Source organism: Pseudomonas sp. BBP2017 (genome assembly GCF_003024385.1).
In the GTDB taxonomy this organism is placed as follows: Bacteria; Pseudomonadota; Gammaproteobacteria; order Pseudomonadales; family Pseudomonadaceae; genus Aquipseudomonas.
The window spans coordinates 223,999-338,165 of the sequence record NZ_PVZN01000003.1 but is presented as its reverse complement, the minus strand read 5'-3'; the positions used below and the strand labels follow the sequence as shown (position 1 = coordinate 338,165).

Genomic DNA, 114,167 nt, shown 5'->3' with positions numbered 1-114,167 from the left:
TTGTTAGGTGACTGCGTACCTTTTGTATAATGGGTCAGCGACTTATATTCAGTGGCGAGCTTAACCGAATAGGGGAGGCGTAGCGAAAGCGAGTGTTAATAGCGCGTTTAGTCGCTGGGTATAGACCCGAAACCGGGCGATCTATCCATGGGCAGGTTGAAGGTTAGGTAACACTGACTGGAGGACCGAACCGACTACCGTTGAAAAGTTAGCGGATGACCTGTGGATCGGAGTGAAAGGCTAATCAAGCTCGGAGATAGCTGGTTCTCCTCGAAAGCTATTTAGGTAGCGCCTCATGTATCACTGTAGGGGGTAGAGCACTGTTTCGGCTAGGGGGTCATCCCGACTTACCAAACCGATGCAAACTCCGAATACCTACAAGTGCCGAGCATGGGAGACACACGGCGGGTGCTAACGTCCGTCGTGAAAAGGGAAACAACCCAGACCGTCAGCTAAGGTCCCAAAGTCATGGTTAAGTGGGAAACGATGTGGGAAGGCTTAGACAGCTAGGAGGTTGGCTTAGAAGCAGCCACCCTTTAAAGAAAGCGTAATAGCTCACTAGTCGAGTCGGCCTGCGCGGAAGATGTAACGGGGCTCAAACCATGCACCGAAGCTACGGGTGTCACTTAGGTGACGCGGTAGAGGAGCGTTCTGTAAGCCTGTGAAGGTGAGTTGAGAAGCTTGCTGGAGGTATCAGAAGTGCGAATGCTGACATGAGTAACGACAATGGGAGTGAAAAACTCCCACGCCGAAAGACCAAGGTTTCCTGCGCAACGTTAATCGACGCAGGGTTAGTCGGTCCCTAAGGCGAGGCTGAAAAGCGTAGTCGATGGAAAACAGGTTAATATTCCTGTACTTCTGGTTATTGCGATGGAGGGACGGAGAAGGCTAGGCCAGCTTGGCGTTGGTTGTCCAAGTTTAAGGTGGTAGGCTGAGATCTTAGGTAAATCCGGGATCTTAAGGCCGAGAGCTGATGACGAGTTGCCTTTAGGCGACGAAGTGGTTGATGCCATGCTTCCAAGAAAAGCTTCTAAGCTTCAGATAACCAGGAACCGTACCCCAAACCGACACAGGTGGTTGGGTAGAGAATACCAAGGCGCTTGAGAGAACTCGGGTGAAGGAACTAGGCAAAATGGCACCGTAACTTCGGGAGAAGGTGCGCCGGTGAGGGTGAAGGACTTGCTCCGTAAGCTCATGCCGGTCGAAGATACCAGGCCGCTGCGACTGTTTATTAAAAACACAGCACTCTGCAAACACGAAAGTGGACGTATAGGGTGTGACGCCTGCCCGGTGCCGGAAGGTTAATTGATGGGGTTAGCTAACGCGAAGCTCTTGATCGAAGCCCCGGTAAACGGCGGCCGTAACTATAACGGTCCTAAGGTAGCGAAATTCCTTGTCGGGTAAGTTCCGACCTGCACGAATGGCGTAACGATGGCGGCGCTGTCTCCACCCGAGACTCAGTGAAATTGAAATCGCTGTGAAGATGCAGTGTATCCGCGGCTAGACGGAAAGACCCCGTGAACCTTTACTATAGCTTTGCACTGGACTTTGAATTTGCTTGTGTAGGATAGGTGGGAGGCTTTGAAGCGTGGACGCCAGTTCGCGTGGAGCCATCCTTGAAATACCACCCTGGCAACTTTGAGGTTCTAACTCAGGTCCGTTATCCGGATCGAGGACAGTGTATGGTGGGTAGTTTGACTGGGGCGGTCTCCTCCTAAAGAGTAACGGAGGAGTACGAAGGTGCGCTCAGACCGGTCGGAAATCGGTCGTAGAGTATAAAGGCAAAAGCGCGCTTGACTGCGAGACAGACACGTCGAGCAGGTACGAAAGTAGGTCTTAGTGATCCGGTGGTTCTGTATGGAAGGGCCATCGCTCAACGGATAAAAGGTACTCCGGGGATAACAGGCTGATACCGCCCAAGAGTTCATATCGACGGCGGTGTTTGGCACCTCGATGTCGGCTCATCACATCCTGGGGCTGAAGCCGGTCCCAAGGGTATGGCTGTTCGCCATTTAAAGTGGTACGCGAGCTGGGTTTAGAACGTCGTGAGACAGTTCGGTCCCTATCTGCCGTGGACGTTTGAGATTTGAGAGGGGCTGCTCCTAGTACGAGAGGACCGGAGTGGACGAACCTCTGGTGTTCCGGTTGTCACGCCAGTGGCATTGCCGGGTAGCTATGTTCGGGAGAGATAACCGCTGAAAGCATCTAAGCGGGAAACTTGCCTCAAGATGAGATCTCACTGGAGCCTTGAGCTCCCTGAAGGGCCGTCGAAGACTACGACGTTGATAGGTTGGGTGTGTAAGCGCTGTGAGGCGTTGAGCTAACCAATACTAATTGCCCGTGAGGCTTGACCATATAACACCCAAGCAATCTGCAGCGCAGATTGTGGTGGTGAAGACGAAATGAACCGAAAGTTCGTAAACCACAAATTGTCACATACCCGATTCGCTGGAGTGTCTAACAAGACGTTCTGGCAACAGAATTTCTTGACGACCATAGAGCATTGGAACCACCTGATCCCATCCCGAACTCAGCAGTGAAACGATGCATCGCCGATGGTAGTGTGGGGTTTCCCCATGTGAGAGTAGGTCATCGTCAAGATTAAATTCCGAAACCCCTATCTGCATATGCAGGTAGGGGTTTTGTCTTTTCCGGGCGGTAATTTTTGCTACCAGTTCTGCCCTCATCGAGGGCCAAGCCCATGATATGGTTTCCCCCTGCCCGCACAGCCTCAAGGATGTCCAATGCCGCACGCAAACCCACTCCTTCCGGGATTCATGGTGGTCCACGGCAATCGTCTGGATGAACTGCGCAGCCTGGTAGTGAGCTGGATGCGTCTACATCCCCTGGCACCCTTGGAAAATGAAATTGTCCTGGTGCAAAGCAACGGTATTGCCCAGTGGCTCAAACTGGCCCTGGCCGAAGACCCTGAAGACGATGACCAGGGCGGCTGTGGCATTGCTGCAGCGATCGAAGTGCAACTGCCTGGCAGCTTCATGTGGCAGCTGTACCGACGTGTGCTGGGCCGCGATGAGATCCCGGAAGTCTCCCTGCTCGACAAGGCCCCGCTGACCTGGCGCCTGATGCGTCTGCTCCCTGAAGTCATCGACAAGCCCCACTTCGAGCCCCTGCAGCGCTTTCTCACCGACGACAGCGACCTGCGCAAGCGCTACCAACTGGCCGAGCGTCTGGCCGACCTGTTTGACCAATACCAGGTCTATCGTGCCGACTGGCTCAAGGACTGGGCTGCCGGACGGCATGTGCTGAACACTGCCCGCGGCGACGCCAAGCCGTTGCCCCCCGCCAACTGCTGGCAAGCCGAATTGTGGCGCGCGCTGTTGCTGGATGTCGGCGAGGAAGGCATGGCCCAGAGTCGTGCCGGGGTGCACCAGCGTTTTATCGAGCGGATCAACAGCCTTGAGCAAGCACCCGCCGGGCTCCCTTCCCGGGTGATCGTCTTCGGTATTTCCTCGTTGCCTGCCCAGGCGCTTGAAGCCTTGGCCGGCCTGGCCCGTTTCAGCCAGGTACTGCTCTGTGTGCACAACCCCTGTCGGCACCACTGGGCGGATATCGTTGCCGACAAGGACCTGCTGCGCCACCAGTACAAGCGCCAGCAACGCAAGCAGGGCATGCCCAGCCTGATCGACGCACAATCCCTGCATCAGCACGCACACCCGCTGCTGGCTGCCTGGGGCAAGCAGGGCCGTGACTACATCAACCTGCTCGACAGTTACGATGATCCCGGCAGTTACCGTGCCGCATTCACTGACGGGCGCATCGACCTGTTCAGCGAAAGTCAGCCGCAAACCCTGCTCAATCAACTGCAGGACGACATTCTCGAACTGCGTCCGCTGGCTGAGACCCGCGAATTGTGGCCTGCAGTCGACCCAGCCAAGGATCGCTCGGTACGCTTCCATGTCGCCCACAGTCCGCAGCGCGAAGTGGAGATACTTCACGACCAGTTGCTCGCCCGTTTCAGTGCCGATCCGCACCTGCGTCCGCGTGATGTGATTGTCATGCTGCCGGATATCAACACCTACGCCCCGCATATACGTGCGGTGTTCGGTCAATTGGGCCGCGATGATCCACGCTTCATTCCCTTTACCCTGACCGACCAGGGCCAGCGTGGCCGTGATCCGCTACTGATTGCCCTGGAGCATCTGCTGAAATTGCCGGATAGCCGCTTTGCGGTCAGCGAGATTCTCGACCTGCTCGACGTGCCGGCTTTGCGTGCACGGTTTGCCATCAAAGAAAGCGACCTGCCGACCCTGCACCGCTGGATCGAGGGAGCCGGTATCCGCTGGGGCCTGAACGCTGAACAGCGAGCGAGCTTGGGCTTGCCGGCGGACCTGGAACAGAACAGCTGGCGATTCGGTCTGCGGCGCATGCTGCTTGGCTATGCCGTGGGTGTCGGCGAAAGTTGCGACGGGATCGAGCCGTTCGACGAAATCGGTGGTTTGGACGCCGCATTGATTGGTCCGCTGGTGGCCTTGCTCGACGCTCTGGAAATCGCCTATCAACAGTTGTCCAAAGCCGCGACTGCCGCGCAATGGGGCGAGCGCCTGCATGCGTTGCTGCAGGTGTTCTTCCTGGCCGAAACCGAGCACGACGACTACCTGCTGGTACAACTGCAGACCTTGCGTGAGACCTGGTTGCAAACCTGTGAGTCGGTCGCGCTCGAAGACCTGCTACCACTGACCGTGGTCCGCGAAGCCTGGCTGGCCGGACTCGACCAGGGGCGTCTGTCGCAACGGTTCCTCGCCGGTTCGGTGAATTTTTGCACCCTGATGCCCATGCGCGCGATCCCGTTCAAGGTGGTCTGCCTGCTGGGTATGAACGATGGCGATTATCCGCGCGCACAACCACCGCTGGACTTCGACTTGATGGGCAGTGACTATCGCCCGGGTGACCGCTCGCGCCGCGAGGATGACCGTTACCTGTTGCTTGAAGCATTGCTGTCGGCGCGCGACCAGTTGTATGTCAGTTGGGTCGGCCACAGCATTCGTGACAACAGCGAACGTCCGGCCTCGGTATTGATCGGGCAGTTACGCGATCATCTCGCCGGCGGTTGGAGGCTAGCTGCTGCCAAGGCGCACGATAAGCTTGATGGTGGCGAACAGTTGCTGCATGCCCTGACCGTGGAACACCCGCTGCAGCCCTTCAGTGCCCGCTACTTCCACAAGGGCAGTAGTCTGTTCAGTTATGCACGCGAGTGGCGAACGCTGCACCTACCGGCCGAGGAACAACCCAAGGCCGAGGGTGACCTGCCGCCTTACAGCAGCGATGAAGCCTTGAGCCTGACCTTGTTGCAGGATTTCCTCCGCCATCCGGTGCGGCACTTCTTCAGCCAGCGCCTGAAAGTGTTCTTCGAGGCGGTGCAAGCGCCGCTGGCCGATGAAGAACCCTTCGTACTTGACGCCTTGCAGCGCTACAGCCTTAGCGAAAGCCTATTGGCTGCGGCCTTGGCAAATCCGGATGGCGCCAACCAGGCGCTTGGCACTCAGGCGCGTCGCCTGCAGGGTAGCGGCATGCTGCCATTGGCGGGGTTCGGTCAATGCCTGCAGGCTGAGTTGATCGAACCGTTGCCGGATTTGTTGCAGCGCCATCAACAGTTGCTGCGCCAGTGGCCCAAGGCTCTGGACAGTGCGTTACCGATTCGCTTCGAGTACCGCCAGCTCAAACTTGAAGGCTGGCTTGGCCGGGTCTATCAGCGTGACGATCAGTCCCTGCTGAGCATTACCACCTTGCCCAATGGCATCAGCAGCGGCCGCTCGCTGAAGTGGCATCGGCTGATTTCGACCTGGGTCATGCATCTGGCCGCCTGTGCCGTCGGCCTGCCGTTGCACAGTGCTGTGGTGGCCACGGATATCACGCTGTTGCTGGCTCCGATCGAGCAAGCGCGTGCCGCCGACATGCTCGGTGACCTGCTCCTGGCCCGTCAGGCAGGCATGAGTGCACCACTGCCTGTAGCGACCAAGACTGCGTTCGCTTGGCTGGCCCAGAGCGACCCCGATAAAGCGTTGGCTGCTGCGGCCAAGTCCTATGAAGGTGATGGCCTGAACAGTTTTGGCGAACGTAGCGAAAGCACCGCGCTGGCACGACAGTTCAGCGATTTCGCGGCGTTGAAGGCCAGCGAAGAGTTCGAGGGCTGGTGTGAAGCCTTGTACCGCCCGATGTTCGATGCGCCCTGGCAGACCTTGGGCAATGAGGAGGACGCCCAATGAGTCGCAGCGCACCCCTGGCACTGAGCTTTCCGCTGCACGGCAGTCAGTTGATCGAAGCCAGTGCCGGCACCGGCAAGACTTTTACCATCTCCGCCCTGTACCTGCGCCTGGTGCTTGGTCATGGCGGCGAGCAGGGCTTCGGCCGCGAACTGCTGCCACCTCAGGTGTTGGTGGTGACCTTCACCGATGCCGCCACCAAGGAGTTGCGCGAGCGCATTCGTACTCGTCTGGCTGAAGCGGCACGCTTCTTCCGTGGCGAGATGGATGATGCTGATCCGTTACTGCAGCTGCTGCGCGACGACTATCAACAAGACCTGTGGCCAGCGTGCGCCAATCGTCTGGACGTGGCTGCGCAATGGATGGACGAGGCGGCAGTCTCGACTATTCACAGCTGGTGTCAGCGCATGTTGCGCGAGCACGCCTTCGACAGCGGCAGCCTGTTTACACAGACACTGGAAACCGATCACAGCGAGTTGCTCGGCCAGGTCATGCGCGATTACTGGCGGCGCTTTTGCTACAGCATGCAAGGCGATGCCCTGGCCTGGGTGCGTAGTCATTGGGTCAGTCCTGATGCGCTGCTGCCTCGGGTGCGCGCCCTGTTTGGGCGGCAGCGTATCGACAACAGCGCAGAAGAGCCGCAGGCGTTGATCGACGCAGTGTTGCAACAGCGCGCCGAGCAGTTGCGCGCGATCAAGGCGCCCTGGGCCCAGTGGTCGGGCGAACTGCTGCAAATCTGCCGTGACGGCCTGGCCGCCAAGCAAGTGGACGGTCGCAAGATGCAGGCCCGTTACTTCGAGCCCTGGTGCGAGAAACTGGCCACCTGGGCTACAGATGAGCTGGCGCTGGAGCTGGATCTGGGTACCGGTTTCACCCGCCTGACCCGTGCAGGCATGGCTGAAGCCTGGAAAGGCGAGCCGCCGAGCCACCCGGCACTGCAGGTGATGGAAGGTCTGCAGGATCAACTGAAAGCCTTGCCGACGCCCGATGCCCGGCTGTTGGAACACGCCGCCGCCTGGGTGGGCGCACGCTTTGAACAGGAAAAACGCCGTCGTGCGCAAATGGGCTTTGACGACATGCTCCTGCGCCTCGATCACGCCCTGCACGGCGATGCCGGCGAGCGTCTGGCAGGCCTGATCCGTGAGCAGTTCCCGGTCGCCTTGATCGATGAGTTCCAGGACACCGACCCGGTCCAGTACCGAATCTTTCAGCGCATCTACCGCATTGAAGAGAATGTTCAGGACACCGGCCTGTTCATGATCGGTGACCCCAAGCAGGCGATCTATGCGTTCCGCGGTGCCGATATCTTCACCTACCTGGGTGCCCGTCGCGCCACTGCCGGACGCCTGCACAGCCTGGACACCAACTACCGCTCCAGCCAAGCCATGGTCAGCGCGGTCAATCATGTGTTCATGCAGGCCGAACTGCGTGAGCAGGGACGTGGGGCCTTCCTGTTTCGCGAGGGTGATGACAACCCGGTGCCCTTTGTCGAGGTCAAGGCTAAAGGCCGTAGTGAGCAGTTTCAGGTCGACGGACAGGTGTTTGCCGCCCTGAATCTGTGGCAGTTGCACAGCGACGAACCGGTCTCTACGGCGGTCTACCGTCAGCAGCTGGCCACCAGTTGTGCCAGTCAGATTGTCGCGCTGCTCAATGGCGGGCAACAAGGCCGTAGCGGCTTTCTTCAGGCCGATCAGTCGCTGCGTGGCTGCCTGCCTTCGGACATCGCCATCCTGGTACGCGATGGCCGTGAAGCGCAGTTGATTCGCGCCGAACTGGCGGCCCGCGATGTCCGCAGTGTGTACCTCTCAGACAAGGACTCGGTGTTCGCCGCCCAGGAAGCCCAGGACCTGCTGGCCTGGCTCAAGGCCTGTGCCGAGCCGGACGCCGAGCGTCTGCTCAAGGCGGCACTGGCCAGCATCACCCTGAACCTGCCGCTGTCGGCGCTGGAGCAGTTGAACCAGAACGAGAGGGTGTGGGAACGCTGGGTCATGCAGTTCCGCCAGTACCGGCTGATCTGGCGCAGTCAGGGTGTATTACCGATGTTACGCCGCTTACTGCACGACTTTGACTTGCCTCAAGTGTTGATGGCTCGCAGCGACGGTGAGCGGGTGCTGACCAACCTGTTGCACCTTGCCGAGTTGCTGCAGCAGGCGGCCACCGAACTCGATGGCGAGCAGGCACTGATCCGCCACCTGGGCGAGCATCTGGCCAGCACTGGTCAGGCTGGCGAAGAGCAGATCCTGCGCCTGGAAAGTGATGAGCAACTGGTTAAGGTAGTGACCATCCACAAGTCCAAGGGCCTGGAATACCCGCTGGTGTTCCTGCCATTCATCTGCACCAGCAAACCGGTGGACGGTCAGCGCCTGCCCTTGGCCTGGCACGACAGCGATGGGCAGGCGCACCTGACCCTGACCCCGGATGCCGAGCAGATCGCCTTGGCCGACGATGAGCGTCTGGCTGAAGACCTGCGCCTGCTCTATGTCGCCCTGACCCGCGCCCAGCACGCTTGCTGGCTGGGGGTTGCCGACCTCAAGCGTGGCACCGGCAAGACCTCGTTGCTGCACCGTTCGGCGCTGGGCTACCTGCTCGGCGGTGGTGCCCCTTTGGCGGCCAGCAGCCAGTTGAGCGACTGGCTGCTGGCATTGCAGGCCGGTTGCCATGCCATTGCCAGCAACGCCATGCCTGAGGCTAACGAACAAGGCTATAGCGCCCCAGCGAACCAGGCCGAACTGTTGCCAGCGCGCCAGCCCAAGCGCCGTGCGGCCGAGAACTGGTGGATCGCCTCCTACAGTGCGCTGCGCATTGGCGAGGAGTCGCTGACCCTGGCGGCAGACAGTTCGCAAGCCCAGCAACTGCTCGATGACGAGCGTCCCGACCCGCAACAGTTGCGTGAAGTGATGCCCGACAGCGGCGATATCCATCGCTTCCCGCGTGGCCCGAACCCCGGGACTTTCCTCCATGGTCTGCTCGAATGGGCGGGGCTTGAAGGCTTTGCCCAAGTGACGGCGAACAACGAAGCGCTCAAGCGCACGGTTGGTCAGCGCTGCAACCGCCGTGACTGGACCGGCTGGATCAACACCCTTGGCCACTGGCTGCAACAATTACTGGTGCAACCCATGGCCCTGGCACCGGACAGTCCGCCCCTGGCCTTGAATCAGCTGAGTCAGTATCAGATCGAAATGGAATTCTGGTTTGCCAGCCACAAGGTCGATGTCGGCCAGCTTGACCGCCTGGTGTGTGAGCACACCCATCAAGGCGCTACGCGGATTGCCGCCCAGCCGGCTCAGCTCAACGGCATGTTCAAGGGCTTTATCGACCTTGCCTTTGAACATGATGGGCGCTACTACGTGGCCGACTACAAATCCAACTGGCTCGGACCTGATGATCTGGCCTACAGCGAACTGGCTATGGAATCGGCAATCCTCAGCCACCGCTATGATTTGCAATACGTGCTCTACCTGCTGGCCATGCATCGCCAGCTACGCGTGCGGCTGCCGGATTACGACTACGACCGGCATGTGGGCGGCGCCGTGTTCATCTTTCTGCGTGGTGTGTATTCGGCTTCTGGCGGGGTGTATTTCGTCAAGCCGCCACGGGAGCTGATCGAGCGCCTTGATGCGCTGTTTCGTGGCGTCAGTACGCCGCAGCAACATGACCTGTTCCTGGGAGATGCACCATGAGCCGTACCCTAGACGACCTGCTGCCGACGCCACTGGATGCCGAGCATCTGGCAGCACTTGAGCCATTGAGTGATAGTGCTGACCTGCTGGCGTTGCTCGATCGTTGGGTCGAACGTGGCTGGCTGCGCGCACTGGACCGGGCCTTTGTTGGATTTCTCGAAGAGCGTGATCCGGGAGGCGACCCGCTGGTGTTGCTGGCAGCGGCCCTGGCCAGCCACCAGCTGGGCCATGGGCATGTCTGTCTGGATCTGGGCGAGACCCTGGCTGAACCGGATTTTGCCCTGTCCCTGCCACCGGAGGGCGATGCCCTGGCAGGTCCCTTGCTGCTACCGTCGCAGCTACTTGAACAACTGACCCTGAGTACCTGGTTGCAGCGCCTGGCCAGCAGTCGCCTGGTCGCCAATGCTGCGTGCGTCGAAGAGGCTTCGCGGCCTTTGGTGCTCAGCGCTCAGCGTTTGTATTTGCGCCGCTACTGGGCCTATGAACGGCAGATCGACAGTGCCTTGCGTCAACGTCTGGAGCAAGTCGAACCGACCCCGGCCGACCTGGCGGCGCGCTTGGCGCAATTGTTCGACGGTGGCAGCCAGCCGGGACAGGTGGACTGGCAAAAGCTGGCCTGCGCCCTGGCCACCCGTGGCGCTTTCAGCATCATTACCGGCGGCCCAGGCACCGGTAAGACCACCACGGTGGTGCGCTTGCTGGCCTTGCTCCAGGCGCCTGCCGTAGAGGCAGGACGTCCCCTGCGCATTCGCCTGGCGGCGCCCACCGGCAAGGCGGCCGCGCGCCTGACCGAATCCATTGGTCAACAGGTTGAGCGCTTGGCAGTCGCAGCCCAGGTCCGGGAAAACATTCCAACTGATGTCTCGACGGTGCACCGTTTGCTCGGCAGCCGTCCGGGCTCGCGGCATTTTCGTCACCATGCGGGTAATCACTTGCCTCTGGATGTGCTGGTGGTCGATGAAGCCTCGATGATTGACCTGGAGATGATGGCCAATTTGCTGGCTGCGCTACCGCCTCATGCCCGTCTGGTGTTGCTGGGGGACAAGGACCAGCTAGCCTCGGTGGAAGCCGGCGCCGTGCTCGGTGACCTGTGCCGGGATGCCGAGGCTGGCCGCTACAGCGACCAGACCCAGGGCTGGCTGGAGCAGGTCAGCGGTGAGACGCTGGCTGGCAGTGAACTGCAAGCGGGCAGTGCCGAGCAGTATCCACTGGCCCAGCAAGTGGTGATGTTGCGCTTTTCCCGACGCTTCGGTGAAACCAGCGGAATCGGCCGGCTGGCGCGCCTGGTCAACCTGCAGGATGCCGAACAGGCACGGGCCTTATTGCAGCAGACGCAGGATGACGTGTTTGGCCTGACCCTGCGCGGTGAGCAGGATCGCGCCCTCGACCGTCTGCTGCTCGATGGCCTTGGTCGCGGCAACGACGGCCCCCAGGGCTATCGCAGCTATTTGCAGATTATTGGCCGGCAACGTCCATCACTGACCACAGCGGCTGATGACCCGCGCTGGGAAGCCTGGGCTATGGCCGTGTTGCACGGCTTTGAAACCTTCCAGCTACTCTGCGCCGTGCGCAAAGGCCCGTGGGGCGTCGAAGGGCTGAACCAACGGGTTGGCCGGGTGCTGGGTGCTGCCGGCCTGATCGATGTTGAGCAGCCCTGGTATGAGGGCCGACCGGTACTGATGACCCGCAACGACTACGGCTTGGGCCTGATGAACGGTGACATCGGCATTGCCTTGCGTCTGCCTGATGAGCAGCAACCCGGCCAGCAGGTGTTGCGGGTAGCCTTCGCCCGTAACGATGGCCGTGGCGGCGTGCGCTTTGTATTGCCCAGCCGCCTCAGCGAGGTGGAAACTGTGTATGCCATGACTGTGCACAAGTCCCAAGGCTCGGAGTTCACCCACACTGCCCTGGTGCTGCCGGATGCCCTGAACCCGGTGTTGACCAAGGAGTTGATCTACACCGGTATCACCCGGGCGAAAAGCTGTTTCACTTTGATCGAGCCGCGCCAGGGGGTGTTCGAAGATGCGGTGCGGCGCAAGGTCAAACGTATTTCCGGGTTGATGCTGGAGCAGGTATGAACACGGCGATTCGGCCTTTTACCGGATGGGCAGAGGCCTGCTCACTCGCTGGGAAATCGGCCGCTGTGCTATCGTTGCGGCATTATCCCGCTGGGTTGTAAGAGATTTCCTTGATGAAAGTGGCCGCCCCGACCCCGGGACGTGTGACCCGTCGGGGGCGCTCGCTGATGGCTGCGTTGCCGCTGTTGTTCGGCGCGCTGGCCTCTGCCGAGACCAAAACGACCTCGACCCTGGCCGAGCAACGCGCCACTGCCGTGACTCAGGTGGTCTTGGGCATTCTCAGCTACGCCCGCTGGCCGGTGGAGCCGGCACAGTTGCGTTTGTGTCTGCTCGGCCCCACCGAGTATGCCAGATGATCTGGTCAAGGGCACCACGCAAGCCACCGGCCGACCGCTACTGGTGCGGCGCTTGTTGGCCGGTGACCCACACATCGCCAATGAGTGCGATGCCCTCTATCTTGGCCAACTGAGCCCGGACAAACGCAGTCAATTGTTCAGCGCTATCAGTGGTCACCCGGTGTTGAGCATCAGCGAAGCCGACGACCCTTGCACGGTGGGGAGTGTTTTTTGCTTGCGGGTCAGCGACCGCCAGGTGGCGTTCGAGGTCAACCTTGATTCGGTAGCCCGTAGCGGCGTGCGCATCCACCCCTCGGTGCTGCAGTTGTCGCGGCGACGGGCGGCACAGCCATGATCGGCTTTGGCCGGGGGCGTCAGCGTCCGACCCTGCGCGCAGTGCTGGGGCGTGGCCATTTGAGTGTGGCCTTGCTGGCGGTGGGCTTGGCCGGTGTTGCCCTGACCGTGCTTGGTGTGTTGGCGCTGCGCGTGTATGCCAATCACAACCTGCACTTGATCGCCCGTTCGATCAACTACACCGTGGAAGCTGCCGTGGTCTTCAATGACAGCAGCGCGGCCAATGAGGCCTTGGCGCTGATCGCGTCTACCGAAGAGGTGGCCGATGCCAAGGTGTTCGACGATAACAACCAACTGCTCGCCCGTTGGCAACGCAGCGACGACAGCTTGCTCGCACAGATGGAACAGCAGGTGGCGCGCAGCCTGTTGGCAGAGCCGATCGTCATGCCGGTGCTGCATCAGGGGCAGCAGGTCGGTCATATCGAATTGGTGGGGCAGGGCGGTAGCCTGGTGCGCTTCCTGCTCAGTGGCCTGGCTGGTATCCTCCTCTGTACCGTACTCAGCGCCGTCGGCGCGTTGTACCTGTCACGGCGAATGTTCGGCGATATCGTCGGCCCGTTGCGCAGCCTGGCCACGGTGGCTCACGCCGCGCGCCGCGAGCGCAGCTTTGACCGCCGTGTGCCTGAGGCACAGATCGCCGAGCTCAACGAGCTGGGCAATGACTTTAATGCCCTGCTCGACGAACTGGAAAGCTGGCAGAGCCATCTGCAGAGCGAAAACGAAAGCCTCGCCCACCAGGCTAGTCATGACAGTTTGACCGGTCTGCCCAATCGGGCTTTTTTCGAAGGCCGACTCAGCCGTACGCTACGTAATGCCAGCAAATACCAGGAGCATATGGCGCTGCTGTTTCTCGACAGTGACAACTTCAAGGACATCAACGACAGCCATGGTCATTCGGCCGGCGATGATGTGCTGGTCAGTGTCGCCACCCGCGTGCGTGCGCAGCTACGCGAGAATGATCTGGTGGCTCGCCTGGGCGGTGATGAATTTGCCGTGCTGCTGGCGCCACTTCATAGCCGCGAAGATGCCCAACGCATTGCTGAAAAAATCATTGCCAGCATGCGTCTGCCTATTCGTCTGGCAGAAGGGAAGAGCGTCGTCACTTCCCTGAGTGTCGGCATCGCTTTCTTCCCGGATGACGGTCAGACGCCGTCCGACTTGTTGAATGCCGCCGACACGGCGATGTATCAGGCCAAGCGCAACACCCGTGGCCAGTGGCAAACGGCAGAGACGGAGCGCTCTGCCCATCAAGTAAAAAACAGGAGCTGAGCCGTGGCACACCTGAGTCGATACCTGCGCTTTCACTTTGCCTGGCTGGCGCTGATGCTGCTGGCCCTGAGCGGTTGCCAAAGTGTGCCGCCCAAAGGCCTGACGGCTGAACAGATTGCCCTGCTCCAGCAGCAAGGTTTCCGTTTGACCGACGAAGGCTGGGAGTTCGGCCTGTCGAGCAAGGTGTTGTTTGGCAGCGACCTGGACTCGCTCAACGCTGAGAGCCGGAGCATTGTCGAGCGTATCGGCAAGTCGCTGTTGTCGGTGGATATCCAGCGGGTGCGGGTGGATGGTCATACTGATGCCTCGGGTAAGGACGCCTATAACGAGCAGCTGTCGCTGCGTCGAGCCAAGAGCGTGGCCAACGTCCTGACCGCCGTTGGCATGCGCCCGGAAAACGTCGAAACCCGTGGGCTGGGCAGCCGCGAGCCGGTGGCCAGCAATGACACCCGCGCCGGGCGCATGGAAAACCGCCGGGTGGCTATCGTGGTCGCTTCCGACTGATCGGCGAAGCCCTTTGTGAATGGTCGATAGCATTATCGAGTTATGGCAAAATGCCATCAATGGCGACTCGGAGTCGTCCTCCATAACCCGATACCGATCTCGACAAAAGGACTACCCATGCGTACCTACTTGAAGCTGTTTGGTGCTGCCATTGGCTTCGCTATCCTCACCGGATGCGCCTCCGTACCGATGGACGCTCCAGAGGCAGACGTTGCGCTCAAGGCTTTCTCAGCACCTCCTGCGGACCAGGCCGGGCTCTATATTTACCGGGATAGCTTCGCCGGGCAGGGCTTGAAGAAGACAGTCACAGTAGATGGCAAGGTGATTGGTGAGACCGCGAATCGGGTCTACTTCCACCGACTCATCAGCCCCGGCAGCCATACGCTTGGCACAGAGTCCGAGTTCAGCGACAACGTGATCACCCTGGTAGCTGAAGCTGGCAAGAATTACTACGTACGTCAGTCGATCAAGATGGGGGTGTTCGTCGGTGGGGCCAGCCTTGAGGAAGTGCCTGAAGCGGTTGGTCAGGCGCATCTGCAAAAATGCGAGCTGGCTGCTTCTCGGTAAAATTCTGAATCGGTCCTGCGGACGTACTGGTTACGTCCGCAGGATGCGGGATTGTCAGTCCTGAGCAAATTCCATCGTGCGCGTCTCACCCAGCAACAACGGGCCATTCAGCTCCGTCACCTCGCGGATGTAATCCCACAACAGGGTAATCCGCTTCAACTTGCGCAAATCCTCGCGGCAGTACATCCAGAACTGCCGGGTAATCTCCACCTCTTCAGGCAGAATCGCCACCAGACGCGGATCCTGCGCGGCCAGAAAGCACGGCAGAATCGCCAACCCTCGACCCTGCTGAGCCGCGACGTACTGGGCAATCACGCTGGTGCTGCGCAGGTTGGCGCTGGCGGCCGGGATCAGATTGGCCAAGTACAGCAACTCTGAGCTGAAGGCCAGGTCGTCGACGTAACTGATGAATTGATGACGCGCCAGGTCGCTGCTGCGGGTGATCGGTTCGTGGCTGTCCAGGTAGCCTTGGGTGGCGTACAGGCGCAGGCGGTAGTCGCATAGCTTGCAGCACACATACGGCCCATGTTCCGGGCGCTCCAGGGCGATGACGATGTCTGCTTCGCGCTTTGACAGGCTGATGAAGTGTGGCAGCGGCAGGATGTCCACGGAAATGGCCGGATAGGCATCGACGAAGTGGCTCAGCTGCGGCGTGACGAAGAAGCTGCCAAAGCCCTCGGTACAGCCCATGCGCACATGCCCGGAAAGCGCCACGCCGGAGCCTGAAACCTGCTCGCAGGCCATGTGCAGGGTGCTTTCGATCGATTCGGCGTAACTGAGCAGGCGCTGGCCTTCGGCGGTCAGGATAAAACCGTTGGTCCGCGACTTTTCGAACAGCAAGGTACCCAGCGCCAGCTCCAGCGAGCTGATCCGCCGTGACACCGTGGTGTAGTCCACCCCCAGGCGTTTGGCTGCGCTGCTGGCCTTGCGGGTGCGGGCCACTTCGAGAAAGAACTTCAGGTCATCCCAGTTCAAGGCGCCCAGAGAGGTGATGTTTTTTTGCATGTTGGTCCGGCTTTTATGTGCGTTTTTATTGGATCTTTGCACATCTATACTCCAAAACAAGCCCTAGACCCAAGCGTCCGTCGAGGTTACCCCGGCGACGTCGATCTCTCCCTAACAACAATTTCAGGAGAACGCACATGAACGCATCCCTTACTCCCGGCCAGACCAAGGTCGAGCAGGTCAAGCTGCTGATCGACGGCCAGTGGGTCGAATCGAAAACCAGCGAATGGCGCGACGTGGTCAACCCGGCCACACAAGAAGTACTCGCCCGCGTGCCGTTCGCCACCGCCGAAGAAGTCGACGCTGCTATCGCCGCCGGCCAACGTGCCTTCCAAACCTGGCGCGACACCCCGATCGGCGCGCGCATGCGCATCATGCTCAAGCTGCAAGCCTTGATCCGTGAACACTCCAAACGCATCGCCGTGGTCCTCAGCGCCGAGCAGGGCAAGACCATTGCCGACGCCGAAGGCGATATCTTCCGCGGCCTGGAAGTAGTCGAGCACGCCTGCAGCATCGGTAGCCTGAAGATGGGCGAGTTCGCCGAGAACGTCGCCAGTGGTGTCGATACCTACACCCTGCGCCAACCTATCGGGGTCTGCGCCGGTATCACCCCGTTCAACTTCCCGGCGATGATCCCGCTGTGGATGTTCCCGATGGCTATCGTCTGCGGCAATACCTTCGTCCTCAAGCCGTCCGAACAGGATCCGCTGTCGACCATGATGCTGGTGGAGCTGGCGCTGGAAGCCGGTGTGCCGGCCGGCGTACTGAACGTGGTACACGGCGGCAAGCAGGTGGTCGATGCCTTGTGCACGCACCCGGACATCAAGGCAATTTCCTTTGTCGGTTCCACTGAAGTCGGTACCCATGTCTACAACCTCGCCGGCCAGCACGGCAAGCGTGTGCAGTCGATGATGGGCGCGAAGAACCACGCGGTGGTGCTGCCTGATGCCAACCGTACCCAGACCCTCAATGCCCTGGTCGGTGCCGGCTTCGGCGCGGCCGGTCAGCGTTGCATGGCCACCTCGGTGGCGGTACTGGTGGGCAAGGCCCGTGAGTGGTTGCCGGAGCTGAAAGAACTGGCGGCGAACCTCAAGGTCAATGCCGGTAATGAGCCAGGCACCGATGTCGGCCCGCTGATTTCCAAACGCGCCAAGGAACGTGTGCTGGGCCTGATCGAAAGCGGGATCAAGGAAGGCGCCAAGCTTGAACTCGATGGTCGTGATGTAAGCGTGCCAGGCTACGAGCAAGGCAACTTCGTCGGCCCGACCCTGTTCTCCGGGGTGACCACCGACATGCAGATCTACACCCAGGAAATCTTCGGCCCGGTGTTGGTGGTGCTGGAAGTCGACACGTTCGACGAGGCCATCGCCCTGGTCAACCGCAACCCCTTCGGTAACGGCACCGGCCTGTTTACCCAGAGTGGCGCCGCAGCGCGCAAGTTCCAGAACGAAATCGACGTCGGTCAGGTCGGTATCAACATTCCGATTCCGGTACCGGTTCCGTTCTTCAGCTTCACCGGTTCCCGCGGCTCCAAGCTCGGCGACCTGGGCCCGTACGGCAAGCAAGTGGTGCAGTTCTACACTCAGACCAAGACTGTCACCAGCCGCTGGTTTGATGATGACAGCGTCAACGACGGTGTGAACACCACCATCAGCCTGCGCTAAGGAGCTCATCATGCGTATTGCATTTATCGGTCTGGGCAACATGGGCGCGCCGATGGCGCGCAACCTGATCAAGGCCGGGCATCAACTGCAGCTGTTCGACCTGAACAAGACCGTACTGGCCGAGCTTGCCGAGCTCGGTGGGACGATCAGCAGTTCGCCGCGCGATGCCGCGCAGCACAGCGACATGGTCATCACTATGCTGCCAGCCGCCGCTCATGTGCGGGGTGTGTACCTGAACGAAGACGGTGTACTGGCCGGTGTTCGTGCCGGTACGCCAGTGGTCGACTGCAGCACGATTGATCCGCAGACCGCCCGTGATGTCTCGGCGGCCGCAGCGAAGCAGGGCGTGGACCTGGCCGATGCGCCGGTGTCCGGTGGCACCGGTGGTGCGGCGGCGGGCACCCTGACTTTCATGGTCGGCGCCAGCGATGAACTGTTCGCCACGCTGCAGCCAGTGCTGGCGCAGATGGGCCGCAACATTGTGCATTGCGGTGCGGTGGGCACCGGGCAGATCGCCAAGATCTGCAACAACCTGTTGCTGGGCATCTCGATGATTGGCGTGTCGGAAGCCATGGCCCTGGGCAATGCCCTGGGCATCGACACCAAAGTGCTGGCGGGCATCATCAACAGCTCCACCGGGCGTTGCTGGAGTTCGGACACCTACAACCCGTGGCCGGGCATCATCGAAACCGCTCCGGCCTCGCGAGGCTACACCGGCGGCTTTGGTGCCGAACTGATGCTCAAGGACCTGGGCCTGGCAACCGAGGCGGCGCGCCAGGCGCACCAGCCGGTAATCCTCGGTGCCGTGGCGCAACAGCTGTATCAGGCCATGAGCCTGCGCGGTGACGGCGGTAAAGATTTCTCGGCGATTGTCGAAGGCTATCGCAAGCCCGAGTAAAAGTGCATCGCCAGCAAGGCTGGCTCCTACAGGTACTGCGCACACTTGATTCTGTAGGAGCTGGCCTTGCCAGCGATGGGCTGCGCAGCAGCCCTGACGTCGTCAGGCAAAAACGAAGTATTTACGCACGGTCTCCACCACCTCCCAGGTGCCTTTCATCCCCGGTTCGATGACGAACACGTCACCCGCTTTCAGATGCACCGGCTGCTCACCTTCAGGGGTGATCACGCAGTAGCCGTCGAGGAAATGGCAGTACTCCCACTTCTCGTAATTCACTTCGAACTTGCCCGGGGTGCAGATCCAGGTGCCCATGATCTTGCTGCCATCCTCGGACAGGTAGGCATTGAGGTTCACCGTGTGCGGGTCGCCGCCAATGCGTTTCCACTTGGTCGCATTCAGCACGGGGGTAGGGCAGGTGTCGCGCAGAACGGTGATGAAGTCGGACATGTCAGCTCCAGATGATCTTATGAGAGGTCCGTCACCATAGGTCTGATCTAACCGGGGGAGTTGTCTGGGGTCGACGTCGAGCGCTCGATCTGCGCCTTACTCAGATATCGCGCCAATGGCTAGCCGAAGACGGGCTGAGCATTTCGATCAGTTGAATGTCGAAATCGCGCTCCAGGTAGTCCATGCGCTTTTCGAAGAACGCTTGCATGTGCGGCAGGGCCGAGTGCACGTTCAACGCGGCCTTGCTGGCCCAGATCTCGTAGAACACGAACAGGCTCGGATCTTCCTTGTCGCGCAGCATGTGGTACTCGATGCAGCCAGGTTCGGCGCGGCTTGGTTCGACATAGGCGCGGAACAGGGCTTCGAAGGCTTCGGCTTGTTCCGGGCGGGTTTTGGCTTTGAGAATGAAGCCGTAGGGTTCGCTCATGAGGTCGACCTCTGGTGGGGGAGGACCTGATTTTATTTCAATAATGTAGATGTGATTCGTGCTTTTCAGTCAAAAGTATTTTGTCTGGCCGACGGTTTTTCCAGCCTTGTGCATCCCCTAATCTGCCGCCATCCAAATTCAACCGATCCCAAGCCGCCACAGACAGCGCAGCGGATCGAACGACAGATGAGGCAAGTGATGAAAAAAGTCCTGTTGCTCAATGGCGGTAAAAAATTCGCCCACTCCGATGGCCGCCTGAACGAGACCCTGCACGAGGCCGCCCTGGCATTTCTCGACCGCGCCGGTTTCGACATCAAGACCACCTACATCGACGGCGGTTACGACAACGCTGAAGAAGTGCAGAAGTTCCTCTGGGCCGACGTGATCATCTATCAGATGCCAGGCTGGTGGATGGGCGCTCCGTGGACGGTCAAGCAGTACCTGGATGAAGTCTTCACCGCCGGTCACGGCAGCCTTTACGCCAATGACGGGCGCACACGTTCCGATGCTTCACAGAAGTACGGCAGCGGCGGTCTGATCCACGGCAAGCAATACATGCTGTCGCTGACCTGGAACGCGCCGCAGCAGGCGTTTGATGACCCGAGCGATTTCTTCGAAGGCAAAGGTGTGGATGCGGTGTACTTCCCGTTCCACAAGGCCAACCAGTTCCTCGGCATGAGCGGTTTGCCCACCTACCTGGCGGTGGATGTGATGAAGCGCCCGAACGTCGAAGCCGCAGTGGCTGCCTACGAGCAACACCTGGCCCGGGTTTTACAGACTCAGGCCTGATGAAACCTTGCGCTGGCCGCGCCAAGCGGCTATCTATCACGGCTGTTGCTCACCCCGGGGTACAGTCGTGAAAGCCAGGTCCGATGAATTGCAGGTGTTCGTCTCGGTGATCGAGTGCGGCTCGATTTCCGCAGCCGCCGAACAGGGCGGGCAGACGCCTTCGGCGATCAGCCGGACCTTGTCGCGTCTGGAGGCCAAGCTCGGTACGACGCTGATCAACCGTACGACCCGGCGCATGGACCTGACCGAAGAAGGACGATTCTTTTTCGAACGGGCCAAGTTGATCTTGCAGCAGATGGATGAGCTTGAAGAGCACCTGTCGGTACATCACCAGACGCCTTCCGGGCGCCTGCGCATCAACGCCGCCTTGCCGTTCATGCTGCATGCCATCGTGCCCTGGGTCGGCGAGTTTCGTGCGTTGTATCCGCAGATCCAGCTTGAGCTCAACACCAGTGACCTGATCATTGATCTGATCGAGCAGAGCACCGATGTCGCCATCCGCATCGGCGAGCTGGCTGACTCCAGTCTGCATGCCCGTTCCCTCGGCTGCAGTCCATTGAGTGTGCTGGCCAGTCCTGAGTACCTGGCGCGCCATGGCACACCGGAACGAGTTGAAGACTTGCAGGCGCATTCGCTGCTCGGTTTTACCCAGACCGAAACCCTCAACCATTGGCCGTTGCGTCATGTCGAGGGTGATCGCTTGCTGATCAGCCCGAGTCTGTCGGCTTCCAGCGGTGAAACCTTGCGCGAGCTGGCCCTGGCTGGTGAGGGCATCGCCTGCCTGTCGCACTTCATGACCCATGAAGATATACGCACCGGTCGTTTGCAGGTGGTTTTGCCAGAGCACAACAGTGGCTATCGCCAACCAATCAACGCGGTGTACTACCGCAACTCGCAGCTGGCCCTGCGCATTCAGTGCTTCCTCGATTTCATCCAGCACAAACTGGCGATCTACGCCTGCTGATCGCTCCCAGTACGACAAAACCTTCCTGGGAGCGGCGATTTTTCCTGTGGTGTTTGATTAGTTTTCTGACATCAGCCTTAATGGCTGTTCAACGAAAACAACACCAAGGAAGCTCTCATGCGCGTTGTGATGTTCCGAACCCTGGGCCTGAGTGCCGCGATACTCGCCAGTTCATCGGCTTACGCTGTGACGTTGGAAGGTGGCGCGGTGGCCGCACCCGATCAATATGGTGCACAGGTGGCCGCAGAAGTTCTCAAGAAAGGCGGTAACGCGGTAGACGCCGCTGTCGCCACCGCCTTCACCCTGGCTGTGACCTACCCCGAAGCTGGCAACATCGGCGGCGGCGGTTTCATGACCTTGTACATGGACGGCAAACCCTACTTCCTCGACTACCGCGAAGTGGCGCCCAAGGCTGCCAGCCGCAACATGTACCTGGATGAAAAGGGCGAGATCATCGAGAACCTGAGCCTGGTCGGTGCCCGCGCCGCGGGTGTGCCGGGTACGGTGATGGGCTTGTGGGAGGCGCATCAGAAGTTTGGCAAACTGCCTTGGGCTGAGTTGATCACCCCGGCAGTGGGCTATGCCAGGAACGGTTTCAAGATCGCAGCCAAGCAGTATCAGTACCGCGAAGATGCTCTGGGCCTGTTCAAGGACAGCACCAATTTCAACGACTACTTCGGTAGCATGAAAGTCGGCGAGACCTTCAAGCAGCCTGAGCTGGCGCAGACCCTGGAGCGCATTGCCGACAAAGGCGTCAGCGAGTTCTACCAGGGCAAGACCGCCGACCTGCTGGTCGCGCAGATGCAGGCTGACAAGGGCCTGATCAGCAAAGACGACCTCAAGGATTACAAAGCGCTATGGCGTGAGCCGATGGGTATCGAGTGGCGCGGCAATATGGTCTACACCGCGCCGCTGCCAAGCTCTGGCGGGGTCGCCCTGGCGCAACTGTTGGGCATCAAGGAAAACCGTGCGGCCGACTTCAAGGGGGTCGAGCTGAACTCGGCGCGCTATATTCACCTGCTGGCGGAAATCGAGAAGCGAGTGTTCGCTGACCGTGCTGACTACCTGGGCGACCCGAATTTTTCCAAGGTGCCGGTGGATAAGTTGATCGCCAAAGACTACATCGCCAAGCGTGCCCAAGAGGTCAATCCGAGCGCCATCTCAGAAACAGAGAAAGTCCGTCCGGGCCTGGAGCCACATCAGACCACGCACTTCTCCATCGTCGACAGACAGGGTAACGCGGTCAGCAATACCTATACCCTGAACTGGGATTACGGCAGTGGGGTAGTGGTTAAAGGCGCAGGCTTCCTGCTCAACGACGAGATGGACGACTTCAGCTCCAAGCCGGGTGTGGCCAATGCCTTCGGCGTAGTCGGCGGCGACGCCAACGCCATTGAGCCGGGCAAGCGCATGCTCTCGTCCATGGCGCCGACTTTGGTGACCCGTGATGGCCAGGTCACTCTGGTGCTGGGTACACCGGGTGGTTCGCGGATCTTCACTTCGATCTTCCAGGTGCTGAACAACCTGTATGACTACAACCTGCCGCTGGAGAAAGCCGTGGCGGCGCAGCGCGTGCATCACCAGTTGCTGCCTAAGGACACCATCTACTTTGACGCTTATGCACCATTGACCGGCAAGGTGGCGGAGGAGCTGAAGAAGATGGGTTACACCCTGGAAGATCAGGGTTGGGAGATGGGCGATATCCAGGCGATCCGGGTTAACGGTACGGCGCTGGAGACCGCTTCTGATCCGCGTGGGCGGGGTGTTGGGCACATCGTTAAGTAAGTGCTGAACTGATCGCGGGGCAAGCCCGCTCCCACAGTGGGAGCGGGCTTGCCCCGCGATGCTTTTAGACGCGGAAGTGGCTGACCATGGTCTGCAACTGATTACCCAAACGCGCCAGTTCAACACTGGACGCTGCGGTTTCATCACTGGCCGCCGCCGTCTGTTCCGACACATCGCGCACGTTGATGATGCTGCGGCTGATCTGCTCGGCCACCGCACTTTGCTGTTCGGCTGCCGCGGCGATCTGCTGGTTCATCGACTGAATGTTCGACACCGTGCGAGTGATGCTTTCCAGCGAGGCACCGGCCTTGCGGGTCAGTTCGACGCTGCTGTCGGTCAGGTTGCGGCTGCCGAGCATTACATTGGCCACTTGCTGAGTACCGCTCTGCAGGCCGGCGACCAGCTCTTCGATCTCTTCGGTGGACTTCTGCGTGCGCTGGGCCAGGCCGCGAACTTCGTCAGCAACCACGGCAAAACCACGTCCGGCTTCACCGGCACGAGCGGCTTCGATGGCGGCGTTGAGCGCTAGCAGGTTGGTCTGTTCGGCCACCGACTTGATCACGTCCATGACGCTACCGATCTTCTGGCTTTCCTGCTGCAGTAGGCCCATGGCTTCGGTGGAGCGGTGCACTTCTTCGGCCAGGCGTTCGATCTGGCTGATCGCCTCGGCAACTACCTGATCACCGGCACGCGCTTGCGCATCGGCGTCGGTGGCGGCAGACGAAGCATGTTCGGCGTTACGCGCAACTTCCTGCACGGTGGCGGCCATTTCGTGCATGGCGGTGGCGACCTGATCGGTCTCGACTTTCTGGCTGTTGACCCCGGCGCTGGTTTCCTCGGTCACGGCCGACAACTCTTCGGCAGCGCTGGCGATCTGGGTGACGCCATCGCGGATGCCGCTGATCAGGTCACGCAGGGTCGAGCCCATACGCTGAATGCCTTGTTGCAACACGCCCAGTTCGTCGCGACGGGTAACGCGCAGGTTGTGGGTGAGGTCGCCGGCGGCGATTTTTTCCACCACGGCCAGGGTTTCGCGCAGTGGCCGGGTGATCTGGCGGGTGATGATCACGGCGGCCAGCACGCCGACCAGCAAGGCCAGCAGGGTCGCGGTGAGCTGCAGGGTTCGGGCCTGGGCACTTTCGCTGTCACGGCGTTCGAGCTGGATCTTGTACAGCGCATCGCTGATTTTGACGATGGTGGCGCCTTGTACGGTCATTTCCTGGCGAGCGACGGCAACATCGGCGGTGGCATCGCGGAACAGACGCACGGCATCACGGTAGGCCAGCACTGCGCTTTCGAACTGCTGGATGCGTGCGGCTTCGTTCGGCATCTGGCGGTTCAGGCTGGTAATCTCGGCCAGGGCACTATCGAGCTGACGCAGTGCCAGCTGTTCGGTTTCGCTGCTGATGTCAGCAATGTAGCTGCGCACGGCCAGGCGTACCTGGAACAGCTGTTCCTTGGCCTGGGTGATGGTACGGAATTGCTCCAGGCGGCTGCTGTCACCTTCAGACAGGGCAAGAATATCGCGGTTGATCGCCTCGATCAGCTCGATGGCGCGCGAAGCGGCCAGGGTCATGGCATCCCGCGCGGCAAGACTGCTTTTGTAGCCGGCACGCATCTTGTTGATCGAGACCTGATACTCGCTGATGGTCTGGCCCAGTTCCTGAAGCAACTTGACGTTTTCCGGGCTCTTGAAGCTTTTCAGCAGTTTTTGCTGCTGTTCACTGAAGGCATTCAACTTGACCTGGACATTGCCCGCGGCGGCATCGTCGCCGTTGGTCAGCATGTACTGCAGGCGGGTGATGCGCAGGTTGGTCAGGTCACTGTTGAGCTGGGTGATGTCGCTCATCCAGTTGCTGCGGTCGATCAGCCCACCCATGCTGTTCCAGCCGGTCAGGGCCAGCAGGCTGGTGAGCAGCAGCACCAGGCCGAAGCCCAGGCCGAGTTTCAGGTTGACACTGATGTTGGCAAACCAGCTATTCATGCAATCCCTCCAGGAACGTTGTGCTTCTTGATCCATATCGCTGGAAGGTTGTTGTTGTTTTTGATGGCCAGCCGATCATCTGAGCAGGGTTTATCGGCGGCTTGCGCCGGAGCTGAAACGCTTTTTCAGCAAAAATGCTCAGTGGTCGTAACCGGATTTGTCCGCAGCAGTCGGCAAGGGCTGCTGCGGATCAGTGGTGAAGGGTTATAGCGAGCGGACGGTGAAGGTATCGCACTGATTGATGTCGCCCTTGGCAAAGCCGGTCTTGAACCAGCGCACACGCTGCTGCGAGGTGCCGTGGGTGAACGAGTCCGGTACCACTCGACCCTGGCCCTGCTGTTGCAGGCGGTCGTCGCCAATGGCATTGGCGGCGTTCAGGGCTTCTTCGATGTCGCCGGGTTCGAGCCAGTTCAGGCGCTGTTGAGCCTGGTACGCCCAGACGCCGGCCAGGCAATCGGCTTGCAGTTCCTGACGCACCAGCAGGCCATTATCGCCTTCCATCCGCTCACCCCGCTGACGCGCAGCCTGGACCTTGGCCGACACGCCCAGCAGGGTCTGCACATGGTGACCGACTTCGTGAGCGATGACGTAGGCTTGAGCGAAATCGCCGGCAGCCGCGAAGCGCTGCTCCATCTCGCGGAAGAAGCTCATGTCCAGGTAGACCTTCTGGTCAGCGGGGCAATAAAACGGCCCGACTGCCGAGGAGGCAAAGCCGCAGGCCGAGTTGATCTGGCCGCTGAACAGGGTCAGGGTCGGGTCTTTATACTGGCGCCCGGCCTGGGCGAAGATCGCCCGCCAGGTGTCTTCGGTGTCGCCGAGGATCGAGGCGACGAATTCGGCCTGCTCATCATTGGCGGGCGGGGCCTTGCCGGTACCGGTGCTGACCGGTGCACTCTGTTGGCCCATCTGCCCGGTTAATTGCCCAAGGATCTGCAAAGGGTCCTGGCCGGTCATCCAGCCGATGCCGACGATCAACAGAATCGCACCGATGCTCAGGCCCTTGCCACCGCCGAAGCGCATGCCGCCACCACCCTCGCCACGGGCATCGACCACATTGTCGCTACGCCTGCCTTTTCGCCATTGCATGAGTGCTCTCCGAGCTTGGAAACATGAGCTCAAAGATTAGTTCACTGAGCGTCGCAATGTCAGATCCCTGGTAGTTGCATAACCATTTGGTTATGTTTGCCTGGGTTATTTTCAATGTTCTCCAGAACGTACATGCCGGAAACTGCAAGCTCGCCTGCCACGTCCAGGCGCTCCAATAATTCCAAGACAGGAGAACGGCATGTCTGCGCAAGACAATAGTCGCTTCGCTATCCGTGATCGCAACTGGCACCCGAAGGCCCTTACTCCGGATTACAAAACCTCCATTGCCCGTTCGCCGCGTCAGGCGCTGGTGAGTATTCCGCAGTCGATCAGCGAAAGCACTGGACCGGACTTTTCTCACTTGAGGTTCGGCCAGCATGACCATGACCTGCTGCTCAACTTCAACAACGGCGGGCTGCCCATCGGCGAGCGGATCATTGTTGCTGGCCGCGTCTGCGACCAGTACGGCAAACCGATCCCGCATACCTTGGTTGAAATCTGGCAGGCCAACGCCGGTGGCCGTTATCGTCACAAGAACGACCGCTACCTGGCGCCGCTGGACCCCAACTTCGGAGGCGTCGGCCGCGCCTTGACCGACAGCGAGGGTTACTACAGCTTCCGTACCATCAAGCCGGGCCCATACCCTTGGCGCAATGGCCCCAACGACTGGCGCCCGGCGCATATCCATGTGTCGATCAGCGGTCCGTCGATTGCCACCCGCTTGATCACCCAGCTGTATTTCGAAGGTGATCCGTTGATCCCGATGTGCCCGATCGTCAAGTCGATTGCCAACCCTGAGGCAGTGCAGAGCCTGATCGCACGGCTGGACATGAGCAACGCCAACCCGATGGATTGTCTGGCCTACCGCTTCGACATCGTCCTGCGCGGCCAGCGCAAAACCCACTTCGAAAACTGCTGAGGAGGTGACCATGCCCATTCAATTGCTGCCGGAAACCCCTTCGCAGACTGCCGGACCGTATGTGCACATCGGCTTGGCCCTGGAGGCCGCCGGCAATCCGACCCGCGACCAGGAGATCTGGAACCACATGGCCCGGGCCGATGCGCCGGGTGAACATATCCTGGTGTTCGGCAACGTTTATGACGGTAACGGTCATCTGGTCAGGGATTCGTTCCTTGAGTTCTGGCAGGCCGACCACAACGGTCAGTACCAAGGCGATTTCAACCTGGAGCGACCGTTCAACAGCTTCGGTCGTACTGCCACCACGTTCGATGGGGGTGAGTGGACCCTGCACACCGTCAAGCCAGGTGTGGTGCGCAATGCTGCGGGTGTGCCGATGGCGCCGCACATCAACGTCAGCCTGTTTGCCCGGGGGATCAACATCCATCTGCAGACGCGTCTGTACTTCGATGATGAGGCCCAGGCCAACACCCAGTGTCCGGTGCTTAATTTGATTGAGCAGCCGCAGCGGCGCGAGACCCTGGTGGCGACCCGCTGTGAGGTGGATGGCAAGTTGGCGTATCGCTTTGACATCCGCATTCAGGGTGAGGGTGAGACGGTGTTCTTCGATTTCTGATTTTTGCTGGCGCTATCGCGGGGCAAGCTCGCTCCCACAGGGTATTGATGTGGGAGAGGGCTTGCCCCGCGATCATTCGTATTCAGTAACCCCGGCAATATGCCGCCCGGCGATGTAGCCAAACGTCGCCGCAGGCCCCAGATTGATTCCGCCCGCCGGGTAATGCCCGGCCATGATGCTGGCCATGTCGGTTCCCACTGCATACAACCCGGCGATGGGCTGGCGCTGGCTGTCCAGAACCTGGGCATGCTGGTTGGTCCGCAACCCTGCGAAGGTAGCAAAACACCCCGGCTCGACTTTCACCGCATAAAACGGCCCTTGCTCGATCGGTGCCACGCACGGGTTCGGTGTGTGCTGGGCGTCGCCCTGTTTGCGGTTGTACGGCGTCGAGCCGCGACCGAACGCCGGGTCTTCACCCAGGCGGGCATGGCGGTTGTACTCATTCACGGTATCGCGCAAACCTTGTGGGTCGATGCCACAGGCGCGCGCCAGGGCTTCGATGGTCCTGGCGCTTTTCAGGTAGCCCGAGGCGATAAATGGCTGTAGCGGCAGCGGAAAGGGGCGGGACATGCCGAGGCCATAGCGGCGCTGAAAGGCGTGGCTGCAAATCAGCCAGGATTCGACTTTGTCACCGGGCGCTTGGGCGACCATGGCGCTGACATAGTCGTAGTAGCCATCGGCTTCGTTGACAAAGCGTTTGCCGTTGGCCAGTACGCCGATGATGCCAGGCTTGCCGCGCTCGATGATATGCGGGAAATGGCCTACTGTGCCGTCCTTGTGTGGTACCCGTGAAACCGGCGCCCAGGCTACCGGGCTGTGCAGGTCGTCGGCGACCTGGCCGCCGACACTTTCACCCAGGCGCAGACCGTCACCGTTGGCACCCAGGGGCGGCAAGGCCAGATGTTCATGGCCGCTGGGCGTGCGTGGGAACAGGGCCTTGCGCCGTTCGATGTCATTGGCAAAACCGCCGGCGGCGAGGACTACGGCCTTGCGTGCATGAATGCTGACAGGGCCGCGTGCGGTGTCGATCACCGCACCGCAGACACGATCCTGCTGGTGAAGCAGTCGTTTTGCCGGCGCCGACTCCCAGAGCAACACCCCCAGATCTTCCGCCGATCTGGCCAACCGTGCGATGAGGGCGACGCCGTTGACCAGCTGCATGGCCCGGCCGTGCAGGGCGAGGTCGAGCAGATGGCGGCTGAAGCGCTTGCTGACGTGCAGCAGCGAGCGCCACGAGCGGGTCAGGGTCAGGAAGGCGCCCAGATCCTTGCCAGCCATGATCGGCATGCCCATGAAGGAAGTCTCGCGCATGGTTTTGCGCAGGCGCTTGAGCAGTTTGCCGACCTTGCGTCCGTCATAGGGCGCGGCGATCACCGAACGCCCACCTGTACCGGCGCCTGGCGAATTGCCGTGGATGTCGGCAATGCTGTTGCCGTCGGCGAATTGCAGCGCCGTATGCCGTTCGAAGAACGACACCATGTTCGGTGCCGCTTCAAGAAAAGCGTCGATCATCTGTGCATCGAATCGCTCGCCCAGTTCGTGTTCGAGGTAGGTGCGCGGCTGGGCACGCTTTTCGATGATGCCGGCGCGTTGTGCCAGCGGGTTGCATGGCACCCACATCCAGCCGCCGGACCAGGCCGTAGCGCCACCGAATACCGGATCCTTTTCGACCACAATGACTTTCTGACCATGCCAGGCGGCGGTTACCGCTGCAGATAAACCGGCAGCGCCGGAGCCGATGACCAGTACATCGCAATCCACGCAGGAAGGGGTGGGGGTATCGACAGCCATGGGCAGTGTCTCCTCGAACAGTGAATTTTGTTATATTCTGGAACAAGATTCCATATTCTATGGTTCGAGGCGCTGCCCGGCCAAGCAGCCAGGCAACAAAGTGGGCGAAGATCGGACAGTGTTTTGCGCTTTGCCTCGCGCTCTTTAGAATCGGCAAAATTTTCAGGGACCATGACCATGGCCGGCAGTCAGATCGAACGTGCGTTCAGCCTTCTCGAACGCCTCACCAGCGAACCCCGCGGCCTGCCTCTGCAGACCCTGGCCGAAGAGCTGGATATCCCCAAGAGCGCCACCCACCGCATGCTTGCTGAGCTGGTGCGCCTGGGTTATGTGCGGCAGAACCTGGAGAGCAGTCGCTATCACCTGAGTACTCGCCTGGTGGCCATGGGCTTTCGCTACCTGGCCAGCAGCGGCGCCGATATCGTTCAGCCGATTCTCGACCAACTGGCGCAACAGACTGGTGAGCTGGTGCGCCTGGGGGTGATCGACGGCGACCGCCAGACCTGGATTGCCAAAGCCCAGGGCGCCCGTTCGGGCTTGCGTTACGACCCGGATATGGGCCGCGATGCACCGCTGTTCTACACCGCTTCCGGGCATGCCTGGCTGTCCAGCCTGAGCGATGCCCAGGCCCTGGTGCTGGTGGAACGCCAGGGCATTGCCCGGCGTGAGGACTTCGGCCCTAATGCGCCGGCCTCTAACGCCGAACTGCTTGAACGCCTGCGCCTGGCGCGTGAGCACGGCTATGCCTGGGTGGTGGAAAGCTCGGCGGTGGGCACTTCGGCGCTGGCGGCGGTGGTGCGTCACCCGCTCGATGGCCATGCAGTGGGTGTGCTCAGCGTTGCCGGCCCCAGTGCACGGATGAGCGAGGCGCGCATGCACGAGCTGGCGCCGGTGTTGTTGGCGGCAGCGGCGGAGTTGTCGGCGGCGAGTCCGGCGTCTGAGTTGTTTGTTTAAAAAAGCATTGCGCTAAAAGTGGAACATGGTTCTAAATATTGTAATTCCACTTTCCGAGATCACAAACGATGACGCAACGCGTGATGTCCCTCGCCGCCCTGACGGTACTTGAGCTGTCGCCTGTGGAAATGGTCGAAGTCGCCGCCCGCGCCGGCTACAGCCATGTCGGCCTGCGTCTGGAACCGGCCACGCCCGAGGAGCATCACTTCCCGCTGGTAGCGGATGCCGGGCTACGCCGCCAGACTGCCGCACGCCTGCGCGACAACGGCATCAAGGTGCTGGACGTGGAGATCCTGCGGCTCAAACCCGAGACCCGTGTCGCCGATTTTGAGGCCTTGCTGGCCGTTGGCGCCGAGTTCGGTGCCAGTGAACTGCTGGTGGCCGGCAATGACCCCGATGAATCACGCCTGACGGCGCATTTTGCCGAGCTGTGCGATCTGGCTGGGCATTACGGCCTGCACCCGCACCTGGAGTTCATGCCCTGGACCGATGCCAAGAACCTCACCCAGGCGCTGCGCATTGTCGAGCACGCCGGACGTGACAACGGCTGCGTACTGATCGACGCTTTCCATTTCGACCGCTCGGCCTCGTCGCTGGATGAGCTGCGCCAGGTTGCATCTTCGCGTCTGCGTTATGCTCAGCTGTGCGATGTAGCGGGAGCGCGCCCAGACGACATGGCCGAGATCCTGCGTCAGGCGCGTAATGAGCGGCGCTTTCCCGGTGACGGTGATTGCGATCTGACCGGGCTGCTGGGCAGTCTGCCCGCGTCGATACCCTTGAGCCTGGAGATTCCCACTCGGCAGTTGTACGAACAGGGTGTTAGCGCCCTGCAACGGGCACAAATGGCCCTGGACAAGACCCGTCAGCTGCTCCTGCAGCGCTAACCTGCGAGCCGATCACATGCCGCGTGCTACCTCACTCAACGATACCAGCCAGCCCCTACGGGGCATTTTGCTGGTGGTGTTGGCGACCTTCCTGTTTGCCAGCCATGACGCCCTGTCCAAGTACCTGGCCGGTTTCTATCCGATCCTCTGGGTGGTCTGGGCCCGCTATCTGGTGCACACCTTGCTGATGATGGCGATCTTCCTGCCGCAGTCCGGGTTGCGTGTGCTACGCACGCGGCGACCGGGGCTGCAGGCTTTGCGCGCATTGTGTTTGCTTGGCACCAGTCTGCTGTTTACCACCGCTTTGCAGTACATCCCGCTTGCCGAAGCGACCGCGGTCAACTTCCTCGCGCCTTTGCTGGTGACGGCGTTGTCCTTGCCGTTGTTGGGCGAAAAGGTGACCCGTGGCCAGTGGGTGGCAGTGCTGGTGAGTTTCGTCGGGGTGACGGTGATCATCCACCCCGGTGGCGCACTGTTCACCCCGGCAGTACTGCTGCCTTTCGGTTCGGCACTGTGTTTCTGTTTCTACCAGTTGCTGACCCGCAAGCTCAGCGGAATCGACAGCCCGACCACCAGCAACTTCTTTACCGGGGTGCTCAATACGCTGGTGATGAGTGCCATCGTGCCGATGTTTTGGCAAACGCCGAGCCTGCTCCACGGATTGATGGCGGTGGCGCTCGGCACCTGCGGGATGACCGCGCACCTGTTTCTGACCCAGGCCTTTCGCCACGCGCCACCGGCCATGCTGGCGCCGTTCAGTTACTGTCAGATCGTGTTCGCCGGGATACTCGGCCTGGTGCTGTTCGGACACAGCCCGGACATGGCCGGGCTGGTCGGTATCGCGCTGATCTGCCTCAGCGGGCTGGGCGCTGCCTGGTTGCAGCGCAAACCCTAGGCTTCGACCTTAGGCACCTTGCGTGGGGCCATCAGGTACATCCAGATCAAGGCAATGAAGTACATGGCCGGGATCATGGTGAACAGCAAGGTGTAGTTGTTGTTGGTGGTGGTCAGGATGTAGCCCACCAACTGGGTCATGAACATCCCGCCGATGGCGGCGCACATGCCACCGAAGCCGAACACCGTACTCATCATGTGCTTGGGCGTGTAGTCCATCACCAGGCTCCAGATATTCGCGGTCCAGGCCTGGTGCGCGGCGATTGCCAGGGAAATGGCCAGTACCGCAACCCACAAGCTGCTGGCGCCTGCGGCGAAGATCACACCGATGATGGTGAGCGCAAACAGCAGCATCGACAGCAAGCGAGCCTTGACCGGCGCCATACCACGGCCAATCAGGTACGACGAGAGGATACCGCCGCCGACGCTGCCGAAATCGGCGCTGATGTAGATGACGATCAGCGGAATACCCATCTGCGTCACGCTGATGCCCAGGTTGTACTGCTGGTTGAGGAACGGCGGCAGCCAGTACAGGTAGAACCAGAACACCGGCGCGGTAATCGAGTAGGCCAGGGCGAAGGCCCAGGTGCCGCGCATGCGCAGGATGCGTGAAAAGGGCACGCGTGCTTGTTGCGGTTCGCTTTCGCTCTGCACGTAGGCCAGTTCTTCCTTGCTGACGCTTGGATGGTCTTCCGGGTTGAAGTACTTCAGGCCCCAGAACAGCACCCACACCAGGCCCAGTGCGGCCATGCCCATGAATGCGGCCTGCCAGCCCCAGACGGTGAGAATCAGCGGCAACAGCATCGGGGTGAACATCGCCCCGACGTTGGTCCCGGCATTGAAGATGCCGGTGGCTACCGCCCGTTCGCCAGCTGGGAACCACAGGCGGGTGGTCTTGACGCAGGCCGGGTAGTTGGCGGCTTCAGTCAGGCCGAGAATGAAGCGGCAGACCATGAAGCCCACCGCCGAGGTGGCCAGGCCGTGGGCACCGGTGGCCAGGCTCCAGAGCAGCACGGCGCAGAAGAACACGCGCTTGACGCCAATGCGGTCGATCAAACGGCCCTGGAGGACGAAGCCGATGGCGTAGCCAACCTGGAACCAGAAGTTGATGTTGGCGTAATCCATCGCCGTCCAGCTCATTTCCTTGGCCAGAATCGGCTGCATGACGCCCAGGGCGGCGCGGTCGATGTAGTTCAGGGTGGTGGCGAAGAACACTAGGGCAAGCATGACCCAACGGGTCTTGCCGACCGCCATGGCGCCACGGATCTTGTCGCCGATGCCGGCGTGCGGGGTGCTGGCCAGCGGCTGGGCCATGCGGGAGCTGTGCGAATGGATCATGGGAGGGTTACCCGTATTTTTATGTTTGTGGGTCAAGCCTTGGTCACGCAACGCTATGGACGCCGGGGTGCTCGGCTGTCGGTTGAAACGGCAGGGGTCGAGGCGCTTTTGGCTCGTCGAACATAACTGCCCGGTGTCGAAATGGTGCGCCTGTGGTCAAAAAAGGGTCAATTCGTTGAACGCTATTATGGGCGATAATCGAACACAAAACTAACCGGTTAGTACGTTTTTAATTGAGCGAAAAGTGTTCAGTGCCAATAATTGCAGCATCCGGGTTTTGCCTGCCCATCGGAGCCATAAAAAATGCAGCGTTCGATTGCCACCGTGTCCTTGAGCGGTACCTTGCCTGAAAAACTTGAAGCCATTGCCGCCGCAGGCTTTGACGGGGTTGAGATCTTCGAAAATGACTTGCTCTACTACGCCGGCAGCCCGCGGGAGATCCGCCAGCGCTGCGCCGACCTGGGCCTGGCAATCACCTTGTTTCAGCCGTTTCGTGACTTCGAAGGTTGCCGTCGTGAGCGTTTGGCGCGCAACCTGGACCGCGCCGAGCGCAAGTTCGACTTGATGCAGGAGCTGGGCACCGATCTGGTGCTGGTGTGCAGCAACGTCGCTGCCGATTCACTGGGCGAGCGCCAGGTGTTGGTCGACGACCTGCGTCTGCTGGCCGAACGTGCTGGAGCCCGCGATCTGCGCATCGGCTACGAGGCGCTGGCCTGGGGCCGACATGTGAACACCTGGCAGCAGGTCTGGGACATCGTCCAGACGGTAGACCACTCCAGTCTGGGGATGATTCTCGACAGTTTCCATACTTTGTCGCTCAAGGGCGACCCGAGTGCGATCGCCAAAGTCCCCGGCGACAAAATCTTCTTCGTGCAGATGGCCGATGCACCGCTGCTGGCGATGGATGTGCTGGAATGGAGCCGGCATTTTCGCTGCTTCCCGGGGCAGGGCGAGTTCGACCTGGCGGGCTTTCTGGCACCGATTCTGGCCAGCGGTTATCGCGGGCCGTTGTCGCTGGAAATCTTCAATGATGGTTTCCGCGCCGCGCCCCCGCGGGCCAATGCCGCCGACGGCCTGCGTTCGCTGCTATATCTGGAGGAGAAGACCCGTCAGCGCCTTGAACAGCAGGCCTGGCAAGCGCAGGACGACCTATTGTTCGCGCCACCGCCAGCCAGTGCCTACGACGGCATCGAGTTTCTTGAGTTTGCCGTTGACGACGCCCTTGGTGCCAAGCTGGGTACCTGGTTGGAGCGTCTGGGCTTCACCCGTGCCGGTACACACCGCTCGAAGAATGTCAGTTTGTTGCGCCAGGGGGATATCAACCTGATCCTCAACGCCGAGCCCTATTCGTTTGCCCACAACTTTTTCGAAAGCCACGGTCCGTCCTTGTGCGCCACGGCAATCCGGGTCAAGGACAGCGTTCAGGCCCTGGCCCGCGCCGTGGCCTTTCATGGCCAACCCTACCGCGGGCTGGTCGGGCCGAACGAGCGCGAACTGGCTGCGGTGCGTGCGCCAGATGGCAGTCTGATCTATCTGGTCGATCAGGACGCCGAAGGGCGGACCATCTACGATACCGATTTCAGCCTGGTGCAAAGCTCGGTTAACAGCCTGGGGCTCAAGCGCATTGATCACATGGCCCTGGCCTTGCCGGCCGATGGCCTGGACAGTTGGGCACTGTTCTACAAAAGCCTGCTGGATTTCACCGCCGATGACGAAGTGGTGTTGCCCGATCCCTATGGGCTGGTGAAGAGCCGGGCGCTGCGCAGCCGTTGCAGCTCGATTCGCCTGCCGTTGAATATCTCGGAAAACCGCAACACGGCCATTGCGCATGCCCTGTCGCATTATCGCGGCTCGGGTGTGCATCACATCGCCTTTGACTGCGACGACATCTTTGCCGCAGTCAAGCAAGCCAAGGAGGCTGGTGTGGCGTTGCTCGACATTCCGCTCAACTATTACGACGACCTGGCTGCGCGCTTCGATTTCGACGACGAGTTCCTCAGTGAACTGGCCTACTACAACGTGCTCTATGACCGCGACGCCCAAGGCGGCGAGCTGTTTCACGTGTACACCGAACCGTTCGAGGAGCGCTTTTTCTTCGAAGTCTTACAGCGGCGCAATGGCTACAGTGGCTACGGCGCAGCCAACGTCGCAGTGCGTCTGGCGGCCATGGCCAAGGCGCGCGCGGGTGCCCCGGCACAGGCCCGATTGTAGGGCAGGGGCCGGCAGGCTTTCTTCCTTACCCCCCGGAGCTCATAATCACCGGGTTAACCGTTGGCCACGAGTCCCGTATGACAACTACTCCAGCACTCTGCGCCGCCCCTGAATCAGTGGCGCGCAAGGGGCGCAAGAACAATCCGGAAAAGACCCGCGAGAACATTCTCCAGGCGGCAATCAGCGAGTTCGTTCAACAAGGGCTGGCCGGTGCCCGGGTAGATGCGATCGCCGAGCGCACGCACACCTCAAAGCGCATGATCTACTACTACTTCAACAGCAAGGAGCAGTTGTACGTCGAGGTGCTGGAGAAGCTCTACGGCGATATCCGCAACACCGAGAGCAGCCTGCACCTGGCTGAGCTGGAACCGCGTCAGGGCATTCGCCGGTTGGTGGAGTTCACCTTTGACCACCATGATCGCAACGTCGATTTCGTGCGTATCGTCTGCAACGAGAACATGCATCACGGCGAGTATGTGAAGCGCTCTGCGGTCATTCGTTCGATGAACAAGACCGTGCTCAATGCACTCGACGAGATCCTGCACCGTGGTGCTGCCGAGGGAGTGTTCCGCCAGGGCCTGGAGGCGCTGGACGTGCACCTTTTGATCAGTTCGTTCTGCTTTTATCGGGTGTCGAACCGCAACACCTTTGGCGAAATCTTCCAGGTTGATTTCGAGGATGCGGCGCTCAAGGCGCGTCATCGCGAGATGATTTGCGAGTCGGTATTGAGATTTTTGCAGGCTTGATCGATGGCTATCGCGGGCTTGCCCCGCGATGCTTTTTAGCTGCCCATGCTATTGAAGTGCTCGATCATCCGCGCCGCATCCGGCTGCAAGCCGCTGAACAACTCAAACGCCTTCACCGCCTGAAACACCGCCATGTTCGAGCCATCCAGGGTGCGACAGCCCAAGGCTCGGGCCTCGCGCAGCAGTTCGGTTTCCAGCGGGAAGTAGACGATCTCCGCCACCCACAGGTCAACCCTTAGCAGTGCCTTGGGCACCGGCATGCCCGGCAGTTTGGCCATGCCCATCGGCGTGGTGTTGACCAGGCCATCGGCTTCGCTCAGGGCGTTGGCCAGGTCATGCCCGACGCGGGCGCGGCTGTCGTCGAAATGCGCATTGAGGTTATCCACCAGCGCCTGAGCCCGAGCGACTTCGACATCGAATACCGTCAACTGCCCGACCCCTTCGGCCAGCAGCGCATGGGCCACCGCAGCCCCGGCGCCACCAGCGCCCATCTGTACCACCTGACGACGTGGCGCGTCGTTCAGGCCACGGCGAAAACCTTCGGCGAATCCCAGACAGTCGGTGTTGTGGCCGATACGCTTGCCGTCTTTGAGCACCACGGTATTGACGGCACCAATGCCTCGGGCCTCGGCGGAGAGTTCATCGAGCAACGGCAGGATTGCCTGTTTGCACGGGAAGGTGATGTTCAGGCCGGTGTAGCCCATGGCTTCGGCAGCGCTGAGCAGTTGCTCAAGGGCGCTGCTGTCGAGTTTCAACTGATCCAGATCGATCAACCGGTACAGGTAGTTAAGACCCTGGGCGTGGCCTTCGTGCTCATGCAGTGCCGGGGTGCGTGAGGCCTGGATACCTGCACCGATCAGGCCGGCTAGGATGCCAGGAGAGGGGGGCGGATTCATGGGAAAACTCCATTGTTGTTCTTGGGAAGAGGCTTTTGCTGAAAATGTACCGTTTGGTTAATTTGGTCAATCGATGAACGCGGTCGAGGGCGTTTTTCTGTGCGCTGATCGCACAGCCTGTGCTAAACCTGTTGATTGGCACCTGACCACGGAGGGAGACATGGCAACGCCGTTCAACGACTTGCAGTCACTGGGTGAAACCTGGCCGGGGCTGGCCAACCTGACCCAGTCGATCTTCGCTGCCCTCGGTGGTCAGGGCTTTCGCAACAGCTTCCGGCTGAATCGCTCGCAGGCGACCTGCCTGCTATTGATCGACGGCCTGGGCTGGAACCTGCTACAGGCACATGCCCGGCACGCGCCGTTCCTGGCTTCTTTGATGCAGGCGGATTCGCACTTTCGCGTGGGTTTTCCGGCGACCACCGCCACGAGCCTGGCCTCGGTGACCTCGGGGCTTGGTTGCGGCGCCCATGGCATTGTCGGCTGCAGCTTTGCCCTGGATCAGCAGACCGAGTTGTCGCCGTTGTCGTGGACCACTGCTGCGCTGCAAGCCCGAGCACAGCCAGGTGTGGCACCAGCGCCGGAATCGTTCATCGTGCCGCCCGATGCCTGGAGCCTAGCCAGCACGCAGGGCATTGCCATCAGCACGGTCATGCTCGGCCGCTATGCCAACTCGGCGTTCAGCCAGGCGATCTACAAGGCTGCACGGATACTCCCGGCCCCGGCCTATGACGCCTATCCGGAACTGATCAATACAGCGCTGGCGACTGACGAACCCGCTTTCTGTTTTGCCTATTTCGGCGATCTGGATTTTGCCGGGCACTTGTTCGGTCCGGGCTCTGAGGCCTGGATCAAGCAACTGGAAATTGCTGACCGGCTGGCTCAGGCCATCGCCCGCAAGTTACCGGAGCGGGTGCAAATGGTGATCATCGCCGACCACGGCATGCTGGCGCTGGACAACGAACAGGTGCGTGACTTCGACCTCGATCCGGTGTTGCAGGAGGGCGTGCACGCTATCGCAGGTGACATCCGTGCGCGCTATCTGTATGTCCCGACCCATCAGGACCGTGTGCACCAGCGTTGGCAGAATCATCTGGGCGAGCAGTACCGGGTGTTGTCCAAGGCCCAGGCCATTGCCGCAGGCTTGTTCGGCGATGTGTTGCTCAGCCAGGCCGAGGCGCGGATTGGCGACCTGATCGTGGTGCCGACTGGCGCGGGCGGGATCATTCGCAGTGAGGTGGAGACGCACGCCAGCCAGTGGCGCGGGCACCATGGGGCGTTGACGGATGAGGATCAGCGGGTGCCGTTGTTGATGTGTACGGGATCGCAGGGCTAGCCCTGCGATCCCGTACACCAACGACTCAACGGCGAACCAGCAACACCCCACTCTCCATATGATGGGTATACGGAAACTGGTCAAACAACGCACAGCGCTCGATGCGGTGTGTGTCGTGCAACTGAGCGATGTTCGCCGCCAGGGTTTCCGGGTTGCAGGAGATGTACAGGATGTTATCGAAGCGCCGGGTCAGCTCGCAGGTGTCCGGGTCCATGCCGGCACGCGGCGGGTCGACGAACACGCTGGCGAACTGGTAGCTCTTCAGGTCGATGCCTTCCAGACGGCGGAACGGGCGAACTTCATTAAGCGCCTCGGTCAGCTCTTCGGCGGACAACCGCACCAGGCGCACGTTATCCAGCGCATTGTCGTCGAGGTTGTGCAGAGCGGCGTTGACCGAGGTCTTGCTGATCTCGGTGGCCAGCACCTTGCGCACCCGGGTCGCCAGCGGCAGGGTGAAGTTGCCGTTGCCGCAGTACAGCTCGAGCAGGTCGTCCTGGCGCTCGCCGAGGGCCTCGTAGGCCCAGTTGAGCATCTTCTGGTTCACCGCGCCGTTTGGCTGGGTGAAGGCGCCTTCCGGTTGGCGATAGCGGAAGTTGCGTCCGGCGATCTGCAGTTCTTCAACCGCATAATCGCGACCGATCACCACACGTTTGCCCTTGGAACGGCCGATGATGCTGACATTCAGGTCTTTGGCCAGCTGCTGTGCGGCGGCCTCCCAGTGCTCGTCCAGGGGACGGTGGTAGCACAGGGTGATCATCGCGTCGCCGGCCAGGGTGGTGAGGAACTCGACCTGGAACAGCTTGACGCTCAGCGCCGAACTGGCCTGCCAGGCGGCCTTGAGCTGCGGCATCAGTTCATTGATGCGCAGGCTGGCGATCGGGAAGTCTTCGATCAGGATCGGCGTGTGCTTCTCGCCCGGAGCGAACATCGCATAGAAGCGTTGTTCGTTCTCGCGCCACAGGCGGAACTCGGCGCGCAGGCGATAGTGCTCGCGTGGTGAGTCGAATACCGCAGGTTCCGGGGCATCGAAAGGCGCCAGCAGCTCGCGCAGGCGCGCGGCCTTGGCGTCGAGCTGCCGGGTGTAGGTCGAAGGGTCGAAGACAGCACTCATGCGTTGAACCAGCCCAGTTTGATGACGAACAGGATCGAGAGGATCACCAGCGCCGAGTTCAGATCACGGCCACGGCCGGAGAGCAGCTTGATCGCGGTCCAGGTAATGAAACCGAAGGCGATACCGTTGGCGATCGAGTAGGTCAGCGGCATGGCCAGGGCGGTGACCACCACAGGCGCAGCTTCGGTAATGTCGTCCCAGTTTATTTCAGCCAGGCCCGAAGCCATCAAAACGGCGACGAACAACAGCGCAGGTGCAGTGGCGAAGGCCGGGACGCTACCGGCCAGCGGTGCGAAGAACAGTGCCAGCAGGAACAGGATGGCGACGACGATGGCAGTCAGGCCGGTGCGTCCGCCAGCACTCACGCCAGCAGCCGATTCGATGTAGCTGGTGGTGGTCGAGGTGCCCAGCAGCGAACCGGCCATGGCCGCAGTACTGTCAGCGATCAGGGCGCGGCCCATCTTCGGCATGTGACCGTCCTTGCGCATCAGGCCGGCACGTTTGGCGACGCCGATCAGGGTGCCGGAGTTGTCGAACAGGTCAACGAACAGGAAGGCAAAGATCACACTGATCAGACCGATATCCAGGGCACCCTTGATGTCCAGTTGCAGGAAGGTCGGGGCCAGCGAAGGCGGCATCGAAACCACGCCGTCGAATGGGGTGACGCCCAGGGCGATCGAGGCCACGGTCACCGCCAGGATGCCGATCAGTACCGCACCACGAACCTTCAGCGCTTCCAGGGCGACAATCAGCAAGAAACCCAGGGTGGCGAGGATCGGCGCCGGTTGCTTGAGGTCACCCAGGCCCACCAGGGTCGCCTGATTGTCGACGACGATACCGGCGTTGTGCAGGGCGATCAGCGCCAGGAACAGGCCGATACCGGCAGCAATGGCCGAACGCAGTGGCAGCGGAATGCTGTTGACGATCCACTCACGGATACGAAAGATCGACAGCAGGAAGAAACACACCGCCGAGATGAACACCGCACCCAGCGCTACCTGCCAGGTGTGGCCCATGTGTAGGACCACGGTGTAGGTGAAGAAGGCGTTCAGGCCCATACCCGGCGCCAGGGCGATCGGGTAGTTGGCGATCAGGCCCATGGTGGTCGAGCCGATGGCAGCGGCCAGACAGGTGGCAACGAACAGCGCGCCCTTGTCCATACCAGTTTCGCCGAGAATGCTCGGGTTGACGAACAGGATATAGGCCATGGCCAGGAAGGTGGTCACGCCCGCGAGAATTTCGGTGCGGACATTGGTGTCGTGTGCTTTTAGTTGAAACAGCCTTTCCAGCATGCCTGCTCCCCGTGGCGCACCCCGGCGCCGTGAATGTATCGACCCCATCAGCAAAGCACAGACCGTACCGGACGGCGTGTGGAACTTGATTGGGTCGGAAAAAAGCCGCGCATCATACCAGCATGCTTGGCTGGCAGTAATTAATGTCGCGATACACTGCAGATATCTGCAGTTTCTGCGCCGATTCCCCCACATCACCTTCATGCGAGCCAGCTGTGCAACTGATTGATTACCGCGCCCTGAGCCAAGTCCAGCGCGACCAACTCGTCGATATCCAGGTGCACCCCGAGCAACAGCGCTATTGCGGCGATATGGCCAGTGCGCTGTACATCCTGCTGAGTACTGAAAGCGATGACATGCGCGGCGTGGTGCTATTGCTCGATGCCAAGCCAAGGGCCTTTCTGTTGCTCCAGCGCGGGGCGTTCCTACCATCCTGGGCCGCGACCGATGCGGCCACGATCAATGCCTTGCAGGTGGATCGATGCCTACAGGGGCACGGGTTGGGACGATTTTGTATGCAGGCATTACCCGATCTGGTTCGCGCCTGCTGGCCGGATGTTCGTCGCCTGCAATTGTCGGTGGAACCGGACAATCACGCCGCTCTGGCGTTGTACCGAGGTACTGGCTGGATTGACAGCGGTGATGGCTACCGCGCCCGCAAGGGTTACGAGTGCCAACTGACCCTCATGCTGTAAGCGACTACGCTTTATCCATACCTTTGACGGAGTGCAGTGATGACCCACAGAGCCCTGATCGTAGTTGCTGAAGGCGTGGATGACCTGCAGAGCGTGACCCTGATCGACGTGTTGCGCCGCGCCGAAGTGGAAGTGGTAGTGGCCAGCATCGAAGGTCGACGCATGCTTACCTGTGCCCGTGGCACTCGCTTGACCGCCGACGGCATGTTGGTGGATCTGCTCGCCCAGCCATTCGACCTGATCGTGTTGCCGGGGGGCGAGAAAGGGGTGCAGCACATGGCGGTGCACCAACCGCTGACACAGCGGGTAAAGGATCAAGCCAAAGCCGGGAAGTTTTTTGCTGCGATTGCCGACGGGCCCTTGGCATTGCAGGCTTTCGGAGTGTTGCGTCAGCGGCGCATGACCTGTCACCCGGATGTCAGTCCGCGGCTATCCGGGTGCAGTTTCGTTGACCAGCCGGTGGTGGTGGATGGCAACTGCGTTACCGCCCAGAGTTCTGGCGCGGCGCTGGCGTTTGCATTGACGTTGGTGGAGCAGGTGGCGGGCAAGGCGGTTCGTAATCGGGTGGCAGGGCCGTTGCGGGTGTGACAATAAAGCGAGGGAGGGGGGGCGCAAAAAAGCGGTGGATGGGCTGACATCGTCGAAACAGAGCATCGGCGAGGTAAACAGCGGTGCAGATTGTCATGAGTTTGTAACGGCGAGCTACAGGGAGGCCGAGCATTACGCTGTTTTGTGCACTTTTTTGGGGCGCGCCAAACAGTGCACATCTGATCTGCGGCAATGAACCACACAACTGCGCGGGCCTTTCAGGGCTATCCTTTCACGCAGCCGTTGATCTGGATCAATAGTTTCATTTGCAACGGTGGGCCAGACGGCCGAACTCCCTGCGTTGTGAAGTTTCCAGAACAATTCCAACGAGCCACACCCGACTACCGTGGGGGCAGTTGGCGCCAAGGCCTATCGCCTGACGCCGGATTACCTGACAGAGGAAGCACTATGTTCGGATTAGAGGCCCTTGATCTCGCCCGAATTCAGTTCGCGTTTACCGTGTCTTTTCACATCCTGTTTCCGGCCATCACCATTGGTCTGGCGAGTTACCTGGCGGTGCTCGAAGGCTTGTGGCTCAAAACCAACAACAGTGTGTACCGTGACCTTTACCACTTCTGGTCGAAAATCTTCGCCGTCAACTTCGGCATGGGTGTGGTCTCCGGTCTGGTCATGGCGTATCAATTCGGCACCAACTGGAGCAAGTTCTCAGACTTTGCCGGCTCGATCACCGGCCCGCTTCTGACTTATGAAGTGCTTACCGCCTTCTTCCTTGAGGCCGGTTTCCTCGGCGTCATGCTGTTTGGCTGGAACCGTGTCGGTCGTGGCCTGCACTTCTTTGCCACCGTCATGGTGGCCATCGGTACGATCATTTCCACGTTCTGGATTCTTGCCTCCAACAGCTGGATGCAGACCCCGCAGGGTTACGAAATCGTCAATGGTGTAGTGGTCCCGGTGGACTGGTTCGCGGTGATCTTCAACCCGTCGTTCCCTTATCGCCTGCTGCACATGGCCACCGCGGCGTTCGTTGCCACGGCGTTCTTCGTGGGCGCTTCGGCGGCCTGGCACCTACTGCGTGGGCGTGACAATCCGGCCATCCGCAAAATGCTGTCGATGGCGATGTGGATGGCCCTGATCGTGGCGCCGATTCAGGCGATGATCGGTGACTTCCATGGTCTGAATACCCTCAAGCACCAGCCGGTGAAGATCGCGGCAATCGAGGGGCACTGGGAGAATGTCGGTGACGAGCCGACCCCGCTGATTCTCTTCGGCATCCCCGACATGGACGCCGAGACCACCCGCTTCAAACTGGAAATCCCGGCCCTGGGCAGCCTGATCCTGACCCACAGCCTGGACAAGCAAGTACCGGCGATGAAGGAGTTTCCGAAGGAAGATCGGCCTAACTCCACCGTGGTGTTCTGGTCGTTCCGCATCATGGTGGGTCTGGGCATGCTGATGATCTTCGTCGGCCTATGGAGCCTGTGGCTGCGCAAGCGCGACAAAATCTACAGTTCGCGACCGTTCCTCTACCTGACCTTGTGGATGGGCCCGTCCGGCCTGATCGCGATCCTCGCCGGCTGGTTCACTACCGAGGTCGGTCGTCAGCCCTGGGTGGTCTATGGCGTGATGCGTACTGCCGACGGTGTCTCGAACCACAGCTACACCCAGCTGGGCGTGACGCTGGTGATGTTCGTGGTGGTCTATTTCGCCCTGTTCGGTGCGGGGCTTGGCTACATGATGCGTCTGGTGCGCAAGGGGCCGAAAGCCGGCGAAGGTGAGGAGCCTATCACTGGCGGGCCTGGCCAGAAGCGTACGCCAGCACGACCGTTGTCGGCTGCCGATGACGATCACGATGATCGCGAGCACACCAGCCTGAACAAGGGGAACTGAGTCATGGGTATTGATCTTCCACTGATCTGGGCCGTGATCATTATCTTCGGCATCATGATGTACGTGGTCATGGATGGTTTCGACCTGGGGATTGGCATTCTCTTCCCCTTCGTCAAAGGCGAGCAGGACCGTGACGTGATGATGAACACCGTCGCGCCGGTCTGGGACGGTAACGAAACCTGGTTGGTACTCGGCGGTGCGGCGCTGTTCGGCGCCTTTCCGCTGGCCTACGCCGTGGTGCTGTCGGCACTTTACCTGCCATTGATGCTGATGCTGGTCGGCTTGATCTTCCGCGGTGTGGCGTTCGAGTTCCGCTTCAAGGCAACCGCCGAAAAGCGTCACCTCTGGGACAAGGCGTTTATCGGCGGTTCGCTGGCCGCGACCTTCTTCCAGGGCGTGGCCCTGGGCGCCTTCATCGAAGGCTTCAAGGTGGTCGACCGTAGCTATGCCGGCGGCGCCTTTGACTGGCTGAACCCGTTCAGTCTGTTCTGTGGGCTGGGGTTGATCGTTGCCTACGCCTTGCTCGGCTGCACCTGGCTGATCATGAAAACCGAAGGCAAGCTGCAGCTGCAGATGCATGACCTGGCGCGTCCTTTGGCCCTGGTACTGCTGGCTGTGACCGGTATCGTCAGTATCTGGACACCGCTGGCGCACCCGGAGATCGCTTCGCGCTGGTTCACCCTGCCTAACCTGTTCTGGTTCCTGCCGGTGCCGATCCTGGTGCTGGTGACCCTGTACGGTTTGCTTAAGGCAGTGGCACGCAATGCTCACTACACCCCGTTCCTGCTGACCCTGGCGTTGATCTTTCTTGGCTACAGTGGCCTTGGCATCAGCTTGTGGCCGAACATCATTCCACCGTCGGTTTCGATCTGGGCCGCTGCCGCACCACCGCAGAGTCAGGGCTTCATGCTGGTGGGGGCGCTGTTCATCATTCCGTTCATCCTCGGCTACACCTTCTGGAGCTACTACGTGTTCCGCGGCAAGGTGACCCACGAGGATGGCTACCACTAGGAGGGCCTGGCGATGACTGGCAAACACACCTTCGATGAAGAGAAAAAGCCGCTCTGGCAACGGCTGGGCTGGCTGGTGGTGATCTGGGCCGGCAGCGTGGTGGCCCTGGGGATCGTTGCCTGGTTGATGCGCATGTTTATGGCAGCAGCCGGTTTAAGCACCCACTAAAGCGCATTTCCCATCCCGCCTTGCGGCGGATTTACCACCCTTCGCAGTGTGAGCTGCGGAGGGTTTTTTTTGACTACTGCATCATTTACGCGCTTTGAGCACCACGAACTTAGGCGTCGCCGCCACCTGCTCAACGCCACGGAACAAGCGCGCCAGCTTGCTGTGGTAGCCCAGGTGCCGGTTGCCGACGATATACAGCGCGCCACCGACCACCAGCGCTTCGCGGGCCTGCTGGAACATGCGCCAGGCGAGGAAGTCGCCGACCACTTGCTGTTGGTGGAAGGGCGGGTTGCACAGCACGACGTCCAGAGACTGGGCCGGCTGGCCAGCCAGGCCATCGTCGGCGCGTACGCTGACTTCACGCTCCCCCAACGCCGCCTGCCAGTTTTCCAGCGCCGACTGGGTGGCCATGTAGGACTCGTCGACCAGGGTGTAGTGGGCTTGCGGGTTGCTCAAAGCGCTGACGATCGCCAACACGCCATTGCCACAACCCAGATCGGCGACCCGGGCTGACCCGAGGTCGTCAGGCAAGTGCGGCAGGAACGCGCGGGTGCCGATGTCCAGGCCTTCGCGGCAGAACACGTTGGCATGGTTGAGCAGTTCCAGGCGTGGCGCATCCAGTTGGTAGCGCGTTGGGTAGGGGGAGGTGAATGCGCCTTTGTCCTGCACCGTGGCAATCAGCAGGCGGGCTTTTTTCTGCGCCAGCGATGCCTGTACCGGGCCGATGTATTTTTCCAGCAGATCACCGGCAGCGCGTGGCAGGTGTTTGATCATCGCTCCGGCAATTACCTGGGCACCGGGTGCCAGATGAGCCTGCAAGCGGATCAGTTGCTCTTCGAGCAGGGCCAGGGTTTTCGGCACGCGCACCAGCACCCGGTCGAACGGGCCTTGCCAGTTGGCGCTGGCCGCAATGAACGGCAGTGCGTCGAAAGCCTGGCCATTGCGCACCAGGTTTTTCTCCAGCGCCAGGCGGGCCAGGTGCGAGTCGCCACTGCTGGTGACCGGCAGGTGGCGGCTCAGGCTGATGGCCAAGGCCCCGAAGCTGTCATTGAGAACCAGCACGCGGGTGGCGGGATCTGGCGTCTGTTCGGCCAAGTGTGTCAGCAGGTACTCGTCGGCAGCGTCGAAGGCTTGCAAGGGATCATTGGCTTGCTCGGGTTGGCGAAGCAGATCGAGTTTGGCGAAGGGGCTGGTCAACAAGGGCATGGCTTAAGGCTCTGAGGCAAGGTCACGCGGCGCAGTTGGCTGCGTTTTACAGGGGTATGATTCTACAGGGCTTTGACTGGCAAGGGTTCACCTCAACAGACCGTTCACGGCAGCAATCGCAATGGCGCCGGCTTTGTTGCTGGTGTTCAGCTTGGTGATGATACTGCGGATATGGAAGTTTATCGTGCTTTGCGACAGGGTGAGGATGCGGGCGCATTCGGCGGCGGTTTTGCCGGCTGCAGACCACTTCAGTACTTCGGTTTCACGGGCGCTAAGATGGAAGGAAGGAGTGGGTCGGGTTGATTGTCGATTCAGCACCAGCGTGTGCATCAGGTTGCATAGCCAGATAGTTTGCCCGGCCGTATTGTAGAACTCATTGGTATCGACCGGTGTACTGCTGCGGACCACGCTCAAGATGCTCTCGTTTTGATGCGGGTCGTGTGCTGATTGACTCCAGCCGTACCGTAGCCCGTGCAATCGGGCCTGCTCCCAGTATTCGGGAGTTTGTCGAAAGGCGTCATCGTCCCAGAGAATGGGCAGCAACGAAGTATGGCAATGGGCAACGATCGGGTCGATGTCTACATAGTTGCAGCGTTGATAGTGCTCGTTCCAGGCTGCGGGAAAGTTGTTGTAGGTTCTGGGTTGCGAGTCCAGGGCGGTGTGGGCGGTGAATGAAAAATATTCCATACCCAGTTGCTGTGCCAAGGACGCTGCCACGTCAGACATCTGCTGTTCATTTGTTGCACTTAGCAGTTGTTGCAACTGCTTTTCCTTCCAATGGTGCATGGCAACAGCCTCCTGCTGAATGGATCCAAATTTTGGCGTTTTGAAAAATCAGTGTAGGAAATACCCGACTCTGCTGCTGAGTTTTTTTCGCTACAAGCGCAAGCGCTTTTTCGCCAGGTTGGATCTTTGACAGACATGAAAATCCGGGCATGGAGCGGGGTCGTAACGATGCCACTACAATCCAGCGGTGTTTATCCTGGCGCGATTGCGCGACACTGGGCGCATCTGTTTTTTGGAGTAAGTCATGACTGCCAGTGCTGAGAAGTTCACCCGCCAGACGTTGCTCGACGTCCAGCCGCTGACCCCAAGCCTGTTCAGCCTGCGCACAACGCGTGATCAGGGGTTCCGCTTCCGCTCCGGTCAATTCGCCCGCCTCGGCGTGACCAAGGCTGATGGCAGTGTGGTCTGGCGCGCTTACTCAATGGTTTCGTCACCGTTTGACGAACACCTCGATTTCTTTTCCATTGTCGTGCCGGGAGGGGAGTTCACCAGCGAGCTGAGTCGTCTGAAGGAAGGCGACAGCTTGTTGATTGATCGTCAGGCCTTCGGCTTTCTGACCCTGGAGCGTTTTGTCGACGGCCGCGATCTGTGGTTGCTGGCCACAGGGACCGGCATCGCACCGTTCGTCTCGATCCTGCAGGATTTTGAAGTCTGGGAGCGTTTCGAGTCGATCAAACTGGTGTATTCGGTGCGAGAAGCCAAGGAACTGGCGTATCTGGATCTGATCGCCGGTCTGGAGCAGCGTGACTATTTGGCCGAGTTTGCCGGCAAGCTACAGTTCATCCCGGTGGTCACTCGCGAACAGCATCCCGGTGCCCTCAGTGAGCGCATCACCACCCTGATCGAGAACGCAGAGCTTGAGCGCGCCGCAGGTCTGGCACTGACGCCGGAGCATTCGCGGGTAATGCTTTGCGGCAATCCGCAGATGATCGATGACACTCGGCAAGTGCTCAAACAGCGTGGCCTGCACCTGAGCCTGAGCCGGCGCCCCGGGCAAGTGGCCGTAGAGAACTACTGGTAAAGAAGGACGACCATCAAAAACGGCGCCTTGGGCGCCGTTTTTGTTGTGGATTCAGGGCTGCCGATTCTGCGTCCTGAGCAGGTCGCGGATCTCGGTAAGTAGCTCTTCTTCCTTGGTCGGTACTGGCGGCAGGGTTGGCGCTTCGGCTTCTTCGCGCTTCAGACGGTTGATCGCCTTGACGCCCATGAAGATCGCGAAGGCAACAATGATGAAGTCGAGAATGGTCTGGATGAATTTGCCATAGGCCAGCACCACTGCCGGGAGATCGCCTTCAGCAGCTTTGAGGGTGACGGCAAGATCACTGAAGTCGACACCGCCGATCAGCAAGCCGATTGGTGGCATGATCACATCACCCACAAAGGATGAAACGATTTTGCCAAAGGCGGCGCCGATGATGATACCGACGGCCATGTCGACCACATTCCCTTTGACCGCGAAGGCCTTGAATTCACTGAGCACGCCCATGGTTTATTCCTTGTAACAGATGAGGTTGGTAAGCGCAGTGTAATTCAGCTACATGCTTCATGCTCCGCGCTGCCACTACAGACTGCGGTTATATCGAATAGTTTTGTCGTTTTCTATGGCGGCCCTGGTCATCGAGGTCGGCTATCATGGTCCCTTTTTCCGAGGACCGTCCCCCATGGCCAAGGCCAAGCGCATGTACGGCTGCACTGAGTGCGGCGCGACCTTTCCGAAATGGGCCGGACAGTGCGGTGAGTGCGGGGCCTGGAACACCCTGGTCGAGACCGTGCTGGAAAGCGGCGCTGCCGCGGCGCCCAGTGGCCGCACCGGCTGGGCCGGGCAGCAGGCGCAAATCAAGACCCTGGCCGAGGTCAGCGTCGAAGAGATCCCTCGTTTCAGCACCGCCAGCGCCGAGCTGGACCGGGTATTGGGTGGTGGTCTGGTCGACGGCTCGGTGGTGCTGATCGGCGGCGACCCGGGCATCGGCAAGTCGACCATTCTCCTTCAGACGCTGTGCGCCATCGCTACGCGCATGCCCGCGTTGTATGTCACCGGCGAAGAATCCCAGCAGCAGGTGGCGATGCGTGCACGACGCCTGGGGCTGCCCCAGGATCAGCTGCGGGTAATGACTGAAACCTGCATCGAGGCGATCATCGCCACTGCCCGGGTTGAAAAACCCAAGGTCATGGTGATCGATTCGATCCAGACCATTTTCACCGAGCAGTTGCAGTCGGCGCCTGGCGGTGTCTCCCAGGTGCGTGAGAGCGCCGCGTTGCTGGTACGTTACGCCAAGCAGAGCGGCACGGCGATCTTCCTCGTCGGTCATGTCACCAAAGAGGGTGCCTTGGCAGGGCCTCGGGTGCTGGAGCACATGGTCGATACCGTGCTGTATTTCGAGGGCGAGTCCGACGGCCGCCTGCGTTTGCTGCGCGCGGTGAAGAACCGCTTTGGTGCGGTCAATGAGCTGGGTGTGTTCGGAATGACCGATCGCGGTCTGAAAGAGGTCTCCAACCCGTCGGCGATCTTCCTCACCCGTGCTCAGGAAGAAGTCCCCGGCAGTGTGGTCATGGCTACCTGGGAAGGTACGCGGCCGATGCTGGTGGAAGTCCAGGCGCTGGTCGATGACAGCCACCTGTCCAATCCGCGCCGGGTCACCCTGGGCCTGGACCAGAACCGCCTGGCCATGCTTCTGGCGGTGCTGCATCGTCATGGCGGCATTCCGACCCATGACCAGGACGTATTCCTCAACGTGGTTGGTGGGGTCAAGGTGCTGGAGACGGCGTCCGACCTGGCGTTGATGGCGGCGATCATGTCCAGCTTGCGCAACCGTCCGCTGGATAACAGCTTGCTGGTGTTCGGTGAGGTTGGCCTGTCGGGTGAGGTCCGTCCGGTGCCCAGTGGCCAGGAACGCTTGAAAGAAGCGGCCAAGCATGGTTTCAAACGCGCCATCGTGCCCAAAGGCAATGCGCCCAAAGAGGCGCCGGCGGGGCTCCAGGTCATTGCCGTGACGCGCTTGGAACAAGCCCTGGATGCGCTGTTCGAGTAGTCCGGTTATGCGCTGAATCAAAAAAGGGCCGGTGCATAAGCACCGGCCCTTTTGTTTTGCCGTAGCGTTGATCAATGTTCCGATACAGCCTCTCGTCGCGCGGGTGGTTCGCCGTGCTCACCTTCGCCCATCACCGGCACCTCCTTGCCTTCGGCGTTGAACAGCTTGCCGTCTTCGAAGTAGTCGCCGTCACGCAGGGCGGAGATATCCGAATAGTTGATGGTGCGTTCGTAGGCTGCGGCGAATACCGATTGCTGGTCGGAGTTGCCCGCAGTGAAGTGGTTGAACACCAGGTTCAGGACAATGGCCATGATCGCCGCCGAGCTGATGCCGGAATGGAAGATGGTCTCGAACCAGTCGGGGAATTGCGCGTAGAAGTTCGGCGCCGCAATCGGGATCATGCCGAAGCCCAGCGAGGCGGCGACGATGATCAGGTTGACGTTGTTCTTGTAGCTGACCTTGGACAGGGTGCGGATACCGCTGGCGGCCACGGTGCCGAACAGCACGATACCGGCACCACCCAGTACCGAGGTCGGTACCGCGGCAATCACCCGGCCCATGATCGGCAGCAGGCCGAGTACCACCAGGATCACCCCGCCGGTAGCCACCACGTAGCGGCTTTTCACTCCGGTCACGGCGACCAGGCCGACGTTCTGGGCGAAGGCGCTCTGGGTGAAGGAGCCGAAGATCGGCGCCAGGATGCTCGACGCCATGTCGGCGCGCAGGCCATTGCCCAGGCGTTTGGAGTCAACCTTGGTGTCGATGATTTCACCGACGGCGAGGATGTCCGCCGAGGTTTCCACCAGCGTCACCATGATCACGATGCACATCGACAGGATCGCAGCGATGTGGAAGGTCGGCATACCGAAGTGGAACGGGCTTGGCATTGCCACCAGCGGGCCTTCAAGGACCTTGCTGAAGTCGGCCATGCCCAGCGACCAGGCAATCAGGGTACCGATAACCATGGCCAGCAGGATCGACAGGCGCGAGATGGCCGCGCTGCCCAGTTTGCTCAGGATCAGGACGATGGCAAAGGTCAGCGCTGCCAGGCCGATGTTGGCCATGCTGCCGAAGTCTGGGGCCTTGCTGTTGCCGCCCATGACCCAGCGCGCAGCAACCGGCATCAAGGTCAGACCGATGGTGGTGATAACGATTCCGGTGACCAGCGGTGGGAAGAACTTGGTAATGCGCGAAAACACCGGGGTGATCAACAGACCGATCAGCGAAGCTGCCATGACTGCACCCAATACACCGGGCAAACCGCCACCGCTCTCGTTACTGAGGATCGCGCCCATGGTCGCGACACCGGCAAACGATACCCCTTGTACCAGCGGCAGTTGGCAGCCGAACCACGGTAGCCCGAGGGTTTGCAGCAGGGTTGCCAGGCCGCCGGCAAACAGCGATGCAGCAATCAGCAGGCCAATGTCCGCCGATGTCAGACCGGCTGCCTGACCGAGAATCAGCGGCACGGCGACAATACCGCCATACATGGTCAATACGTGTTGCAGGCCGTACGCCAGGTTGGCACCTAGGCCCAGGTTCTCGTCTTCGGGACGTGCAGCTGAAGACGTGCTAGGGGAGGACGTATTCATGGGGCAGGGTCTCTGTTTTATTGTTGTGGCGCTACTGTAGACAAGTCCTACCTACCAATGCCAGAACAATTGTATACAATTTTTAGATTGGCGTAAGAACAGTCTGCCAGTCAGTTTGGCTTGATTACCGTATGCAGTTATCGTTCCAACGTCCGCGCGCAGGCCTCGCAAGGCTGCGTGAGGACTGGCGGGAAGGGTGAGAAAGCTGTCCAAATGGACAGAAACGCAGTGAGCGAGAAAGTAGATAGCAGGCTAAAAGATTTTAAACTTCGATCAATTCTCGCAGCTCGCGCATCATTTCGGGGTTGTCGGCCAGGTTGAGTTCCACCAAACGGCGCAAATGGCACGATGAGTCGATATCAGTGCGCAGGCAAACAAAACCCAGCCGATTGCCTTCTTCATGGCGCAGCTCCACCTGCATCCATAGCGTTACCTGCTCCCCCAGGTGGACAAGGGCCTCGAAATCCTGTGTCAGGTCGGGGTCCCAGGGTTCCGGGCACTTGATCAGCAAGCCCTTGAGGGACAGGTCAATCAGCTCGACCGGCCAGCGCCGATCGCCCTGGCGCAATTCGGTGGGGCCATCAAAGGCCACACGCTGGAAACGTCGACGTTCTTGGTGGTCGCTCATGTTCAGGCACTCCGGGGTTCTTCCTGACTATAGCTCAGCACTTGCCAAGGTCCGCGCAAGGGCGCATAACGAATTTTGCTCAACCTGCGTTGAAGGCTCTAGACCAACGTGGGGGGTGGCCTTTCCTGTCAGGATCGCTAGACTCGAAAGGCTGTCTTTTATCCACTAGCTGGAAGCAAACCATGAACAACAATAATAGCCTGCTACGCCACATTCCGTGGCTGGCCCTGGCAGTCATAGGAGCCTGTGCGCTGGGTGTGGTCGCCCTGCGTCGTGGCGAGGCCATCAACGCCTTGTGGATCGTCGTCGCTTCGGTGGCCATCTACCTGGTCGCCTACCGCTATTACAGCCTGTTCATCGCCACCAAGGTGATGCAGCTGGACCCGCGTCGGGCTACCCCTGCGGTGCTCAACAATGATGGTCTGGACTATGTGCCGACCAACAAACACATCCTTTTTGGTCATCACTTTGCCGCTATTGCCGGCGCCGGCCCGCTGGTTGGTCCGGTCCTGGCCGCGCAAATGGGCTACCTGCCCGGCACGCTCTGGCTGATTGCCGGCGTGGTGCTGGCCGGTGCGGTGCAGGACTTCATGGTCCTGTTCCTGTCCACCCGTCGCAACGGTCGCTCCCTGGGTGACATGGTCCGCGAAGAAATGGGCCGGATTCCGGGCACCATTGCCCTGTTCGGCTGCTTCCTGATCATGATCATCATCCTCGCGGTGCTGGCGCTGATCGTGGTCAAGGCCCTGGCCGAGAGCCCATGGGGCATGTTCACGGTCATGGCGACCATCCCGATCGCGATGTTCATGGGCATCTATATGCGCTACATCCGCCCGGGCCGCATCGGCGAGATCTCGCTGATCGGCGTGGTGCTGCTGTTGCTGTCGATCTGGCTGGGGGGCCAGGTTGCCGCTGATCCGGTCTGGGGCCCGGCATTCACCTTCACCGGTGTGCAGATCACCTGGATGCTGGTGGGTTACGGTTTTGTCGCCGCAGTACTGCCGGTGTGGCTGGTGCTGGCACCACGTGACTACCTGTCGACCTTCCTCAAGATCGGCACCATCGTTGGCCTGGCCATCGGTATCCTGATCATCGCCCCTGAGCTGAAAATGCCAGCGCTGACCCAGTTCACCGACGGCACTGGCCCGGTGTGGAAGGGCACCCTGTTCCCGTTCCTGTTCATCACCATCGCCTGTGGCGCGGTGTCGGGCTTCCACGCGCTGATATCTTCGGGCACCACGCCCAAGCTGCTGGATAACGAAACCAACGCCCGTTACATCGGTTACGGCGGCATGCTGATGGAGTCGTTCGTGGCGATCATGGCCATGGTTGCCGCCTCGGTGATCGAGCCAGGCGTGTACTTCGCCATGAACAGCCCGGCCGCGGTGGTCGGTGCCGACGTGGTGTCGGTGGCGCAGACGGTCAGCAGCTGGGGCTTTGCGATCACCCCTGACGCGCTGGAAGCGGTGGCCAAGGACATTGGCGAACACACCATCCTGGCCCGTGCCGGTGGTGCGCCGACCCTGGCGGTGGGTATCGCGCAGATCCTGCACCAGGTGCTGCCGGGTGAAAACACCATGGCCTTCTGGTACCACTTCGCGATCCTGTTCGAGGCGCTGTTCATCCTCACCGCAGTGGACGCCGGTACCCGTGCCGGACGGTTCATGCTGCAGGACCTGCTCGGCAGCTTCGTCCCGGCGCTCAAACGTACCGAATCGTGGGGTGCCAACCTGCTCGCTACTGGCGGTTGCGTGGCGCTCTGGGGCTACCTGTTGTACCAGGGTGTGATCGATCCGTTGGGCGGTATCAACACCTTGTGGCCGCTGTTCGGCATCTCCAACCAGATGCTCGCCGGTATCGCGCTGATGCTCGGCACCGTGGTCCTGATCAAGATGAAGCGCCAGCGCTACATGTGGGTCACCCTGCTGCCAGCCGTCTGGCTGCTGATCTGCACCACCACGGCCGGTTTCATCAAACTGTTCGATCCGAACCCGGCGGTCGGCTTCCTGGCCCTGGCCAACAAGTACAGCGTGGCGCTCGACGCCGGGCAAGTACTGGCGCCAGCCAAGGACATCGGCCAGATGCAGCACGTGATCTTCAACGCCTATACCAACGCCGGCTTGACGATCCTGTTCCTGTTCGTGGTCTTCAGCATTCTGTTCTTCGCCCTCAAGGTCGGTATTGCCGCCCTGGGCAAAAAAGAGCGGACTGACAAAGAGTCCCCGTTCCAGGCACTGCCGGATGCGTAACCAGAGAGGAATGCAGTGATGTTCAACGATCTCGGTCGACTGGGTAAGTACCTGGGGCAGGCAGCCCGCCTGATGGTCGGCATGCCCGACTACGACAACTACGTCGAGCACATGCAGACCAAGCACCCGGACAAACCGGTGATGAGCTACGAGGCGTTCTTTCGCGAACGCCAAGAGGCGCGTTACGGTGGCAAGTCCGGGCCCAAGTGCTGTTGAACGACAGCTACTGACGGCAGTTGAACCTGTGGGAGCCCGGCTTGCCGTGCTCCCACAGGCATTTTCAGTTCAGGAGATTTTCCGTTTGCACGCGCCCATTCCGGTAACAGTACTCAGCGGTTTTCTGGGGGCCGGCAAGACCACCTTGCTGCGCCATCTGCTCAAGGCCGAACATGGCTTGAAGATCGCTGTGATCGAAAACGAATTCAGTGACGCGGGCATCGATACCCAGTTGCTTGGCGAAGAACCGGTGCAGGTCATGACCCTGGCCAACGGTTGCGTCTGTTGTAGCATCCACACCGACCTGACCAAAGCCTTGTTCCTGCTGCTGGAGCGCCTGGACGCTGGCGAGATCGCCTTCGACCGTCTGGTGATCGAGTGCACCGGCCTGGCTGATCCGGCGCCGGTGGCACAAACCTTCTTCATCGACGAAGAACTGCGCGAGCGCTACATCCTCGACGGCATCATCACCCTGGTCGATGCCGCCCACGCCGAGCAGCACCTGACCCAGGCGATCGCCCAGGCCCAGGTGGGCTTTGCCGACCGCTTGCTGGTGAGCAAGACCGACCTGGTCGATGTTGACAGTTTCAAGGCGTTAAGCGATCGGCTGGGGCGCATCAACCGCCGCGCACCGATCCGGGTGGTCGAGCACGGCCGTATCGATCTGGCTGAACTGCTTGATGTGCGTGGTTTCAACCTCAATGCTGACCTTGGCGGCGGCTTGAGCCTGCGTCCGGTCAGCCAGACACTCACTCCGGATCGCATCTCCAGCCTGGTGCTGCGCACTGATACTCCGCTGGATATCGACCGGCTCAGCGACTTCATGAACCAGTTGCTGGAAGACCATGGCAAGCAGTTGTTGCGCTACAAAGGTGTGCTCAATATCGCCGGGGAAGATCGACGTTTGGTGTTCCAGGGCGTACTGAAACTCTATGGCTTTGACTGGGATACCGAGTGGGCTGAAGGTGAGGCACGCGAAAGTGTGATGGTGTTTATTGCTGATGACTTGCCGGAGGCGAAAATTCGCGAAGGGTTTGAGGCCTTGTCGTCGGTGGGAGCGGGCTTGCCCCGCGATGCTATGTGACTGACAAACTGCAATCGCGGGGCAAGCCCGCTGCTCCCGAGGGCCCCAAAAAAAACCCGGCTCAAGAGCCGGGCTTTTTCACATCAAGCGACTGCGATTAGTTGCCGTATACCGGCAGTTTGGCGCAGATGGCCTTGACCTTCTCACGAACGGCATCGATCACCGCTTCGTTGTTCAGGTCAGCCAGGATGTCGCAGATCCAGCCAGCCAGCTCTTTACACTCAGCCTCTTTGAAGCCACGAGTGGTCACAGCCGGAGTACCGAAGCGCAGGCCGGAGGTGACGAACGGGGAGCGTGGGTCGTTCGGTACCGAGTTCTTGTTCACGGTGATGAAAGCCTTGCCCAGGGCAGCGTCAGCATCTTTACCGGAGATCTCTTGCTTGATCAGCGACAGCAGGAACAGGTGGTTCTGAGTACCACCGGAAACCACGTCGAAGCCGCGCTCGATGAACACGCCGGCCATGGCCTGGGCGTTCTTCACGACCTGCTGCTGGTAGGCTTTGAACTCAGGCTGCAGTGCTTCCTTGAAGCAGATCGCCTTGGCCGCGATAACGTGCTCCAGCGGGCCACCTTGGGCGCCCGGGAAGACTGCGGAGTTCAGCTTTTTCTCGATGTCGGCGTTGGCACGGGCCAGGATCAGGCCGCCACGTGGACCGCGCAGGGTCTTGTGGGTAGTGGTGGTGACCACGTCGGCAAATGGCACCGGGTTCGGGTACACGCCTGCAGCGACCAGGCCGGCAACGTGGGCCATGTCGACGAACAGGTAGGCACCGACCTTGTCGGCGATTTCACGGAAGCGTGGGAAGTCCAGAATCTGCGAGTAAGCAGAGAAACCGGCAACGATCATCTTCGGCTTGTGCTCGACGGCCAGGCGCTCGACTTCGTCGTAGTCGATCAGGCCATTGGCGTCGATGCCGTACTGCACAGCGTTGTACAGCTTGCCCGAGGAGCTGACGCTGGCGCCGTGGGTCAGGTGACCACCGTGGGCCAGGCTCATGCCCAGGATGGTGTCACCGGCCGACAGCAGGGCCAGGTAAACGGCGCTGTTGGCTTGCGAGCCGGCGTGCGGCTGGACGTTGGCGTAATCGGCGCCGAACAGTTCCTTGGCACGGTCGATGGCCAATTGCTCGACCACGTCGACGTATTCGCAACCGCCGTAGTAGCGCTTGCCTGGGTAGCCTTCGGCGTATTTGTTGGTCAGAACCGAACCCTGGGCTTCCATGACTGCCGGGCTGGTGTAGTTTTCCGAAGCAATCAGCTCGATGTGCTCTTCCTGGCGCTGAGCTTCTTGCTCCATGGCGGCAAAGAGATCGGCGTCGTACTTGGCAATGGTCAAATCACGGCTGAACATGGCGGTCCTCAAGGATCGTGCTGAAATAGGCGGGCATTCTACATCATCAGCTTTTGTCTGGCATATGAAAGGGCATCATGTCGCAGACAAATGGGGCTCATGAGCGACAAGCTGCAAGCTGCAAGCTGCAAGCTTCAAGCGGCAAGCTAAAGGCCGATCACCCGCCGCTTCTCTCATGCCGCTTGCAGCTTCCAGCCTACTCAAGCATGAACAAGGTTTCGTTGCTGAACTGCGCCTCGAACTGGTTGGCCGGCATCGGCCGCCCGAACAGGTAACCCTGCACCTCGTCGCAACCGTGCTCGCGCAGAAACTCCAGCTGCTCGTGGGTTTCCACGCCTTCGGCAATCACTGCCAGGTTCAGGCTATGGGCCATGGCGATGATTGCCCGGGCGATTTGCGCGTCCTGCTCACCTTCGGGCAAGCCGTCGACGAAGGTGCGGTCGATCTTCAGCACATCGATAGGGAATTGCTTAAGGTAGTTGAGTGACGAGTAGCCGGTACCGAAGTCGTCGACTGCAATGCTCAGTCCGAGCTGCTTCAGGCTGTCGAGGATCACCATCGCCTCGTTGACCTCACGCATCAGAATACTTTCGGTCAGTTCCAGTTCCAGGCATGCCGGTGGCAAGCCTGTGTCCTTGAGGATAGTGGCGATACGCGTGCCGAGCTGGCCGTCGGAGAACTGCCGCGCCGAGATGTTCACCGAGACCTTGGGCACCCGTACCTTGGCTTGATGCCAGCGCTTGAGCTGGCGGCAGGCTTCCTTGAGCACCCAGTCGCCGACATCCACGACCAGGCCCAGCTCTTCGATCACCGGAATGAAGTCGCCCGGCGGCACCAGCCCGCGGCGCGGATGACGCCAGCGCAGCAGGGCCTCGGCACCGGTCAGACGCTTGCCGTCACCGCTGAACTGCGGTTGGTAATAAAGAATGAATTCGTTCTGCTCCAGGGCATGGCGCAGGTCGCTTTCCAGTTCCAGGCGCTCGAGGGCACTGGCGTTCATGTCGGCCTGGTAGAACTGGAAGTTGTTCTTGCCACGCTCCTTGGCGTGGTACATGGCGGTGTCGGCGTTCTTCATCAGCTGGCTGAGTTCGCTGCCGTCCTGCGGGCTCAGGGCAATGCCGATACTGGCGGTGACGAAGAATTCGCGGTTTTCCAGGACGAACGGTCGCACCAGGCTGCCGAGAATCTGCTCGGCGACGTGGATGGCGCGGTTCAGGGCCATTTCCCGAGTCGCCCGCGGTTGCAGTAACAGGGTGAACTCGTCACCGCCCATGCGCGCCACGGTGTCATCATCATCGACACAGTCGAGCAGGCGCTCGGCCATGTCCTTGAGCATGCGGTCGCCGGCGGCATGGCCGAGGGAATCGTTGATCGGCTTGAAGCGGTCCAGGTCGAGGAACATCAACACCACCCAGGCTTTTTGCCGATCAGCCTGCTGCAGGGCCGTATGCAGGCGATCCTGGAACAGGGTGCGGTTGGGCAGGTGGGTCAGGGCGTCGTAATAAGCCAGACGGTGAATGCGCTGTTCACTGGCTTTGCGCTCGCTGATATCGGTGAAGAAGCACACGTAGCTGGCCAGATCGCCTTCGTCGTCGAGGACTGCGGTGATGCCGACCCAGGCCGGGTAATGCTCGCCATTGCGACGCTTGAGCCACACTTCACCTTCCCAGGTGCCGCGCTGGTTGAGCTGCTTGAGCACATAGCGCAAGTGCGCTTCCTGGTGTTCGTCCACCGTCAGCATGTTCGGCAATTGATCGAGCACATCGGCCACGGCATGGCCGCTGACCCGGCTGAACGCTTCGTTGGCCTGGACGATATAGCCGGCCGGGTCGGTGATCAGGATCGCCGATGTCGAGTGTTCGAACACCGTGGCGGCCATGCGCAGGTCTTTCTCGGCGCGGCGCTGCTGGCTGATGTCGCGGCCGACCCCGAGGATCCCTTCGAAACGCTCCTGATCGTCCCACACCAGCACCAGGCGCAATTCGATCGGTATCTTGCGGCCATCGGCGCGCAGGCAATCGAACAGGAACAGCTGGTTGGGCAGTTGAGTGCGCAGTTGCTCCAGTTGCTCTGGATTATTCAAGGCCCGATTGACCCGTTCGACCAGCGTGTAGATGCCGGTCAGCTGTGCCGGGTTGGCGATGGTCGAATGCCAGCCGTTGTCGAAGATCCAGTCAACCTCATAACCCAGCACAGCCTGTACCGATGGGCTGACGTAGTTGAGCTGCAACTGGTTGTCGGTGGAGAAGATCACATCGCTGATGCTTTCGGCGAGCATACGATAACGTTGTTCACTGTCGCGCAGTGACTCGCTGGCTTCGATCTGATCGGTCACGTCCTTGCCAACGCCGATGATGCGGGTGACAACGCCGCTGCCATCACGGGTCAGGGCTTGCTCACGAATGTCGAAGCGCCGCCAGCGTTGATCGCAATGACGGAAACGCAGTTGGCAATGCAATTGCTCGACACCACCTGTATCGAGCAATTGCTGGCGAATCCGCCAATACAGCTGGGCATCGTCCGGGTGCAGGAGAATCTCCCAGAAGCGTTCGCCCATCTGTGCCAGTTGGTCACGGTCGTAACCCAGGGTCTGGCCCAGGTTGCGGTTGCTGAAGATCATTTGCTGGCTTTGCACATCTTGCACGTACAACTGGTCAGGCACCGTACGCACGACGTCCGACCAGAAGCTTTCGCGCTCTAGCAATGAAAGCTCGACCTGCTTGCGGCTGGTGATGTCGCTGATGCTGAGGATCACCGCTTCGTAGTCGCGGCGCTGCTCGGGGAATTTCACCATTAGCCAGAGGTGCAGGTCCTGACCGTTGGCGATTGGCAGGCGGACTTCCAACTCCAGCTGCTGCTGGTTGTCCAGCACCGCCTCGAGCAACTGCACACCAATGCCTTCGATACCGGCTTGCGTACCCTCGACCAGGCATCTCCAGGCTGCATCGCAGCAGTTGACCCCCAGCAGTTGCAGGGCCACCTGGTTGACCTCGGTGACTTTGAGCTCCTGAAGCAACACTCGCCGCAGCGCCCGATCGAAGGCCAGGCGTTGCTGCAAAGCCTGGCGGCTTCGCAGGCGATAACGCTCCAGCTGTGCAGGCAAGCCGGAGAGGTCGAGTACGCACAGGGCAACGCCAGTGCCTTCGAAAATATCGTGATAGCGCCGACGACTTTCCTTCAGCCAGCGGTGCCGGCGACGTATGTTGAGCAAGGCGAGCAACGGTAGCAGGGCGCAGAACAGGCCGAGCACACACTTGCCGATCAGCGCCGGCCGCAATTGATCGCGGGCCAATCCGGCATCGAGCAGGCCGCGTAGTTGCCAGGTACTGTTGTCGAGGAACGCGAGCATTACGCTTTGCAACGGTTCGTCACTGCCCGGCGCGGGTTGATGGCGATTGATGATCTCACCGGTGCGGCTGTTTTCCAGGAGCCACAATGGATGGTTGGGGCGATCCAGGTGCGAGGTCAGTTCGCTGTAGTAGGCCGAACCCAGGCGCAGCAGCCAGTAACCCGGGGTATCGTCCGGCTGGCGCAGTAACAGGTAAATTTGACGATTGTCCGCGCTGTTACTGTAGTAATGGTCGTGGCCCTGGTTGAGCTGCAGCAGTTCACCCACAACATTACGGTCAGGGGTCGGGCCGAGGCTGTCGCTGAGCACATGGCCACGGGCATCGATCCACGCCAGGCTCTGCAAGGCCGGCAGTTGGGCCTGCAATTTCGCGAGTATGTCTGGCAGTTGCGCAGGACTTGGCGACGAACGGTAAGGCTGGACGATGTTGTGGGCCACCTGCGCCTTGAGCGACATGTTCAGGGCCATGTGGTCGGCCAGTTCGGCGCTGGCATTGAGGCTGTGCTGGTACTGGTCGGCCTGGGTATGGCGGTACTGGTCGACCAGTTGCCAGAGCAGCAAGCTGAGCAACAGCAGTACCAGCAGGGCCAGTGCGCTTTTCAGGGAGCCACGTAATGCAGAGCCGGGTGCGCTGGACGGCTTGCGCAGGGATGTCGGCTGGGTGAGATTGGTCAAGCGATGATCCTGCGGTATGGCTGGATGGCAGGTTGAGAGCTGCTGGCTTGCAAGCGCCACGGTCCCTGGTGGCTACTCTGGTCACGCACTATAAGCCTGACGCCCGAAGGGCGGCTAGCATGCCCGTAAACGTGGCAAAGTGCCAGACCTGTTCGTCGGTGGTTTGCCCAACAAGGCGCATTGCGGTAGCTTTGGCCCTTTCCTGGGGGCTGCAGCTCCCTCCATCTGTTTCGCGCTCATTTTTTCGTCTCTGACGCTAGGTTTTTCCATGGCTCAATACGTCTACACCATGCATCGGCTGGGCAAAGTTGTCCCGCCGAAGCGGGAAATCTTGAAGAACATCTCCCTGTCGTTTTTCCCCGGCGCCAAAATCGGCGTGCTCGGCCTGAACGGCTCGGGTAAATCCACCCTGCTCAAGATCATGGCTGGCGTCGACAAAGAGTTCGACGGCGAAGCCCGTCCGATGCCGGAGCTGAACATCGGTTACCTGCCACAGGAACCGCAGCTGGACCCGACCAAGACCGTACGTGAAGTGGTCGAGGAAGCGGTCAGCGTGATCAAGGATGCCCAGTCCCGCCTGGACGAGGTCTACGCCGCTTACGCCGAGCCGGATGCCGACTTCGACAAACTGGCCGCCGAACAGGCCAAGCTAGAAGCCATCCTGCAGGCCAGCGACGGTCACAACCTGGAGCGCCAGCTGGAAGTCGCGGCCGATGCCCTGCGCCTGCCAGCCTGGGAGGCCAAGGTCGAACACCTGTCAGGCGGTGAAAAGCGCCGTGTGGCGCTGTGCCGTCTGCTGCTGTCGGCTCCCGACATGCTGCTGCTCGACGAACCGACCAACCACCTGGATGCCGATTCCGTCGCCTGGCTGGAACATTTCCTCCACGACTTCCCGGGCACTGTGGTCGCGATTACCCACGACCGTTACTTCCTCGACAACGTCGCTGGCTGGATCCTCGAACTCGACCGCGGCGCCGGTATTCCGTACGAAGGCAACTATTCGGGCTGGCTGGAAGCCAAGTCCGATCGTCTGGCCCAGGAATCCAAACAGCAGTCGGCCCACGAAAAGGCCATGAAGGAAGAACTGGAGTGGGTGCGCAAAGGCGCCAAGGCCCGTCAGTCCAAATCCAAGGCCCGTCTGCAACGCTTCGAAGAAATGCAGTCGCAGGAATTCCAGAAGCGCAGCGAGACCAACGAGATCTACATCCCGGCCGGCCCGCGCCTGGGTGACAAGGTCATCGAATTCAAGAACGTCACTAAAGGCTATGGCGATCGCGTGCTGATCGACAACCTGTCGTTCAGCATGCCCAAAGGCGCCATCGTCGGTGTGATCGGCGGTAACGGTGCCGGTAAATCGACCCTGTTCCGCATGCTGATGGGCAAGGAACAACCGGACTCGGGCAGCATCGAGATCGGTGAAACCGTGCAACTGGCTTGCGTTGACCAGAGCCGCGAAGACCTCGACGGCAACAAGACCGTGTTCCAGCAGATCTCCGACGGCTCCGACCAGCTGCGCATCGGCACCTACGAGATTCCGTCGCGCACCTATGTCGGTCGCTTTAACTTCAAGGGCGGCGACCAGCAGAAGTTCGTCAAGGATCTCTCCGGTGGTGAGCGCGGCCGTCTGCACCTGGCCCTGACCCTGAAAGAGGGCGCCAACGTCCTGCTGCTCGACGAACCGTCCAACGACCTCGACGTCGAAACCCTGCGTTCGCTGGAGGAAGCCCTGCTGGACTTCCCGGGCGCCGCCATTGTGATCTCTCACGATCGCTGGTTCCTGGACCGTGTGGCCACCCACATCCTGGCTTACGAAGATGATTCGCAAGCGGTGTTCTTCGAAGGCAACTACACCGAGTACGAAGCTGATCGCAAGAAGCGTCTCGGCGAAGCTGCTGCCCAGCCGCACCGGGTACGGCACAAAAAACTGGCATGACCTTTCCGGTTTCGCACTGAAACGGGGCCTTCGGGTCCCGTTTTTTTATCGCGGGGCAAGCCCGCTCCTACAGCGCCCTGTTGGAGCTGGCTTGCCTCGCAAACATGTATACACTTATACAAATGCACCATTTATTTTCATAAAAACGACATCTCGCTCTGTTCCGGTGCGACTGGTTCTTGGTAGAGTCTGGAAAAAAACCAATAAGTCCAAATCTCTATCTGGTGAAGTGTCTATGATCGAATCTGTCGAAGATTTCCTTGCGCGCCTGAAACAACGCGACCCTGCCCAGCCTGAGTTCCACCAGGCAGTCGAAGAAGTGCTGCGTAGCCTCTGGCCTTTCCTTGAGGCCAATCCGCATTACCTTCAGGCCGGCATTCTTGAGCGTATGGTCGAACCTGAGCGGGCGATCCTGTTCCGCGTGTCGTGGGTTGATGACGCAGGCAAGGTTCAGGTCAACCGCGGTTACCGCATTCAGATGAGCAGCGCCATCGGTCCATACAAGGGCGGCCTGCGTTTCCACCCCTCGGTGAACCTCGGCGTGCTGAAGTTCCTGGCCTTTGAGCAAGTATTCAAGAACTCCCTGACCTCACTGCCCATGGGCGGCGGCAAAGGCGGTTCGGACTTCGATCCGAAGGGCAAGAGCGATGCCGAAGTCATGCGCTTCTGCCAAGCCTTCATGAGCGAGCTGTACCGCCACATCGGCGCGGATCTGGATGTGCCAGCCGGTGATATCGGTGTCGGTGCCCGCGAGATCGGCTTCATGTTCGGCCAGTACAAGCGCCTGGCCAACCAGTTCACCTCGGTGCTGACCGGCAAGGGCATGACCTACGGCGGCAGCCTGATCCGTCCGGAGGCGACCGGCTACGGTTGCGTGTACTTCGCCGAAGAGATGCTCAAGCGCCAGGACCTGCGCATTGACGGTCGCCGGGTGGCGATCTCAGGTTCCGGCAACGTCGCCCAGTATGCCGCACGCAAGGTCATGGACCTGGGCGGCAAGGTCATCTCGCTGTCCGACTCCGAAGGCACCCTGTTCTGCGAAGCGGGCATGACCGACGAGCAGTGGGATGCGCTGATGGAGCTGAAAAATGTCAAGCGCGGTCGCATCAGCGAGCTGGCCGAGCGTTTCGGCCTGGAGTTCCGCAAGGGCCAGACGCCATGGAGCCTGGCCTGCGATATCGCCCTGCCGTGCGCAACCCAGAACGAACTCAATGGCGAAGACGCCCGCACCTTGCTGCGCAACGGCTGCATCTGCGTAGCTGAAGGCGCGAACATGCCGACCACCCTCGACGCTGTGGATATCTTTATCGAGGCGGGCATCCTGTTCGCTCCGGGCAAGGCTTCCAACGCTGGCGGTGTTGCGGTGAGCGGTCTGGAAATGTCGCAAAACGCCATGCGCCTATTGTGGACCGCAGGTGAAGTGGACAGCAAGCTGCACAACATCATGCAGTCGATCCACCACGCCTGTGTGCACTACGGTGAGGAAAACGGCCGCATTAACTACGTCAAGGGCGCCAACATCGCCGGCTTCGTCAAGGTTGCCGACGCCATGCTGGCCCAGGGCGTGGTCTAAACCTCAGGCTCGATGGCGACGATCTCGATCGACAGATCCCCGGCCGGACGTCGCCACAACACCTCGTCACCGGGCGCCGCACCCAGCAGCGCCCGACCCAGTGGCGAGCCCCAGTTGATCAGGCCCTTGGCCGCTTCGGCCTGATCTTCACCGACCAACTGCACCTGATGCTGCTGGTTGTGTTCATCGATAAAAATCACCCGACTGCCAATCTGCACCTTGTCTGATGCACTCGCCTTGGCAACGACCTGGGCGCTCTGTACGCGGGCAGTGAAGTAGCGCAGGTCGCGCTCAGTGTCGGCCAGGCGTTGCTTGTCGGCGCGCTCGCCCTGGGCCTGCAATTCGCTGTGCAGGGCGTTCAGTTCGCCTACCCGCTGTTGCAACTGGGCCAGGCCCTGGGCTGTGACATAGTTAGGCTGTTCGCTGATCTTGCGCTCCACCGGCTGGTCGGCCTGGTCGGCGGCCTGGTCTTCGTTGACGAATGCTCGGCTCATGTCTCAAGCTCCAGGTTTCAAGCGGCAAGCAACAAGCTGTTGGATGGGCGACTGAAAACGCAGTCAGACAGCACGCTGCGCATTGCTTTTTCTTGGCGCTTAACGCTTGCGTTTTGCGGCTTGCTAATAGTGATACCACTTCAATTCCAGCATTACCTCATTCTGAGCTGTCGCCAGCTGACTGAACTCGCGCTTGGCACTCAGCCTCAATCCAAGGTCACGGGACAACTCCCACTGCTGATTCAAGCTCAGGCTACGACGAACTTCACCATTGGTGAAGTAATCAGCCTTCGCCTCGACACTCAGGTTGCCCAACGGATTGCGCCACAGCAAACCGGTGTTGAAGCCGGCAGCCGGAGAAATGAATTCGGCGAAGTCGTTGTTGTGTTCAACCCTCACAGTGCCCAACGCAAAGCCAAGCATTTCATCGGCCAGTTGCCAGGTGCCGCCCGCACCGCCATTGACGTGGCTGACCAGCACTTCGTCGTCGTGCTTGCCCAGTACTCGCTCAAGGCCACCGGTCACCTGCCACGACCAGGGTTGCAGCAGGTCGTTACGCGGCGTCAACGAGCGGATGGTAGCCAGGTCCATACGCTGTACCTGCCAGTCGTTGTTCTCGTACTGGCGCACCTTGAGCTGGAGGATCTCGATCTGGGCGCCAAGGGGGAAGCCATAGGCGTTGTCGTTGAGATCGTGGTAGGCCATGCGCAGGCCGTATTCGGCAAAGGCGCGGTCTTCGCGGGTACCCGCGCCAAGCTGCCAGGTGCGCGATTGATGGCCAGCTTCTGGCAGGCCCGGGCGTTCGATATCCAGCTCCGGCGCCGGGTTGCGGTTGATCGCCCGCAACAGCTCGAAACTGCGTTGGGTCCGCGCCGGATCACGCTCCTGGCCGTTGGCTCGATAGCGTTCGAGGCGGTAGGCAGCATCCTGGACCAGTGCCTGGCGTTCGCGGGGCAGTGCCGTGAACTCGGGACTCTGCAGGTGAGCGGTGTCAGCGCTGACCACCAATACTTGTTGTTGCTCATCACTTTCAAGCGGCTTGGCGCGCTCCAGCAGTTCGCGTTCGCGCGACGGGCGATAGTCGATGCGTTCCACCAGACCCGACTGCTTGACCGCCTTGACCGTGTCGGTGGGAATCGCGGTCAGGGGAAACTGTGAGGTCAGGTCCAGGCTCGGGCGGGCGACCTGGAGCAATTCGAGTAGACGATAGGAGCAGTTTTCGTCGAAGAAGAAGTAGTCGAACTGGATCTGTTTGAGTTCCCAGACATGTTCGACCATGCGCCCGGTTTCTTCCGGCGTCAGGTTAAGCCGGTATTCCCACAGGTCGCGGTTTTCAAGGCTGCGGTATTCGGAGAGTTTTTCCTGATAAGGCACCAGGGCGAACAGTCCCGGATAGCCGCCCATCAGGCCTTTCCAGGCGTAGAGGATGCTGTTGTCGTTGCCTTCGATGTAGGCACCGAAGTTGATCGCGTAGCTGAGCAGGGCGGTCTGGTTGCTCTGCACGTCGGCCTGGTCGATGCGCAGCAGTGTGTGGCCGAACATCGAAGACGGGCTGTTGAGGTAGGCGGCAGGGAAGATCATCACCGTGCTGTGCGGTGAGACGTCCTTGTACCACTGAGTGTATTCGTTGCAAGCCGGTGCTGGCAGATCATCGAGCTGCAGTTGTTCGCGCAGCCAGCGGGTGCGTGCCGGGAACACGCATTGCGCATGCTTGTCGCCCAGACTGGCCGGGGCATAGAGGGCCCGTAGGGTGGCGCGCAGCTCTTGGCCGGGACGGTGGGCGCCGTCGTCGGCGAGGAAAAAACGCCGGTCATCGACATAGCTGCGCCAGCCGCCAAGCTTGGCGGTTTCATAGTGGCCCAGGGATATCCAGTAACGGTCGGCGGCCAATTGCGCAAGGCGCGTGTCATCGAACGAGGGAGCAGCTTGCAGCGGGGCGCAGGCACAGAGCGCCAGGTAGGCAAGGCGTTTGAGCATGTCGGGCAACTACGTCTGAATGATGCCGATAGAGGCAGGAAACAACCCGCCCCGGCCTGGGGCGGGTGGGCCGAGCTTAAGCCTGGGGCGCGTATCTGGCCAGGCGTGGATCGTTTTTGAGTACCGCCAGGGTGTTGCTGTGAACGTCTTCGGCGGTCACATCTGCAGTCTTGAAGATTTCCTGGAAGTGCTGGTGGGTGACGGCGGCGAAGTGCGCACGGTCTTCCGGGGCGACGCCCAGCACCACGGCGTAGGTGGTCAGCGCTTCGCCCTGACCTTTTGCCATGTCTTCGGAGAGTTCGTTCATCATGCCGTTCATGGCGAACCAGGATTTACCGCCGTAGGTCAGTGCTGCGTTGGTCGAGCAGCCGTTGGTGCCCGAGGTCATGCCGAACGTAGCGTTGCCGGATGTACCGTTGGTGGTGGAGGCGAGGAAGTGGGCCGGTGTGCCGCGTTGGCCCTCGAACAGCATGTTGCCCCAGCCGCAGTCCGGTCCACCAGGGGCCTGGGCCATGGCGTTGAGGGAAACCGCGGTGAACAGAGTACCCAGAAGAATCCGTTTCATAGCTTTGTTCTCTTTCTAGTCGTCGATACCAAAGGTCAGGGTTATCTGGCACGTCTGTCAGCAGAGTTGCCAGAGGCGGGTCGGTTGTTTACCCAGCCGCGCAGTAATGGAGTTTAGGCACGATCTAAGGGGTCCGTGATTTATTGCGAAAAATTGCTGAGGAATGTTGACCAGGCGCAGGTTTTCGGCCCTGCGACATATTCTGCCGATGAGCCTTGCAAGGCGCGGGCAGGCGGCGCCAGAATGCCGTCATCTGCCCCGCCGAAGTAAGGAAGCCCGATGCCCGATCCTGTCGCTGCGAGCCTGCGTCTTGCGCCAGAAGCCTTGACCCGGCCGTTTTCCGCCGAACAGTTCGCCTTTTCCACCACCAATGATCTGGAGCCTTTTCGCGGTGTGCTTGGCCAGGAACGTGCTGTCGAAGCCTTGCAGTTCGGCGTCGCCATGCCCCGTCCCGGTTACAACGTGTTTGTCATGGGGGAGCCCGGCACCGGGCGTTTTTCGTTTGTAAAACGTTACCTCAAGGCCGAAGGCAAGCGCCTGCAAACGCCGTCGGACTGGGTCTATGTCAATAATTTCGACGAGCCGCGTGAGCCGCGGGCCCTGGAGCTGCCGCCGGGCAGCGCGGGAGCCTTTATCAGTGATATTGGCGGCCTGATCGACAACCTGCTGGCAACCTTCCCGGCAGTGTTCGAGCATCCGTCGTACCAGCAGAAAAAGAGCGCTATCGACCGCGCCTTCAATCAACGGTACGACCGTGCTCTGGATGTCATCGAGCGCGCCTCGCTGGAAAAGGACGTGGCCCTGTACCGCGACAGCAGCAACGTTGCCTTCACGCCGATGGCCGATGGCAAGGCGCTCGACGAGGCGGAGTTTGCCCAGTTGCCGGAGGCCGAGCGCGAGCGTTTCCATGAAGATATCGCCGCCCTTGAAGAACGCCTCAATGAAGAGCTGGCAAGCCTGCCGCAGTGGAAGCGTGAATCGAACAATCAGCTGCGCCAGTTGAACGAAGAAACCATCACTCTGGCGCTCCAGCCATTGCTCGCGCCGCTGTCTGAAAAGTACGCGGAGAATGCTGCGGTGTGCGCTTACCTGCAGGCCATGCAGGTTTATCTGTTGCGTACCGTGGTCGAGCAACTGGTCGATGACAGCAAGACTGACGCCCAGGCGCGCAAGCTGCTGGAAGAGCAATACGCACCGAGCCTGGTGGTTGGCCATCACGTCAGCGGTGGCGCACCGGTGGTGTTCGAGCCGCACCCGACTTACGACAACCTGTTTGGCCGGATCGAGTACAGCACCGACCAGGGCGCGCTCTACACCACCTACCGCCAGCTGCGTCCCGGCGCTCTGCACCGGGCCAATGGTGGCTTCCTGATCCTGGAAGCGGAGAAGATGCTCGGTGAGCCTTTTGTCTGGGACGCCCTCAAGCGCGCCCTGCAATCGCGCAAGCTGAAGATGGAGTCGCCGCTCGGTGAGTACGGTCGCCTGGCTACCGTCACCCTCAATCCGCAGATGCTGCCGCTGAACATCAAGGTGGTGATCATCGGCTCGCGCCAGCTGTACTACGCCTTGCAGGATCATGATCCGGACTTCCAGGAAATGTTCCGGGTGTTGGTAGACTTCGACGAAGACATCCCCATGGTCGACGAAAGCCTGGAACAGTTCGCCCAGTTGCTCAAGACCCGCACCAGCGAGGAGGGCATGGCACCGCTGAGTGCCGATGCGGTGGCGCGTCTGGCGACTTACAGTGCGCGCCTGGCCGAACATCAGGGGCGTTTGTCGGCGCGCATTGGCGACTTGTTCCAGCTGGTCAGCGAGGCGGATTTCATCCGTCACCTGGCCAACGACGAGATGACCGATGCCGGTCATATCGAACGGGCACTCAAGGCCAAGGCGACCCGTACTGGCCGGGTCTCGGCGCGGATCCTCGACGACATGCTGGCCGGGATTATCCTCATCGATACCGCAGGCGCTGCGGTTGGCAAGTGCAACGGCCTGACCGTGCTGGAAGTCGGTGACTCGGCTTTCGGTATCCCTGCGCGGATTTCCGCCACGGTTTATCCTGGCGGCAGCGGCATTGTCGATATCGAGCGTGAGGTCAACCTCGGCCAGCCGATTCACTCCAAGGGCGTGATGATCCTCACCGGTTACCTGGGCAGCCGTTATGCCCAGGAATTCCCGCTGGCGATTTCGGCGAGTATTGCCCTGGAGCAGTCCTACGGTTACGTGGACGGTGACAGTGCATCGCTCGGCGAGGCTTGCACGCTGATCTCGGCGTTGTCGAAAACCCCGCTCAAGCAGTGCTTTGCCATCACCGGCTCGATCAACCAGTTCGGTGAGGTGCAGGCGGTCGGTGGGGTCAACGAGAAAATCGAAGGCTTCTTCCGCCTGTGCGAGGCGCGCGGACTGACGGGCGAGCAGGGCGCGATCATTCCGCGCGCCAACGTCACCACCCTGATGCTCGATGAGCGAGTGGTGCAGGCGGTGCGCGCAGGGATGTTCCATGTCTATGCGGTCAGCCAGGCCGACGAAGCGTTGAGCCTGTTGGTCGGCGAACCGGCCGGTGAACCGGATGCCGAAGGCGAATTCCCCGAGGGCAGTGTCAACGCCCGCGTGGTAGAGCGCCTGCGGGTAATTGCCGAGATGATCAGTGAAGAAGATCTCAAGGAGGCCGAGAAGGAGCAGGCCGAGCAAGCCCTGGCTCAGGTGAAATCCTCCTGAGTCAAATTATCGGCGCCGCAGCGGTCATGACCGCTGGGCGCCGGTTTTTCCACGCGGCAGCGGATTTCTTCTATTCTTCAATTCAGGGATCGTAGTCATTACAGGATCGAAACAGCCTTGTCCGCAGGGCTGAACCTGGGTTTACCGAGGGTCGTCGCCATGCCGCGCAGCCTCAGCCTCACCCGCCAATGCCTGGGCCTGGTGACCCGCATTGAATGCAGCATTCGCCCACTGGCCGGTGACAACGGCATGTGGACCCTTTTGTTTGCCGCCGGCATGGCTGGTGAGCAACCTTCCGCGATCAAGGCTCAGGGGCCTTTTCACGGGCCTTATGTGGCCGAGTCGGTGCTCGACGCGATTGTCGACAGCCTGACCCTGCATGGCTATCAGGTGGCCGACGACCCGCAGATCTGGTGCGTGCATCTGCAGGCCCAGCTACGCCGGATCAATGGTGAGCGTGTCCATCACGTCGGTGACTTCCAGTTCCACCCGGAAACCTGAAGCGTCGATCCGCAGGCACCGCAACATCGCCCGACGCTGCCCCTGTGGCAGCGTGCCACGGGCTTTTTCTGTCATGGCTGGCTGTTATACTCGCGCTCGCTTTTTTGCCACCTGACGAGTTTTCAATGGAACGTATTATCGAAAATGCGATGTATGCCTCGCGCTGGCTGCTCGCCCCGATCTATTTTGGTCTGTCGTTGGGCCTGCTGGCGCTGGCACTGAAGTTCTTCCAGGAGATCTTCCATGTGCTGCCCAACATCTTCTCGCTGGCCGAGGCTGACCTGATCCTGGTGATCCTTTCGCTGATCGACATGGCCCTGGTCGGTGGCCTGCTGGTGATGGTGATGATTTCCGGTTACGAGAACTTCGTTTCGCAGCTGGACATCGACGAGGACAAGGAAAAGCTCAACTGGCTGGGCAAGATGGATTCGTCTTCGTTGAAGATGAAAGTGGCGGCGTCGATCGTGGCGATCTCCTCGATCCATCTGCTGCGGGTGTTCATGGATGCACGCAACATCGAGACCGAGTACCTGATGTGGTACGTGATCATCCACATGACCTTCGTGGTATCGGCCTTCGCCATGGGTTACCTGGATAAGCTGACCAAACACTGATCGGCCCGTGCAATCCGCTGGATGACCGCCCGTGCGTTGCAAAACGGACGGGCGGTTGCGTTTTTGCCTTGTGCTTTGGCGCCCGCTGTACAAAAAATGAACCGTCACTCGAAGTGCCTGCTCAACGTTCCAGTAGCGAGGTATCACCATGAACCTTCAACAACTGAACACAGAGGCCAAGGCCGGTCATGTCGAAGAACTCAACCTGATTGCCCTCGAAGGCGGTGATTTCATTATCGAAGCACGGGTGAAAGGCCATGCCTATCCACTGGATGACAAACATGGACAGCGCGTGAAAGTGCATTCGGTGGTCGATGCACAGCGTCTGCTCAACGGTTTGCCTGCCGTGCCGGTGCACATGGTGCACTGGTCGATGGATGACGAGATGTGCGGCGCCGGCAGCGCTGGTGACGGTGACCTGAAAATCCCGATGCCACGCCGTTCTGCCTGGTAGCTGAACTGCTTTGCCGCAGTGTGCTAGGCTGCTCGCCCTTTTCATAAAGGGCGCGGTTGTCGTGCGCCCTGCAGCGGAGCAAGCAAATGTCCGAAATCAACCTGTCTACCGATGAAACTCGCGTTAGCTACGGCATTGGCCGTCAGCTGGGTGGCCAACTGCGTGACAACCCGCCACCGGGTGTGAGCCTGGACGCCATCCTGGCCGGCTTGACTGACGCTTTCAACGGCAAAGACAGCCGCGTCAGCGAAGAAGACCTGTCGGCCAGCTTCAAGGTCATCCGTGAAATCATGCAGGCTGAAGCTGCGGCCAAGGCCGAAGCTGCTGCTGGCGAAGGCAAGGCCTTCCTGGTTGAAAACGCCAAGCGTGACGGCATCACCACCCTGGCCTCGGGCCTGCAATTCGAAGTACTGACTGCTGGTGAAGGCGCCAAGCCAAGCCGTGACGACAGCGTGCGCACTCACTATCACGGCACCCTGATCGACGGCACTGTGTTCGACAGCTCCTACGAGCGTGGCCAGCCAGCAGAGTTCCCGGTCAGCGGCGTAATCGCTGGCTGGACCGAAGCCCTGCAACTGATGAACGCTGGCAGCAAATGGCGCCTGTACGTTCCGAGCGAGCTGGCTTACGGCGCTCAGGGCGTTGGCAGCATCCCGCCGCACAGCGTACTGGTGTTCGACGTCGAGCTGCTCGACGTACTGTAAGGCCTATCACGGGGCAAGCCCGCTCCCACAGAGATTGCACATCCTGCAGGAGCGGGCTTGCCCCGCGATGCCGTTCAGTTCCACTCGGCTCCACCACCAGGGCGCAACGCCCGCGCATAGCAGAACAGGAATAGGTTCCTCACCAGTTCCTTGAGCACAATCGGCTCACTTGAATTCAAACCGTTAAGGTCCAGATCACCCTGATCGCGCAGTTCGTCCAGTGCTTCTTGCTCAAGCACGGCACAGACTTCGCCGGTTTCCCGATGCAGAATGCGCAGGTAAGGATGGGGGCGGTCAAGCCAGGCGTCTATCAGATAAGTCATGGCTATTCTCCTTGGAAGCGTCCAATGAGAATAATTCTTATTATCAAAATAGCAAGAGGCTATTGGTAATAAATCGCCCAACGGTAGCTGGCGAGATGTTTCGAGGCTGACATGCAGCCCCGAAACCACCGGGACTCAGACCTTGCGGACGAATTCCGATTTCAGCTTCATCGGGCCAATGCCGTCGATCTTGCAGTCAATGTCGTGGTCGCCATCGCACAGACGGATGTTCTTGACCTTGGTACCGACCTTGACCACCAGCGAGGTGCCTTTGACTTTCAGGTCCTTGATCACCGTGATGGTGTCGCCGTCCTGCAGGACGTTGCCCACCGAATCCTTCTTGACCGCTTCATCGCTCACTGCCTCGGCTTCACCGGCAGCGGACCACTCGTGCGCGCACTCGGGGCAGATCAGCTGGGCGCCGTCTTCGTAGGTGTATTCGGAGTTGCATTTAGGGCAGGGTGGCAAAGTGCTCACTAGGGTTCCTCAAGACGTACAGGTACAAAGCCTACATTGTATAGGGTTTTGTCCGTCAGAGGGTAATCGGGCCCATCGAGCGATGGGCCACAGGGCGGATCAGTGCGTGCGGGCGACGGCGAATTCGCTCAGTTCGACCAGGGCATCGCGGTATTGGCTGGCTGGCAGCACGTCCAGGCAGGCGATGGCGCGGGCCACGTAGTCGCGGGCCAGTTGCGCGGTGTAGTCCAGGGAGCCGGAAGCTTCGACCGCAGCACGGATGCTTTCGAGGTCTTCGATGCCGCCTTTCTGGATCGCCTGACGCACCAGTGCTGCCTGTTCGGCTGTACCTTCACGCATGGTGTAGATCAGCGGCAGGGTTGGCTTGCCTTCGGCCAGATCGTCGCCGACGTTCTTACCCAGGGTTTGCGCATCGCCTTTGTAATCGAGCAGGTCGTCGACCAACTGGAAGGCTACGCCCAAGTGATCACCGAAGGTGCGCAGTGCTTCGCTTTGCTCCGGGGTGGCCTGGGCCAGGGCGGCGGCGCTGTGGGTCGAAGCCTCGAACAGCATTGCGGTCTTGCCGCGGATGACGTCCATGTAGACTTCTTCGGTGGTGCTCGCGTCGCGGACCTTGGACAGCTGCAGGACTTCGCCCTCGGCGATCACCCGGGTGGCCTTGGAGAGGATCTGCATGACTGGCATCGAGCCCAGTTCAACCATCATCTCGAACGAGCGCGAGTAGAGGAAGTCACCGACCAGCACGCTTGGCGCGTTGCCCCACAGGGCATTGGCAGTGGAACGACCGCGACGCATGCCGGACATGTCGACCACGTCGTCGTGCAGCAGGGTGGCGGTGTGCAGGAATTCGATAGTGGCGGCCAGCAGGCGCACGTCGTCGCCTTCGCGCCCCAGGGCTTTGCCACACAGCAGCACCAGCAGCGGGCGCAAGCGCTTGCCACCGGCTGAAGTGATGTAGTCGCCGATTTTCGATACCAGCGGTACACGCGAAGTCAGCTGTTTCTTGATAATCTCGTCAACGGCGCTGAAGTCGTCCGCTACCGCTCGGTAGAAAGCTTGGGGTTGCATCGGCCACAGGTGCTCCATAAAGGTTGCGCGGCATGCTAGGTCGCGGGTCCCGGCGTGTCAAGGCGCGGTCCCCGCAGGCCGGGGGCGGGACTTGCAAGGGGCGAGCGGCTTGCGTACAATCGCGCACCCTGAACTTCCTGGGCAGCACCTGCCTTACGCAATTGCACTGGGCCGTTCCAGCCCTATGCAGCCATGCCAGCCAATACTCTTCCTATAAAGAGCTGGGTGAGCAGGATTATCGGAGAAATACCCATGTACGCAGTAATTGTTACCGGTGGCAAGCAGTACAAAGTCGCCGAAGGTGAATACCTGAAAATCGAAAAACTGGAAGTCGCCACTGGCGAATCCGTGACTTTCGACCGCGTTCTGTTGGTTGCCAATGGCGACGACGTGAACATCGGCGCTCCAGTCGTTGCTGGTGCCAAAGTTGTTGCTGAAGTGATCTCCCAAGGTCGTCACGACAAAGTTCGCATCATCAAGTTCCGCCGCCGTAAGCACCACATGAAGCGTATGGGCCACCGCCAGTGGTTCACCGAAATCAAGATCACCGGTATTTCGGCTTAATCGCCTGAATCCATTTCTGGAGAATTGAACCATGGCACACAAAAAAGCTGGTGGTAGTACCCGTAACGGTCGCGACTCAGAAGCCAAACGCCTTGGCGTGAAGATGTATGGCGGCCAGGCTATCATTCCTGGCAACATCATCGTGCGTCAGCGCGGCACCCAATTCCACGCTGGCTACGGCGTTGGCATGGGCAAGGATCACACCCTGTTCGCCAAGATCGCGGGTAAGATCAAGTTTGAAGTAAAAGGCGCCTTCGGTCGTCGTTACGTGAGCGTTGTCGCCGAGTAATCGCGCGAACGCTGGAAAAGCCCTGTCTCGCGACGGGGCTTTTTCGTTTGTGGGGTGAGTCTCTTGCAAAGCTGTTTGTATGGGCTGCCGGCGTGGGTTGTTACTGTCGTGACGGGGCCGCCGCGCTCACTTTTGCAAGAGCCTTATGTCTTTGTGTCACTCAGCTCGTCCAGCTGACGAGAGGCGGTTTTTATGAAGTTTGTTGACGAAGTATCGATCCGGGTCAAAGCCGGTGATGGCGGTAACGGTTGCATGAGCTTCCGCCGCGAAAAATTCATCGAGAACGGCGGTCCCAACGGCGGTGACGGTGGCGACGGCGGCTCGGTGTTCATGGTGGCCGACGAGAACCTCAATACCCTGGTCGACTACCGTTACACCCGTCATTTCGAAGCCCAGCGCGGCTCCAACGGTGGCAGCACCGACTGCACCGGCAAGAAAGGCGACGACCTGATCCTGCGCGTGCCGGTCGGTACGACCGTGATTGACTCCGCCACCCAGGAGGTCATCGGTGACCTGGTCAAGCCTGGCCAGAAGCTGATGGTGGTTCAGGGCGGCTGGCACGGCCTGGGCAACACCCGTTTCAAATCCAGTACCAACCGTGCGCCACGCCAGACCACCCCAGGCAAGCCGGGCGAGCAGCGTGACCTGAAGCTGGAAATGAAAGTACTGGCTGACGTCGGTCTGCTGGGTCTGCCGAACGCCGGCAAAAGTACCTTCATCCGTTCGGTGTCGGCCGCCAAGCCGAAAGTCGCCGACTACCCGTTCACCACTCTGGTGCCAAATCTGGGCGTGGTCAGTGTCGACCGCTGGAAGAGCTTCGTCATCGCCGACATTCCCGGCCTGATTGAAGGCGCCTCCGATGGTGCCGGCCTGGGTATCCGCTTCCTCAAGCACCTGGCGCGTACCCGCCTGCTGCTGCACCTCGTCGACCTCGCGCCGCTGGATGAAAGCAACAGCGCCGATGCCGCCGAAGTGATCGTCAACGAGCTGACCCGCTTCAGCCCGTCGCTGGCTGAGCGTGACCGCTGGCTGGTGCTGAACAAGACCGACATGCTGATGGACGATGAGCGTGACGAGCGCGTCAAGGAAGTGGTCGAGCGCTTGCAGTGGGAAGGTCCGGTCTACGTGATCTCGGCGATCTCCAAGCAGGGCACCGAGCAGCTTAGCCGCGACATCATGCGCTACCTCGAAGACCGCGCCGACCGACTGGCCAACGACCCGGCCTACGCCGAAGAGCTGGCAGACCTCGATCAGCGTATCGAAGACGAAGCCCGTGCCCAGCTGCAGGCGCTGGACGACGCGCGTGCCTTGCGCCGCAGCGGCGTCAAGAGCGTGCACGACATCGGCGACGACGATGACGATGATTGGGATGATGACGACGAAGACGGTCCGGAAATCATTTACGTGCGCGACTGATTCGTTGCAGTACACTAAACGCCGCTCTCTGGAGCGGCGTTTTAGTATCTAAAGATCTATATAGGTTGGAAGAAGATGCGGAGCAAGGTGACGGGTGCGCAGCGCTGGGTGGTGAAAATCGGCAGTGCCCTGCTGACAGCAGATGGCAAGGGCCTGGATCGCGCGGCCATGGGTGTCTGGGTCGAGCAGATGGTGGCGTTGCATGAGGCGGGTGTTGAATTGGTACTGGTGTCGTCCGGGGCGGTTGCCGCCGGGATGAGCCGCCTGGGCTGGAGCAAGCGACCGAGTGCGATGAACGAGCTGCAGGCTGCGGCTTCGATCGGCCAGATGGGGCTGGTGCAGGCCTGGGAATCGAGCTTTGCCGAGCATGGTCGGCATACCGCGCAGATCCTGCTGACCCACGACGACCTCTCCGACCGCAAGCGCTACCTCAACGCTCGCAGTACCTTGCGCACCTTGGTGGAACTGGGCGTGGTGCCTGTGATCAACGAGAACGACACGGTGGTCACTGACGAAATCCGTTTCGGTGACAACGACACCCTGGCGGCGCTGGTAGCCAACCTGGTCGAAGCTGACCTGTTGGTGATCCTCACCGACCGCGACGGCATGTTCGACGCCGATCCGCGCAACAACCCCGATGCAAAGCTGATCTACGAAGCTCGTGCCGACGATCCGAGCCTGGATGCTGTGGCCGGGGGGACCGGTGGCGCACTCGGCCGTGGTGGCATGCAGACCAAGCTGCGCGCCGCGCGTTTGGCGGCACGTTCCGGTGCCCATACCATCATCGTCGGTGGTCGACTGGAGCGCGTGCTCGACCGCCTCAAGGCAGGCGAGCGCCTGGGTACCTTGTTGTCGCCTGAGCGCGGCATGCTGGCCGCACGCAAGCAGTGGCTGGCCGGGCATTTGCAGACCCGTGGCACCCTGGTGCTCGACGAGGGTGCGGTAAAGGCCTTGCGCAAAGACAACAAGAGCTTGCTGCCGGTCGGGGTGAAGACCGTACAGGGAAGCTTCCGTCGTGGCGAGATGGTGGTCTGTGTAGGGCCTGATGGGCTGGAAGTCGCCCGCGGCCTGGCCAACTACAGCGCCCTGGAGGCGCAAAAAATCATCGGTCAGTCGTCGGAAGCCATCGAAAGCTTGCTGGGCTATAGCGCTGAGCCGGAGCTTGTGCATCGCGACAACCTGATTCTGGTCTGAGGAAACAACTGTGCTCAAAGGGATAGTGACAGCCGCGCTGCTGGCGTTGCCGGTACTGGCATCGGCCGAAGAGATTGGCCAGGTGTCGACCGTGTTCAAGTTTGTCGGGCCGAACGACCGTATCGTCGTCGAAGCCTTCGACGACCCGAAGGTGGAAGGGGTGACCTGCTACCTGTCGCGGGCCAAGACCGGTGGCGTCAAGGGTGGTCTGGGGCTGGCCGAGGACCGTGCCGAAGCCTCGATCGCTTGCCGTCAGGTAGGGCCGATTCGCTTCAAAGAGCAGCTCAAGGACGGTGACGAGGTGTTCAAGGAGCGCACCTCGCTGGTGTTCAAGACCATGCAGGTGGTGCGCTTTCTCGACAAGAAGCGCAATACCCTGGTCTATCTGGTGTACTCGGATCGCCTGATTGAAGGCAGCCCGCAGAATGCGGTGACGGCGATTCCGATTTTGCCTTGGGCCCAGTAAGGCTTCGCGGGGCAAGCCCGCTCCCACCGGAATCATCTTCCTGTGGGAGCAGGCTTGCCCCGCGATTAGCTTCAGACTGAAGCTTCTTCCTCTTCTTCTTTGCGCACCACCGCCTTCTCCACATCCCGGCGACTGATGTACTTCCAGTCCGCCTCGTCGATGTAGATGCCGTTCGGCCCGCTGCCGCCTTCCAGGTCGATGGCGACATGCGCCGAGACCTGCGGCTTCACGCTCGCCAAAATCGGTACGAAGCCGAGCTGCAAGCTGGTTTCCAGCAGTGCCGCCTGGTTGCGTTCGTCGATGTCGGCCGCTTCGTCGAGGTAGTACGGCAGGCGCACGCGACCGGCCAGGTCGCGGTCCATCAGGTGCAGCAACAAGTACATGTTGGTCAGCGCCTTGATGGTCATGGTGGTGCCGTTGGACGCCGCGCCGTCGATGTCGGTGTGGATCACCGGCTGGCCACCAACCTTGGTGATCTCGAAGGCCAGTTCGAACAGGTCTTTGAGGCCCAGCTGGTTGTGGTTGGCCGCTACCAGGCGCGCCAGATACTCCTTGGCTTCTTCGTTCTTGTTGTCCTGCTCGGCGCTTGCGCTCAGGTCGAACACCGACAGGGTCTCGCCTTCTTCATACTGACCGGCGCTGTGGATGATCTGGTCGATGTGCTTGAGCGCTTCCTTGTTCGGTGCCAGGACAATGCGGAAGCTCTCCAGGTTGGAGACCTGGCGCTTGTTGATCTCGCGGTTGAACAGCGCCAGCTGGTGCTCGAGGCTGTCGTAGTCGCTGCGGATGTTGCGCAGGGTCCGGGCGATGTCGGTGACGGCCGCGCGGCGCGCCTTGCCCAGGGTCAGGGCTTCTTCGGTACGGTGCGAGTAGGCGTTGATCAATAGCTGCAGGCGGCGCTCCATGTCGTCTTCACTGTCGAACTTGGCCACGCCCTTGAGGCGCACCTGGGCGTACAGCGCTTCGATCTGGCCGTCGACCCGCAGCAGGCCCTGCCAGCTGTCCTGGTAGTCGTTGAGCAGGGGCAGCAGGTTGTCCATGGAGTCGTCGACCGGCTCCATGAACGGCGTGCCGAACGGCAGGTCGGCCGGCAGCAGCTGGCGACGGCGCAGGGCGTCGTCGAGGGTGCGTTGCTTGGCTTCCATGTCGGCGATCTGCCGGCCGACCAGTTGCAGCTTGGCCGACAGCTGTTGGACGCGCTCGGTGAAGGCGTCGCTGGAGCGCTTCAGTTCGTCCTGGGCGGCTTCCATCTGCGCCAGCTGTTCGAGCTTGTCGCCTTCTTCGGCGGCCAGGGTCTGGCTGCGGCGGAAGTCTTCCAGGGCCTTTTGCGCATCCAGTACCTGCTGGTACAAGGCTTCGGTCTGGGTCTTGCTCGCGGCGCGGTCGGCGGCCACGGCTTGCTGGGTCTTGAGCTGCTTGAGTTCTTTCTCCAGACGTTCTTTCTGGTCGCGCAGCGCGGCACGGTCGGCCAGGGCCTGCAGGGCAGGGGGCTCGATGTGCGACAGGTCGATCGACAGGCCCGGGGCTTCGAAGCGTTCGCCCTTGAAGCCGTCGAGCACCGCTTCCAGGGATTTGACCCAGACGTCGCTGTCATCCAGTTCGATACCGCGCTCGCCCAGTGGCAAGCTGAACAGCGCGCCATTGAACAGGCGCATCAGGCGTTCGACGTCCTGCTGCGAGAACTCTTCGCGCAGGCGTGCGTAGCTGTTGTTGTCGGCATGGTCGAGCTGCTGCTTGACCGACTTCAGGCGTTTTTCCAGGTCGCGCAGACGCTCTTCGAGGTCTTCGGCGCTGAATTGACGGGACTGGGCCAATGCACCGGCCAGTTCGTCGTGGGCATCCTTGGCGGCCAGCAGTTGCTGTTCCAGAACCTTGACGTCATCGACCAGGGCAAAGCGGTGCTTGAGCACCGACAGCTCGCCGAGCCAGCGCTGTACGCCGGTGATTTCGCGTTCCAGGCGCATCAGCTCCTGGGTGCCGCCGCGCTGGTCGTTCTGCAGGTGGTCCTGTTCGTTCTTGTAGTGCTCGGCCTGGATCACCAGTTCTTCCTTGCGGGCGCTGGCGTAGTCCTGCCAGGTGCCGAGCAGGGAGTCGAGCAGTGGCGACAGGCGATGCAGCTTGCCGCGCAGGATGTCGCGCTGGGCCACGCCGTTGGCCAGGGCCTCGACCAGCGGGCCGGCGGCGACCAGGGAGTTGTAGTCCTGCTCCATGCGGCGCACGTCGCGGAAGGCTTCTTCGCAAGCTGCGATGTAGTCGACGCTGCCCGAGCGCAGACTGTGCTCGAACGCATCGAGGAACAGCTGCTTGAGCTTGGCTGCGGTGATTTCGCGCATGTGCAGCAGGTTGATGAACAGCGCGCGGAAGGTTTTCAGGCTTTGCTCACTGGTGGAGCGCAGCGGGATCAGGGTGAGGTCGAGCGGGATCGAGGTGTGGCCACCGACCAGCAGGCGACGCAGCTCGTCAGGCTTGAGCTCGTAGGCTTTGAGGCCATTGCGCTCAAGGTTGCTGAACAGTTCCTTCTGGCGCAGGCAAGTGTCGTCCTTCTGGTAGTGCGCCAGGTCCAGTTCGCCGGCATAGGCGAAGAACTGGTGACCGAAACCGCCGCCCGGGCCACGACCGACCACACCGATCACATGTGGGCCGTGAGGCAGGTTGACCTCGCAGAGGATGTAGCTGGTGTCGCTGGCGAAGTAGAAGCGCCGCGACTGCTCCAGGCTGTACTTGCCGAAGCTCATATCGGACATGCGCGCCAGGATCGGGAACTGCAGGGCGTTGATCGAGGCACTCTTGCCCAGGTTGTTGGCGCCGTAGACCGACAGCGGGTGTTCCAGGGGGAACAGGCCGAGGCTGTAGCCGGCGGTGTTGAGCAGTGCGAAGCGGCGAATGCCGTAGCGTTCCTGGCTCATGCATCAATCTCCTGTTGCTCTTCGGCGATGGCTCGGGCCAAGGCGTCTTCTTCGCTTTCTTCGAACGGGCTGAGGTCGAGCGGGTCGTCGGTGCGGTTCAGCTCTTCGGGATTCTCTTCCTCGACCAATACCGGCGTTGGCAGCGGCAGGGCGCTGTGCAGGCTGGCGGCCAGGTCACGGTCCTGCTGGACCGACAGGCAGACGTCGAGGAAGCGGTGCATCGGCGGCAGGAAGCGGTAAATACCGTTTTCTTCGTGAGCAAAGCCGAGCTGAGTCATGCGGCGCATGATCTTCTCTTCCAGCTCGTCCGGGGTCTGCACTTCGGCCTGAATGAACAGGTCGCGGTATTTCTCCAGCATCGATGGCAGCTCATCGCGGCCGAGGCTGCCGCCATCGAGGACCGACATCGGGTCGCGGCCCTGGTCGGCCAGGTGTTCAACCAGGATGAAGGTGAACAACGACAGGCGCTGGGCGGTCTTGTTGACCTGCGCGGCGGCCAGCTCCGGGACGAAATAGTAGAAGCCACGGGTGTCGCACACCAGTTCAAAGCCCAGAGCCTTGAACAGGCCGCGGTACTGGTCCTGGAAATTTGACAGGTGGGCGTACAGCTCTGGGTCGCGGCGGCTGATATGAAAGCCCTTGAACAGCTCGCGGAAGATCGGCGCGAGCTGGGACAGTTCGGAAAGATCAAGATGCATGGGCAGGGCTCGCAGTAGGCTCAGGCGATGGTTCGCGGCTCGATGTCAGGGCGAAGGAGCGCAGGCTGACCAGGTGTTCGCGGGTGATGTATTCGCGGCGTTCGAGGCGCTCGCGGGTAAAGCGTTTTTCCCGCGACAGGCGCGAGAACCAGTACAGCAGTTCGTCGGTGGCGCCTTCGGGCTCCTGCTCCAGCAGCCAGACCATCAGGTCCGGCAGGGGCAGGGCGCCTTCGCAGCGCTCGAGCATTTCCTTGACCGTACGCGGTGCACGCGGGGCCTCGCCTTTGTGGCTCTTGTGCGCCTTGGGGAACTTGGCCGGTTTGGGTTCGAAGCGGGCCAGGGCATACACGTAGGCCTCAACCTGGCTGGCACTGCCGAGGAAGGTGCTCTGCGGCCGGGTGAACATCGGCATGGCGGCCTGGGGCACAGCATCCAGGCCCTTGCGGCGAATCACCGAGAGGGCCAGGGCGGCGCCACGGGTCACGGCGTTGTGGCGGCGGGCCTCTTCGCGCAGCGGCAGCAGCAGTTCACGGGCATGACGCAGGGTCAGCTGGGCGCTGGTCTGCATTTCGAGGATGCGCGCGTGGGTGCGCAGTAGCATGTCGTCATCGACCAGGTGGCCGAGCCGGGCCTGCTCGCCGAGCAGACGCAGCAGCACGGTCTCGACCTTGCGTACGCCCTGTTCGAAGGCGCCATCGGCGTTGACCAGCTGGATCATCGGCTCGACGTACTCATCCCAGGTCGCCAGGACCTCGGCATAACGCTGGCGCAGCGGAATCTGGCGGTCGCTGGTCTTGGCCCGTTCGGCCACAGCGACCAGGGCCTGCTCGTCGTTGTCGAGTTTTTTCAGGACATCGCGTACGCGCATGTCGAGCAGGCGCAGCTGGCGCGCTAGGTCATTGCCATCACGAATCTCGAAGGCGTCCTGGATATGCCCGGCCAGACGCTCGAGGTGGCGCAGGTAGGCCTCGATCTCCAGGCACAGGCCCAGGCGGTGTTCGCGGCGCAGGTAGGCGAGGAAGTCGTGGATCTGTGCGTTGAGCTCGAAACGGTTGGGGCTTTTCGCCACCGGCACGAGGATATCCAGGCGGATCCAGACATCGAGCAGGCTGGTGATGTCCTGGGGCGTGCTCTCCAACTGCTGGTTGGCCAATTGCTGGCGCAGCTCGCCGAGGCTCAGGGTGCCCCCGTCGAAGCGTTCGCACAACGGCTCAAGCAAGGCCCAGTGTTCGGCTAGGGCGCGCAGGACGCGCTTGGGTTCGATCATTGGCGGGTCGACTCGTTGCCAAATAAAAGCGCCGATTGTACTGCATCAGGCGCCTGTCGATTCACCCCTGATCGCTTGAAGCTGCTGTCGGGTGGTTTTCTGCCGATCAACAGCGGCGCCGAGCGGCGAACAACGCTAGAATATCGGCCCTGACTTATCCACAGATGGCCGATCCTTCTTGTTAATCGAGTCCCGCCGCCGCGCTTACCTCAACGCCATGCAAGTGGTGCACTGGCTGCCGCGTACCGAACTGCCGTTCGCCGCCCCGTCGCGCCCGGAGCTGTTGCTGCCGCTGGCGCCTGAAGTGCTGCCCGAGTTCGATGCGCCGCAGGTGGAGCCGGTGAGGGCCGCGGTCAATGCGCCGGTGGCGCGCAGTGGCGAGCGACCGAAGATCGAGATCCCGCGTCCTGGCAGTACGCCCAAGGCCGCCAGCAAGCCAATGGAAGAGGCTGAAGCGGCCCTGGTAGTGGCCAAGCCGCTACCGGTACCGCCGCCGCGCTTCGCGCTGCAACTGCTGCGTGCCGGCAGTTGCCTGCTGTTGGTGGAGTTGGCTACTGGCCAGCCGTTTCAGAGCCGCGACCCCTCTTACCTGTTGCTCAAGGACATGCTGCGCGCCGCCGGTCTGCCCGACAGCCCGCAGATCGTTGGCGAACCGGTGCGTTGGCCGTTGCTGGTGCGCGGCAACCTCGACCAGGGGCCGCAGGCGGCAACCGATTTTGTCCAGGGCTTCATTCAGGCGCGGCTTGAAGAAGCCCCCTGTGTCTGTTTATGGCTGATTGGCCTGCCCGCCGTGCGTTTTGCCGGTGAGGCGGATGCCGAGGCTTATTACCGCGAGTTGCCGGTCGAGGGGCTGGGCACTGCCTGGGCCTTGCCTGGCCTTGAACTGTTGATGGACGAGCCGCAGCGCAAAGCGGACGTCTGGCAAGCCATGCGCCGGCTGATGGCGCGCTGGAAACCAAGCAATGAGTGACACGATCAGTTTCCGCCGGATGACCGAGGCGGATCTGGAAGCCGTACTGAAGATCGAATACGCCGCCTTCAGCCACCCCTGGACCCGGGGGATTTTCCTCGACGGGCTAAAATCCTATGAAATCTGGCTGATGTTCGAAGGCGAGCAGCAGGTGGGCCACGGCGTGATCAACGTGATCATTGACGAAGCGCACTTGCTCAATATCACCGTCAAGCCGGAAAGCCAGGGCCGTGGCCTTGGCCTGCGACTGCTGGAAGAGCTGATGAAGCGCGCCTATGAGCTGAACGGCCGTGAGTGCTTCCTTGAAGTGCGCGCCAGCAATCAGTCGGCGTATCGTTTGTACGAGCGCTATGGCTTCAATGAAATCGGGCGGCGCCGCGACTACTACCCGGTTGCCGGCGGTCGCGAAGATGCTTTGGTCATGGCCTGTACCCTGATCGAATGATCGAGCGTCACTGTAGCCCGGCAACATCCAACAGATGAGAAGCGAACATGCACGATCTACAAGAACTGATTGATAACAACGCGCGCTGGGCCGATGCGATCAAACAGGAAGATCCGGATTTTTTCGCCAAGCTCGCCCGCCAGCAGACCCCTGAATTCCTCTGGATCGGTTGTTCCGACGCACGGGTGCCGGCCAACGAGATCGTCGGCATGCTGCCGGGCGATCTGTTCGTGCACCGTAATGTCGCTAACGTGGTGCTGCACACTGACTTGAACTGCCTGTCGGTGATTCAGTACGCAGTGGATGTGCTCAAGGTGAAGCACATTCTGGTGACCGGGCATTACGGTTGTGGTGGTGTCCGCGCTTCGATGCAGGACCGCCAGTTGGGCCTGATCGACGGCTGGCTGCGTTCGATCCGCGACCTGTACTACGAGAACCGGGTGGAGCTGGCGAAATTCGCGACCGAAGAAGAACGGGTTGACCGCCTGTGCGAGTTGAACGTGATCCAGCAGGTGGCCAACGTCGGTCATACCACCATTGTCCAGAATGCCTGGCACCGTGGCCAGAGCTTGTCGGTCCATGGTTGCATCTATGGCATCAAGGACGGTCGCTGGAAGAGCCTGAACGCGACCATCAGTGGCCTGGATCAATTACCGCCGCAGTACCGCTTGCGTCCGCAGGACTGATCAGCGCCGCGATAAACACTGGTGTTCATGCTTAACTCCTTTGATTCCCCGCGAAGGGAAGGAGAGGAGCTGATGACATCATGGAGCAGGGCTGTTATCCATGCAGGACTTGTACTGACGCTACTGTGCAGCGCTCATTCGCACGCCGATGAGCGCGACCTGTACATGTTTGCCCAATGGGCTGGCGACCATGAAACCCGGGCGTTTCGCCAGATGCTGGTGGATGCGCGGTTGTATGGCGTGGTGCCGATCTATCAACTGCTGCGTTCGGCCAGTGACTGGCGCCTGTGTTCTGCGCAGCCCTTTGCGGTGGCGCCAGCGGCGCAGTGGCCAGCGGTGCGCTCGACCCTGCAGCTGCTCAAGACTCTGAGTGATCAGGGTATATTGCAGCGCTATGAAGTGGTTTCGGCCTACCGCGATCCGCGCTTGAACCGCTGTGCTGGCGGCGCCGTAGACAGCGCGCATACCCGGGCGTTTGCGGTGGATGTGTTGTTGCCATCCTGGGCCGATCCCAATCCGTTATGCCAGTTCTGGCAGACTCAGGGCAAGGCCTGGAACATGGGGCTGGGCCGTTATCCGTCGGGGCGCATTCATATCGACACGGCGGGCTTTCGCACCTGGGGCGGGGACTTCAGCGCCAGCTCATCTTTCTGCGCCTTGCCTGCGGCCGATAAGTCTCAGAGCAAATGAGCGAGGCAGGCTTGCGCCTGCGCACTGACCCACTGGGCGAAGCGTCGGCATTTGTCGTCGTTGGCCATTGTTTGCTGGCAGAGCAAGTAGTACGCCGATTGATCCTGGACGAAGCTGCGCGGCGCGTGTAACTGACCGCTATCGATTTCGTCCTGAACCATCAGAAATGAAGCCATTGCCACGCCCAGGCCGGCTACTGCAGCCTGGATGCACAGGTAGAAATGCTCGTAGTCGGCGCGTTGGGCATCCCGGGCTGATTCGCCGGTCAGGCGCAGCCAGGTGGTCCAGGCGTTGGGCCGTGATGCGCTGTGCAGCAAGCGCTGGCCGTCCAGGCCCTGGCTCGCTGTAGCCAGGTGGGCGCTGCTCACTGGCCCCATCCATTCGTCACAGATCTTCAACGCATGCAGGCTGGCGTCCCAGCGAAAATCATCGCGGCGCAAGGCCAGGTCGACGCCGCTGCGGGAAAAGTCGATGGGGCCACCGGCAGCTACCAGGTGCAGGTGAATATCGGGATGGGCGGCATGAAAGGCCGGCAGCCTCGGGATCAACCATTTCATCGCGATGGTCGGCTCGCATGACAGCACCAGAACGTTTTCCCGCGCCTGTTGTTGCAGGCGATACACCGCGCCTTGCAATTGCTCGAACACCGACAAGGTAGTGCCGTGCAGGGCGCGGCCGGCGGGTGTAAGGAAGATCGCGCGATTACGCCGCTCGAATAATTCCACGCCCAGAGAGTCTTCCAGCAGGCGTACCTGGCGGCTCACGGCGCCATGGGTGACGTTGAGCAACTCAGCGGCGCGCACGAAGCTTTGGGTCTGGGCGGCTACGTCGAAATAGCGAAAGGCAGACAGTGCGGGAAGTTTCATATCTGTGAGAAAAACTAGCGGATTTGCCGCACTATAAATCGCTTTTTGTCGTGTATGAAGCTTTCGATAATGGCGTCGCACAGTCGTATCTGTGCAATTTCCTAGCAGATCGAGGAGCTTTTCGTGAATGAACTCATTGCCGTTGCCGTGTTTACCGTCCTGGCAGTGATCAGCCCGGGCGCGGACTTTGCCATGGTCACCCGCAGTAGTTATGCCTTTGGCCGTCGCGCCGGTTTGTCCGCTGCGCTGGGTATCGCCCTGGGCGTACAGGTGCATGTGCTGTACACGGTGCTTGGCATTGCCCTGATCATCAGCCAGACCCCGTCATTGTTTCTCACAATGAAAGTGCTGGGGGCGGGCTACCTGATCTACCTGGGGTGCAAGTCGTTGACCAACAGCACGCGGATTTCTCTCGAAGGCGGCGCTGCTTCCAGCCAGATTGGTGTGTTCGCAGCCTTTCGCTCGGGTTTTCTGACCAATGCCCTCAATCCCAAGACCATGCTGTTCGTGGTCAGTGCCTACACTCAGGTGGTGCAACCGGGCAGTTCGCTGGCGACCAGTCTTGGTTATGGTCTGTTCATGTCTGTGGCCCACTGGCTGTGGTTCAGCCTGGTCGCGCTGTTCTTCTCCTCGACATCCTTGCGTCGGGTCATGCTTGATCGGCAGTTGCTGGTTGATCGGGTGATCGGTGTGGCCCTGATCGGTTTGGGTCTGGCGGTGGTACTGGCTAACGTGCGTTGAGGGGCAAGATGGCGTGCCTATGAACAAATCATCGTCTGCGCAAGCGCTGCAAGAGGCAGCCGAATGGCTGGTGCGTCTGGAGGGCGACGTCGGTGCAGCTGAGCGCAATGCCTTTCGGGTCTGGCTTGCAGCTGATCCGGAACACATGAAGGCTATTGAGCGTTTGCAGTCCAGCCTGACCGCGCTGCGCGATGTACCCGATGAGCCTGCGCAGGCGGTCCTCGACCAGATGGCCCGGCGACGTGTGCGGCGTCAGCCAATCAAGGCGCTGGCGCTGGTAGCGTTGTTGCTGTTGCCGTTAGGGGTGGCGCTGCAGCAGTTTCCACCGTCCTACCTGTTGGCCGATATTCATACCAGCAGTGCTCAGCGCAGCACCCTGCCGCTGGATGATGGCAGCCGCATCAGTCTTGATGGCAGCTCGGCCGTGGATCTGCAGTTCGATGGACAGGGGCGTACGGTGCGCCTGGTGCAAGGGGAAATTCGCTTAGAGGTGGCTAAGGATGCGACACGGCCTTTTCGGGTCTTGACCGGGTACGGCAGTGTCCATGCGCACAGTGGCCGTTTTTTCGTAGAGCAGTTGCCCGATGCCAGCCATGTGGCGGTGATTGAATCAACTGCCGAAGTCGACAGTGCTGGCAAGCGCGTGATGGTTGAGGCCGGGCAGGCGCTACGCTTCGATGCGGCAGGGCCCGGTGTCGCACAGCGTATCGATGCGGCCGAGTTGGAACAGGCCTGGGAGCGGCATCAGTTGCTGGTGCGTGACCAATCCCTGGACCAGGTGCTTGAGCAACTGGCGCGCAATCATCATGGTTACTTGTTGTTTGACGCCAGGGCCTTGCAGCTACTGCGGGTCACCGGGGTGCTGCCCGCCGACGACAGTCAGCGGGCATTGCGCGTCCTGGCGCGCAGTTTGCCGATCAAGATCGAGCACTACTCGCCTTGGGTGACCCGGGTCTCGCTTGAGCAGCCTTGAACGTCAAGCATGTGAGAGATTTCAGGAGCCCGGAAGCATTTCAGGATGCGTCCTGCATCACACTAGCTCGCTGGATGACAACGTCTACAGTGGCTCATATGGGGGAGCTGCGCAGCTTCATGCTCAGTAGCAAGTGTTTGTTCTGATGACGGATGGGGACAGTGCTTGGTGGGGGGGCTTGCCCTCACTAGGGGAGTGCACAAGGTAAAAAAAAGGGCCTACCTTGCGGTAAGCCCTTTTTCGGTACTTGGTGGCTACACAGGGACTTGAACCCCGGACCCCAGCATTATGAATGCTATGCTCTAACCAACTGAGCTATGTAGCCAAGTGGCGCGCATTATTCGCTTTAAACGGATACCTGTCAACACTCTTTTTTAAAAAAATTCATCGTGCGATCAACTGCTTGGCGAGCGGGTAGCTTTGATGCGCTACCTGTAGGGTGCGGCAACGGTGCTAATCAGCGGACGATGATCACTTGCCCAGCAAGGTTGTGGGTGCGTAACTGCTGAGTAACGGCCAGGGTATCGAAGGCATCGGCGGCCTGATCGAGGTTGAAGTTATCACTGACCAGGGCTCGGCCGGCCTCGCGTCGTTGCGCTTTGTGTACCCGGTTGCCAGGCCCGGTCGGTAGTACTGAGGGGGGGGTGAGTTCATGGCAAGTGCGATGCCCTGAGCGGGAAGCAAGGGCTGGGAAACGCACAAGCTGCAATAGCTATTGAGAATCATTAGTAGAAATGTCGGAATCACGCTCGTCGAAAAGAATAGTGCGCTTGCTAACGAACTCTGGATAATTGGATCCCGATCACCGGATGGAAGACCTTGTCATGGCTGTAAGCAGTGCCTCGTCCATTTCGCCCGCTAGCGCCACGACTGCCCAGAGCAGCCCGCTGGTCATGCGGATCATCGCCGCTTGCGCCCTGGCGCACCTGATCAACGACCTGATCCAGGCGGTGCTGCCGTCGATCTATCCCATGCTCAAGGCCAACTATGGGTTGAGTTTTGCCCAGGTGGGGATGATTACCCTGACCTTCCAGATCACCGCTTCGCTGCTGCAGCCCTGGGTGGGTTTCTACACCGATCGCAAGCCGATGCCGAACCTGCTGCCGCTGGGCACGCTGTGCACCCTGGTGGGAATCGTCATGCTGGCGTACGTCGGCAGCTTCCCGATGATTTTACTGGCAGCGGCGTTGGTGGGCATCGGTTCCTCGACGTTCCACCCGGAAACCTCGCGCATTGCCCGGTTGGCTTCGGGTGGGCGCTTTGGCTTGGCGCAGTCGAGCTTTCAGGTCGGTGGCAATGCCGGTTCCGCCCTCGGCCCGTTGCTGGCGGCGGCGATCATCATCCCGTTCGGTCAGGGTAATGTCGCCTGGTTCGGTCTGTTCGCGGTGTTTGCCGTTCTGGTGACCTATGGCTTGAGCCGCTGGTACCGCGAGCACCTGAACCTGTTCAAGGCCAAAGCCGGTCAGGCGGCGACTCACGGCTTATCGCGCGGACGGGTGATCGGTGCGCTGGTGGTGCTGGGGCTGCTGGTGTTCTCCAAGTATTTTTACATGTCCAGCCTTACCAGTTACTTCACCTTCTACTTGATCGAGAAGTTCGATTTGTCGGTGGCCAGTTCGCAGTTGCACCTGTTCCTGTTCCTCGGCGCAGTGGCCGCCGGGACATTCTTCGGTGGGCCGATCGGTGATCGTATCGGGCGCAAGGCGGTGATCTGGTTCTCGATTCTCGGCGTGGCCCCGTTCACCTTGCTGCTGCCTTACGTGGACCTGTTCTGGACCAGTGTCCTGAGCGTGATCATCGGCTTTATCCTGGCGTCGGCGTTCTCGGCCATCGTGGTGTATGCCCAGGAGCTGGTTCCGGGTAATGTCGGCATGATCGCCGGGATTTTCTTCGGCCTGATGTTCGGTTTTGGCGGTATCGGCGCGGCGTTGCTCGGCTACCTGGCCGACCTCAAGGGCATCGAGTACGTCTACAGCCTGTGCTCGTACCTGCCGCTGTTCGGCCTGCTGGCGATCCTGCTGCCGTCCACCGGTAAACGCTGAGGGCTCAAGGACGGGCTATTGACGGGTGGCATGGCTTCTCCTAGAGTGCCGCCCATTGCCACCTGTGTAACTGACGTATGAGCCGCCTTCGCCTTACATTCGCTGCACTCCAGCCGGTCATCCTGACCCGTGGTTGCGACTGGCCGAGCGATACTGTCCTCAAGCGTCGGCGCAGTGTGCTGTTCGCCTTCACCTTCTCGCCTCACCTTCACACCTCCTGACCTGGCGGCAACGGGGCCGGCTTCCTGCCGTGGCCGAGCTCGCCTGCATCTGAATTGATTTGGTCTTGTATGCGCCTGCGCGGGTGCGATGTCGCACCTGCGCCGGTGAGTCTGGAGTTGTAATGAATACGCGTTTGTTGCTGGGTTTGTTGTTTGCTGTCTCGGTGGTCGGTTTCAGTCTCGGGGCGAGCCTGCCGTTGGTGTCACTGCGTCTGCTTGATGCTGGCGCCAGTACCATGCAGATCGGCATCCTCTCGGCCATTCCGGCGGCGGGCATGATGCTCTCGGCGTTCATGGTCGATGCCTGCTGTCGGTATCTGACTCGCCGGGCCATCTACCTGCTGTGTTTCGGCCTGTGTACGTTGAGTATCGGCCTGCTTGAGTGGGCCTTTTCCTCGATCTACCTGCTGGCGCTGTTGCGTTTGAGCCTGGGCATCGGCATGGGCATCGCGATCATTCTCGGCGAGTCCTGGGTCAATGAGCTGAGCGAAGAGCACAACCGCGGCAAGGTTATGGCGCTGTACGCCACCGCGTTCACCGGCTTTCAGATGCTCGGCCCGGCCATGCTGGCGCTGCTCGGTGCGCAGAGCGCATGGGTGATTGCCGTGGTCACTGCCTGCTATGGCCTGGCGCTGCTGTGTATTGTGCTGACAGTGCCCAACGATCACGTCGAGCATGGCGAGGAGGGCGGCAAGAGCTTCTCCCTGGCGGGCTTCTTCCGTGTCGCTCCGGCGTTGTGCATGGGTGTGCTGTTCTTCTCGTTCTTCGATGCGGTAATTCTCTCGCTGATGCCAGTGTATGCCTCAAGTCACGGATTTGCCGTGGGGGTGGCAGCCTTGATGGTGACGGTGATCCTCACTGGCGACATGCTGTTCCAGCTGCCCCTGGGCTGGCTGGCTGACCGCAGCGAACGGACCTTGGTGCATCTGGTGTGCGGTGTGCTGGCGATGCTGATCGGCCTGGCCTTGCCCTGGCTGCTGCAGGTGCAGTGGCTGCTGTGGCCGGCGCTGGTGTTGCTAGGGGCGGTTGCCGGTGGGGTCTATACCCTGGCGCTGGTGTTGATCGGCCAGCAGTTCAAGGGCCAGGATCTGGTCACCGCCAATGCCAGTGTCGGGCTGTTGTGGGGCGTAGGCAGCCTGATCGGGCCTTTACTCAGCGGTGCGGCCATGGATGTCGCCCCTCATGGCCTGCCCATGGCGCTGACGATCATGGCTGCGCTGTTCGTGTGCTTTGCCCGCAGCGCCAACCGCAAGGCCAGGCGCCTTGCAGTGGCGGGTTAAGCTCAGAAACGTTCAGGAACCATCCGGGACGGATAGTGGCTGCTCTTGTACTGTCCGATCTTGCCGCGTTTGGGCAGCTTGATCTTCTGTTCCTGGGTGATGTCCTCGTAGGGGATCTGCCCAAGCAAGTGGCTGATGATGTTCAGCCGTGCCCGTCGCTTGTCTTCGGAGTGGGCCATGTACCAGGGCGCCCAGGAGGAATCTGAGGCGGCAAACATCTCATCGCGTGCGCGCGTGTAGTCGTCCCAGCGGCTGAACGACTTCAGATCCATAGGAGATAGCTTCCAGATCTTGCGGCCATCGGTGATGCGTTCTTCCAGGCGCCGCTGCTGTTCTTCGGCGCTGACTTCCAGCCAATACTTGATGACGATGATGCCGGATTCGACCAGCAGCTTCTCGAAGTGCGGGACCACACTGAGAAACTTTTCCGCTTGCTCGTCGGAGCAGAAGCCCATTACCCGTTCGACGCCTGCGCGGTTGTACCAGCTGCGGTCGAAGATCACTACTTCGCCTGCCGACGGCATGTGCTGAATGTAGCGCTGGGCATACATCTGGCTCTTTTCCCGCTCGGTTGGCGCCGGCAGGGCGACAACCCGGAACACCCGCGGGCTGACCCGCTCGGTGATTGCCTTGATGGTGCCACCTTTGCCGGCGCCATCGCGGCCCTCGAAGACGACGCAGACCTTCAAGCCCTTGGCCACCACCCACTGCTGCAGCTTGACCATTTCGATGTGCAGGGCTTTGAGTTCCTGTTCGTATTCCTTGCGGGGCAGACGCTCTGCGCTACGCTGCTTTTCTTTCTTTTTTGCCATGCGCCGATACCTCGTCAGTGAAAGTGGACCTGAGTATAGACAGGGCGGTCTCAGGGGGGGGCTGACGCGGCTCAATGGAAAAGAAAAACCCCTTGAGGTGGATAGCCTCAAGGGGTTTTGTGTTCATCGGGGCCCATCAGGACCCGCAGGCGACTAGACGTTAAAGCGGAAGTGCATCACGTCACCGTCCTTGACGATGTAGTCCTTGCCTTCCAGGCGCCATTTACCGGCTTCTTTCGCGCCGCCTTCACCCTTGTACTGGATGAAGTCGTCATAGGCGACCACTTCGGCGCGGATGAAGCCTTTTTCGAAGTCGGTGTGGATCACGCCTGCCGCCTGAGGGGCGGTGGCGCCGACACGGACGGTCCAGGCGCGGACTTCCTGAACGCCGGCGGTGAAGTAGGTCTGCAGGTTGAGCAGGCCATAGCCTGCGCGGATCACGCGGTTAAGGCCAGGCTCTTCCAGGCCCAGGGCCTCGAGGAACATGTCCTTTTCTTCGCCTTCGTCGAGTTCGGCGATTTCCGCTTCGATCTTGTTGCACACCGGCACGACTACGGCGCCTTCTTCTTCGGCGATGGCGCGCACGACGTCCAGGTGCGGGTTGTTGTCGAAGCCGTCTTCAGCGACGTTGGCGATGTACATCACCGGCTTGCTGGTCAGCAGGTGGAAGCCACGGATCAGTGCCTTCTCGTCGTCTGCCATGCTCTTCATCAGGCTGCGCGCAGGCTTGCCTTCGGTGAAGTGCGGGATCAGTTTCTCGAGAATGGCTTTCTGCGCGAGGGCATCTTTGTCACCGCCCTTGGCGTTACGCGCAACCTTCTGCAGTTGCTTCTCGCAGCTGTCGAGGTCGGCGAAGATCAGCTCCAGGTCGATGATCTCGATGTCACGCTTGGGGTCGACACTGTTGGAGACGTGAATCACGTTCTCGTCTTCGAAGCAGCGCACCACGTGGGCGATGGCGTCGGTTTCGCGGATGTTGGCCAGGAACTTGTTGCCCAGGCCTTCGCCTTTCGAAGCGCCGGCTACCAGGCCTGCGATGTCGACGAATTCCATGGTGGTCGGCAGTACGCGATTCGGCTTGACGATGGCCGCCAGGGCATCCAGGCGCACATCAGGCATCGGTACGATGCCGCTGTTCGGCTCGATGGTGCAGAAGGGGAAGTTCTCAGCCGCGATACCGGATTTGGTCAAGGCGTTGAACAGGGTGGACTTGCCGACGTTGGGCAGACCGACGATGCCACAATTGAAACCCATGGTGAATCCCTCTTCAAAGAGTCAGGCCTTCTGGCTGTGCAGCTCTCTCATCGCACGCGTCCAGTCGCCGGCGAGGATGTCCGGCAGCACGCCGAGGGCAAAATCGATACTGGCATCCAGCTTTTCCTGCTCGGCGCGCGGCGCCTTGCCCAGGACAAAGCCGGAGACCCTGCTGCTGTCACCCGGGTGGCCGATACCAAGGCGCAGACGGTGAAAGTCTTGATTGTTGCCGAGCTGCGCAATGATGTCGCGCAGGCCGTTATGCCCACCATGGCCGCCGCCTTTCTTGAGCTTGGCGACGCCGGGCGGCAGGTCGAGTTCGTCGTGGGCCACCAGGATGGCATCTGGCGGGATGCGGAAAAAATTCGCCAGTGCGGCAACGGCCTGGCCGCTGCGGTTCATGTAGGTGGTCGGAATCAAAAGACGAACGTCTTTGCCCTGATGGCTGAATTTAGCCGTCAGGCCGAAATACTTGCGGTCAGCGGTCAGGTTGACACGCTGGGCGCTGGCAATGCGTTCTACGAAAAGAGCCCCTGCGTTATGCCGGGTCTGTTCGTATTCGGGGCCAGGGTTTCCCAGGCCGACGATCAGTTGGATGGCGGTCACGTCAGGGGCTCTTCCTTGGAGTTGGGGGTTACAGTGCGGGGCACTGTAACCCGATCAACGCCGGCGTGCTGAAATTACTCAGCAGCACCTTCTGCAGCTTCAGGCGCAACACGCGGAGCGTGAACGTTGGCAACAGCCAGGTCGTTACCGTGAGCCAGAGCGACGAATTCGACACCTTTCGGAGCTTTGAGGTCCGACAGGTGAACGATGGTGCCGACTTCGGCGTTGGCCAGGTCGACTTCGATGAACTCAGGCAGGTCTTTGGCTTCGCAGGAAACTTCGATCTCGGCCGCAACGTGGGAGATTTCGCCGCCTTTCTTGACCGGAGCTTCTTCGTTGATGAAGTGCACAGGTACTTTAGCGGTCAGTTTCTGGCCAGCAACAACGCGGACGAAGTCAGCGTGCATGATGAACTGCTTGGCTGGGTGACGCTGCATGGCTTTAACAACGACGTTTTCTTTCTTGCCGTCGATGTTCAGCTCGATAACGTGGCTGAAAGCAGCTTCGTTTTCGAACAGCTTGGCCACTTCTTTAGCCAGCATGGTGATGGATACAGGGGCTTTTTCGCCACCGTAAACAACAGCTGGGACTTGGGCGGCGAGACGACGCAGGCGGCGGCTCGCACCTTTCCCCAGGTCGGTACGCGCTTGGGCGTTCAGGATGAAATCAGTCATTTTGTATCTCCAAAATAGCCATCTCCCGCAGGCGTTTGCGACCAGCGCCAAACGGGGTGGGCAAAAAAGCCCCGCCCCAACAACGGGTGTTGGGGCGGGGCGCTTTTCGTCAACGAGAGGTTCGCGAGGGCAAAGCCCTCAGCGGAACATCGCGCTGATCGATTCTTCATTGCTGATGCGGCGAACCGCTTCAGCAACTACCGGTGCGATATCCAGTTGACGGATACGGTCACAGGCTTGTGCAGCTGCGGACAACGGGATGGTATTGGTAACCACCAGTTCGTCCAGCACGGAGTTCTCGATATTCTCGATCGCCCGACCCGACAGGACAGGGTGCGTGCAGTAGGCGTAAACCTTGGCAGCGCCGTGTTCTTTCAGGGCCTTGGCCGCATGGCACAGGGTGCCGGCGGTATCGACCATGTCGTCGACGAGAATACAGGTACGTCCTTCGACGTCGCCGATGATATGCATCACTTCGGAGTGATTAGCCTTTTCACGGCGTTTGTCGATGATACCCAGATCGACGCCCAGGGACTTGGCAACAGCACGTGCACGCACGACGCCGCCGATGTCCGGGGACACGATCATGAGATTCTCGAAACGCTGGTCTTCGATGTCATCCACCAGAACGGGGGAGCCGTAGATGTTATCTACCGGAATATCGAAGAAACCCTGGATCTGGTCAGCGTGCAGGTCGACAGTGAGAACACGGTCGATACCGACGACGGTGAGCATGTCAGCGACGACTTTGGCGCTGATAGCTACTCGCGCCGAACGCGGACGGCGATCCTGGCGGGCATATCCGAAGTAAGGAATCACGGCAGTGATTCGGGACGCTGAGGAGCGGCGGAAGGCGTCGGCCATCACTACCAGTTCCATCAGATTATCGTTGGTTGGCGCGCAAGTCGGCTGAATGATGAAAACGTCCTTACCGCGAACATTTTCATTAATCTCAGTGCTGATTTCGCCGTCGGAGAATTTACCGACAGAAACATCACCCAGTGGGATATGCAGCTGACGTACGACACGCCGAGCCAGATCGGGGTTGGCGTTCCCCGTAAAGACCATCATCTTGGACACGCGCAGTACCTGAAGGCTGAGGGTATACCTGGATGAGTATAAGGAAAATGGCAGGGGCGGCTGGATTCGAACCAACGCATGGCAGGATCAAAACCTGCTGCCTTACCGCTTGGCGACGCCCCTGTATTTGTTGCTGCGAGCACCTTGTACTCGATTCCTAGAGCAGGCTATGCAGCTTGCGATGCAACATCGAAATATTGCTTCCCTTTGCTACAAACCCTGATTGGGTGTCTGCAAGAAGGGCCAAAACTTTATCAGCTTCAGCTTTGCTTGGGAAGGCCCCAAACACACAACTTCCAGTTCCAGTGAGTCTAGCATCAGTGAATTTGCTTAGCAAACTCAGTGAGTTACGTACTTCTGGGTAACTCTGCTCTACTACCGGTTGGCAGTCATTACGACTGTTTCCCTTGGGAACGGGGCGCATCTTAAGGGGCAAAGAATCACGTGTCAACTGCGGATGTGAAAAAATTTCTGCTGTACTAACAAATACTTGCGGGACCAGCACGACATACCAGGGTTCTTCCGGGTCTGCCGGGGTAAGGATCTCGCCGACACCTTCGGCGAATGCCGCGTGGCCACGGACGAAAACCGGCACGTCAGCGCCCAGGCTCAGGCCCAGTTCCGCCAGTTGGTCTTCGCTGCAATCGAGCTGCCACAGATAATTGAGGCCGAGCAGGGTGGTGGCGGCATCCGAGCTGCCGCCACCGATGCCGCCGCCCATGGGCAGGACTTTCTTCAGCCAGATGTCGGCGCCTTGTGTGCAGCCGCTCAGGGCCTGCAATTTACGGGCGGCCTTGATGATCAGGTTACTGTCATGGGGGACGCCATCGATGTCGCTGTGCAGGCGTATTTCGCCGTCTTCGCGCACGGCGAAAGACAGTTCATCGCCGTAGTCGAGAAACTGGAAGAGGGTTTCCAGCAGGTGGTAGCCATCGGCACGGCGACCAAGAATGTGCAGCATCAGGTTGAGTTTGGCCGGGGCCGGCAGGGTCAATTGGATCATGTCAGTGCCCCAGCTGGCGTGGCTGCCAGTCCTTGACCACCAGGGTCACGTCGATATTTTGCCCGTGCAGCTTGAGACGCTCGGGCAGCCAGTAGCCGTTCTGCTCGGTATAGCTCAGGTATTGCACGTCCCAGCCATCCTGCTTGAGCCTGGTCAGGCGGCTGTCGCGGCCCAGTGTCAACTGGCTCTTGCTGTCCGGCGCGGGCAGGCCGCGTACCCACCAGACCAGGTGTGATACCGGCAATTCCCAGCCGAGCTGTTCTTCGAGCAGGGCTTCCGGGCTTTTTGCTTCGAAGCGGCCCTGGTTGGCCACCTCGAGCACTACACCGCCGGGGCGACCGGTCAGGCGGGCGGCGCCACGGCCCAGCGGGCCTGACAGGCGAATATCGTAGTAATCCTGGCGTTGCAGCCAGAACAGGGTGCCGCTGCCGGAGTCTTTGGGGGCGCGGATCCCGACTTTGCCGTTGATCTGCCAGCCGTCCAGAGTGCTCAGCTGTTGTTTGTGCTCGCGCCACAACTGTGGGCTGCCCTGGCCCTGGAGGGCTTCACGGGAGCCGAAGCCGGCGCAGCCGGCGAGCAGGGCGATCAGGCTGAAGGTGATGCAGTGGCGCAAAAACATAGGCTTAAAGAGTCTCGGATCCGGTCAGGCGCAAGACGGTCTTGCGCAGGATAGGGCTGTCGGGTTGGGCTTCGATGGCCTTGGCCCAGACCTGGCGCGCTTCGCGGCGCTTGCCGTTGGCCCATAGCACTTCGCCCAGGTGCGCGGCGACTTCGTGGTCGGGGAAGCGCTCCAGGGCACGGCGCAGCAGGCGCTCGGCTTCGTCAAGATTGCCCATGCGGAAGTTGACCCAGCCCAGGCTGTCGAGCACGGCGGGGTCGTCCGGGTTGATCTGGTGGGCTTTGTCGATCAGCGCTTTGGCTTCGGCATAGCGTGTGGTGCGGTCGGCCAGGGTGTAGCCCAGGGCGTTGAGGGCCATGGCGTTTTCCGGCTCGCGGGCGATGATGCTGCGCAGGTCCTTTTCCATCTGGGCCAGGTCGTTGCGCTTTTCGGCCAGCATGGCGCGGGTGTACAGAAGGTTGTTGTCGTCAGGGTACTGCTTCAGGGCTTGTTCCAGCACTTGCAGGGCCTGGGCATCCTTGTCGTTGTTGCCCAGTGCCTCGGCTTCGATCAGGTACAGCTGGATGACGTAGTCCGGCTGGGTGTCGCGGGCCAGCGCCAGACGTCGTGAAGCTTCGGTACTGCGGCCGTTGGCCACGAGGAGGTCGGCCTGGCGCAGTTGTGCTGGCAGATAATCGTTACCCGGGCCGACCTGGGCGTATTCGTCCAGGGCTGCCTGTGGCTGGTTGCGTTCTTCATGGATGCGCCCCAGGTTCAGGTGCGCCGAGTCGACGTGGCTGTCGCGTTCGATCAGCTCTTGCAGGTAACCTGCCGCTTCGTCCAGATTCTTGGTTTCCAGGCAGATCAGCGCCAGGGAGTAACGCAGCTCGTCGTCATCCGGGTATTGCTCGAGCAGGCTGGAAAACTCGATCTTGGCGTCGTCCAGGCGATCCTGTTCCACCAGCGTGCGGGCGTAGGTCAGGCGCAGACGCTTGTCGTCCGGGTACTGGCGGATGGTTTTCTGCAGCAATGGCAGGGCTTCTTCGCCGCGGCCCACGCTTTGCAGCAGGCGCGCGCGCAACAGCACCGGGGCGATCTCGCCTTCCTCGGGCGGATGCTCTTCAAGCAGGGCAAGCGCCGCGTTGGAATTGCCGTCCTGTTGCAGGAGTAGGGCCTTGCCGAACACCAGTTGACCATTATCCGGGTACTTCTGCAGCAGGCGATCGAAGCTCTTCTGCAGGCCGTCACGGGTGTCCTGGTCGGTTTCGGCGGCCGACAGGGCGAGGAAATCGAAATGGGTGTCGCCTTTGCCCTGCAGCACTTTCTCCATATAGACCATTGAGTCGTCGTAACGGCCCCCGCGTGCCAGCTGGATGGCGGCGGCGCGTTGCGCGTCGAGGTTGTCCGGATCGTTTTTCGCCCAGATCAGTGCGGTATCCAGGGCGGATTGATCGGCGCCCAGGTATTCGGCAATACGGTAGGCACGCTCGGAAATGCCGGGATCCTGGGTCTTGATTGCCTCACTGACATAGTTGTCCAGGGCTATGTCGAAGCGATTGCGCTGGCCGGCCAGTTCCGCACTCAACAGGTTGTACACGGTTTCCTGGGTAAACGACCCATAGACCACAGGCTTGTCCGCCTGCTTTTGTGCCGCATCGAGGGCAGGCGCCTGGGCATCCGTCGAGTCGGGGGCCAAGGTCTGGCAGCCCTGGAGCAGGGCCAAGGCAAGGAACAACGCGTAGGATCTATTCATAATGAGGATTTGGGCGGCTTACCAGCGGTCGGATCATCATGACACAAGCGCCGGGGCAAACCCATAAGCGAAGGTCTCGGTAGAGGTAGACTATAGAGACAATAGCGAGCGGTGGTTGTTCTGAAACCTGCGAAGTAGGACAATTATCGGCTTCTCGTCATAATCAGCGATCTTGCATGGCCTTTCTTGCCCTCGGTATCAACCATAAGACTGCCTCGGTAGACGTACGCGAGCGCGTGGCGTTTACTCCTGAGCAGCTGGTGGACGCCTTGCAGCAGCTCTGCCGACTGACCGCCAGCCGCGAAGCCGCGATCCTTTCGACCTGCAACCGCAGCGAACTTTATATAGAGCAGGACCACCTGGCAGCAGAGAGCATCCTGCGCTGGCTGGCCGAATATCATCAGCTGAGCCTCGATGAACTGCGCGCCAGTGCCTACATCCATGAAGATCATGATGCAGTCCGGCACATGATGCGGGTGGCGTCCGGGCTCGACTCGCTGGTGCTTGGCGAGCCGCAGATCCTCGGGCAGATGAAGTCTGCCTACGCCGTTGCCCGTGAAGCGGGGACCATTGGTCCGCTGCTTGGCCGGCTGTTCCAGGCGACCTTCAGTGCCGCCAAACAGGTGCGTACCGACACCGCCATTGGTGAGAACCCGGTGTCGGTAGCCTTTGCCGCTGTCAGTCTGGCCAAGCAGATTTTCAGTGATCTGGCGCGTAGCCAGGCGCTGTTGATTGGTGCCGGCGAAACCATCACCCTGGTGGCGCGGCACCTGCACGAGCAGGGCGTACGGCGTATCGTGGTAGCCAACCGCACCCTGGAGCGGGCCAGCACCCTGGCCGAGCAGTTCGGCGCCCATGCGGTGTTGCTGGCGGATATTCCGCAGGAGCTGGTCAACAGCGATATCGTCATCAGTTCCACTGCCAGCCAGTTGCCGATCCTCGGCAAGGGCGCGGTGGAAAGCGCGCTGAAGCAGCGTCGGCACAAGCCGATCTTCATGGTCGATATCGCCGTACCACGCGACATCGAACCAGAAGTTGGTGAGCTGGACGACGTGTACCTGTATACCGTCGATGACCTGCACGATGTGGTTGCCGAGAACCTCAAGAGCCGCCAGGGCGCTGCCCAGGCCGCCGAAGAGCTGGTCTCGGTGGGTGCTGAAGACTTCATGCTGCGCCTGCGTGAGCTGGCGGCGGTGGATGTGCTCAAGGCGTACCGTCAGCAGAGCGAACGCCTGCGCGACGAAGAACTGCAAAAGGCCCAGCGTCTGCTGGCCAATGGTAGCAGCGCCGAAGAGGTGCTGGTGCAACTGGCGCGCGGGCTCACCAACAAATTGCTCCATGCACCCAGTGTGCAACTGAAAAAGCTCTCTGCCGAAGGCCGCCTCGATGCGTTGGCCATGGCTCAGGAACTCTTTGCCCTCAATGAGGGTTCGACGGATAAAACCCCGCAATGAAAGCGTCGCTGCTCAATAAGCTGGACACCCTCCAGGACCGTTTCGAGGAATTGACCGCCCTGCTGGGTGATGCTGAAGTCATTTCCGACCAGACCCGCTTTCGCGCCTATTCCCGCGAATATGCCGAAGTCGAGCCCGTGGCTGCGGCCTACGCCCAGTGGCGCAGGGTGCAGGACGACCTTGCGGGCGCCCAGGCGCTGCTCAAGGATAGCGATCCCGACCTGCGCGAAATGGCCGTAGAGGAAGTGCGCGAAGCCAAGGAGCAACTGGCCGGGCTGGAGAACCAGCTGCAGCGCATGCTGCTGCCCAAGGATCCCAACGACGGGCGCAACGTGTTCCTGGAAATCCGCGCCGGTACCGGCGGTGATGAGGCTGCGATCTTCTCCGGCGACCTGTTCCGCATGTACTCGCGCTATGCCGAACGTCGTGGCTGGCGCCTGGAAATCCTCTCGGAGAATGAGGGGGAACACGGCGGCTACAAAGAAATCATCGCTCGGGTCGAGGGTGACTATGTCTATGGCAAACTGAAGTTCGAATCCGGCGCCCACCGTGTCCAGCGCGTGCCGGAAACCGAATCCCAGGGCCGCATCCACACCTCGGCCTGTACCGTGGCGGTACTGCCCGAGCCCGATGAACATGTGGCGATCGAGATCAACCCGGCCGACCTGCGCGTGGATACTTACCGTGCGTCTGGCGCGGGTGGTCAGCACATTAACAAAACTGACTCGGCGGTGCGCATCACCCACTTGCCTACCGGTATTGTGGTTGAGTGCCAGGAAGAGCGTTCCCAGCACAAAAACCGTGCACGGGCCATGTCCTGGCTGTCGGCCAAGCTCAACGACATGCAGACCAGCGCCGCGCAGAATGCCATTGCCAGCGAACGTAAGCTGCTGGTGGGTTCGGGAGATCGTTCCGAGCGGATTCGCACGTACAACTACCCACAGGGCCGGGTCACGGATCATCGTATCAACCTGACCTTGTATTCTCTGGATGATGTTCTGGCCGGTGGAGTGGACGCTGTGATCGAACCGCTGCTGGCCGAGTATCAGGCTGATCAACTGGCGGCACTGGGTGAGTAAATGACGATTATCGCCAGCCTGCTCCGCGCTGCGGAGTTACCGGATTCGCCAACGGCGCGCCTGGATGTCGAGCTGCTGTTGGCGGCCGCCATCGGCAAGTCGCGCAGTTATTTGCATACCTGGCCTGAGCGGATTGTCAGCAGCGAAGCGGCGTTGGTCTTCGCCGAGTACCTGCAGCGCCGCCGTAGCGGCGAGCCGGTGGCCTACATCCTCGGGCAGCAAGGTTTCTGGAACCTGGACCTGGAAGTGGCACCGCATACCCTGATTCCGCGTCCGGACACCGAGCTGCTGGTCGAGACTGCCCTGGAGCTATTGCCGCTGAGCCCAGTTCGTGTGCTGGACCTGGGCACCGGCACCGGCGCCATTGCCCTGGCCCTGGCCAGTGAGCGGGCGCAGTGGCAGGTCCTGGCGGTGGACCGCGTGCTTGAGGCTGTGGCCCTGGCCGAGCGCAACCGCCAGCGCTTGCAGCTGAACAATGTCCAGGTGCGCAGCAGCCACTGGTTCGACGCCCTCAAGGGCGAGCGCTTTGATCTGATCATCAGCAATCCGCCGTACATTGCTGCCGAAGATCCGCACCTGGTGGCGGGTGATGTCCGCTTTGAGCCGAGTAGCGCGCTGGTGGCTGGCGCCGATGGCCTGGACGACCTGCGCATCATCATCAGCCAGGCGCCTGCGCACCTGCAGCCGGGTGGCTGGTTGCTGCTCGAGCACGGTTACGATCAGGCTGCTGCAGTGCGCGAGTTGCTGGCTCAACACGACTTCGAACAAATCGAAAGCCGCATCGATCTTGGCGGCCATGAACGTATCAGCCTGGGGCGACTGTCGTGCTGAGTGATCAGGAATTACTGCGCTACAGCCGGCAGATCCTCCTGGCTCAGGTCGATATCGACGGACAGCTGCGGCTTAAGAACAGCCGGGCATTGATTGTCGGTCTCGGTGGTCTGGGGTCGCCCGTGGCGTTGTATCTGGCAGCGGCGGGTGTCGGTGAGCTGCACCTGGCGGATTTCGATACGGTCGACCTGACCAACTTGCAGCGTCAGGTATTGCACGACACTGCCTCGGTGGGGCTGAGCAAGGTCGACTCGGCGTTGAACCGCTTGCAGGCGATCAACCCCGAGGTGCGCCTGGTTGCCCACCGTAGCGCTCTGGATGAAGACTCCCTGACGGCCGCTGTGCAAGCGGTCGACCTGGTGCTCGACTGCACCGACAATTTCGCCACCCGCGAGGCGGTCAATGCCACTTGCGTGGCGCAGGGCAAGCCACTGGTGAGTGGCGCAGCGATTCGCCTGGAAGGGCAGTTGTCGGTGTTCGATCCGCGTCGCCCTGAAAGCCCTTGCTACCACTGCCTCTATGGCCATGGCAGTGAAGCCGAGCTGACCTGTAGTGAAGCCGGGGTTGTCGGTCCGCTGGTAGGCCTGGTGGGCAGTCTGCAGGCGCTGGAAGCGCTCAAGCTTCTGGCTGGTTTTGGTGAGCCGCTGGTGGGGCGCTTGCTGCTGATTGATGCCTTGGGTAGCCGCTTTCGAGAGTTGCGCGTCAAGCGTGATCCAGGGTGCAGCGTCTGTGGCGGGCATGATGACTGATCAGACGGCAGCGCCGGTCGGCGTCTTCGATTCCGGTGTCGGTGGTTTGTCGGTGCTGGCAGAAATCCAGCGCTTGCTGCCCAATGAGTCACTGCTGTACGTCGCCGACTGCGGGCATATTCCTTATGGCGAGAAGTCTCCTGAGTTCATCCGTCAGCGCTGCCGTCTGGTGGCTGAATTTTTCCGCGAGCAAGGCGCCAAAGCGATGGTGCTTGCCTGCAACACTGCCACTGTCGCTGCGGTAGCCGATCTGCGCGAGCAATATCCGGACTGGCCGTTGGTAGGGATGGAGCCTGCGGTAAAGCCCGCTGCTGCCGCGACCCGTAGTGGCGTGGTTGGGGTGCTGGCCACCACCGGCACGCTGCAGAGCGCCAAATTTGCTGCTCTGCTCGACCGTTTTGCCAGCGACGTACGTGTAGTGACCCAGCCATGCCCTGGGCTGGTCGAGTGCATCGAGGCGGGAGACCTGGGCAGTCCGGCCCTGCGTGACATGCTTCAGGGCTATTTGAAGCCCTTGCTTGGAGCAGGCTGCGACACCTTGATTCTGGGGTGCACGCATTACCCTTTCCTCAAGCCGCTGCTGGCACAGATGGTGCCGCAATCCATTGCCATTATCGACACCGGTGCTGCCGTCGCCCGCCAGTTGCAACGGCTGCTGGGTGAACGGCAGTTGCTGTCTGATGGCCCTGCGCGTGAGGCACAGTTCTGGACCAGTTCAAGTCCGGAACATTTGCGAAAGATACTTCCAATTTTGTGGAATAAATCTGACAGTGTGCGAAGCTTTACAGTGTAAGAAGTGTGATGGGCACTGCATATTCTGGTGAACTAACGCTGCCGCACCGTTTTTTGTAATTTTGTCCGACGAGACAGAAAAACCAACAATAGCATTAGGCAAAAGGACGTTTCTCATGAAGAAACTGCTTTGTTTGGCTGCACTTGCGGCCGTGACCCTGGGGCAATCGTTTACAACTCAAGCGGCGGATGTTTCTTTTTCGGTTGGCCAGACCGGCGAATCGACCATGACCTATCGCCTGGGTCTGCAATCGAACTGGGATGCCAGTTGGTGGCAAACTAGTGTTGGCCGGTTTACGGGTTATTGGGATGCGGGCTACACCTACTGGGACGGTCACGAATCGGCAAGCCATCACAGTCTTTCCATTGCGCCGGTATTCGTCTACGAGTTTGCTGGTGAGTCGGTCCACCCTTATATCGAAGTCGGTGTCGGGGTGGCGGCGTTCTCCAGTACAGAAGTAGAAGACAACGAATTGGGTTCGTCTTTCCAGTTCGAAGACCGTATCGGTTTCGGCCTGCGTTTCGCGGGCAGCCATGAAATTGGCGTGCGTGCCATCCACTATTCCAATGCCGGGTTGCAATCGCCTAACGATGGCGTAGAAAGCTACGCACTTCATTACCGCATGCCGCTATAAACCTGCTTCGGCCCTGCATTGATTGCAGGGTTCAGAGGCTACTTGGGTAGCGGCCAGAGGTCGTTCAGGTGCAGGGCCTCCAGCACCAGGTTGGCTGGGCGATCAGGCAGGCGATCGAGGATGACCTCTGCGGCGGTGTGCGCCGTCCATTGTTCTGGAGCAACCTGCTCCGACACCAGCGCAAACTTCAAATCCAATGGCGCAATGATCGTCAGGTCTATGGCCTGGGCGGCGAGGGCGGCACGCTGGCTGTTGAGTAGCTGGATCAGGCTATTGTCCACTGTGGCCGGTAGCCTGGGGTCAAGCAGTTGCAGTGCTGAATAGCGGCTGAGAATACCGACCACCTGAGGCGAGTTGCCACGTTGCAACAGTGGCCAGGCGCTTTCCAGGCAATGCCGGGTGGCGCTGAGGTTACTGCTGACAATCCCTTGGAAAATGGCCGGGGCCGGCGTATCGATCGCCAGGTAGTCGCACGTTCCAGCGTTGATGATCAGGCAGTCGAGCGAGCCCCAGTGATCGCTGATCTGCTTGGCAGCTTCCCGCGCGTCAAGCGGCTCAGCGAGGTTGTTGTCAAGCAACAGCAAATGCGCAGGGTATTGCTGGGACAAGTCTTGCAGGGCTTCTGCGGCCCGACCACTGGCAGCGACTTGTGCACCTTGTTCCAGCAGCTGTTCGGCCAGCGCAAACCCGAGGCCGCTGCTCGCGCCGGTAATCCAGGTTCGTTTGGCATTAGCGTTGTTCAAAAGCCGATTCCTCATACTGCCGCGTGGACAAATTCTTGAAAGCATTCAAGGCACGTTGGCGACTGCTACGGAGGTCCACAATGGGCTGTGGATAATCTGTTGTAGCAAATAGCTGTCCAAATGACATCGGGTTATGAATGTTTTTTTCATCGGTGTCCGCCAGTTCCGGTACCCAGGTCTTGATAAAGCTGCCTTGGCTGTCGAAACGCTGGGACTGGCTGATCGGGTTGAAGATCCGGAAGTAGGGTGCCGCATCGGTTCCCGTGGATGCACTCCACTGCCAGCCACCATTGTTGGCCGCCAGATCGCCATCGATCAGGTGGCGCATGAAGAAACGCTCGCCTTCGCGCCAGTCGATCAGCAGATTCTTGCTCAGGAACATCGCCACGATCATCCGCAGTCGATTGTGCATCCAGCCGGTGGCGAGCAGTTGACGCATCGCGGCGTCGATGATCGGAATGCCGGTGCGGCCTTCTTGCCAGGCTTTCAGCTCGTCGGGTGCATGGCGCCAGGGTAGCGCCTCGGTCTCCAGGCGGAAGGCGCGGTGGCGTGACACGCGCGGGTAGCCGCTGAGGATGTGCTTATAGAACTCGCGCCAGATCAGCTCGTTGATCCAGGCGACCAGCCCGGTATTGCCACTTTCAAACTCGCCGTGGTTGTGTGCCAGGGCTCGAAGCAGGCACTGGCGAGGAGAGACGACGCCTGCCGCGAGATAAGGGGAGAGTTGGCTGGTGCCAGCGGCGGCGGGAAAGTCACGTTGCAGTTGGTAATCATCAACGGCTTCATCGATGAAGCGCTGCAGACGAGTATGTGCTGCTGCTTCGCCGGCTGGCCAGCGCTCACGAAGGCTGGCGGGTGGCGGTGTGAAACCAGATACTTGGGTGGGGAGCGCGTCGTTGGCAATCGCTAGCGGTGCCTGGGGTGTTAGCGACTGCTGCAGGCGTGGCAGGCTCAGGTGCAAGCGTTCGTAGCAGGCCTTGCGAAACTGGCTGAAGACCTGGAAGTAGCTACCGCTGCGGGTGAGGATGCTGCCGGGTCTGAACAGTAATTGATCCAGGTGGCGATGCACCGCAACGCCTGCCTGGGACAGCGACTCGCTGACGGCCTGATCGCGGCGGCTTTCGTTGATGCCGTACTCTTCGTTCAGGTGCAGTGCCTGAATCTGATGCTCGCGGCAGATCTGCAACAGCACATTAGGGGCCTGGTCCCACGTGTCGGCTTCGCGCACCAGGAGCGGGATGTTCAGCGTGGCCAGCTGCTCGCTCAGTGCTGCCAGGTTACGCAACCAGAAATCGATTTTACATGGCGCATCATCATGGCTGCGCCACTGTTGGCCACTGAGCAGCCAGACCGCCAGCGCCGGTCCCTGTTCGCGCGCAGCAGACAGTGCGGTGTTGTCGTGTATGCGCAGGTCGTTGCGCAGCCAGATCAGTTGCATGGTGTTTGTTCAGATTGCATTGCGCAGGCTCAGGCTTTCCGGGTGTGGTTGCAGGTAGACCTGTTGCAGCACGTAAGGATCGGGGTGGCCACGCAAGTGATGCTTGAGTAGCGTCAGCGGCACCACCAGCGGCACGACGCCGTTCTGGTACTGATTGATCAGTTGTCGGATTTCCTGTCTGTCGTCTTGGTTGAGCACGTTGCGCAGATAGCCGCTCAAGTGCAGCAGTACATTGCTGTGGTTGCCGCGGCTGGCGCAACGGCGTAGTGCCCGCATCAGTTGACTGAAGTAGTGGGGGCCAAGCACCTGCGGATCATCGTCGCGGGTCATGCTGCCCAGTAGCTTGCCCAGTACTTTGTACTGATGCGGGTTGTTGGCCATCAGTTGGTACTTGTACCGCGCATGGAAGGCGATCAAAGCGCCTCGGCTGAGCCCCTCGGCGAGTAGCTGCTGCCAATCGGCGAAGGCATACACGCGGGAGATGAAGTTTTCCCGCAATACCGGGTCGCACAGTCGACCGTCCTCTTCGACCGGCAAATCCGGGCGTTGCTGGCAAAAGGCAGCGGCATAAAGGCCCCGGCCGCCTTCGTCGGCGGGATAGCCGTTGGCCTTGTAGACCTTGACCCGTTCAAGTCCGCACGACGGAGATTTCTGCATGAAGATGTAGCCACAGATGTCTGTGAGCTCCGTGGCCATCTGCTGTCCATAGGTGCGCAGCGGGCCAGACAGGTCCAATGCCGGATCATGACTGCCGACTGCTTGTGGGTCAGCGGGATCGCCAGTCAGGCGGATGGGCGCGCGTGGAACGCCAAGGCCGATGGCTATTTCCGGGCAGACCGGGATGAAGTCGAAGTACTGTCCCAGTACTTCGTTGCAGAGTCGAGAGGCCTTGTGACCGCCGTTGTAGCGAACCTCGGCACCGGTCAGGCAGGCGCTGACAGCGATTCTGGGTTTGCGAGCGGCGTGTGACGCGTCCATGGAAAGCTCCGAATAATCCTGTACACGATTAAATTCATGTACAGGATTATCATAGGGGCAAATATGTACGAGTCAATGATTTTGCATGATTGTTGTACATATATTGGGCGCGACGCTGTCGGGCAGATCATTCCAGATGTTCGAGTAGCCTGCGTGCTGCTTCCTGGCCACTAAGCCAGGCGCCTTCGACGCGTCCAGACAGGCACCAGTCGCCGCAGGCATACAGGCCCAGGTCGGCGTCGGCCAGGGCGCCCCATTCGTGGTTGTTGGCTGGGCGGGCATACAACCAGCGGTGGGCGAGGGAGAAGTTGGGGGCAGGGACCCCGCAGCCGACCAGCTCGGCGAAATCGCCCCAGAGCTGCTCGATCACCGCTTCCTTGCTCAGGTCAATGTGCTGCTTGCTCCAGCTGGAAGTCGCATGCAAGACCCAGGTGTCCATGTGTTCGTCACGCCCTGGTTTGCTGCGATTGCGAGCCAGCCAGTCCAGCGAGCTGTCCTGCACGAAGCAGCCCTGCATCGGGGTGTCCAGCGGCGTATCGAAAGCCAGGGCAATTGCCCAGGTCGGGTCCATTTGCACGTTGGCGGCAGTGGCGGCGAGCTTCGGCGCTGCGGCCAGCAGTTGGGTCGCTTGGGGCGCTGGCACTGCAACCACTACCCGGCTGTAAGGGCCATGGCTGCAACCGTCGGTGTCCTGCAGGTGCCAATACTTCTGGCCACGGTAGACCTCTGCAATCCGGCAACTGAAATTGACCGTCACGTCTTTGAGCAGGCCGCGGGTGATGGCGCTCATGCGCGGTACGCCAACCCAGCGGGTCTGTTCGTCTGGTGATGGACTCAAGACGCGATTCTGGTAGTTGTAAAGTTGTGGCTTCCACTCTGCTGCCCAGCCGGCTGCGACCCACTGCTGAACCTGGTCGACAAAGCGTCGATCGCGGGCAGTGAAGTACTGGGCGCCGAGGTCCAGGGCGCCGGCATCGCTGCGTTTGCTGGCCATACGGCCGCCGCTGCCGTGCCCCTTGTCGAACAAGTGGACGGTCTGTCCGGCTTTTTGCAGTGCCTGGGCCGCTGACAGCCCGGCGATGCCGGCGCCGATGATGGCAATAGGTACAGTCATGATGGCCTCTTCGAACCTTAAGGGTGCAGCTACGTTGCCAGGTAATCTTATACAAATTCAATTACTTGTATAATATGATTCCGTTCGTTACTTCAGGTTGGCCTATGTTTATCCAAGAGTGTTCGGTCAAAAAAGTGCCTTGATCTTAAAAATAGACCAGGGTGCGCCATGTGAGGACACAGCCATGCATATATTGCTGACCGGCGGTACGGGATTGATAGGTCAACAGCTTTGTCAGCGCTGGTTGGCGCAAGGGCATCGCTTGACGGTCTGGAGTCGGCGCCCTGAACAGGTAGGTAAATTGTGTGGGGTCGGTGTGCAGGGCGTCGCTCGGCTCGAGGCTTTAAGTGAGGATGATCCCATCGATGCGGTGATCAATCTGGCCGGTGCGCCGATAGCGGATCGCCCTTGGAGCACGCGCAGGCGTGCGCTGCTCTGGAGCAGCCGGATCACCCTCACTGAGCAGTTGCTTGCCTGGCTCGAAAGCCGTCAGCAGCGTCCAGAAGTACTGATCTCCGGGTCAGCGGTAGGGTGGTATGGCGACGGTGGTGAGCGTGAGCTGACCGAGGCCTCGCAGCCGGTCAAGGAGGACTTTGCCAGTCAGTTATGCATTGCCTGGGAAGAAACCGCACAGCACGCCCAGGCCTTGGGTATACGAGTGGTGCTGGTGCGTACCGGCCTGGTGCTGTCCAGTGAGGGCGGCTTTTTGTCGCGCCTGCGCCTGCCATTCAAACTGGGTCTGGGCGGGCCGATTGGCGATGGTCGGCAATGGATGCCCTGGGTTCATATAGACGACCAGGTCGCCCTGATTGATTTTCTCTTGCAGCACAAGGACGCCAGCGGTCCTTATAATGCCTGCGCCCCGGAGCCTGTGCGCAACCGCGAGTTTGCCAGGCGCCTGGGCCGCGCCCTGCATCGTCCTGCATTAATGCCGTTGCCGGCATTGGTGTTGAAGGCCGGGTTGGGCGAGCTGTCGACTCTGCTGCTGGGCGGACAGCGGGCACGCCCGGTGCGTTTGCTCGCTGCGGGGTTCACCTTCCGCTTCAACGATTTGCAATCGGCGCTGGATGATTTGTCCAGGCGCCTCTGAAATAGGACGTTGCATGACCGATCACGCTCTGCTGCTGGTCAACCTGGGCTCGCCGGCCTCCACTTCGGTGGCCGATGTGCGCCGCTACCTCAATCAGTTTCTGATGGACCCCTACGTCATCGACCTGCCTTGGCCGGTGCGTCGTTTGCTGGTGTCGCTGATCCTGATCAAGCGTCCTGAGCAGTCAGCCCATGCCTATGCCTCGATCTGGTGGGATGAAGGCTCGCCACTGGTGGTGCTGACCCGTCGTTTGCAGGCCGCAATGAGTGAGCAGTGGCGCCATGGGCCGGTGGAAGTTGCCATGCGTTACGGTGAGCCGTCGTTGCCGACGGTGTTGGCACGGCTGGCTGCGCAGGGTGTGAAAAAGGTAACCCTGGCACCGCTCTACCCACAATTTGCCGACAGTACGGTGACCACTGTAGTCGAGCAGGCCCGGCAAGTGATCGCCGCACAACAGCTGCCACTGCAGATGGCCGTGCTGCAGCCATTCTACGACCGCCCTGAATACATCGATGCATTGGTGGGCAGTGCCCGGCCTTATCTTGAACAAGATTACGACCACCTGCTGATGAGTTTCCATGGCTTGCCCGAGCGCCATTTGAAGAAGCTCGATCCGACGGGCAGTCATGATTTCCAGGCGCAGGATTGCTGTCGGGATTCCTCGCCGCAGATGCTTGCGGTGTGTTATCGCGGGCAATGCTTGCGAACCGCCCAGGCGTTTGCGCGGCAGTTGGGTATCCCCGATGGCAAGTGGTCGGTGTCGTTCCAGTCGCGTCTGGGCCGGGCGAAATGGATTGAGCCCTACACCGAGACGCGTCTGGACGAACTGGCGAAATCCGGGGTGAAGAAGTTGCTGGTCATGTGCCCGGCATTTGTCGCCGACTGCATCGAGACGCTGGAAGAGATCGGTGATCGTGGGCGCGAGCAGTTTGTCGCGGCAGGCGGGGAAGAGTTGGTGTTGGTGCCTTGCTTGAACGATCACCCGCAGTGGGTGCAGGCGTTGAAAGGGATGTGCGAAGAGGCTTGAGGCGTCATCGTGGGGCAAGCCCGCTCCTACTGAAGTGGTAGGAGCGGGCTTGCCCCGCGATGCTGTTCAGATCAAGGCAGTTGATCGTCTAGCGCCTTTTTCTTCCAGCCGTCGTTTCCTGGCAGCAGCAAGTTCAAGGCAATGGCAACCACCGCACACAGGGCGATGCCTTTGAGGCCCCAATCGTCCGGACCGGTACCACTACCGACCAGCACGCCGCCGATACCGAACACCAGCGTCACCGAGACGATCACCAGGTTGCGCGCTTCGCCCAGATCAATCTTGTGGCGGATCATGGTGTTCATGCCCACCGCGGCAATCGAACCGAACAGCAAGCAGAGAATCCCGCCCATCACCGGTACGGGAATGCTCTGCAGCAAGGCGCCGAACTTGCCGATGAATGCCAGGGTAATGGCGAAAATCGCCGCCCAGGTCATGATCTTCGGGTTGTAGTTCTTGGTCAGCATCACCGCGCCGGTGACCTCGGCGTAGGTGGTATTGGGTGGACCACCGAACAGGCCGGCAGTGGTGGTGGCGATGCCGTCACCAAGCAGAGTGCGGTGCAGACCAGGCTTTTTCAGGTAGTCCCGGCCGGTCACGCTACCCACCGCGATCACCCCGCCGATATGCTCGATAGCTGGCGCCAGGGCAACCGGCACGATGAACAGGATCGCCTGCCAGTTGAACGCCGGTGCAGTGAAGTGTGGCAGCGCCAGCCAGGGCGCAGCGGCAATCTTGGCGGTATCCACCACACCGAAATAGAACGACAGAGCAAAGCCCACCAGCACACCCGCGATGATCGGCACCAGGCGGAAGATACCCTTGCCGAACACGGCGACGATCAGGGTAGTCAGCAGCGCTGGCATCGAGATCATCATCGCTGTGCCATAGGGCAGCAGCTCGGTGCCGTCACCGGCCTTGCCCATCGCCATGTTGGCGGCAATCGGTGCCATGGCCAGGCCGATCGAGATGATCACCGGACCGATCACCACGGGCGGCAGCAGACGGTCGATGAAACCGGTGCCTTTGATTTTCACCGCCAGGCCGAGGAAGGTGTAGACGAAACCGGCCGCCATCACACCGCCCATGGTCTCGGCCAGACCGAACTGGCCTTTGGCGAGAATGATCGGGGTGATGAAGGCGAAACTCGAAGCGAGGAATACCGGTACCTGACGGCCGGTGACTACCTGAAACAGCAGAGTTCCCAAACCTGCGGTGAACAACGCGACATTCGGGTCGAGGCCGGTGATCAGCGGCATCAGCACCAGCGCGCCGAAGGCTACAAAGAGCATCTGCGCGCCGGAGACGACCTGGCGCCAGAGCGGGTCGTTGAACTCATCCTGCATGTTCAGGCGTCCTTCTGCTTGGTACCGAAGATCTTGTCGCCGGCATCGCCCAGGCCCGGAATGATGTAGCCGTGCTCGTTCAGGCGCTCGTCGATCGAGGCGGTGTAGATCTGTACATCCGGGTGCGCTTTCTCGACCACAGCAATACCTTCCGGTGCGGCCACCAGGACCATCGCGCGGATGTCTTTGCAGCCGGCTTTTTTCAGCAGGTCAATGGTGGCGACCATCGAGCCACCGGTGGCCAGCATCGGGTCGATGATCAGCGCCAGGCGCTCGTCGATTTCCGGGGCGAGTTTTTCCAGATAAGTATGCGCTTCGAGGGTTTCCTCGTTACGGGCAACGCCCACGGCGCTGACCTTGGCGCCTGGAATCAGGCTGAGCACGCCGTCGAGCATGCCGATACCGGCGCGCAGGATCGGTACTACAGTAATCTTCTTACCAGCGATTTTCTCGACCTGGACCTTGCCGCACCAGCCATC

At 60.6% G+C, this 114,167-nt stretch carries 99 protein-coding genes, 2 tRNA genes, 2 rRNA genes and 1 pseudogene (1 of these 104 running past the window's edge); 61 read left to right on the top strand and 43 right to left on the bottom strand.

Annotated features, from left to right (window positions below; genetic code table 11):
* The 9 genes and pseudogenes from C6382_RS07125 to C6382_RS07085 form a co-directional block, all read left to right on the top strand.
* Positions 1–2,355 (top strand): 23S ribosomal RNA (locus C6382_RS07125); the annotation flags it as partial.
* A 130-nt stretch (positions 2,356–2,485) separates the two neighbouring features.
* Positions 2,486–2,601 (top strand): 5S ribosomal RNA (gene rrf, locus C6382_RS07120).
* A 143-nt stretch (positions 2,602–2,744) separates the two neighbouring features.
* Positions 2,745–6,224 (top strand): exodeoxyribonuclease V subunit gamma, encoded by a 3,480-nt coding sequence (recC, locus tag C6382_RS07115; RefSeq protein WP_107023807.1) that lies wholly within the window; start codon positions 2,745–2,747, stop codon positions 6,222–6,224.
* Positions 6,221–9,901 carry an exodeoxyribonuclease V subunit beta gene (recB, locus tag C6382_RS07110; protein WP_107023806.1) on the top strand — a complete coding sequence of 1,227 codons (3,681 nt, stop codon included), beginning with the start codon at positions 6,221–6,223 and terminating at the stop codon, positions 9,899–9,901. The genes recC and recB overlap by 4 nt, the downstream gene beginning before the upstream one ends.
* Positions 9,898–11,979 carry an exodeoxyribonuclease V subunit alpha gene (gene recD / locus C6382_RS07105; protein ID WP_107023805.1) on the top strand — a complete coding sequence of 694 codons (2,082 nt, stop codon included), beginning with the start codon at positions 9,898–9,900 and terminating at the stop codon, positions 11,977–11,979. The genes recB and recD overlap by 4 nt, the downstream gene beginning before the upstream one ends.
* 113 nt (positions 11,980–12,092) lie before the next feature.
* Positions 12,093–12,669 (top strand): annotated as a pseudogene (locus tag C6382_RS07100) (YfiR family protein).
* Entirely contained in the window at positions 12,666–13,937 is a 1,272-nt protein-coding gene (locus C6382_RS07095) for a diguanylate cyclase domain-containing protein (RefSeq protein ID WP_107023804.1), read from the top strand. The pseudogene C6382_RS07100 and the gene C6382_RS07095 overlap by 4 nt, the downstream one beginning before the upstream one ends.
* 54 nt (positions 13,938–13,991) lie before the next feature.
* The gene (locus C6382_RS07090; protein WP_107023816.1) at positions 13,992–14,441 is read left to right on the top strand and encodes an OmpA family protein; all 450 of its coding nucleotides are present in this window, start codon (positions 13,992–13,994) and stop codon (positions 14,439–14,441) included.
* Between the two features lie 117 nt (positions 14,442–14,558).
* Positions 14,559–15,008, top strand: coding sequence for a DUF2846 domain-containing protein (locus C6382_RS07085; protein WP_107023803.1), 450 nt, complete (start codon positions 14,559–14,561; stop codon positions 15,006–15,008).
* Between the two features lie 54 nt (positions 15,009–15,062).
* On the opposite strand, the gene C6382_RS07080 is transcribed toward C6382_RS07085, so the two are convergent.
* On the bottom strand, positions 15,063–16,013 hold the full coding sequence (locus tag C6382_RS07080) for a LysR family transcriptional regulator (protein ID WP_107023802.1): 951 nt from the start codon (positions 16,011–16,013) through the stop codon (positions 15,063–15,065).
* Between the two features lie 137 nt (positions 16,014–16,150).
* Here C6382_RS07080 and C6382_RS07075 point away from each other — a divergent pair, with 137 nt between their 5' ends.
* Complete coding sequence (locus C6382_RS07075) at positions 16,151–17,677, top strand: CoA-acylating methylmalonate-semialdehyde dehydrogenase (protein ID WP_107023801.1); 1,527 nt, start codon at positions 16,151–16,153, stop codon at positions 17,675–17,677.
* A gap of 10 nt (positions 17,678–17,687) precedes the next feature.
* Entirely contained in the window at positions 17,688–18,575 is an 888-nt protein-coding gene (mmsB, locus tag C6382_RS07070) for a 3-hydroxyisobutyrate dehydrogenase (protein WP_107023800.1), read from the top strand.
* Between the two features lie 102 nt (positions 18,576–18,677).
* Here the strand turns inward: mmsB and C6382_RS07065 are convergent, their stop codons facing one another.
* Positions 18,678–19,022, bottom strand: coding sequence for a cupin domain-containing protein (locus tag C6382_RS07065; protein ID WP_038614945.1), 345 nt, complete (start codon positions 19,020–19,022; stop codon positions 18,678–18,680).
* Positions 19,023–19,122: 100 nt separating this feature from the next.
* Entirely contained in the window at positions 19,123–19,449 is a 327-nt protein-coding gene (locus C6382_RS07060; protein WP_107023799.1) for a putative quinol monooxygenase, read from the bottom strand.
* 198 nt (positions 19,450–19,647) lie between these two features.
* Between C6382_RS07060 and C6382_RS07055 the strand changes: the two genes are divergently transcribed.
* The 3 genes from C6382_RS07055 (at position 19,648) to ggt (ending at position 22,987) form a co-directional block, all read left to right on the top strand.
* Complete coding sequence (locus C6382_RS07055) at positions 19,648–20,238, top strand: NAD(P)H-dependent oxidoreductase (RefSeq protein WP_107023798.1); 591 nt, start codon at positions 19,648–19,650, stop codon at positions 20,236–20,238.
* Positions 20,239–20,305: 67 nt separating this feature from the next.
* The gene (locus C6382_RS07050; RefSeq protein WP_107023797.1) at positions 20,306–21,202 is read left to right on the top strand and encodes a LysR family transcriptional regulator; all 897 of its coding nucleotides are present in this window, start codon (positions 20,306–20,308) and stop codon (positions 21,200–21,202) included.
* 117 nt (positions 21,203–21,319) lie between these two features.
* Positions 21,320–22,987, top strand: a complete 1,668-nt coding sequence (gene ggt, locus C6382_RS07045) for a gamma-glutamyltransferase (RefSeq protein ID WP_107023796.1) — start codon at positions 21,320–21,322, stop codon at positions 22,985–22,987.
* A gap of 64 nt (positions 22,988–23,051) precedes the next feature.
* Here ggt and C6382_RS07040 read toward each other — a convergent pair whose 3' ends face one another.
* Complete coding sequence (locus tag C6382_RS07040; protein WP_107023795.1) at positions 23,052–24,971, bottom strand: methyl-accepting chemotaxis protein; 1,920 nt, start codon at positions 24,969–24,971, stop codon at positions 23,052–23,054.
* A gap of 204 nt (positions 24,972–25,175) precedes the next feature.
* Positions 25,176–26,057: a neutral zinc metallopeptidase gene (locus C6382_RS07035; RefSeq protein ID WP_107023794.1), complete on the bottom strand. Its 882-nt coding sequence runs from the start codon at positions 26,055–26,057 to the stop codon at positions 25,176–25,178.
* A gap of 199 nt (positions 26,058–26,256) precedes the next feature.
* On the opposite strand from C6382_RS07035, the gene pcaH reads away from it, so the two are divergent.
* Together pcaH and pcaG are read left to right on the top strand one after the other, a co-directional pair.
* A complete protein-coding gene (gene pcaH, locus C6382_RS07030; RefSeq protein ID WP_107023793.1) occupies positions 26,257–26,976 on the top strand; it encodes a protocatechuate 3,4-dioxygenase subunit beta in 720 nt (239 codons plus the stop codon).
* A 10-nt stretch (positions 26,977–26,986) separates the two neighbouring features.
* Positions 26,987–27,592 (top strand): protocatechuate 3,4-dioxygenase subunit alpha, encoded by a 606-nt coding sequence (gene pcaG, locus C6382_RS07025; RefSeq protein WP_107023792.1) that lies wholly within the window; start codon positions 26,987–26,989, stop codon positions 27,590–27,592.
* A 72-nt stretch (positions 27,593–27,664) separates the two neighbouring features.
* On the opposite strand, the gene C6382_RS07020 is transcribed toward pcaG, so the two are convergent.
* Entirely contained in the window at positions 27,665–29,383 is a 1,719-nt protein-coding gene (locus tag C6382_RS07020; RefSeq protein WP_107023791.1) for an FAD-dependent oxidoreductase, read from the bottom strand.
* A gap of 177 nt (positions 29,384–29,560) precedes the next feature.
* Between C6382_RS07020 and C6382_RS07015 the strand changes: the two genes are divergently transcribed.
* The 3 genes from C6382_RS07015 (at position 29,561) to C6382_RS07005 (ending at position 32,116) form a co-directional block, all read left to right on the top strand.
* On the top strand, positions 29,561–30,337 hold the full coding sequence (locus tag C6382_RS07015; RefSeq protein ID WP_107023790.1) for an IclR family transcriptional regulator: 777 nt from the start codon (positions 29,561–29,563) through the stop codon (positions 30,335–30,337).
* 68 nt (positions 30,338–30,405) lie between these two features.
* The gene (locus tag C6382_RS07010; RefSeq protein ID WP_107023789.1) at positions 30,406–31,221 is read left to right on the top strand and encodes a sugar phosphate isomerase/epimerase; all 816 of its coding nucleotides are present in this window, start codon (positions 30,406–30,408) and stop codon (positions 31,219–31,221) included.
* Between the two features lie 16 nt (positions 31,222–31,237).
* Complete coding sequence (locus tag C6382_RS07005) at positions 31,238–32,116, top strand: DMT family transporter (protein ID WP_107023788.1); 879 nt, start codon at positions 31,238–31,240, stop codon at positions 32,114–32,116.
* Here C6382_RS07005 and C6382_RS07000 read toward each other — a convergent pair.
* Positions 32,113–33,453, bottom strand: coding sequence for an MFS transporter (locus C6382_RS07000; RefSeq protein ID WP_107023787.1), 1,341 nt, complete (start codon positions 33,451–33,453; stop codon positions 32,113–32,115). The two genes, C6382_RS07005 and C6382_RS07000, sit on opposite strands and share 4 nt — an antisense overlap.
* A gap of 303 nt (positions 33,454–33,756) precedes the next feature.
* Here C6382_RS07000 and quiC point away from each other — a divergent pair, with 303 nt between their 5' ends.
* On the top strand, positions 33,757–35,664 hold the full coding sequence (gene quiC / locus C6382_RS06995) for a 3-dehydroshikimate dehydratase QuiC (protein WP_107023786.1): 1,908 nt from the start codon (positions 33,757–33,759) through the stop codon (positions 35,662–35,664).
* A 77-nt stretch (positions 35,665–35,741) separates the two neighbouring features.
* Complete coding sequence (locus tag C6382_RS06990; RefSeq protein WP_107023785.1) at positions 35,742–36,410, top strand: TetR/AcrR family transcriptional regulator; 669 nt, start codon at positions 35,742–35,744, stop codon at positions 36,408–36,410.
* 35 nt (positions 36,411–36,445) lie between these two features.
* On the opposite strand, the gene C6382_RS06985 is transcribed toward C6382_RS06990, so the two are convergent.
* Entirely contained in the window at positions 36,446–37,306 is an 861-nt protein-coding gene (locus tag C6382_RS06985; protein ID WP_107023784.1) for a shikimate dehydrogenase, read from the bottom strand.
* A gap of 160 nt (positions 37,307–37,466) precedes the next feature.
* Here C6382_RS06985 and C6382_RS06980 point away from each other — a divergent pair, with 160 nt between their 5' ends.
* Positions 37,467–38,639 (top strand): alkaline phosphatase family protein, encoded by a 1,173-nt coding sequence (locus tag C6382_RS06980; protein WP_107023783.1) that lies wholly within the window; start codon positions 37,467–37,469, stop codon positions 38,637–38,639.
* A gap of 25 nt (positions 38,640–38,664) precedes the next feature.
* On the opposite strand, the gene trmA is transcribed toward C6382_RS06980, so the two are convergent.
* Together trmA and C6382_RS06970 are read right to left on the bottom strand one after the other, a co-directional pair.
* Entirely contained in the window at positions 38,665–39,750 is a 1,086-nt protein-coding gene (gene trmA, locus C6382_RS06975; RefSeq protein WP_107023782.1) for a tRNA (uridine(54)-C5)-methyltransferase TrmA, read from the bottom strand.
* Positions 39,747–41,042, bottom strand: a complete 1,296-nt coding sequence (locus C6382_RS06970) for an NCS2 family permease (protein ID WP_107023781.1) — start codon at positions 41,040–41,042, stop codon at positions 39,747–39,749. The genes trmA and C6382_RS06970 overlap by 4 nt, the downstream gene beginning before the upstream one ends.
* Positions 41,043–41,257: 215 nt before the next feature.
* Here C6382_RS06970 and C6382_RS06965 point away from each other — a divergent pair, with 215 nt between their 5' ends.
* The 5 genes from C6382_RS06965 to C6382_RS06945 all read left to right on the top strand — a co-directional run bounded on the left by C6382_RS06965 (position 41,258) and on the right by C6382_RS06945 (position 45,352).
* Positions 41,258–41,737 carry an N-acetyltransferase gene (locus tag C6382_RS06965; RefSeq protein ID WP_107023780.1) on the top strand — a complete coding sequence of 160 codons (480 nt, stop codon included), beginning with the start codon at positions 41,258–41,260 and terminating at the stop codon, positions 41,735–41,737.
* Positions 41,738–41,776: 39 nt separating this feature from the next.
* Positions 41,777–42,325 carry a DJ-1 family glyoxalase III gene (locus C6382_RS06960; protein WP_107023779.1) on the top strand — a complete coding sequence of 183 codons (549 nt, stop codon included), beginning with the start codon at positions 41,777–41,779 and terminating at the stop codon, positions 42,323–42,325.
* Positions 42,326–42,733: 408 nt separating this feature from the next.
* Complete coding sequence (locus C6382_RS06955) at positions 42,734–44,173, top strand: cytochrome ubiquinol oxidase subunit I (protein ID WP_107023778.1); 1,440 nt, start codon at positions 42,734–42,736, stop codon at positions 44,171–44,173.
* Between the two features lie 3 nt (positions 44,174–44,176).
* Entirely contained in the window at positions 44,177–45,184 is a 1,008-nt protein-coding gene (cydB, locus tag C6382_RS06950) for a cytochrome d ubiquinol oxidase subunit II (protein ID WP_107023777.1), read from the top strand.
* Between the two features lie 12 nt (positions 45,185–45,196).
* Positions 45,197–45,352, top strand: coding sequence for a DUF2474 domain-containing protein (locus C6382_RS06945; protein ID WP_107023776.1), 156 nt, complete (start codon positions 45,197–45,199; stop codon positions 45,350–45,352).
* A gap of 81 nt (positions 45,353–45,433) precedes the next feature.
* Here the strand turns inward: C6382_RS06945 and C6382_RS06940 are convergent, their stop codons facing one another.
* Positions 45,434–46,558 (bottom strand): methyltransferase, encoded by a 1,125-nt coding sequence (locus C6382_RS06940; RefSeq protein ID WP_107023775.1) that lies wholly within the window; start codon positions 46,556–46,558, stop codon positions 45,434–45,436.
* A gap of 87 nt (positions 46,559–46,645) precedes the next feature.
* Positions 46,646–47,344, bottom strand: a complete 699-nt coding sequence (locus C6382_RS06935) for an autoinducer binding domain-containing protein (protein ID WP_107023774.1) — start codon at positions 47,342–47,344, stop codon at positions 46,646–46,648.
* A 244-nt stretch (positions 47,345–47,588) separates the two neighbouring features.
* Between C6382_RS06935 and C6382_RS06930 the strand changes: the two genes are divergently transcribed.
* Positions 47,589–48,365 (top strand): ferredoxin--NADP reductase, encoded by a 777-nt coding sequence (locus C6382_RS06930; protein ID WP_107023773.1) that lies wholly within the window; start codon positions 47,589–47,591, stop codon positions 48,363–48,365.
* A 51-nt stretch (positions 48,366–48,416) separates the two neighbouring features.
* On the opposite strand, the gene mscL is transcribed toward C6382_RS06930, so the two are convergent.
* The gene (gene mscL, locus C6382_RS06925; RefSeq protein WP_107023772.1) at positions 48,417–48,830 is read right to left on the bottom strand and encodes a large-conductance mechanosensitive channel protein MscL; all 414 of its coding nucleotides are present in this window, start codon (positions 48,828–48,830) and stop codon (positions 48,417–48,419) included.
* Between the two features lie 175 nt (positions 48,831–49,005).
* Here mscL and radA point away from each other — a divergent pair, with 175 nt between their 5' ends.
* Complete coding sequence (gene radA, locus C6382_RS06920) at positions 49,006–50,373, top strand: DNA repair protein RadA (RefSeq protein WP_107023771.1); 1,368 nt, start codon at positions 49,006–49,008, stop codon at positions 50,371–50,373.
* A gap of 71 nt (positions 50,374–50,444) precedes the next feature.
* Here the strand turns inward: radA and C6382_RS06915 are convergent, their stop codons facing one another.
* On the bottom strand, positions 50,445–51,965 hold the full coding sequence (locus C6382_RS06915; RefSeq protein WP_107023770.1) for a nucleobase:cation symporter-2 family protein: 1,521 nt from the start codon (positions 51,963–51,965) through the stop codon (positions 50,445–50,447).
* 262 nt (positions 51,966–52,227) lie between these two features.
* On the bottom strand, positions 52,228–52,593 hold the full coding sequence (locus C6382_RS06910; protein ID WP_107023769.1) for a PilZ domain-containing protein: 366 nt from the start codon (positions 52,591–52,593) through the stop codon (positions 52,228–52,230).
* A 182-nt stretch (positions 52,594–52,775) separates the two neighbouring features.
* Between C6382_RS06910 and C6382_RS06905 the strand changes: the two genes are divergently transcribed.
* From C6382_RS06905 to yjiA, 3 genes are all read left to right on the top strand, one after another.
* Complete coding sequence (locus C6382_RS06905; protein WP_038614847.1) at positions 52,776–54,842, top strand: carbon starvation CstA family protein; 2,067 nt, start codon at positions 52,776–52,778, stop codon at positions 54,840–54,842.
* Positions 54,843–54,860: 18 nt separating this feature from the next.
* The gene (locus C6382_RS06900; RefSeq protein ID WP_008094130.1) at positions 54,861–55,058 is read left to right on the top strand and encodes a YbdD/YjiX family protein; all 198 of its coding nucleotides are present in this window, start codon (positions 54,861–54,863) and stop codon (positions 55,056–55,058) included.
* Between the two features lie 85 nt (positions 55,059–55,143).
* A complete protein-coding gene (gene yjiA / locus C6382_RS06895; protein WP_107023768.1) occupies positions 55,144–56,142 on the top strand; it encodes a GTPase in 999 nt (332 codons plus the stop codon).
* 97 nt (positions 56,143–56,239) lie between these two features.
* Here the strand turns inward: yjiA and glyA are convergent, their stop codons facing one another.
* Both glyA and C6382_RS06885 read right to left on the bottom strand, forming a co-directional pair.
* Positions 56,240–57,493: a serine hydroxymethyltransferase gene (gene glyA / locus C6382_RS06890; protein WP_107023767.1), complete on the bottom strand. Its 1,254-nt coding sequence runs from the start codon at positions 57,491–57,493 to the stop codon at positions 56,240–56,242.
* Positions 57,494–57,689: 196 nt separating this feature from the next.
* Positions 57,690–61,517, bottom strand: a complete 3,828-nt coding sequence (locus tag C6382_RS06885; protein WP_107023766.1) for an EAL domain-containing protein — start codon at positions 61,515–61,517, stop codon at positions 57,690–57,692.
* Positions 61,518–61,785: 268 nt separating this feature from the next.
* Between C6382_RS06885 and ettA the strand changes: the two genes are divergently transcribed.
* Both ettA and gdhA read left to right on the top strand, forming a co-directional pair.
* Positions 61,786–63,450 carry an energy-dependent translational throttle protein EttA gene (ettA, locus tag C6382_RS06880; RefSeq protein ID WP_107023765.1) on the top strand — a complete coding sequence of 555 codons (1,665 nt, stop codon included), beginning with the start codon at positions 61,786–61,788 and terminating at the stop codon, positions 63,448–63,450.
* Positions 63,451–63,685: 235 nt separating this feature from the next.
* Positions 63,686–65,023, top strand: a complete 1,338-nt coding sequence (gene gdhA, locus C6382_RS06875; RefSeq protein WP_045187954.1) for an NADP-specific glutamate dehydrogenase — start codon at positions 63,686–63,688, stop codon at positions 65,021–65,023.
* Here gdhA and C6382_RS06870 read toward each other — a convergent pair.
* The 3 genes from C6382_RS06870 to C6382_RS06860 all read right to left on the bottom strand — a co-directional run bounded on the left by C6382_RS06870 (position 65,020) and on the right by C6382_RS06860 (position 68,059).
* Positions 65,020–65,517: a GreA/GreB family elongation factor gene (locus C6382_RS06870; RefSeq protein ID WP_107023764.1), complete on the bottom strand. Its 498-nt coding sequence runs from the start codon at positions 65,515–65,517 to the stop codon at positions 65,020–65,022. The genes gdhA and C6382_RS06870 overlap by 4 nt on opposite strands.
* A 123-nt stretch (positions 65,518–65,640) precedes the next feature.
* Positions 65,641–67,494 (bottom strand): DUF4105 domain-containing protein, encoded by a 1,854-nt coding sequence (locus C6382_RS06865; RefSeq protein ID WP_107023763.1) that lies wholly within the window; start codon positions 67,492–67,494, stop codon positions 65,641–65,643.
* Positions 67,495–67,570: 76 nt separating this feature from the next.
* Positions 67,571–68,059, bottom strand: coding sequence for a DUF3015 domain-containing protein (locus C6382_RS06860; protein WP_107023762.1), 489 nt, complete (start codon positions 68,057–68,059; stop codon positions 67,571–67,573).
* A 279-nt stretch (positions 68,060–68,338) separates the two neighbouring features.
* Here C6382_RS06860 and C6382_RS06855 point away from each other — a divergent pair, with 279 nt between their 5' ends.
* The 5 genes from C6382_RS06855 (at position 68,339) to C6382_RS06835 (ending at position 73,050) form a co-directional block, all read left to right on the top strand.
* Positions 68,339–70,777: a Lon protease family protein gene (locus C6382_RS06855; RefSeq protein ID WP_107023761.1), complete on the top strand. Its 2,439-nt coding sequence runs from the start codon at positions 68,339–68,341 to the stop codon at positions 70,775–70,777.
* 159 nt (positions 70,778–70,936) lie between these two features.
* On the top strand, positions 70,937–71,278 hold the full coding sequence (locus C6382_RS06850) for a hypothetical protein (RefSeq protein WP_107023760.1): 342 nt from the start codon (positions 70,937–70,939) through the stop codon (positions 71,276–71,278).
* 125 nt (positions 71,279–71,403) lie between these two features.
* Positions 71,404–71,892, top strand: a complete 489-nt coding sequence (locus tag C6382_RS06845) for a TIGR00645 family protein (protein WP_038614811.1) — start codon at positions 71,404–71,406, stop codon at positions 71,890–71,892.
* A 148-nt stretch (positions 71,893–72,040) separates the two neighbouring features.
* The gene (locus tag C6382_RS06840) at positions 72,041–72,346 is read left to right on the top strand and encodes a DUF6482 family protein (RefSeq protein ID WP_107023759.1); all 306 of its coding nucleotides are present in this window, start codon (positions 72,041–72,043) and stop codon (positions 72,344–72,346) included.
* Positions 72,347–72,432: 86 nt separating this feature from the next.
* Positions 72,433–73,050 carry an FKBP-type peptidyl-prolyl cis-trans isomerase gene (locus C6382_RS06835; protein ID WP_038614805.1) on the top strand — a complete coding sequence of 206 codons (618 nt, stop codon included), beginning with the start codon at positions 72,433–72,435 and terminating at the stop codon, positions 73,048–73,050.
* Between the two features lie 74 nt (positions 73,051–73,124).
* Here C6382_RS06835 and C6382_RS06830 read toward each other — a convergent pair whose 3' ends face one another.
* The 3 genes from C6382_RS06830 to C6382_RS06820 all read right to left on the bottom strand — a co-directional run bounded on the left by C6382_RS06830 (position 73,125) and on the right by C6382_RS06820 (position 74,918).
* Positions 73,125–73,373, bottom strand: coding sequence for a hypothetical protein (locus tag C6382_RS06830; protein WP_038614802.1), 249 nt, complete (start codon positions 73,371–73,373; stop codon positions 73,125–73,127).
* A gap of 135 nt (positions 73,374–73,508) precedes the next feature.
* Positions 73,509–73,850, bottom strand: coding sequence for a zinc ribbon domain-containing protein YjdM (locus tag C6382_RS06825; RefSeq protein WP_038614799.1), 342 nt, complete (start codon positions 73,848–73,850; stop codon positions 73,509–73,511).
* A gap of 99 nt (positions 73,851–73,949) precedes the next feature.
* A complete protein-coding gene (locus C6382_RS06820; RefSeq protein WP_107023758.1) occupies positions 73,950–74,918 on the bottom strand; it encodes a polyprenyl synthetase family protein in 969 nt (322 codons plus the stop codon).
* A 252-nt stretch (positions 74,919–75,170) separates the two neighbouring features.
* Here C6382_RS06820 and rplU point away from each other — a divergent pair, with 252 nt between their 5' ends.
* The 5 genes from rplU to C6382_RS06795 all read left to right on the top strand — a co-directional run bounded on the left by rplU (position 75,171) and on the right by C6382_RS06795 (position 78,847).
* Positions 75,171–75,482, top strand: coding sequence for a 50S ribosomal protein L21 (rplU, locus tag C6382_RS06815; protein ID WP_038614793.1), 312 nt, complete (start codon positions 75,171–75,173; stop codon positions 75,480–75,482).
* Positions 75,483–75,513: 31 nt separating this feature from the next.
* Complete coding sequence (rpmA, locus tag C6382_RS06810; protein WP_010225698.1) at positions 75,514–75,771, top strand: 50S ribosomal protein L27; 258 nt, start codon at positions 75,514–75,516, stop codon at positions 75,769–75,771.
* Positions 75,772–75,963: 192 nt separating this feature from the next.
* Entirely contained in the window at positions 75,964–77,187 is a 1,224-nt protein-coding gene (gene cgtA, locus C6382_RS06805) for an Obg family GTPase CgtA (RefSeq protein ID WP_107023757.1), read from the top strand.
* A gap of 75 nt (positions 77,188–77,262) precedes the next feature.
* Positions 77,263–78,381, top strand: coding sequence for a glutamate 5-kinase (gene proB, locus C6382_RS06800; RefSeq protein ID WP_107023756.1), 1,119 nt, complete (start codon positions 77,263–77,265; stop codon positions 78,379–78,381).
* 10 nt (positions 78,382–78,391) lie between these two features.
* Positions 78,392–78,847 carry a CreA family protein gene (locus tag C6382_RS06795; RefSeq protein ID WP_107023755.1) on the top strand — a complete coding sequence of 152 codons (456 nt, stop codon included), beginning with the start codon at positions 78,392–78,394 and terminating at the stop codon, positions 78,845–78,847.
* 71 nt (positions 78,848–78,918) lie between these two features.
* Here the strand turns inward: C6382_RS06795 and mksF are convergent, their stop codons facing one another.
* The 3 genes from mksF to mksB are packed head-to-tail and all read right to left on the bottom strand — an operon-like array spanning position 78,919 to position 83,718.
* The gene (mksF, locus tag C6382_RS06790; RefSeq protein ID WP_107023754.1) at positions 78,919–81,753 is read right to left on the bottom strand and encodes an Mks condensin complex protein MksF; all 2,835 of its coding nucleotides are present in this window, start codon (positions 81,751–81,753) and stop codon (positions 78,919–78,921) included.
* Positions 81,750–82,451, bottom strand: coding sequence for an Mks condensin complex protein MksE (gene mksE / locus C6382_RS06785; protein ID WP_107023753.1), 702 nt, complete (start codon positions 82,449–82,451; stop codon positions 81,750–81,752). The genes mksF and mksE overlap by 4 nt, the downstream gene beginning before the upstream one ends.
* Positions 82,441–83,718: an Mks condensin complex protein MksB gene (mksB, locus tag C6382_RS06780; RefSeq protein ID WP_107023752.1), complete on the bottom strand. Its 1,278-nt coding sequence runs from the start codon at positions 83,716–83,718 to the stop codon at positions 82,441–82,443. Before mksB ends, mksE begins: the two co-directional genes overlap by 11 nt.
* Positions 83,719–83,896: 178 nt before the next feature.
* Between mksB and C6382_RS06775 the strand changes: the two genes are divergently transcribed.
* From C6382_RS06775 to C6382_RS06760, 4 genes are all read left to right on the top strand, one after another.
* A complete protein-coding gene (locus C6382_RS06775; protein WP_107023751.1) occupies positions 83,897–84,688 on the top strand; it encodes an energy transducer TonB in 792 nt (263 codons plus the stop codon).
* Positions 84,681–85,133 (top strand): ribosomal protein S18-alanine N-acetyltransferase, encoded by a 453-nt coding sequence (rimI, locus tag C6382_RS06770; protein ID WP_045187994.1) that lies wholly within the window; start codon positions 84,681–84,683, stop codon positions 85,131–85,133. Before C6382_RS06775 ends, rimI begins: the two co-directional genes overlap by 8 nt.
* Positions 85,134–85,180: 47 nt before the next feature.
* Entirely contained in the window at positions 85,181–85,819 is a 639-nt protein-coding gene (gene can / locus C6382_RS06765) for a carbonate dehydratase (protein WP_107023750.1), read from the top strand.
* 165 nt (positions 85,820–85,984) lie between these two features.
* Entirely contained in the window at positions 85,985–86,509 is a 525-nt protein-coding gene (locus tag C6382_RS06760) for a D-Ala-D-Ala carboxypeptidase family metallohydrolase (RefSeq protein WP_256589037.1), read from the top strand.
* On the opposite strand, the gene C6382_RS06755 is transcribed toward C6382_RS06760, so the two are convergent.
* Complete coding sequence (locus C6382_RS06755) at positions 86,497–87,375, bottom strand: LysR substrate-binding domain-containing protein (protein ID WP_107023748.1); 879 nt, start codon at positions 87,373–87,375, stop codon at positions 86,497–86,499. The two genes, C6382_RS06760 and C6382_RS06755, sit on opposite strands and share 13 nt — an antisense overlap.
* Positions 87,376–87,498: 123 nt before the next feature.
* Here C6382_RS06755 and C6382_RS06750 point away from each other — a divergent pair, with 123 nt between their 5' ends.
* Positions 87,499–88,116 (top strand): LysE family translocator, encoded by a 618-nt coding sequence (locus C6382_RS06750; protein WP_107023747.1) that lies wholly within the window; start codon positions 87,499–87,501, stop codon positions 88,114–88,116.
* 19 nt (positions 88,117–88,135) lie between these two features.
* Positions 88,136–89,089: a FecR domain-containing protein gene (locus tag C6382_RS06745; protein WP_107023746.1), complete on the top strand. Its 954-nt coding sequence runs from the start codon at positions 88,136–88,138 to the stop codon at positions 89,087–89,089.
* A gap of 248 nt (positions 89,090–89,337) precedes the next feature.
* Here C6382_RS06745 and C6382_RS06740 read toward each other — a convergent pair.
* Positions 89,338–89,414: transfer RNA gene (locus tag C6382_RS06740), tRNA-Met, on the bottom strand.
* A gap of 499 nt (positions 89,415–89,913) precedes the next feature.
* Between C6382_RS06740 and C6382_RS06730 the strand changes: the two genes are divergently transcribed.
* The 3 genes from C6382_RS06730 (at position 89,914) to C6382_RS06725 (ending at position 92,632) form a co-directional block, all read left to right on the top strand.
* Positions 89,914–91,131 (top strand): MFS transporter, encoded by a 1,218-nt coding sequence (locus C6382_RS06730; RefSeq protein ID WP_107023744.1) that lies wholly within the window; start codon positions 89,914–89,916, stop codon positions 91,129–91,131.
* Between the two features lie 77 nt (positions 91,132–91,208).
* On the top strand, positions 91,209–91,352 hold the full coding sequence (locus tag C6382_RS24010) for a hypothetical protein (protein ID WP_158262100.1): 144 nt from the start codon (positions 91,209–91,211) through the stop codon (positions 91,350–91,352).
* Positions 91,353–91,474: 122 nt separating this feature from the next.
* A complete protein-coding gene (locus C6382_RS06725) occupies positions 91,475–92,632 on the top strand; it encodes an MFS transporter (RefSeq protein WP_107023743.1) in 1,158 nt (385 codons plus the stop codon).
* Positions 92,633–92,634: 2 nt separating this feature from the next.
* On the opposite strand, the gene ppk2 is transcribed toward C6382_RS06725, so the two are convergent.
* From ppk2 to C6382_RS06680, 9 genes are all read right to left on the bottom strand, one after another.
* Positions 92,635–93,444, bottom strand: a complete 810-nt coding sequence (ppk2, locus tag C6382_RS06720; RefSeq protein WP_107023742.1) for a polyphosphate kinase 2 — start codon at positions 93,442–93,444, stop codon at positions 92,635–92,637.
* 153 nt (positions 93,445–93,597) lie between these two features.
* Complete coding sequence (ychF, locus tag C6382_RS06715; RefSeq protein WP_107023741.1) at positions 93,598–94,698, bottom strand: redox-regulated ATPase YchF; 1,101 nt, start codon at positions 94,696–94,698, stop codon at positions 93,598–93,600.
* Positions 94,699–94,719: 21 nt separating this feature from the next.
* On the bottom strand, positions 94,720–95,304 hold the full coding sequence (pth, locus tag C6382_RS06710; protein ID WP_038614756.1) for an aminoacyl-tRNA hydrolase: 585 nt from the start codon (positions 95,302–95,304) through the stop codon (positions 94,720–94,722).
* Between the two features lie 74 nt (positions 95,305–95,378).
* Entirely contained in the window at positions 95,379–95,978 is a 600-nt protein-coding gene (locus C6382_RS06705) for a 50S ribosomal protein L25/general stress protein Ctc (protein ID WP_107023740.1), read from the bottom strand.
* Positions 95,979–96,116: 138 nt separating this feature from the next.
* Entirely contained in the window at positions 96,117–97,058 is a 942-nt protein-coding gene (locus tag C6382_RS06700; RefSeq protein ID WP_009405962.1) for a ribose-phosphate pyrophosphokinase, read from the bottom strand.
* Between the two features lie 48 nt (positions 97,059–97,106).
* Positions 97,107–97,181, bottom strand: a tRNA-Gln gene (locus C6382_RS06695).
* A gap of 34 nt (positions 97,182–97,215) precedes the next feature.
* Positions 97,216–98,061, bottom strand: coding sequence for a 4-(cytidine 5'-diphospho)-2-C-methyl-D-erythritol kinase (gene ispE / locus C6382_RS06690; RefSeq protein WP_107023739.1), 846 nt, complete (start codon positions 98,059–98,061; stop codon positions 97,216–97,218).
* A 1-nt stretch (position 98,062) separates the two neighbouring features.
* Positions 98,063–98,680, bottom strand: a complete 618-nt coding sequence (gene lolB, locus C6382_RS06685) for a lipoprotein insertase outer membrane protein LolB (RefSeq protein WP_107023738.1) — start codon at positions 98,678–98,680, stop codon at positions 98,063–98,065.
* 4 nt (positions 98,681–98,684) lie between these two features.
* Positions 98,685–100,412, bottom strand: a complete 1,728-nt coding sequence (locus C6382_RS06680; RefSeq protein ID WP_107023737.1) for a tetratricopeptide repeat protein — start codon at positions 100,410–100,412, stop codon at positions 98,685–98,687.
* Positions 100,413–100,588: 176 nt separating this feature from the next.
* Between C6382_RS06680 and hemA the strand changes: the two genes are divergently transcribed.
* The 6 genes from hemA (at position 100,589) to C6382_RS06650 (ending at position 105,952) form a co-directional block, all read left to right on the top strand.
* Positions 100,589–101,866: a glutamyl-tRNA reductase gene (gene hemA / locus C6382_RS06675; protein ID WP_107023736.1), complete on the top strand. Its 1,278-nt coding sequence runs from the start codon at positions 100,589–100,591 to the stop codon at positions 101,864–101,866.
* The gene (prfA, locus tag C6382_RS06670; protein ID WP_107023735.1) at positions 101,863–102,945 is read left to right on the top strand and encodes a peptide chain release factor 1; all 1,083 of its coding nucleotides are present in this window, start codon (positions 101,863–101,865) and stop codon (positions 102,943–102,945) included. Before hemA ends, prfA begins: the two co-directional genes overlap by 4 nt.
* On the top strand, positions 102,946–103,776 hold the full coding sequence (gene prmC / locus C6382_RS06665; protein ID WP_107023734.1) for a peptide chain release factor N(5)-glutamine methyltransferase: 831 nt from the start codon (positions 102,946–102,948) through the stop codon (positions 103,774–103,776). It abuts the gene before it with no gap.
* Entirely contained in the window at positions 103,770–104,525 is a 756-nt protein-coding gene (locus tag C6382_RS06660; RefSeq protein WP_107023733.1) for a molybdopterin-synthase adenylyltransferase MoeB, read from the top strand. Before prmC ends, C6382_RS06660 begins: the two co-directional genes overlap by 7 nt.
* Positions 104,518–105,318: a glutamate racemase gene (gene murI, locus C6382_RS06655; RefSeq protein ID WP_107023732.1), complete on the top strand. Its 801-nt coding sequence runs from the start codon at positions 104,518–104,520 to the stop codon at positions 105,316–105,318. The genes C6382_RS06660 and murI overlap by 8 nt, the downstream gene beginning before the upstream one ends.
* 115 nt (positions 105,319–105,433) lie before the next feature.
* A complete protein-coding gene (locus C6382_RS06650) occupies positions 105,434–105,952 on the top strand; it encodes an acyloxyacyl hydrolase (protein ID WP_107023731.1) in 519 nt (172 codons plus the stop codon).
* Positions 105,953–105,990: 38 nt separating this feature from the next.
* Here C6382_RS06650 and C6382_RS06645 read toward each other — a convergent pair whose 3' ends face one another.
* The 4 genes from C6382_RS06645 to C6382_RS06630 all read right to left on the bottom strand — a co-directional run bounded on the left by C6382_RS06645 (position 105,991) and on the right by C6382_RS06630 (position 110,225).
* Positions 105,991–106,695, bottom strand: coding sequence for an SDR family oxidoreductase (locus tag C6382_RS06645; RefSeq protein ID WP_256589036.1), 705 nt, complete (start codon positions 106,693–106,695; stop codon positions 105,991–105,993).
* The gene (gene phrB, locus C6382_RS06640; protein ID WP_107023730.1) at positions 106,682–108,133 is read right to left on the bottom strand and encodes a deoxyribodipyrimidine photo-lyase; all 1,452 of its coding nucleotides are present in this window, start codon (positions 108,131–108,133) and stop codon (positions 106,682–106,684) included. The genes C6382_RS06645 and phrB overlap by 14 nt, the downstream gene beginning before the upstream one ends.
* 9 nt (positions 108,134–108,142) lie before the next feature.
* Positions 108,143–109,111, bottom strand: coding sequence for a DUF523 and DUF1722 domain-containing protein (locus C6382_RS06635; protein ID WP_107023729.1), 969 nt, complete (start codon positions 109,109–109,111; stop codon positions 108,143–108,145).
* A 127-nt stretch (positions 109,112–109,238) separates the two neighbouring features.
* Entirely contained in the window at positions 109,239–110,225 is a 987-nt protein-coding gene (locus C6382_RS06630; RefSeq protein ID WP_107023728.1) for an NAD(P)/FAD-dependent oxidoreductase, read from the bottom strand.
* Positions 110,226–110,409: 184 nt separating this feature from the next.
* On the opposite strand from C6382_RS06630, the gene C6382_RS06625 reads away from it, so the two are divergent.
* Positions 110,410–111,315, top strand: a complete 906-nt coding sequence (locus C6382_RS06625) for a TIGR01777 family oxidoreductase (RefSeq protein WP_107023727.1) — start codon at positions 110,410–110,412, stop codon at positions 111,313–111,315.
* Between the two features lie 13 nt (positions 111,316–111,328).
* Complete coding sequence (hemH, locus tag C6382_RS06620; protein ID WP_107023726.1) at positions 111,329–112,342, top strand: ferrochelatase; 1,014 nt, start codon at positions 111,329–111,331, stop codon at positions 112,340–112,342.
* 71 nt (positions 112,343–112,413) lie between these two features.
* On the opposite strand, the gene C6382_RS06615 is transcribed toward hemH, so the two are convergent.
* Together C6382_RS06615 and upp are read right to left on the bottom strand one after the other, a co-directional pair.
* Positions 112,414–113,688, bottom strand: coding sequence for a uracil-xanthine permease family protein (locus C6382_RS06615; RefSeq protein WP_107023725.1), 1,275 nt, complete (start codon positions 113,686–113,688; stop codon positions 112,414–112,416).
* Between the two features lie 2 nt (positions 113,689–113,690).
* Positions 113,691–114,167: the 3' portion of a uracil phosphoribosyltransferase gene (gene upp / locus C6382_RS06610; protein WP_045188053.1), read on the bottom strand. The gene runs 162 nt beyond the window's last position; the window shows 477 of its 639 coding nt (coding positions 163–639); the start codon falls outside the window, past its right edge — the gene reads right to left on this strand; it ends in the stop codon at positions 113,691–113,693.

Bases quoted from the DNA above. Each gene is read 5' to 3' on its own strand.
- recC (WP_107023807.1), top strand. From the start codon at position 2,745: ATGCCGCACGCAAACCCACTCCTTCCGGGATTCATGGTGGTCCACGGC.
- recB (WP_107023806.1), top strand. From the start codon at position 6,221: ATGAGTCGCAGCGCACCCCTGGCACTGAGCTTTCCGCTGCACGGCAGT.
- recD (WP_107023805.1), top strand. From the start codon at position 9,898: ATGAGCCGTACCCTAGACGACCTGCTGCCGACGCCACTGGATGCCGAG.
- C6382_RS07095 (WP_107023804.1), top strand. From the start codon at position 12,666: ATGATCGGCTTTGGCCGGGGGCGTCAGCGTCCGACCCTGCGCGCAGTG.
- C6382_RS07090 (WP_107023816.1), top strand. From the start codon at position 13,992: ATGCTGCTGGCCCTGAGCGGTTGCCAAAGTGTGCCGCCCAAAGGCCTG.
- C6382_RS07085 (WP_107023803.1), top strand. From the start codon at position 14,559: ATGCGTACCTACTTGAAGCTGTTTGGTGCTGCCATTGGCTTCGCTATC.
- C6382_RS07080 (WP_107023802.1), bottom strand. From the start codon at position 16,013: ATGCAAAAAAACATCACCTCTCTGGGCGCCTTGAACTGGGATGACCTG.
- C6382_RS07075 (WP_107023801.1), top strand. From the start codon at position 16,151: ATGAACGCATCCCTTACTCCCGGCCAGACCAAGGTCGAGCAGGTCAAG.
- mmsB (WP_107023800.1), top strand. From the start codon at position 17,688: ATGCGTATTGCATTTATCGGTCTGGGCAACATGGGCGCGCCGATGGCG.
- C6382_RS07065 (WP_038614945.1), bottom strand. From the start codon at position 19,022: ATGTCCGACTTCATCACCGTTCTGCGCGACACCTGCCCTACCCCCGTG.
- C6382_RS07060 (WP_107023799.1), bottom strand. From the start codon at position 19,449: ATGAGCGAACCCTACGGCTTCATTCTCAAAGCCAAAACCCGCCCGGAA.
- C6382_RS07055 (WP_107023798.1), top strand. From the start codon at position 19,648: ATGAAAAAAGTCCTGTTGCTCAATGGCGGTAAAAAATTCGCCCACTCC.
- ggt (WP_107023796.1), top strand. From the start codon at position 21,320: ATGCGCGTTGTGATGTTCCGAACCCTGGGCCTGAGTGCCGCGATACTC.
- C6382_RS07040 (WP_107023795.1), bottom strand. From the start codon at position 24,971: ATGAATAGCTGGTTTGCCAACATCAGTGTCAACCTGAAACTCGGCCTG.
- C6382_RS07035 (WP_107023794.1), bottom strand. From the start codon at position 26,057: ATGCAATGGCGAAAAGGCAGGCGTAGCGACAATGTGGTCGATGCCCGT.
- pcaH (WP_107023793.1), top strand. From the start codon at position 26,257: ATGTCTGCGCAAGACAATAGTCGCTTCGCTATCCGTGATCGCAACTGG.
- pcaG (WP_107023792.1), top strand. From the start codon at position 26,987: ATGCCCATTCAATTGCTGCCGGAAACCCCTTCGCAGACTGCCGGACCG.
- C6382_RS07020 (WP_107023791.1), bottom strand. From the start codon at position 29,383: ATGGCTGTCGATACCCCCACCCCTTCCTGCGTGGATTGCGATGTACTG.
- C6382_RS07015 (WP_107023790.1), top strand. From the start codon at position 29,561: ATGGCCGGCAGTCAGATCGAACGTGCGTTCAGCCTTCTCGAACGCCTC.
- C6382_RS07010 (WP_107023789.1), top strand. From the start codon at position 30,406: ATGACGCAACGCGTGATGTCCCTCGCCGCCCTGACGGTACTTGAGCTG.
- C6382_RS07005 (WP_107023788.1), top strand. From the start codon at position 31,238: ATGCCGCGTGCTACCTCACTCAACGATACCAGCCAGCCCCTACGGGGC.
- C6382_RS07000 (WP_107023787.1), bottom strand. From the start codon at position 33,453: ATGATCCATTCGCACAGCTCCCGCATGGCCCAGCCGCTGGCCAGCACC.
- quiC (WP_107023786.1), top strand. From the start codon at position 33,757: ATGCAGCGTTCGATTGCCACCGTGTCCTTGAGCGGTACCTTGCCTGAA.
- C6382_RS06990 (WP_107023785.1), top strand. From the start codon at position 35,742: ATGACAACTACTCCAGCACTCTGCGCCGCCCCTGAATCAGTGGCGCGC.
- C6382_RS06985 (WP_107023784.1), bottom strand. From the start codon at position 37,306: ATGAATCCGCCCCCCTCTCCTGGCATCCTAGCCGGCCTGATCGGTGCA.
- C6382_RS06980 (WP_107023783.1), top strand. From the start codon at position 37,467: ATGGCAACGCCGTTCAACGACTTGCAGTCACTGGGTGAAACCTGGCCG.
- trmA (WP_107023782.1), bottom strand. From the start codon at position 39,750: ATGAGTGCTGTCTTCGACCCTTCGACCTACACCCGGCAGCTCGACGCC.
- C6382_RS06970 (WP_107023781.1), bottom strand. From the start codon at position 41,042: ATGCTGGAAAGGCTGTTTCAACTAAAAGCACACGACACCAATGTCCGC.
- C6382_RS06960 (WP_107023779.1), top strand. From the start codon at position 41,777: ATGACCCACAGAGCCCTGATCGTAGTTGCTGAAGGCGTGGATGACCTG.
- C6382_RS06955 (WP_107023778.1), top strand. From the start codon at position 42,734: ATGTTCGGATTAGAGGCCCTTGATCTCGCCCGAATTCAGTTCGCGTTT.
- cydB (WP_107023777.1), top strand. From the start codon at position 44,177: ATGGGTATTGATCTTCCACTGATCTGGGCCGTGATCATTATCTTCGGC.
- C6382_RS06945 (WP_107023776.1), top strand. From the start codon at position 45,197: ATGACTGGCAAACACACCTTCGATGAAGAGAAAAAGCCGCTCTGGCAA.
- C6382_RS06940 (WP_107023775.1), bottom strand. From the start codon at position 46,558: ATGCCCTTGTTGACCAGCCCCTTCGCCAAACTCGATCTGCTTCGCCAA.
- C6382_RS06935 (WP_107023774.1), bottom strand. From the start codon at position 47,344: ATGCACCATTGGAAGGAAAAGCAGTTGCAACAACTGCTAAGTGCAACA.
- C6382_RS06930 (WP_107023773.1), top strand. From the start codon at position 47,589: ATGACTGCCAGTGCTGAGAAGTTCACCCGCCAGACGTTGCTCGACGTC.
- mscL (WP_107023772.1), bottom strand. From the start codon at position 48,830: ATGGGCGTGCTCAGTGAATTCAAGGCCTTCGCGGTCAAAGGGAATGTG.
- radA (WP_107023771.1), top strand. From the start codon at position 49,006: ATGGCCAAGGCCAAGCGCATGTACGGCTGCACTGAGTGCGGCGCGACC.
- C6382_RS06915 (WP_107023770.1), bottom strand. From the start codon at position 51,965: ATGAATACGTCCTCCCCTAGCACGTCTTCAGCTGCACGTCCCGAAGAC.
- C6382_RS06910 (WP_107023769.1), bottom strand. From the start codon at position 52,593: ATGAGCGACCACCAAGAACGTCGACGTTTCCAGCGTGTGGCCTTTGAT.
- C6382_RS06905 (WP_038614847.1), top strand. From the start codon at position 52,776: ATGAACAACAATAATAGCCTGCTACGCCACATTCCGTGGCTGGCCCTG.
- C6382_RS06900 (WP_008094130.1), top strand. From the start codon at position 54,861: ATGTTCAACGATCTCGGTCGACTGGGTAAGTACCTGGGGCAGGCAGCC.
- glyA (WP_107023767.1), bottom strand. From the start codon at position 57,493: ATGTTCAGCCGTGATTTGACCATTGCCAAGTACGACGCCGATCTCTTT.
- ettA (WP_107023765.1), top strand. From the start codon at position 61,786: ATGGCTCAATACGTCTACACCATGCATCGGCTGGGCAAAGTTGTCCCG.
- gdhA (WP_045187954.1), top strand. From the start codon at position 63,686: ATGATCGAATCTGTCGAAGATTTCCTTGCGCGCCTGAAACAACGCGAC.
- C6382_RS06870 (WP_107023764.1), bottom strand. From the start codon at position 65,517: ATGAGCCGAGCATTCGTCAACGAAGACCAGGCCGCCGACCAGGCCGAC.
- C6382_RS06865 (WP_107023763.1), bottom strand. From the start codon at position 67,494: ATGCTCAAACGCCTTGCCTACCTGGCGCTCTGTGCCTGCGCCCCGCTG.
- C6382_RS06860 (WP_107023762.1), bottom strand. From the start codon at position 68,059: ATGAAACGGATTCTTCTGGGTACTCTGTTCACCGCGGTTTCCCTCAAC.
- C6382_RS06855 (WP_107023761.1), top strand. From the start codon at position 68,339: ATGCCCGATCCTGTCGCTGCGAGCCTGCGTCTTGCGCCAGAAGCCTTG.
- C6382_RS06850 (WP_107023760.1), top strand. From the start codon at position 70,937: ATGCCGCGCAGCCTCAGCCTCACCCGCCAATGCCTGGGCCTGGTGACC.
- C6382_RS06845 (WP_038614811.1), top strand. From the start codon at position 71,404: ATGGAACGTATTATCGAAAATGCGATGTATGCCTCGCGCTGGCTGCTC.
- C6382_RS06840 (WP_107023759.1), top strand. From the start codon at position 72,041: ATGAACCTTCAACAACTGAACACAGAGGCCAAGGCCGGTCATGTCGAA.
- C6382_RS06835 (WP_038614805.1), top strand. From the start codon at position 72,433: ATGTCCGAAATCAACCTGTCTACCGATGAAACTCGCGTTAGCTACGGC.
- C6382_RS06830 (WP_038614802.1), bottom strand. From the start codon at position 73,373: ATGACTTATCTGATAGACGCCTGGCTTGACCGCCCCCATCCTTACCTG.
- C6382_RS06820 (WP_107023758.1), bottom strand. From the start codon at position 74,918: ATGCAACCCCAAGCTTTCTACCGAGCGGTAGCGGACGACTTCAGCGCC.
- rplU (WP_038614793.1), top strand. From the start codon at position 75,171: ATGTACGCAGTAATTGTTACCGGTGGCAAGCAGTACAAAGTCGCCGAA.
- rpmA (WP_010225698.1), top strand. From the start codon at position 75,514: ATGGCACACAAAAAAGCTGGTGGTAGTACCCGTAACGGTCGCGACTCA.
- cgtA (WP_107023757.1), top strand. From the start codon at position 75,964: ATGAAGTTTGTTGACGAAGTATCGATCCGGGTCAAAGCCGGTGATGGC.
- proB (WP_107023756.1), top strand. From the start codon at position 77,263: ATGCGGAGCAAGGTGACGGGTGCGCAGCGCTGGGTGGTGAAAATCGGC.
- mksF (WP_107023754.1), bottom strand. From the start codon at position 81,753: ATGAGCCAGGAACGCTACGGCATTCGCCGCTTCGCACTGCTCAACACC.
- mksE (WP_107023753.1), bottom strand. From the start codon at position 82,451: ATGCATCTTGATCTTTCCGAACTGTCCCAGCTCGCGCCGATCTTCCGC.
- mksB (WP_107023752.1), bottom strand. From the start codon at position 83,718: ATGATCGAACCCAAGCGCGTCCTGCGCGCCCTAGCCGAACACTGGGCC.
- rimI (WP_045187994.1), top strand. From the start codon at position 84,681: ATGAGTGACACGATCAGTTTCCGCCGGATGACCGAGGCGGATCTGGAA.
- can (WP_107023750.1), top strand. From the start codon at position 85,181: ATGCACGATCTACAAGAACTGATTGATAACAACGCGCGCTGGGCCGAT.
- C6382_RS06760 (WP_256589037.1), top strand. From the start codon at position 85,985: ATGTTTGCCCAATGGGCTGGCGACCATGAAACCCGGGCGTTTCGCCAG.
- C6382_RS06755 (WP_107023748.1), bottom strand. From the start codon at position 87,375: ATGAAACTTCCCGCACTGTCTGCCTTTCGCTATTTCGACGTAGCCGCC.
- C6382_RS06745 (WP_107023746.1), top strand. From the start codon at position 88,136: ATGAACAAATCATCGTCTGCGCAAGCGCTGCAAGAGGCAGCCGAATGG.
- C6382_RS06730 (WP_107023744.1), top strand. From the start codon at position 89,914: ATGGCTGTAAGCAGTGCCTCGTCCATTTCGCCCGCTAGCGCCACGACT.
- C6382_RS24010 (WP_158262100.1), top strand. From the start codon at position 91,209: ATGAGCCGCCTTCGCCTTACATTCGCTGCACTCCAGCCGGTCATCCTG.
- C6382_RS06725 (WP_107023743.1), top strand. From the start codon at position 91,475: ATGAATACGCGTTTGTTGCTGGGTTTGTTGTTTGCTGTCTCGGTGGTC.
- ppk2 (WP_107023742.1), bottom strand. From the start codon at position 93,444: ATGGCAAAAAAGAAAGAAAAGCAGCGTAGCGCAGAGCGTCTGCCCCGC.
- ychF (WP_107023741.1), bottom strand. From the start codon at position 94,698: ATGGGTTTCAATTGTGGCATCGTCGGTCTGCCCAACGTCGGCAAGTCC.
- C6382_RS06705 (WP_107023740.1), bottom strand. From the start codon at position 95,978: ATGACTGATTTCATCCTGAACGCCCAAGCGCGTACCGACCTGGGGAAA.
- ispE (WP_107023739.1), bottom strand. From the start codon at position 98,061: ATGATCCAATTGACCCTGCCGGCCCCGGCCAAACTCAACCTGATGCTG.
- lolB (WP_107023738.1), bottom strand. From the start codon at position 98,680: ATGTTTTTGCGCCACTGCATCACCTTCAGCCTGATCGCCCTGCTCGCC.
- C6382_RS06680 (WP_107023737.1), bottom strand. From the start codon at position 100,412: ATGAATAGATCCTACGCGTTGTTCCTTGCCTTGGCCCTGCTCCAGGGC.
- hemA (WP_107023736.1), top strand. From the start codon at position 100,589: ATGGCCTTTCTTGCCCTCGGTATCAACCATAAGACTGCCTCGGTAGAC.
- prfA (WP_107023735.1), top strand. From the start codon at position 101,863: ATGAAAGCGTCGCTGCTCAATAAGCTGGACACCCTCCAGGACCGTTTC.
- prmC (WP_107023734.1), top strand. From the start codon at position 102,946: ATGACGATTATCGCCAGCCTGCTCCGCGCTGCGGAGTTACCGGATTCG.
- murI (WP_107023732.1), top strand. From the start codon at position 104,518: ATGACTGATCAGACGGCAGCGCCGGTCGGCGTCTTCGATTCCGGTGTC.
- C6382_RS06650 (WP_107023731.1), top strand. From the start codon at position 105,434: ATGAAGAAACTGCTTTGTTTGGCTGCACTTGCGGCCGTGACCCTGGGG.
- phrB (WP_107023730.1), bottom strand. From the start codon at position 108,133: ATGCAACTGATCTGGCTGCGCAACGACCTGCGCATACACGACAACACC.
- C6382_RS06635 (WP_107023729.1), bottom strand. From the start codon at position 109,111: ATGGACGCGTCACACGCCGCTCGCAAACCCAGAATCGCTGTCAGCGCC.
- C6382_RS06630 (WP_107023728.1), bottom strand. From the start codon at position 110,225: ATGACTGTACCTATTGCCATCATCGGCGCCGGCATCGCCGGGCTGTCA.
- C6382_RS06625 (WP_107023727.1), top strand. From the start codon at position 110,410: ATGCATATATTGCTGACCGGCGGTACGGGATTGATAGGTCAACAGCTT.
- hemH (WP_107023726.1), top strand. From the start codon at position 111,329: ATGACCGATCACGCTCTGCTGCTGGTCAACCTGGGCTCGCCGGCCTCC.
- C6382_RS06615 (WP_107023725.1), bottom strand. From the start codon at position 113,688: ATGCAGGATGAGTTCAACGACCCGCTCTGGCGCCAGGTCGTCTCCGGC.